This window comes from Adlercreutzia sp. CNCM I-6207 (assembly GCF_977072305.1).
Genome location: NZ_CDRVLZ010000014.1, coordinates 1 through 82,535 on the forward strand (window position 1 = coordinate 1; position 82,535 = coordinate 82,535).

Below are 82,535 nucleotides of genomic sequence, written 5' to 3' on the forward strand. Positions count from 1 at the left end.
AGCTGACGCACCTGGAGTCGCATCCCTTCCTGAGCCTGGCCAACCGCGTCAGCATCGGGGAGAGGTACGGCTATATGTCAATGGTGGTTTAACAGCGGGTCCAACTTCTGCTGACCAAAATATCACATTTTCCAAATCTGCCAAATGCGGATCATATATTGCCTTATTCAATCACCTTGTTGAACTGGTATTATTCCATACCTCTATCTTGACTAGCTCAATCGCGCAACAAAAATACTTGGAAAATGTGCTTTTTTGATCGCCGGGAATCGTGGCACGGCATCCTCGACCGTCCCAACCGCACAACAATCCCGAAACCAAAGCAAACGGGAGCTTGCCGCAAACCGAAGCTCTGGCTTGAACGGAGCCCTGGTTTGCTCACCCGATCTGCTCGCGCTCCCGCATCCTCACCCGATCCGCCCATGCCCGGCCTTCGCGTTCTCGCTTGCGCGCTCCCGTTTGCGCGGCCAGTGCGCCAGATGAAAAAGAGCCCGCGCAAAAGCGGGCTCTCGAGGATCATTGCTCTGGCAAGATAGCCTTACTTGTACTGGCTCTCGTGCTTGCGGAAGAAATCGAAGCGCGGAGGGAGTTCGTGGATGCGATGGGCGCCGGCATCAATCTCAATGGCCGGGCACAGCTCGTCGTTGGAATCGAAGTCGTAGTTCCAGCTGAAGAAGTCGCCGAAATCGAAGCTCAGGTAGTCGCAGATCTTCTCGCAGCCGACCGGCACAATGGGATGCATGAGCAGCGTCGCCATGCGCAGCAGGTAGAACGAGTCCACCAGTACCTGGCGCCGCGCATCCGCATCCTCGGACGCCTCGGCGGCCTTGATGCCATCGGCCCACCACTTGTTCGACCAGCGGATGAACTCGTCGCACACCGACATCACGCGGTGCAGCTCCACCTTGTGCATGCGCTCTTCGTAGTCGAGCAGCGCCTCGAAGGCGCGACGGCGCACCTCGGGCGTCACGGCGCCCAGGGGCATGCAGCCGTCGAAATTCTTCTGCGCCTCGTAGAAGCAGCTGCGGGCGAGGCGGTTGAACACGTTGGTGAGCAGCGCCCCCTCCTTGAGCACCGGATCGGCGTAGCGCGGGTCCTCGCGCTTGGCCGGGTCCGGGTCGAAGGGCTTGGGAGAAAAGCCGACGGATTTCTGGTCGAGCCCGAGCGCCAGGAAGTGGGCGCGCAGCTGCTCGGGCGTGTAGTGCTCCAGCAGCTCCTCGCCCGTGGGCGGCTTCACCGCGCCCGACGAGGAGGCCTTCTTCTTGCCAAACAGCATGTGGTGGTTCGCCACGAGCGTGGTCTGGCGCATCTGGGAGTCGGGACCCTCGGCGAACAGGCCGCCGGGGCGCAAAGCCTCCCACAGCGCCGGCTGGGCCACACCGTAGAAGTACAGGTTGTCCTGGCCGATGAACTGGTAGACCCGCGCGTCGTCGGAGCACCAGAAGTCGCGCCAGCTCGTGCGCGGCATCCCCTGCTCGTCGTTGATCGTGATGGTGAACGAGATGGGCGCCCACAGCGATTCGGGCCAGCACCACACCGTGAGCCCCTCCACGCCGTCGATGACGGGAGCGCGCACGCCCCACTCGATGTTGCCGGTGATGCGGAAGGGCACGAGCGTCTTCGAGGTGCGGAAGCGCAGGCCGGCCGCAGCCAGCGCGTCGCGGGCGGCGTCGCGCTCGCCGATGGAGGCGAACTCTATCTCGAAGGATTGCTTGTTGCCCTCGGCGGGACGGAACTCGTGGGGCGGCAGCTCGGCGGCCATGGCCTCGTACTCTTCCAAGTGCTCGTTCTTCACGAAGATCACGGGCGGGGCCAGAAACTCGGCGATGGCCTTGGTCACCACCAGGCGCACCTCGTCGTCGGCCTCAAGCTCGCGCACGTAGCCCTTCAGGAAGTCCTCGAACCCGGGCAGGTCGAAATACCAGTTCTCCACGGGTCGCATCTCGGGGACGGTACCCGTGAGCGTGGACACCGGGGCGATGAGGTCCACCGGCGCGTACTGATGCCCCAGATCGCACTCGTCGGCATAGGCGTGCTCCGACTTGCAGCCCTGCACGGGGCAGTGGCCCTGCACCTGGCGACCGTTCAGGAAGGTGCCGGCCTCGGCGTCGTAGAACTGCAGGGTGGAGTCCAGCTTCAAGTGGCCGCTCTCGTGCAAGCGCTCGATGAACTGATCGGAGATCATCTGGTGCACGTCGCCCGCGTGCCCGATGCCGCTGCCCTCGTAGATGTCCAGACTCACCTGGAAGGCCTCAAGGGTCGCCTTCTGGCGCTCGTGGTTGGCGAGCACGTAGTCGGCGATGGAGCCCTCGAACTCGCCGGCCTCCTTAAGCTTGCGGTAGCCCTCGTTGATGGGGCTGCCGAAGCAGTCGGTACCGGAGACGAAACGGACGTTCTCGGCGCCGATGCGGTCGCGCAGAAAGCGCGCGAAGGCGTCGGCGGGCACGAACACGCCGCCGATGTGGCCGAAGTGCAAGGGCTTGTTCCCGTAGGGCATGCCCGCCGTCACCACGGCGCGGGCGGGCCACTCGACCCGCTCTCTGCTATTCAAGTCCGACACGGTTCTCCAACTCCTTCAGTGTCCCGGAAACGTCCAGAGAATCTTCGGTGCCCATGATATCCAGAAGGCGCGACAAATCGCTCGTGGACGACTGCAGATACACGGTATCAGCATCGGCGATACCGGCCAGCTCGCAGGCCTTGGCCACGGCGGTCTCAAGCGTTCCCAGCTCGTCGGCCAGCCCGTTTTCCACGGCGTCCATGCCGGTGAACGTAAGGCCCGTGGCCAGCGCGCGCACCTCTTCCACCGGCATGTCGCGGCCCTCGGCGACGAAGTTGATGAACACCTCGTTGATCTGATCGACCTGATCCTGGTACCAGGCGCGCTCCTCCTCGGTGAGCGGGCGGTTGCCGGCGCCGGAGTCCTTGGCATCGGCCGAGGTGATGTTCTCGACGGAGATGCCCAGCTTCTCGTAGAGCCCCGACAGGTCGGTCACAGACATGATGACGCCGATGGAGCCGATGGAGGTCGTCTTGTCAGTGAAGATGTAGTCGGCCTGGGACGAGATCATGTAGGCGGCACTCGCGTTGATGGAGGCGCTCGAGACCACCACGGGCTTGGAGAAGTCGCGGATGTAGGTGCTCATCTCCTCGCCGGCCGTGGCCACGCCGCCGCCGGAGTTCACGCGCAGCACGACCGCCTTGATGTGCGGGTTCTGCTCGGCGGCGTCCAACTGGCTTTTAAGCCCCTCGGGGCTTGAGGTGGTGCCGTCGTACTGGATGGTGCCGCTGATGTTGATGATGCCCACGGTGTCTCCGGTAACCGTGTCGGCCCAGGAGGGCGACTCGTAGGAGAAGGCCCCCATGGAACTGGTGAACACCGAGGTGCACGACCCGATGGTGGCCACCCCCAAGATGAGCACCGTCAGCACGGCGGCCAGACCGACGATCCAACCGCGGCGCTTGGGCTGCTGGGCCGGGACGGATTGGGCCGGCACCGCATAGGCGGCAGCCGGCTGGGCCTGGGCCTGGGCCGCATAGGCACCTTGCGGCTGGCCCGCATAGGACGGGCGCGGCTGGGGGGCTCCGTAGCCGCAGGGATTCGCTTGCGCCTGCGGCTGCGAGGTCGCCTGAGGGGCAGCTCCCGGGGCCGCGGGCTGGGAAGCGGCCGGCTGCGCTGGGGCAGCCTGCCCTTGCCCCGCCGACGGGCCGCCCGAGGACGGGGCGCCCCCAAGCGGTGCGCCCCAGGCGGCGTTCTGCCATTGGTTCTGATCGCTCATAATGCTTCTTTCGTCGGGCCGGATTCGCCGGGCCTACAGTTCCATGCCATCGTCCGCACGACCCTGCTGAGCCTGCATCTTCTTCGCCATGCGCAGCAGGAACTCCTGGTTGGAATTGGTCTGCTTCAGCGACTTGATGAGCATGTCCATGGCGCGCTCGGTGGAGTTCGTGTTGGCCAGAATGCGGCGCACGCCCCAGATGAGCGGGGCCTCCTGCGGATCCATGAGCAGCTCCTCCTTGCGCGTGCCCGAGGAGATGGGGTCGATGGCCGGGAAGATGCGGCGATCGGCCAGGTAGCGGTCGAGCTTCAGCTCCATGTTGCCGGTGCCCTTGAACTCCTCGAAGATCACCTCGTCCATCTTCGACCCGGTCTCGATGAGGGCCGAGGCGAGGATGGTGAGCGAGCCGCCGTTCTCGATGTTGCGGGCGGCGCCGAGGAAGCGCTTGGGCGGATAGAGGGCCGTGGAATCGACGCCGCCGGAGAGGATGCGGCCGCTCGCGGGCTGCGCCAGGTTGTAGGCGCGGGCCAAGCGCGTGATGGAGTCCAGCAGGATGACGACGTCCTTCCCCTGCTCGACCAGGCGCTTGGCGCGCTCGATGACGAGCTCGGCCACCTGGATGTGGTTCTCGGAGGGCATGTCGAAGGTGGAGGAGACCACCTCCCCGCGGATGGAGCGCTCCATGTCGGTCGCCTCTTCGGGACGCTCGTCGATGCCCAGGTACATGAGGTGCACGTCCGGGTTGTTCGCCGTGATAGCGGCGGCGATGTCCTTGAGCACGGTGGTCTTGCCGGCCTTGGGCGGCGACACGATGAGGCCGCGCTGGCCCTTGCCGATGGGGGCCGTCAGATCGATGACGCGGGCCGTGGTGGTGTTCTTCCCGTGCTCCATGAGCAGGCGCTCGTCGGGGAACACCGGCGTGAGGTCGGCGAACTTCGGCCGTAAGGCCATGATCTCGGGGGCCATGTCGTTGACGGCCGACACCTTCTGCAGGGCCGCGAACTTGTCGTTGGGGCGCGCCGGGCGCGTCGTGCCCGTGACCATGTCGCCCTTGCGCAGGCCGTTCTTGCGGATGGTGGCGAGCCCCACGTAGATGTCGTTCTCGCCGGGCAGGTAGCCGGAGGTGCGCAGGAAGCCGTAGCCGTCGCCCATGATGTCCAGCACGCCGGTGACCTCGGTGAAGCCCTCGGCCTTGCAGACGGCCTCGTAGATGGCGTCCACCAGCTCGGCCTTCTTGAGCCCGGCGGCATCCACCCCCGCCTCGGCGGCGCGGGCGCGCAGGTCGACCACCTTGAGCTCTGTCAGCTCCTCCTTGGAGACGGAGGGCTGAGGCTCCCGGTTGCGATTCTCGTGGCGGTTCTTCTTGTTCTTCTTGCCGCCCTGGCTGTTCTGGGCGTTCTGCTTGTTCTGGCCGTTCTTGCCTTGGCCCTGGCCGTTCTGGTTCTGGCCGCTTTGGTTCTGGCGGCGCTCCTCGCGGTCGCGGCGGCGGATCACCGTCGTGGTGGTGCGCTCGCGGCGAGGGGCCTCCTTGGACTCGGAGGCATCGGCGGGCGCGGGCGCCTCGGACTTGCCGGCGCCCGCTGCGGACGCCTCGGCGCCCTCGGGCTCCTTGGCCTGCGGGGCCTTCTCCTCCGCGTCGGCCGCAGGCTCGGATGCCGCCTTGCGAGTGCGGGCGCGACGCGGCTTGGGAGCCTCTTCGGAAGTCTCGGAAGTCGCAGGTGCTGCGTCGGTCGCGGCAGCCGTCCCCTCCTCCGCCGCCGGCTCGGGCGTCTTGCGGGCGCGGGTGCGGCGCGGCTTCGGCGCCTCCTCGGCCGTCGGCGCCTCGGTGGCTGCGGGAGATGCGGCCTCGTCGGCGGGCTTGGCCGCAGCACGGCGGCGCGTCGTCTTCTTGGCCGGAGCGGCTGGCGCCTCGGCACCCTCGGCAGCCAGTGCCGGTGCCGGGGCCTCTTCCGCCTTCTTGCGCGAACGGCCGCGCTTCGGCTTCTCGGGGGTCGCCTCCGGGGCGGCCGCTTCCGTCGTCATCGTCTCTTGGGTATCGCTCATGCGTTCTGCACTTTCTCCCAGTCCGTGAGGAACGACTCAAGGCCGCGGTCGGTCAGCGGATGCTGCACGCATTTCTTCAGAATGCCGAAGGGAACCGTGGCGATGTCGGCCCCCATGAGAGCGGCCTGGGTCACATGGTTGGCGCTGCGGATGGAGGCGGCGATGATCTCGATCTGCTCGCCGTTTACGGTGTCCTCGGAGAAGTCATAGTTGCCGATGGCGCGCACGACGTCGTCCAGCTGCGCCAGGCCGTCCTCGGAGATGTCGTCGAAGCGGCCCACGAACGGCGAGATGTAGCGGGCGCCGGCGCGGGCGGCCAAAATGGCCTGGGGCACGGTGAAGCACAGCGTCATGTTCACCGGAATGCCCTCGTCGGCCAAAGCGCGCGTGGCGGCCAGGCCCTCCACCATGGTGGGGATCTTCACGACGACGTTGGGGGCAATGGCGGCGAGCTCCCGTCCGTCGCGGACGATCTCGTCGCGGGTCATGGCCACCGACTCGGCGGACACCGGGCAATCCGGCCCCACGATGTCGCAGATGCGCTTGATGTGCGCGTGGAAATCGTCGAGCTTCCCGCCGATGCGCGAGTACAGCGTCGGGTTGGTGGTCACGCCGGCCAACGCGCCCCAGCTGGCCGCCTCTTCGATTTCGGCGAGGTCGGCCGTGTCCAGAAAGAACTTCACGTTCATCCTCCTTCTTGAGGTTTACAGGCAAAGGAATGGGAATGGCGCTCGAATCGACCGCGGTAAAGCGCACTGCGAACCCGAACCGTGAGAACGTTGAAAATGGGCGATACGGGACTATGGGAAGGAAGTGGGGCGCCATTGCGCCCAAGATTCAGAGCTGGAACCATAGTAGCGCAACCGACCGCACCGCACAAGAAAAAGCACAGACTGCCCGCGACTCAACTCGGAGGAGAGCCCATCGGCGTTCCGACGGCATTCCAGCTCGCTCAAGCCGCCCCCGCTCACTCCTCTTCTTTGCGAAACTCCAAGTAATCGAGGAAGCGGCGGGTGGCCAGGGGAAGGTGGCCGGCGCTGCGATAGGCCACGCCGATGGTGCGGAAGACCGGATCGGACAAGGGCAGCGTGACCACGTTTTGGGACAGGCCCCGCAGCATAAGGCGCGACAGCACGCTCACGCCCATGCCGTACTCCACCATGGAGAGAATGGCCCGATCGTCCCACGAGGTGAGACGCGTGGTAGGGCGCACGCCCCATCGGATGAGGAACTCCAGAAGCTCGTCGTCGGACTCCGATGCCGGCGAGAGCAGCGGAAATTCCGCAAGACGCTCCACGGGAAACACCCCCGCGCCCGCCAGCTCGTGGTCGCGCGGAAGCACGGCCAGAAACTCGTCCTCCTCCAAGGCGCGCGCGATGAGCCGCGCGTCCGTGCGCAGCGGGAGCAGCACGAAGCCGCAGTCCACGGTGCCGTCGGCGATCCACTCCTCGATCTCGGTGTAGTCTCCTACGCGCAGCTTGTAGTCGATGCCCGGGTAATCGGCGCTGAAGCGCTTGATGATGCGCGGAATCCAATGGGCGGCCACGCTCGGGAACACGCCGATGCGGATGAGGCCGGTCTCAAGTCCCCGCACCTCGTCCACAGTGGCTTCCAAGGCGCGGAAGCTCTCGCAGAGGGCGCGGGCCTCGGGCAGAAGCCGTGCGCCATCGCCGGTCAGCACCACCCCCCGGCGGCTCCGCTCGAACAGCGCCACGCCCCAGTCGCGCTCCAAATCGGAGACCATGTGGCTTATGCCCGACTGGGAATAGGCCAGCGTCTCGGCCGCCTTGGTGAAGCTGCCGGCATCGGCCACCTCCACGAAGGCCTGGTACTTCTGGATGTTGGCGTCCACGGCTCCCCTCTCCTCGTTGCTTCGTGCCTCATTGCCTCATGTTATGAGAATTTCTCATGTGAACTATGAAATAGTTTCGCTTTTCAGGGGATTTGTCAAGCGCCATAATGCAGCTGCATCAAAAGGAAGAAGGCGGCGCGCTGAGCCTGCGAGTCCCGCGCCCTGCACCGAGAAGGAGAGGCTTGCCATGCGCACGAAGATCGCATCGATGAAGTACCTTCTGTGCTTCATCGCAGCCGTCATGATGTTCGGATCGTCGGGCATCGTCGCCAGCACGCTGCCGCTGTCGGCCTTCGAGGTCTGTCTTATGCGCCTCATAATAGGCGCGCTGTTCATGGGCCTCATCTTCGTCGTCACCCGCCAGCAACTACCCCGGCACATCGGCCGTCGCCAGTACCTGTTCGTGGCCCTCTCCGGCGCCTGCCTGGGCCTTGCCATGATGACCATTTTCACTGCCTACCGCCTGCTTGGCGTGGGCCTCGGCGCCGTTCTGGCCGCCACGGCCCCGGTCATCACCATGGCGCTGTCCCCCCTTCTGTTCAAGGAGCGCCTGCGGCTTCCCGTGGTGGTCGGGTTCGCCATTGTGGTCGGCGGTCTGCTTTTGCTGAATGCGTCCGCCCTGGAGGGCACGCTGTCGGTTCCCGGCATCCTCATGGGACTCGCCGCGGCCGCCAGCACCGCTGGCATGGTCATCTTCAACAAGCTCGCCCGCGACATCACCGGCATCCCCTGCACCACCATCCAACTTGCCACGGCGGTGGCGGTGGCCCTTGCCGTGGCCGCGGCTGGCGAGGGCTTCGCCTTCATCGGCCGTATTCCCTTGAGCTCTTGGCCCACCGTCATTGCCCTGGGCGCCGTGTTCACCGCCCTGGCCTACTTCCTCTACTACCGGGCCATCGACCAGCTGCCCATGCAGACCGTGTCGGTGTGCGCCTACGCCGAGCCGCTCACGGCCGTGGTGCTGGGGGCGCTCGTGCTCGGCGAGGTAATGACGCCAGTGCAGCTCGCCGGCGCCTGCTGCATCATCGGCGGCGCACTGCTCGGCGAGGCGCGCGTGAAACTGCCGGCTGCCCAGCGACGCCGGATGCGCCGCGCCTACGTGCGCCTCGTGCGCGCCCAGCGCCGCGTCCTGCACCACGCGGCCTAGCACTCGCCCGGCACCGCCCCGCGCCCCCGCAACACTCCGCGACATGAATCGGGCGTGGCAGCCTCTCGCCAAGCTGCCACGCCCTGCGACACAGACGGAAAATCGGCGGCCACCTGTCAAAAAAGCACATTTTCCAAGCTCGGACTGAGCTTGGCTCATAGGACAAGCAAATGGGTACCGAGAAACACCAGGTCAGAGACTTTTGCATTTGCAACTTTCTCGAACCTTGATCTTCCGATTTGGAATATGTGAAAAAGTGGACTCATTTAGTTGGAAAATGTGCTTTTTTGTTCTCATGATTCTTGGCAGCAGCCGTTTCTGACCAAAAAATCACCTTTTCCAACTTCTGGGCATCGATTTCTGGAATCATCCAGCTAAAACACCTCTCGCACCTTCACTCGGCGAGCACAAAGCACGAGCAACCAGCTACTCTTCCAACATCGAGCGGTAGAAGCAGGTTCGCTCCCCCGTGTGGCAGGCGGGACCGGCCGGATGCACCAGCGCGAGCAGGGTATCGGCGTCGCAGTCGTAGCGTAGATCGACCAGCTTCTGGGTGTTGCCGCTCGTGGCGCCCTTGTGCCACAGCTCGCACCGGCTACGGCTCCAGAACACGGTTTCGCCGAGCTCCAGCGTGAGCGCCAGCGACTCGGCGCTCATCCACGCCATCATGAGCACCTCGCCCGTATCGGCATCCTGCACAATGCAGGGGACGAGCCCCGCCTCGTTGTACTTCAACTCGGGAAGATCCACCTCTCCTCCTTAGGGCAGCGTGACGAGCATGACCTTGATATCGGCCTTGCGGAAGGCCGGACGCATGTACTCCGGATCGCACAGCTCGGGCAGCACCTGCTGCAGCGCGAGGAAGATATCGGCGGAAGGCGCGCGCGAGGCGTCCTCCAGCGCGTAAATCGTGCGCTCCGAGATCTTCATGCCCGTCTTCTCCTCCACCGCATCGGTGAGCTTCTTGCCCCGCGAGTACCCGTTGGCCAGCCGCGCCGCCTTCAGCAACGTCCCGTAGGCCTCCCAGTCGATAACGCTGTTCTCCTTAGCCATTCAAATCTCCTATTACACGAGAGTTTACATCGCGTTAAAACATGAGTTGCATGATAGTTCAACTTTAGCGTAAAGGCAAGCCCATGCCCTACAGCCGCACGGGGATGCCGGCGTCTCGCATGGACTCCTTTACTTGGCGCACGGTGAGCTCGCCGAAGTGGAAGACGCTGGCGGCGAGCACGGCGTCGGCCTCGCCCTCGATGATGCCCTCGGCGAAGTGCTCGAGCTTGCCCACGCCGCCGCTGGCGATGACGGGGATGTCCACGGCCCGGGCCACGGAGCGCGTCAGGTGACAGTCGAAGCCGTCGCGGCTGCCGTCGCGATCCATGGAGGTGAGCAGAATCTCCCCCGCCCCGCGCCGAGCCGCCTCGCGAGCCCATTCGATGGCGTCGATGTGGGTGTTCTTGCGGCCACCGGCCACGTAGACCTCCCACTTGTTGGGATTGCCGGGCACCGCTTTCGCGTCGATGGCGCAGAGGATCGCCTGGGTGCCGAAAGCCCGGGCCGCATCAGTGATGAGCTGGGGGTTCGCCACGGCCGCCGAGTTCACCGACACCTTGTCGGCGCCGGCGGCGATCATCTTGCGAATATCGGCCACGCTGCGGAAGCCGCCGCCCACGCAGTAAGGGAGGTGCAGCTCGGCCGAGGCGTGGCTCGCGAGCTCCACCGTGGTGGCGCGGTCGTCGCTCGTGGCGGTGATGTCCAAGAAGATCACCTCGTCCGCCTTCTGCTCGTCGTAGGCGCGAGCCAGCTCGATGGGGTCGCCCGCATCGCGCAGCCCCACGAAGTTCACGCCCTTCACGACGCGGCCGTCCTTTATGTCCAGGCAGGGGATTACTCTCTTTGTCAGCATCTTTTGTCAACCTGTCCGTCAGCGAACCAGACGGTATTGCGATTCGCTCAGACAGTCCTCGCTGGTATCGAAGGCGTCAGGGCTAACCGCTCCCCATCGTTTATCGCCTTCGATACCATCTGCGGAACTCGCTCGGTCGCAACACCGTCTGTTTCGCCGACTACTCTCACTCTCTCGATAAGATTCGCTCGGTCAAGGCACCCGGCATCGCCCGGGCTGCTCTTCCTTGCTTGCTAGCTTTCCAACTCTTCGATGGTCAGGGGACGCCCCTCCTCTTCCAACTGATCGGACAGGTGGAAGGTGCCGTCGCACGCCGCGACGCCGTCGGCCACGGTAAGGGTGCCCTCGTAGATGGCCCGACCGGTAATGACGCCCTCCACGGCGTCGGCGATGGGAGCCAGCGCCCGGATGTCAGCCGCGGTGGCAATGCCGCCGGAAACGATGACCGGATTGCCGAAGGCGGCGGCCATCTTCGCGTAGGCGTCGTTCTCCACGCCAGTCTGCATGCCGTCGCGGGCAATGTCGGTGTAGACGAGGTGCTCGTAACCCAGCGCCGCCATGCGGCGGGCCAGGTCGGCGGCAGCCACGCCCGAGCCCTCCGTCCAGCCGGCCACGGCGGCCTCGCCGGCCTTCGCGTCGATGCCGGCAACTAGGGCATCGGGGCCGAACTTCTCCATGGCCGCCTGGGCGAAATCGGGGTCGCGCACGAGCGCGGTGCCTAGAATAACCCGGGTCGCGCCGGCGTCGAGCAGGCGATCGGCGGCCTCGAGCGAGCGCACGCCGCCGCCTACCTCCACTTTCAGGCTCGTGCGCGCCAAAATCGCGCGCACCACTTCCAGGTTGTCGGGATTGCCGGACTTCGCGCCATCCAGATCGACCACATGAAGCCATGTCGCACCGGCCTCCTCGAACAGCTGGGCCTGATACGCCGGGTCGTCGTTGTACACGGTGACGGCATGGTAGTCTCCCTTGGCCAGACGCACCGCGCGCCCGTCCAAAAGATCGATGGCAGGAAGAAGGTACATGGCTACTCCTTTGACGCGACGGGGTTTTTCGCCACCTTATCAGCGTGCGCGCTGTCGGCGCGCGCGGCTCGTGCAATGGTTGCGAAGTTGGCAAGCAGGCGCGCGCCCGCATCCGAGCTCTTCTCCGGATGGAACTGCACGCCGAAGACGGGACGGCCCGGCACCTGCACGGCGCAGGGGAAGGTCACCGAGTGCACCGTCTCGGCAATGGTGGCCGCGCTCGGCGGCGCCACGAAGCTGTGGGTGAAGTAGAAGAACTCGCCGGGCGCGGTTCCGTCGAACAGCGAATTCGGCTCGGAGAACTCCACGGAGTTCCATCCCACATGGGGCACTTTGTAGGCGCGGCCGGCAGCGTCGGTGCGGGGCATGGCGTCCACCACGCCCTCGATGAAGCCGAGGCCGCGCGGCAGCGGACCGTCAACGGGCGCGTGCTCGGTGCCCGCCTCGAACATGAGGTGCATCCCTAAGCAGATGCCCAAAAACGGCGCACCGCCGGCCACCGCCGCGCGCACCGCCTCCATCTGGCCCATCTCCTCCATGGACGCGGCGGCATCGGCGAAGGCTCCCACGCCGGGCAGCACCACGGCGTCGGCCGCGCGGATGACATCCGCCTTATCGGTCACGACGACGTCTGCCCCCGCGCCTACAAGTCCCCGCTCCACCGAGAGCAGGTTCCCCTTGTGATAGTCGACAATGACGATGCTCACAAAACCCCCTTCGTGGAAGGCACTTCCCCGCCCAAGGCCGGGTCGACGGCCACGGCCTGGCGCAGGGCGCGGCCTGCCGCCTTGAAGGCGGCCTCGAAGATGTGGTGCACGTTGTCGCCGGCGAGCTGCCGGATGTGCAGGGTGATGCCCGCGTTGGCCGCGAGCGCGATGAAGAACTCCCGGGCGAGCTGGGTGTCGAAATCGCCCACCATGCCGAAAGGCGCCTCCACATCCCAGTGCAGCTGCCCACGCCCGGAGATATCCAGGGCCGCCAGCACCAGCGCCTCGTCCATCGGCACGAACGCGCTGCCGAACCGCTCGATGCCGGCCTTCTCTCCCAAGGCCTCGGCCAAAGCGCGCCCCAGCACGATGCCCGTGTCCTCCACCGTGTGGTGGCCGTCCACATGCAAGTCGCCGCGCACCGACACCTTCAGATCGAAGCGGCCGTGACGCGCGAAGGCGCACAGCATGTGGTCGAAGAACCCGATGCCGCTTGCCACGTCCGCGCGTCCCGCGCCGTCCAGGTTCACCGTGACCTCGATGCGCGTCTCCGCCGTCTCGCGGAGGATGGTGGCCTCTCTCGTCATTGCTCTCCTTCCCTATTGCATAGCCCGCGCGCGCCGCTCGCGGCTCTCGGACAGAAAGTCGCGCAGCCCGCGGATGAACGCGTCGTTCTGCTCCGGCGTGCCGATGGTCGCCCGCAGACAGCCCTCGAGCATGGGGGCGCTGCTGAAATCGCGCACGAGCACGCCGCGGTCGTACAGGTACTGCCAGGCCGCCCCGGCATCTTCCATCGAGAACAGAATCCAGTTGGAATCCGACGGGTAGGCGGTCACGCCGGGCAGGGTGCGCAGCGCCTCCATGACGCGGCCCCGCTCCTCGATGATCTCGCGGATGCCCGGCTCGAAGCGGGCGCGGTTCTCGAAGACCACCTCTCCTATGGCCTGGGAGACGGCGTCCACGGAATAGGGCTGGCGCACCTTGCACAGCTCCTCGATGACCGGCGCGTTCGCCAAAACGTAGCCCAGGCGCACGCCCGCCAGCGAGAACGCCTTCGAGAACGTGCGCAGGATGGCGAGATTCTCGTGGGTCGCCAGCAAAGGGCGCACCGTGGCGCGCGAGAACTCGAAGTAGGCCTCGTCCACCAGCACGAGCGCATCGGTGGCGTCGAGCAGCTCTTCGATGAACGCCGTGGACGCCCTCTGGCCCGTGGGGTTGTTCGGGCTCGTCACGATGACGAAATCGATGTCGCCCTTCCCCACGCGCTCAAGCACCGCCGCTTCGTCGATGGAGAAGTCGGCCCGACGCGGCACATCCACGCAGCGGGTGTTCGTGAGCCGTGCGTTGGCCGCATACACCGAGAAGGTCGGGGGCAGGTTCAGGAAGCTGCGCCCCGGTCCGCCCCAAGCGAGGGCCACATCGAACAAAAGCTCGTCGCCGCCGTTGCCCAGAAGGACATTGGCGCGGTCGAGCCCGTTGGCCTCGGCGATGAGGTCGCGCAGGCGGTTGGCCAGAGGATCGGGATAGCGGTTCAGGGGCACCTGGGCAATGCGGCGCGCGATGGCGGCACGCACCTCGGCGTCCACGTCGCGCGGATTCTCGTTGGCCGACAGGTACGCCTCGGCCGGCAGGTACTTCGGGTCGTAGGGAACGAGCCCCTCAAGCTGGGGCGCCGACGCGCGAACCTTATTCACCGCGCGCCTCGCCATCTTCCACGCCCGCCGCCGCCGAGCCGGCCACGCTCGCCTGCTCGGCGTCCAGCAGCGCCTTAAGGCGCAGGGCCACCGAGCGGGCATGGGCCCACAGCCCCTCGTGGGTGGCGATCTGCACCACAGCGCGCGCGTCGTTCTTCAGGGCCGCGGGGCTGTACTGGATGATGGAGGACTTCTTCACGAAATCGTCCACGGAAAGCGGCGAAGAGTAGCGGGCCGTGCCGCCGGTGGGCAGCGTGTGGTTGGGGCCGGCCACGTAATCGCCCACGGCCTCCGGCGTCCACGCGCCCAAGAAGATGGCGCCAGCGTTGCGGATGGCGCCCAGATACTCCATGGCGCCCTCCACGTGCATCTCCAAATGCTCGGGCGCAATGACGTTCACCGCCTCCAGGGCCTGATCCATGGAAGTGCACACGACGATGAGCCCGTGATCGTCAAGGGAGGTGCGGGTGATGTCGGCGCGGGTGGAATCGGCCAGGTGCACCTGGATGGCCGCCTCCACCGCGTCGGCGTAGGCGTCCGAGAAGGTGACGAGGTAGCAGGCCGCCAAAGGATCGTGCTCGGCCTGGGCCATGAGATCGATGGCCACCAGCCGCGGGTCGGCCGTCTCGTCGGCCACGACGCAGACCTCCGACGGCCCGGCGATCATATCGATGCCCACATCGCCCGAGACGAGCTTCTTGGCCGCGGCCACGAAGGCGTTGCCCGGGCCGGTGATCTTGGCCACCGGGCGGATGGTCTCGGTGCCGTAGGCCAGCGCCGCCACGGCCTGGGCGCCGCCGACGGTGTAGATCTCGGTGACGCCGGCGATCTTGCAAGCGGCGAGGATGGCCGCATCCAGCGTGCCGTCCTTGGTGGGCGGCGTCACGCAGACGATGCGCTCCACGCCGGCCACCTGGGCGGGCAGGGCGTTCATGAGCACCGTTGAGGGGTACAGCGCCCGTCCTCCGGGCACGTAGATGCCCACGGATTCCAAAGGCGTCACCTTCGAGCCCACGATGGCCCCGTCCTCGCGGGCGAAAAACCAGCTCTGCTGCTTCTGGCGCTCGTGGAAGTCGCGGATCTGGGCCGCGGCGTGCTTCAGGGCCTCGAGGGTGTCCGGATCCACTTCCGCCATCGCGGCGTCGATGGCCTCGCCCGGCACGCGGAAGTTCTCGATGGCCACGCCGTCGAACTTCTCGGTAAGCGCGCGCAGGGCCGCGTCGCCGTCCCGGCGCACCTGCTCGATGATGGCGGTGGCCGCCTCAAGGGCGCCGGGATTGAAGGCGCCGGTACGGTCGATGAAGTCGCTCGTGAAGGGCTCGAGGGGTTGCAGGTCGATTCGTCTCATGGTCATGGGGCGCACTCCTTAGGACAGGGTCGGTTGAACAGGGTTGGAAGCGCCGGCGATGGGCGCGTAAGTGTGCTTGGGGGCATTTTCGGCGAGCACGCGGGCCAGCGCCACGATGCGCTCGTCGGTGCGCAGGGCGCAGCCGTTGGCGAAGAAGCGGGCCGTGGAGGCGAGCACCTCTTCCACGATCTCCAGGTTGTTCTCGCGCAGGGTGGTTCCCGTGGCGGTGATGTCGACGATGCGCTCGGCCATGCCGGTGATGGGCGCCAGCTCGATGTTGCCGTGCAGGTAGACGATTTCCACCTGGGTGCCGGTGCGCGCGAAGTGGGCACGGGTGATGGAAGGGTACTTCGTGGCGATGCGTATGCTGCCGAGTTTGCGGTAGCGCTCCTCGATGGCCGCGCTCGTGCCGGCCGACTCCGCCACGACGAAGCGGCAGCCGCCGAAGCGCAGATCGACCAGCTCCTCCACGGCAGCGCCCACTTCCAAAAGCGAGTCCTTGCCGCAGATGCCGCAGTCGGCGGCGCCCAGGGCCACGAAGACGGGGGCATCGGAGGGCCGCACGATGATGTAGTCGACCCCGGGGTTGGAGATGACGAGCGCGCGCCCGGGGTTGGCAAGCCCCGTCACATCGAGGCCGGCCTCTTCCAAACAGGCGATGGCCTCGGCGTTCAGGGAGCCCTTGGGGACGGCGATGCGCAGCGGGCGCGCGCCTGCGGGCGCCGCGTCCACTTCGGCAGAGGCGGCGGCCATGGCCTGCTCCAGCGAGAAGGCGAAGCCCGCGGCGGGACGATCGGCCCCGAAGGCGCCTATCATGCGGTCGTAGCGGCCGCCGGAGCCCAGAGGCGAGCCCAGATAGGGCGAGCAGGCCTCGAAGACGAGGCCCGTGTAGTAGTTGAAGGAGCTGGCCACCGAGAAGTCGACGAGCACGGAGTCGGCCAGGCCGGCCTCGCCCAGAAGATCGTAGGTGGCCTGGAAGTCGTCCAGGTCGGCCACGCACCCGAGCGGAGTCACGAGCGCGCGCACCGCGTCGATGGCGTCCTGGGCGCCCCGGATGCGCGCGAGCTGACGGATGGCCTCGGTGTAGGCGGGCGCGGCAGCCCCCGCATCGACGGCCTCCCCTTCCACGGCGCGCCCCATGGCGGCGTCACACAAACGGTCGAGGGCCACGAAGTCGGAGCCGTGATAGGCATCCAGCACCGCGGCCTTCCACGGCTCGGCGGCCCCCGAGCGCTCGAGCAGGGCCCGGAGCACCCCTACCGTGGCCATGGCGAGCACGAACTGCGTCGCTCCGGCCAGCCGCAGCGCCTCGGCGAACAGCGCGACGATCTCGGCATCGGCCGCCGGCCCCACTTCCCCGATGCACTCCACGCCGCACTGGGTGAGCTCGCGGGCCTGCACCTGGTTCTCCGTCTCGGCCTCGCGAAAGACCCGCTGGGTGTAGCGGAAGCGCAAGGGGCCGGGGACGTTGGCCAGGCGCGTGGCGCACATGCGCGCGATCTGCAGGGTGACGTCCGGGCGCATGGCCAGAAGGTCGCCCCGGGAGTCGAAGAACTTGAAGGGAGTGGCCGGCACCCGTCCGCCGGCCCGCAGGACGTCCATCACCTCCAGGGTGGGCGTCTCGATGGGCACGTAGCCGCGAGAGGCGAACAGGTCGGCCACGGCCCGGGTGATGGCCTCGCGGACGCGCGCCTCCTCGGAGAGCACGTCGCGGAAGCCCGATGGTGTCACAGCGTTCAACGCACATTCCTCACTGGCGCAAACGACGCGCGAACGGCCCAAGACCTGTGACCCGGCATGCATGCAGCCGGAGCTTTCGCCCTGGCTCGCAGTCAGCCGAGGCCATCGCCTGGCTCGTCTCGTCGCAAGCGCCTTCGATTACCGAGATTGTCATGTTACACGCCCTCTCCCCTCCCGGCGCACCGGGACGGCAAACGGCGAATTATCGACAGAGTTCCCGCGCAAAGAACGCACGAGGATCTCGCATCGATGCTAGTACTTTATCACAGTAGAGTGCTAAAGCAATGGGATTTTCGCCTACGGTTGGAATTACTCCGCAGGCTCGATGATCATGGCGCGGAGGATGCCGGGGGTGTCGTAGGCGCGCTTGCCGGCGCCCATGCCGATGGCCTTGATGGAGAAGCGCTCGGGAAGGGCGGCTTCCGTGCGCAGAGCGGCGGCCGCGGCGGCGCCCGTGGGGGTGACGAGCTCGCCTTCCACGTCCACCGGGGAAAGCGTCAATCCGGCAGCTTCGGCGATGAACGCCGTGGCCGGGGCGGGCACGGGGATGAGGCCGTGCTGGCAGCGCACCGTGCCGTACCCGCAGGGCAGATCGGACACGACAACGCCGTCGGGCGCCAAGTCGTCGGCCGCCACGGCGATGGCAATAATGTCGGCGATGGAATCCACGGCGCCCACCTCGTGGAAGTGAACTTCCCCAACAGGTACGCCATGAGCCCGCGCCTCGGCGTCGGCCACGAAGCCGAACATGCGGTGCGCGATGGCCTTGGCGCCGTCGGTCATGGCGGCACCGTCGATGATCTGCGCTATTTCCGCAGGGCCGCGGTGGTGGTGGCCACCGGGGGCACCGTGGGCATGGTCGTGATCGTGGGCGCGACCATGGTCGCGATCGTGGTCATGGCCGTGGCCGTGCTCGCTTGCGCCTCCGTGCCCGTGCAGGTAGGCCATATCATGGTCGTGGTTCTCGTGGGCGGCATCCAGCACGACGCTGAAGTCGCAGACGTCCAAACCCGACTTCTTCACCCGGGATATCTCCACAGCGAAACCTTCCACAGGCAGGCTCTCCAGCGCCCGGCGCACCGCTTCCTCGCTCGCGCCTGCATCCAGCAGGGCCGCCGCGCACATGTCGCCGCTGATACCGGAGGTGCATTCCAAGTAGAGAAGTTTCGTCATTGCATCGCCTTTCATGATGGTGCCGCCCTCGAGGCGCCCGCGTTCGGCGGGAACCGCCGCAGGTTTATCCCTGTCGGGAATTCAAGTGATTGATGGCGCTTGCCTGGAAGGCGGCGCCGAAGCCGTTGTCGATGTTGACCACCGACACGCCGCTCGCACACGAGTTCAACATGGCGAGCAGGGCGGTCACGCCGCCGAACGAGGCGCCGTAGCCCACCGAGGTGGGCACCGCGATCACCGGCGCGGAGACGAGACCCCCCACCACGGAGGCGAGCGCGCCCTCCATGCCGGCCACCGCCACCACGACTCGGGCCGCGCGCAGCTCGTCGGCCACATCCAAGAGTCGATGGATGCCCGCCACGCCCACATCGTAGAAGCGCCGCACCTCGTTGCCGAGGAACTCCGCGGTGAACGCCGCCTCCTCGGCCACGGGCAGATCGCTCGTGCCGGCGCAGGCGATGGCCACCACTCCGTCCCCGTCGAGCGCGGGCATGCCGCCGAACACGACGAGCCGCGCCGTCTCGTAGTAGGCGCACGGGGCGATCCCGCCGTCGTCGCCCCATAGAGCGGCCACGGCATCGGCCTTCTTCGCGTCCACGCGGGTCGCCAGAACGCGCGGTTGACCGGCGCCCATGAGCGACGAGGCGATGGCGGCGATCTGCTCGGCGGTCTTTCCCTCGCCGTAAATCACCTCGCCGGCGCCCTGTCGCATCGCACGGTCGTAGTCGGGCCGCGCGAACGCGGCTCCGCCGCAAAGACTCTCAGAATTCTCGCTCTGGTGAAAGGCCACGGCCACCCCGCTTTCCGACGAACGCCCTCACTCGTTCTCAGTTGGTTTCTCGGAAAGCCATGATAAATGTTGGAGTCAGCTCCAATAAAAGACTCGAGGGCAACGCCCACGGAACAAACGCATTCGCGGCGGTTACTCCCCCGCGCGCAGAGTCCGCTCGGTGGCCGTCATGACCTCGTCGTAGTGCTCGATCTTGTACTCGAGACGCGCCAAGGCCCGCTCCAGGCCGGCAATGCGCTCCCGGATCTCGTCGCCCTGCCTCAAAAGAAGTTCCTTGCGGGCCGCCGTCGTCTCGTCGCCCTGCTCCAGAAGCTCCATGTACTCCACCAAAGACTCGATGGACATGCCGGCATCGCGCATGCACTTGACGAACTCGACGGCATTGCAGCTGGCCTCGTCGTAATCGCGAATGCCGCTCTTGTTGCGAGGCACATGGCGCAACAGGCCAATGCGCTCGTAATAGCGCAGCGTGTCGGTGGAAACACCGTAGCGCTTGCTGACTTCCGCAATCTTCATGCCGTCCCCTTCGAAACGCGCCGCTGCGCATCTCACGTTCGCGCAACCTGCGTGTCCATTAGACCATATGGAGTATGCTATAAGTCAATAGATCGAAATAATATCCCACGGAAAAGCCCCGCACACAGCCCATTTTTACCGTTCGTCAACGCTTTGGGAAAGGGCCTTTTTGAGCACGCGCAAGGCATTTCCCCGATGAGATATGCCGTTCTTCTCGGCCTGGGAGACCTCGGCCAGCGCCCGCATGCCGCCGTACTCGTCGGGCAAAAACAGCGGGTCGTAGCCGAAGCCCTCGCTGCCGCGGGGTTCGCGCCCGATGGAACCCTCGATGGTGCCGCGGGCCACCGATTCCGTACCGTCCTCGTCGATGAACACGAGCGTGCACACGAACCGTGCCGTGCACTCGGCATCCGGCACGGCGGCAAGCTCGGCCAGAAGCTTCGCGTTGTTGGCCGCATCGTCCCCGTCGGATCCCGCGTAGCGCGCCGAGAAGACCCCCGGCGCGCCGTCCAGGGCGTCCACCTCCAAACCGGAGTCGTCGGCGAGCACCGCCACAAAGCGCCCCAGCGACTCCCGTGCCGCCGCACGCGCCGCCCGGGCCTTGATGCGGGCGTTGCCCTCGAAGCTGTCGGCGTCCTCGGCCGGATCTGATGTCACCCCCGCCTCGGCCAGCGTCGTGAACATCCAGCCCTCGAAGTTCAGGGCCGTGCGGATCTCCTCCACCTTGTGGGCGTTGTTCGTAGCGATGAGCACTTCCTTCACGGGCTCCTCCTTGCAGACGGGCACCTCGCCGGTGCGGGCGGTTGCTTACAGTGCGGGCAGATCCACGTGCGCGACGACGTCCATGGGGCGGGCGAGCACGCGGCCGCCGAAGCGCCGGAACTCCTCCACGTCGTCGGCCGTGGTGAAAAACGAGTGGACGGGCACGTTGCCCGAGCGGGCGTGGGCGCGGCGCCGGCGCAGGATGTGATCGACGTCGCGGGCCGTCTCGTCGGCCGAGTTCACCAGCGTGACCTTGCGCCCCACCACGCCCCCGATGAGCGCCTTCAGAAGCGGATAGTGGGTGCAGCCCAAAACGAGCGTGTCGATGTCGCAGCGGCGCAGCGGCTCCAGGTACTGCCGAGCGATGTCCTCGAACTCCGGGCGGATGTAGACCTTGGTGGTGTCGGCCATGTAGTCCTCGATGGGCCCGTCGGAGAGCTTCAGCCCCATCTCGGCGATCTCCACGAACCGAGGCGTCGCCGTGGAGAACACGGTGATGCCGGCGTCGATGTGGCGTATGGCGTCGCTGTAGGCGTTGGAATCCACGGTGCCCTTGGTGGCGATGACCCCCACGCGCCGGTTGAGCGTCGTATGGGCCGCCGCCCGGGCGCCCGGCTCCACCACGCCGACGACGGGCACGGAGAAGTTCTCCTGGGCATGGGCGAGGCCAGCGGCCGTGGCCGTGTTGCAGGCGATGACGATCATCTTCACGTCCCGGCCGACGAGCCACGTGCAGATCTGCTGCACGAAGCCGTCCACCTCGGCCTGATCGCGAGGCCCATAGGGGCAGCGCGCCGAGTCGCCGAAGTACAGGATGGACTCCTCCGGCAGGCGCTTCTGCAGCGCGCGGGCCACCGTGAGGCCCCCGTAGCCGGAATCGAACACCCCGATGGGGCGGTTGTCGAAATGCTCCGTATCCACAGCGCCCTACTCGTGCACGACGACGACGTCGCCCACCGACAGAAGCCCGTGAAGCTCTTCGGCCTTATCGGGAGGCAGGTTGATGCAGCCGTGGCTGCCGTGCTCGACGTACCAGTCGCCGCCGAACTTCTCCTGCCAACCCGCGTCGTGGAAGCCCACGGAGTTGTCCTTGAAGGGCATCCAGAACTCCACCTCGGTCTCGTAGTCCTTGGTGCCGTCGGGCTTGTAGCCGCGCAGCACCGACTTGCCGTCGTTGGTCTTGATGTAGTAGGTACCCTGGGGCGTGTCGCGCCCGTCGGCGGGCTTGCCGCTGACGATATCGCTCTCCCAGATAATGGCGCCGTCCTCGCCGTAGAAGCGCGCGTGCTGCTCGGTGAGATCCACGTCAATGTAGCGGGTGCCGAAGTCGCGGCCGCCCTCGTCGGGGGCCTGGGCCGCGTTCTGCTTCATGATGATCTCCAGCGTGCCGCCCGCCCCGGAGGTGAGCGCCTCGCGCACGGCGTCGGCGGTGGCCTGGCTGTCGGTGATCCAGCCGTAGTCGCCGCCCTTCACCGTGACGGCCTTGCCGTCGGGACGCGTGAACGTGCGGGTAGCGCCCGTGGTGTCCATGGCGTTCACCTTCTCCTTCACCGCCGCCACCAAAGGCTCAGGGTCGAAGGTCACGGAGAGATCGTCGCCCAAGGTGATGTGCTCGGCGATTTCGTCGGCGGTGATGGCCATCTTCTCGGCGCCCGCCATGGTGAGGGAAAGCGCCCCGCCGAGGTGCTTGTTGGCCGCATCGCGCGCCTCGGCCAGCGCGGGGTCGTCGCGCGTCACCGTGGGCTTGGCCAGCACGGCGTCGGAGAGCGTCACCTTCGGCGCGAAGTTCACCGTGCCCCGCGTCACCTCGTCGATGACGACGTCGGCCAAAAGGGTGTTGCCCTCCTCCTCGGGCACGACGACATAGCCGCCCTCGTCGGCGTCATAGGCCACGGTGGCGTTCTTGGGAGCGGTGCCGCGGGCGTTGGCCTCCTCCACGGCGGCGGTCAGCGTGTCGGCCAGCTTCGAGTTCTCCAGAGTGGAGACTAAGTCGTCGGTGTCGTCGTGGCGCTGGAACACCTCGTAGGGCCACGCCCAGGGGTTCATCTCGGCCAGAAGGCCGTCGGCGATAGATTGGCTGTCGAGCGCCATGCCCATGTCCGTGGCGTCCAGCGTGAGGGAAAGACCCGGGCCCTCCACCTTGAAGGTGTAGTCGCCCAGCACCTCGTCGAGCATCTGATGGACCTCTTCGGGCGTCTTGCCGGAGATGTCCATGCCGATGATGGTGGACTGCGGGAAGAAGCGCCCGGAGAACACGATGACGCCGGCGAAGTAGACAAGGGCGATGGCGCCTAGAATGGAGGCCATCACGATGCCGAAGATCTTGAGCCCCCGATGCTTCTTGGGCGGCCGGGCATTCACCTGGTAGCCGGGCACGTAGCCGCCGGACGTCGGGCCCATGGGGGGCACGACGGGCATGGCGCCGGCGCCGCTGATTGCGGGGCGCGAAGGCTGAGGGGGCATCGCGGCGGTTCCCTGGTCGTGCTGGGGCGGCATCGCGCCCGTGGCCTGGGGCCCCACGGGCCTCGGCGCGCCGAAGCGGCCCTCGGGCATGACGAAACCGCGGGTCGCGCTTGCGCCCGCTTCGGAAATTCGATTGTCAGATGTGCTGTGTCGTGGCATAGTGCGCTTCCGTGGTGCGATTCAACTTACTTTGGGGCCGCCGCGCAAGTCGGCGGATGCGCCTTAGGCCCATTATAAGCCAAGGAGCCCGCGGCCGCCGGCGGATACGTCGTTCGGCGCTACTTTCCCACAGACCGCGCCCCGCGCGCCACCCTGCACGCCATTCCCCACGACTCCCCCACAGAACTTAAAGGATTTTCAGCCTGTTTCCCCAGAACATGACCGTTTTCGTAAGGAATAAGCCACGCAAGGAGAGAAAAGCGGCCGCCCCGAAGAGCGGCCGCGAAAAGCTTGGTGGAGGCGCGGAGAATCGAACTCCGGTCCATACTAAATTGTCCACAAGGCGCTACAGGCTTAGTCAGCGATCGGGCTTCGGAGCGGATCGGTTCGCAGACCAACGTGGCCGCTCCTAGTCGGTTCCGTCTTTCCAGCGGCCATACCGACTACGTGCCGCGGGGCATTCCCCTCAAATGACACCTTGCCCGGTTCGGGGAAACACCGGGGTCGGTGATCACCAGAACTGCTGTTAGGCAGCCATGGCGGCCGGCATGTAGTAGCCGGTCTTAGAAGTGTTTTTGCCAATTAACTTGACGGTACCCCTGTTTAGCGTGGCGAGGAGACCACGGCCTGCTCCTCGTTTCGAACTTACCATGTCGAAACCAGTCGCCCCCTTTAAGGGTTGTCGATTTATTCTAGCGGGCGCGCCGCTCCTGTCAAGAGCCGCACCATCGGCCCCGTCAGCCCGACACGCCCGAGCCGCCGCGGCGCTAGGCCGCCACGCGGATGAGCTCGGCGCCGCTCAGGTCGTAATCGTCCAAGCACACGCTCTGGCGCGCCGGCTCGTCGTAGGTGCACCAGTAATAGGTCTTGGTGGCCGCCGAGTAGCCGTCGGAGAACATCGTGTACTCGAAGCGACCGTCGGCCATCTGCGCGCCGCCCTTGCACATGGACGCGCCCTCAAGCGTGCGGAACAGGCGCGTCACATTGGCGACCTCCCCCTCTTCTGCGGGATAATGCGCATTCAGGAAGGCGGCCCGCACGAAGCGGCTGGCCGGATCGTAGCCGCCCGGGAACCCGATCATGCCCGCGCCGCTGCCGAACGCGCGCAGGGTGTCGCGCGTCCACGCAACCGGCTCGGGATGCGCGGTCTCGATGTGCATATAGTTACGCACATTCTCGGTATGCCAGGGGAAGGGCGGCTGGTTGGTAAGCACGTCCAGCCCGTCGTCGTACACGTGCATGCCGTCGGCTTGGCATTCGATGACGATGGACTCCTTCCCATCGCCTACCAGCCAGTGCAGCTGGGCCACGCCATAGCCCTCGCTGGGCGCCTTGGCCACGATGACAACGTCCTTAAGCGCCTTGCGCACCTCGGCCACCGTGGAGAAGCTCGCCGCCACCCACAGAGGGAACTCGTAGGCCGCCACGTTCACCGCTCCCTTTTCGGGAGCTTCGGCGAACTGGGCGTAGCCAGGGAAGTTAAGGCCGGCGATGGCGAGTCCCGCCTCGTTGGCGCAATCGAAGTAGCACGGCACGCCGCCCACGACGATGCCCATGCCCACGCAGGCATGCTCGGGACTCAGCGAACCAAGGAACTGCGTGGGGATAGACGCCCCTCGCGGGGTGATGACCACGCCCTCGCCGTAGCTCTCGCACCAATCGAGGTTGCGGCCGAAATACAAGTTGCCGGCTGCATCGGCAAAACGAACGCCCGTGCACATAATGATCTCCTAACGACGAAATGGGAGCGACCCAACCGATCGCTCCCATTCATGGTAGGCCCCGATGACCGACGTTCGCCGATGCGGGCCGTCTCCGTTGTCGTTTCGACAGCGCCTTGTCGCCGTTACTTTTTCTTCTTAAGGAAACTCAGCGAATCGGAGATCTCGTCGAAGGTGCTCTTCAGCTCGGCGGCCACCTGAACGCCGTCCTTGTAGATGGCGTTCACGTCCCTGGTGGCGGCGGCCACGCCCTCGCGGCTGATGCCGAGGTCGAACTCATCGCCGTCCGAGGTGCGCTCCACGCGCACGCCGTCGCCGTCGTTGTCCTCGGCGACGTAGTAGTACTCCTGCTCGTTGCCGTCCTCGTCGAGCAAGATGAAGCCGATCTCGTTGTCGTGCTCGTCGACGATCACCGCATAGACATCGCCGTCCTCGATCTCCATCTCGATGACTTCGCTCTCCTCTTCGGGCTCCTCCTCGATGTGATAGCCCTCCGAGTGCAGGATGTCGGCGTCCTCCTCGGCCTGGATGGCCTCGGGCACCTCGTCGGGATCCCAGCCGTCGTAGTCGGCCTCGTTGTCGGTCATGAAGCTGTCGTAGGCGTGCTCCAAGTCGCTTTCGGCGGCATCCTCCTCATCGGCGTCGAAGAGGGCGTCCTCGTCGTCCTCGGCGTCTTCCAGCTCTGTTTCCTGGTCGGTCCACTCGGCATCGGTCTCGCCGACCTCTTCCATGCTCTCAAGCTCTTCGTCAAGACCCATTGCCAGACTCCTAACCTCGTGATGTACGTGCGCGGGCGACCTCGCCCGCCGAACCTATGATGCCACGACTTCCCGCGCCGTGGCCCTCCCGCGCCGTTTCGTTGACCGAGCGTGAACGTGCCAAGGCGCGACGCCGGTCGTGCAGCCCGCAGACACCGAGCGAAGGCGGTGGCGCAACCGAACGCCGGCGCGCGGCGCAGCCCCGCAGACCCCGGCCTAGCGAACGCGCTCCTTCAGCGCGCGGTCGATCTCGCGCTTGGTGTCGCGCTCCTTCATGGAGGCGCGCTTGTCGTAGAGCTTCTTGCCCCGGGCCAGCGCCAGCTCCACCTTCACCCGGCCGTCCTCGTTGAAGTACATCTTCAAGGGCACGATGGCCAGGCCCTTCTCGGCCACCTTCGCGTCCAGGTAGCGAATCTGCTTCTTGTGCAGCAGGAGCTTCCGGCGCCGGTCGGGGTCGGGGTTGAAGATGCTGCCATTGGAGTACGGCGAGATGTGCACGTTGTTGAGCCACACCTCGCCGTTCCGAATGAGGGCGAAGCAATCGGTGAGCTGGCAGTTGTTCTCCCGCAGCGAGCGCACCTCGGTGCCCGTCAGCTCGATGCCGGCCTCGTAGGTCTCCAAGATCTCGTAGTCGTGGAAGGCCCGGCGGTTCTTCGCGATGGTCTTCTCCTCGCGCTTCGGCACGGCCCTCACGCCTCCTCGGGTGCGGCGGAAGCGTCGGACGCATCGGCATCGGCATCGGCATCGGCGCCGGCGGCCTTCCCTTCCGCATTCTCGGTCACCGCGCCGCCCAGCCCCGGCACGAAGCTCGTGTCGGGGGCGAGGTCTTGTGCGAAGCGGGTGATGAGGCGCACCGTGGCCTCCAAATCGCGCAGGCAGATGACCTCGGTGGGAGTATGCATGTAGCGCAGCGGCACGGAGATGAGGCCTGTGGGAATGCCCCCGCGCGTCACCTGAATGGCCCGAGCGTCGGTACCGGTGACCGACGGCTCGGCCTCCAGCTGGTACGGAATGCCCTCCGCCTCGGCAGCGGCCACGAGGCGCTCGAACACCACGGGGTTGATGTTCGGCCCCCGCGCGATAACCGGGCCCGCCCCGCAGACGATCTTTCCGTACTTCGTTTTGTCGATGCCCGGGTAGTCCGTGGCATGGGTGACGTCGAAGGCGAGCGCCACGTCCGGATTCACGGCATGGGCGCTTGTCATGGCGCCGCGGGTGCCGATCTCCTCCTGAGTGGTGGCTACGGCGATGAAGTCGCCCGGGGCGCGGCCGGCGCGGGCCAGCTTCTCCATGACGCGACAGGCGATCCACACGCCGCACTTGTCATCGAAGCACTTCGAGACGGCCATGTCGTCGCCGAACCGCTCGAATCCGACGCCGAACGTGATGGGGTCGCCCACCCGCACAAGCTTCTTCACGCGCTTGGGCTTCATGCCCAAATCGATAACGAGGGAGGAGAGCGGCGTCACCGTCTTGCGCTCGTCCGGCTCGATGAGGTGGATGGGCTTGCGGCCCACGATGCCGCGGAGGGTGCCGGAAGCGGTGTGCACGTCGACCCGCATGCCGGGCAGGATGGCCGCGTCCACGCCGCCCAAAGAGGCCACGGAGAGGAAGCCCTCGTCGGAGATGTAGGTGACCATGAGGCCGATCTCGTCCATATGGGCCGCCAGCATGAGCGAGGGCGCACCGGCGTCGCGGCCCTCGAGTACCGCGCGCACCGAGCCCATGGTGTCGGTGGCCACTTCGTCGGCCACATCGGCGAGCCTCTCGCGCACGAGAGACGCCGCCGGTTCCTCGAAGCCCGTCGGCGAGGGAGTCTCCACCAGCTGCTTCAGAAATTTCAGGTGCTTCTTCTTCATATCACCAATATCCTTTCGAATGCTTGCGCTTGCGCTCGGGCTTGGGAGGGCGGAAGTCCAGCGCCAGCTGGCCGTCGGTGGTCTTCTCCCGCTTCTCGGCGGGAGCGGCGCCGGCGCGCTCCACCTTCTCGATGGTCCACGACACCGCGCTCGCGCCGAACAGCTCTAGCATCTTCATGCGCGCGTCGTGGGCGTTGGCCTTGGTGCCGGCCCGCGCGTCGCTCTCGAACTCGAACAGCCCGCGCTCCCTCTCGTAGGAACCCTTCGGCGACTGATAATGGGCGATGTACGTTGCCATAAACTCGCGCGCTTCCTTTCTCAAACGTTCCCGAGCCATGATAGCAGAGCGCACGAACTTCGTGGATGGCCCGGACGCCAGATTCTGCCAGGTAAATGCCACTTCGACCCCGAAATGTGCGCCCCATTTTCCACGTCTTGTACATTTCTATCTTCAACTGGCACTTTTCTGCCATTTCAGCCCCGAAATGTACAAACCGTCTCTTGTCCATCAACCATTTCTAGGCCAAAGTGGCATTTCGAAGGCAGAATCGGAAAAACATCTGGAGACGACCGGCCACCAGCCTGGGCACCGTTGGATACCAAACAGTATCTTCAGTGTCCAAAAAAGAGAAAAGGCCAGAGGCTATAAACCTCTGACCTGGTAAAACATGGAGCCGGTGACAGGAATCGAACCCGCAACCCACTGATTACAAATCAGTTGCTCTACCGTTGAGCCACACCGGCGACGAGCGCGTGAACGGCCGACCCTCCCCATCGATGCCGTTCCGCGTCGGCCCATTGTACGACAACGCTCCGATTTAGGGAAGTTGCAACCGCAGATTCCCTACTCCTTGGCGCCCCACTGCTCGTAGTAGGCGTCGATGGCGGCCGCGATATCGTCGTCGATCACGATGCGCCCGGCCACCTCGTGGTTGTGCAGGCACTCCTTCACCTCGGCCATGGACACGATGGAAGCCACCGGGAAGCCGTACTTCGCCTCGATCTCCTTCTGGGCCGTGGTGACGCCGCCCTTCCCCACCTCCATGCGGTTGAGCGACACGATGAGCCCGCGCACATCCACATCGGCAGCGGCCTTCAAGATGGGGTAGGTCTCGTCGATGGACTTGCCCGAAGTGGTGACGTCCTCCACCATGATGACCTTGTCGCCGTCGTGAAGCTCCGCGCCGAGCAGGTTGCCCGCGTCGGCCCCGTGGTCCTTCACTTCCTTGCGGTTGCAGCAGTACTTTACCTCCTTGCCGTACAGCTCCTGAAGCGCCATGGCCGTCACCACCGCCAAGGGGATGCCCTTGTAGGCTGGCCCGAACACCACATCGAAGTCCAGCCCGAAATTGTCGTTGATGGCCTGGGCGTAGTACAGACCCAGCCGATGCAGCTGCTCGCCGGTCACATAGGCGCCCGCATTCATGAAGAACGGCGACTTGCGCCCGCTCTTCAGCGTGAAATCGCCGAACTTCAGCACGTCGCTCTGAACCATGAACTCGATGAACTCGCGCTTGTAAGCCTCCATAGCCGCCCTTTCATCCGTGAGGAGTTCCCTCATGTTTCCTATGGGCACCATGATACCCGATTTCCTCGTCGGTTTCCCCGAATCGATCAAAGTGCGGCTCCAGCACGGTTGGCGCGGGGAACGAACCGGGACATTCCCGCGTCATTTCTGCGGTTCGGATCGCGTAGCATGGCACGATCCAAACCCCCGGTGAAAGGACGGCCTAGATGTCGAGAAACCTTCTGTTCAGCGAGTACCCCATGTTTGACAGGATCATGGAGGAGCGCCCCGATCTGTGCCGCCGAGTGCTGGAGACGGCCCTCGGTGTGCCCGTGGACGAGGTACGCAACGTCGTCGCCGAGCGCACCCTGCAGCCCCGCGTCGGCTCCCACGGAGTGCGCCTCGACGCCTGGGTTCGCACCTCGGACGCGCTCTACGACGTGGAGATGCAGACCTACTCCCGCGAGGGCCTGGGTCGACGCATGCGCTACTACCAGAGCGCCATGGACACTGCGATGCTGCGCCCGGGAGCCACCTACGACAGTTTGCCCGAGAGCTTTATCGTTTTCATCTGCCTACACGACGAGTTCAAGGAGGGGCTCCCCGTCTACACCTTCGACATGATATGCGATGAGAGCGGATCCGTGGTACTCGGGCACGGCTTCAGATGGGTCGTGCTCAACGCCTCCGCTTGGGAGATGTTGCCAGACGGGCCGCTTCGTGGTTTACTTCGGTACGTCGCCACCGAGGAGGTCGGAGGCGACGGCCTTACCGCCGACCTCGCGGCCGCCGTGGAGGCCGCCAACGAAGACGCTCCATGGAGAGAGGAGTCTCTTGTCATGCTGACGCTGGAAGAGGATATGCGCGCCCAAGGCCGCCTCCTGCAGAAGAAGGGTCGTGAGGAGGGGCTTGCCGAGGGCAGAGCCGAGGGTAGGGCCGCTGGACGGGCGGAAGGAGCCGACCAACTTGGAAAGCTGATAGCTCAGCTTATGGATGCCGGCCGCTTCGAGGACGCCCGCCGTGCGGCGACCGATGCGGAATACCGTGAGGGGTTGCTCGAGGAGCTTGACTCGTAGAAGCAGGAGCAATCGCGAACCGACGACAACGAAGTCTCCCCCTTCGCAAGCCCCCTCGCCGCCACACTCCTCTCCCGACCCCAGAAGACATACGCCGCAAGCAAACCGGCGATGTTCCGCCCATTGACACGCGAACATCTATTCGGGTAGTATAGCGTACATTCATTCGGGCGAACAAGTGTGCTCGTTTGGTGTTAGCGGCGGGAAGATGTCTGGCGGTTGGAAGGGGTTGCGCGGTGAACGTCATCGAGAAGCTGGAGATTCTGGCCGATGCGGCGAAGTACGACGTGGCTTGCACCTCCTCCGGGGTTCAGCGCGCGGGCAAGGCCGGACAGCTGGGCGCGGCCACCCAGGCGGGATGCTGCCATTCGTTCACGCCGGACGGGCGCTGCGTCACGCTGCTCAAGGTGCTCATGACCAACGTCTGCGTCTACGATTGCTGCTACTGCGTGAACCGCGCGAGCAACGCCGAGGCACCCCGAGCCGCATTTACGCCTCGCGAGTTGGCCGACCTCACCATCGGCTTCTACCGCCGCAACTACATCGAGGGGCTGTTCCTCTCCTCCGGTGTCGCCGGATGCCCCGACCGCACCACCGAGCTCATGATCGAGGCCCTGCGCATCCTGCGGGAGGAGTACGGCTTTCGCGGCTACATCCACACCAAGGCCATCCCCGGCACCTCGGTGGAGCTCATCGACGAGCTGGGGCACCTGTCCGACCGTCTCTCGGTGAATCTGGAGCTGCCGAGCCGGCAGAGCCTGGGGCTTTTGGCCCCCAACAAGTCGCGTGCGTCCATCCTGGCCCCCATGCGGCATATCTGCGACTCCATCGCCGACGATGCGGAATCGCGCTCGCTGGCGAAGAAGCGCACTACGGTATACCTGACGAAGAAGAACGCCCGGAAGGCACGGGCCTTCGCGCCGGCGGGCCAGTCCACCCAGATGATCGTCGGAGCCACCCCGGAAAGCGACTACCAGATCCTGAACCTGTCGGCGGCCCTGTACACCCACCTGTCGCTGAAGCGCGTGTTCTTCAGCGCCTACCTCCCCGTCGTGTCCGACCCGCTCCTGCCCGCCACCGACGCCGTGCAGCTGAACCGCGAGCACCGCCTCTACCAGGCCGACTGGCTCTTGCGCTTCTACGGCTTCAACGTGAGCGAGATCATCGACGAGGAGAACCCCTTCCTCGCCCCCGATGTCGATCCGAAGGCGAACTGGGCTCTGAACCACCTGGACTTCTTTCCCGTGGAGGTGAACAGCGCGCCTTTGGAGGCCCTTCTGCGCGTGCCCGGCATCGGCGTGCGCGGGGCGAAGCTCATCTGTCGGGCACGACGGCAGTCCACCCTCGGCGAGGCGGAGCTGAGAAAGCTCGGCATCGCCTACAAGCGGGCCCGCTACTTCATCACCATGAACGGCGCCTGGGGCGGATCGGGAGTCGATTTCTCACGCGAGGCCCTGCACGCGCGGCTTTCGGCCCCTATCGACGGCGGTCGCCATGGGCGCCGCGCCGACCGCGCCCCAGCTGGCCAGATGAGCCTCTTCGAAACCGTGGAGGCACCGCCCGTACTGCCCGAGGCGAGCCCCGATGCGGCAACCGCCCGCGAGGTCGCCTTCGCCGCCCAGCGCCGGGCCCTTGAGGCGGCCGGGACGGCGACCGGGCGGCAAGCGGCCGCAACCGAGCCGGCATCGGTCGCAGAGCGCTCGATCGCCGACGGCCGCAAAACGCTCGACAGCCCGCTGCTCTCGGTGGCCTAGGTGGGCGCCATGAAGCATATCCCGAACGCATACGCGGAGGGCGCCCCTGCGACGCCCTCCCCTCCTCCCGACATCTACGACGAGGTGGCCTACGCCTACGACGGCTCCCTGGAAGGGCTGCTCTCGGCCGTCTTCGCCGCCTACGAGCGCCACGAGCGTCCCACCGATGTCGCGCCGGAAGAGCGCCTGCAGCCCCGTCTCGGCCAGCGCGTGGCGCTCATCCCCACCGACCAGGACCGGGCCCTGCGCGTCATGAGCACCCTGCGCCGCCAGTGCGGCCGCGCGGCAGCCCTGGCGGTGACCCGCGCCGCTTGCTCGGACGAGCCGGATGCGGGCACGGCGGTCTACCGCTTCGTGCGCTATGCCATCGACGAGCAGAAGCATCGCGCATGCGAGCACTGCCGCAAGCGCGCCTCCTGCGCAGGCCGCGGCGGCATGGGGCCGTGCCCCAAGCAGCGGGGTCGCGCCTTCTCGGACATCACCCACCCGGCAGTAGAGCGGCTCTTCCGCATTTCGCGCTCGGTCGGTCAGGAATGCGAGCATATGCGCCAGTTCGTGCGCTTCCAGCACCTCGCCGGCGAAGGAGCCGATGTGTGGTTCGCCCGCGTGAACCCGAAGGCGTCGGTGGTGCCGCTCATCATGGATCATTTCGTGGAACGGCTCGGCGTGCAGCCCTTCATCATCTACGACGAGGTGCACCATCTCGCCGGCGTCTACGACGGCGGCGACTGGCAGCTGGTGAACACCGAGGGCGCCGGCGACTTGGAACGGGCGCTGCCCGACCGCACCGCCGACGAGGCCCTCATGAGCGAGGCCTGGCGCACCTTCTACAAAAGCGTCTCCATCGACGCCCGTTACCACCCGGAGCTGCGCCGTCAATTCATGCCCAAGCGCTTCTGGAAGAACCTCACCGAGCTGCAGGAAAGTCCTGCCGCCCTGCGCACCGCGCTACGCTGAGCGCGGGTGAGCCGCGGCCGCGCAAACATCCCCGCCGGTGCGACGACAGCCCTACAAGCTGAATACCAGCTCGCTGGTTGGGGCGGTCAGCTTGCCGGGCACGGGACGCTCGCACTCGTAGGCAATCCCCACCGCCGGCCCCACGTGCACGCCGATGACCGGACTGACGGGCAGCACCTCCACCGCGTGTCCCACCACCGGCTCGATAGCCTCGCGCGCCCATTTGATGGCGGGGGCCGCTGATCCGATGTAGTGCACCACCACGCGCGCCAGGCCGCACGCATCGATATCCTCCTTGAAGATATCGACCATGCGCGCCAGCGTCTTCTTCCACGTGCGCACTTTCGCCAACGTAGCCGTCTCCCAATCGGCCACCGTGAGCACGGGGGAGATTTGCAGCAGACCGCCGAGCAACGCCGACGCACCTCCAATGCGACCGCCCGCCTTCAAAAAAGCAAGGCTCTCCGGCGCGAAGATGAACCGCGACGAGGCGACCGAATCAATCGCCGCCTGCGCGCACCGCGTCAGATCGCCGCCCGCATCGCGCGCATCGCATGCATCGAGCACCGCGAACATCTCGTCGCCGCAGTTCGACGTCGAGTCGATCAGTGTGCAGCGGAACTGCTTGTAGCGCTCCTTGCAGGCCCGAGCGCTGCGCACCGCCCCCTCGAACGCTCCGGACATCTTCGACGAGATGAAAACCCCGAGCACCTCATCGGCCGCCTGCGCCGCCTTTTCGAAAATCGTCTCCATCGCATGCTGCGAGGGCTGGCTCGACGTAGGCGGATTGTCGATCATGTCGGCGATATCCTCGTAGAACGCATCGACGTCCATGTCGGCCTCGCGGTACTCACGACCATCCCGATTCACGAACAGCGAGACGACTTCGATATCGCGCGCCCGCACCACCTCGGCGGGGATAGAGGCGACCGAATCGGTGACGATCTTGACCACGACTTCTCCTTTCAGCGAGGCACCCGAAGGCATCCGCGCCGCACGCGACGGCGTATCGCGACGCTGCGGCCGCGATGGGGCATTTTTGCTATCGTACACCATGTGCACGGTCGAAAACGCGCGCAGAGGAGAAGTTCATGCGACCGTTGAGCCAAAAGTCGGCTAATACTTCCGCATGCCGCTGGCAGCTAGGCGCTACACGCCCGCGAAATCGAAAGCCGGGATGAAGCTCTCCTCGGCGGCTCCCCCTTCTTGCCAGAAGTAGTCCTCCACTCCCAACGCGTCAGCGAAATCCAGCAGCTCCTCGTACTCGGAATCGGGCACGGCGCGCCCCAGCTCGGGGCTCGCGACCAGAGCCGCGGCGGCCCGCGCATCACCCGCATCAGCGGCCCGGGCGATCACCGGCGTGTACTGGTTCATGAGCGACAGGCGAATATCGCCTCCAAAGCGTTCGTGGAGAAGCCTCACCACGGCCTTGGAGTTCTCCAGGGCCCCGGGCAGCATGAGGTGGCGAACGATCACGCCGGAGACGAGGCGCTCCTGGCCGCGGAACTCGTCATAGCATGGCGCACCCGTCGCCTCGACCATCGACTTCAGGGCCGCAAGGGCCACCTCGGGATAGTCGGCGGCACGGGAGTAGCGCGCCGCCAGCTCGCCGTCGGCGTACTTGAAATCAGTGAGGTAGGCGTCCACGAAACCGCCGTTGCCGCGCACCGCCTCAACGGTCTCGTAACCGCCCGTGTTCCACAGCACCGGCAGCGCCATGCCCTGTTCGCGCGCCAAGGCAACCGCCTCGCGGATCTGCGGCGCGAAGTGCGTCGGCGTCACGCAGTTGATGTTCAGGGCGCCGGCGTCCTCAAGCTCGCCCATGATGGCGGCCAGGCGCTCGACGCTGATCGCCCGGGCGTGCTCGCCCAGGGCGATGGAGGCGTTCTGGCAGTAGACGCAGCGCAGAGGACAGCCGGAGAAGAAGATGGTGCCGCTGCCGTCCTCGCCGGAGATCGGCGGCTCCTCCCAGAAGTGCAGCGCCGCCCGGGCCACGAGCACCTCGCCCGCAGCTCCGCAAACCCCGCGCTCCCCCGCCGCCCGATCAACGCCACACCTCCGGGGGCACAGCTCGCACGACAACGGCAACGCGTAGAGGGGATGCGGGATGCCTTGACCGAGCGAGTTCCGCAGCGAACGGAAATGCCCTGTGGGCATTTCCGCCGAGCGAGGACTGTCTGAGCGAATCAAGGTATCGCGCAGCTCTGACCCTGGCGAGTCACAGCTAATTGGAGCTGTAATCGAAGTCGTCGTTGTACGGGGCGAAGTCGTCATAGTCGTCGTAGTCGTGATCCTCGCGGAAGTGGTCGTGGCCGCAGCCGTCCTCGTCGTCGTAGGCGCTCCAGTCCTCGTCCTCCTCGGAGGCAGGGTGCCCATAGGCCTGCTCGGCGCGCGTCCAATCGAGCCCGGCCCGGGCCCCGGCCGCCTCGTCCTGGTACACCAGCGACAGCGCCGCCGGCGCCATATCGGCGCCCCCGATGACCACCAGAAGCTCCAGCAGGTGCATGGTCGCCTCCACGCCGGGCAAAATCACCTCGGCGTCGTCGGCGGCCATGAGCGCCGCGGACAGCTCGGCCAGAAGCATCTCGGCCGTGTAGTCGCCGGTGTAGCGCTGCTGGCGCACGGCCTGCACCACGGGATCGGCGGAGACGGGGCTGAACAGCGGAATCTGGTCGGCGTCCAGCGCCCCCACCGAGCGAGCCGAGGCATCGTCCAAGGCCACGGCCTCGATGGCGCTCACCAGATCGGCGGCCAAGGGCAGCGTGTGGGTGTTGCGCAGAAGCTGCGCGCGGCCCGGTGCCCCCACTTCCACCACTTCCCCGAAGATGGCGTCCAGAAGCCGGCGAACCTCATCGGTCAGCTCGGCTTCGGTGGCCACCGGCCCCAGAAGGTTCTCGCGGGCGAAGGCATCGGCGGCCACCAGCGAGCGCACCGTCGCCGGCGCCTCTACCATGACCAGGTCGTTCACCGTCGCCACGGCGTTGATCTCACGGGCGAAGTTCGGCGTGGCGGCCGACAAGTCCACCAGCGTGGATCCCGGGGCCGCCGTCGTGACGAGCCCCTCGTCGCCGAAGTACAAGTCCTCCAGCGCCGATCCGGAGGTGGCGAACGTCACCACGATGTCCGCCGAGGCGACATCGGACACTCGGGAGAAGCCGGCGTCGGCCAGGCGCCCCTCCACGGCCCCGATGAACGACGGGGCTCCCACGTAGGCGTACGACTTCGCCATTACTTGTCTCCCTTCACCTTGCGGGCGATGCGATCGGCCACGGACAGGTTCTCGCGCTTGTCATGGCCCCAGAACACCACGGCCAGCATATCGGTGCCCACATGAGACCCGATGACCGGCCCGATGTTGCACACCAGACACAAAAGCCCGGGCGCCTCCTTTTCCAGGGCCTCCTTCAAACGCGCGGCATCTTTGGGGCAGTCGGCGTGGCCCACAATGGCGACATGGGCCTGACCGGCGTCGTCGACGTTCTTCTTGTAGTACTCCGCCAGCTGCCTGATGCCCTTCTTGCGCCCCCGGGCCACGCCGACCAACGACAGCGTCCCGTCCTCGGCAATGACGAGCAGCGGCTTCACATCCAGGGCGGCACCGGCCACGGCAACCGAGGCGGGAATGCGGCCGCCGCGGCGCAAGGCCTCCAGGTCGTCCACCATGAACTCCTCGTTCACGAAGCAGCGGGCCTCCTCGGCCCAAGCGGCCAGCTCGGCGGCCGACATGCCCTTCTCGTGCTGCACCAGCGCCTCGTAGACGAGCAGCCCCTCGGCCACGCTGGCCAAATGGGTGTCCACGATGTGCAGCTCGAAGTCCGGGTGCTCGGCGAGAACCTGGTCGCGCACGACGCAGGCGGCGTCGAAAGAGGCGGACAGCCCGCTGGAGAACGCCAGGTACACCGCCGGCGTCCCCTCCTCGGCCGCCGCCGTGAACGTGTCGGTGAGCGTCTGCAGCGTCACCTGGGCCGTCGAGGGCTCGGCGCCCTTGCGCATGGCCCCGTAGAAGGCCTCGGCCGACACGGACTCGAACAGGTCATCCTCGAAGGTGCCCCCGTCGACGGTGTAGGGGAACTTCATGAGCGTGACGCCTGGGCGCCGCACCACCGAGGCGGGCAGATCGCAGCAGGAATCGATGATCAGGTGGCATTTCGCCATAGAGCGTCCTCTCTATAAAATATGTCGCAGCTCGGCCACCAGCGCCCGGCGGCGCTCGTTGAGGCCCAGCTCCAGACCAACAGGATAGGTGTGGGGGTTCAGCATACGCAACTGAGTTTCGTCAAGGGTTTCCAAACCAACACAAGCGCGGGCGCGGGCGGCCATGGCGCTGCGGTCCTCCGGCGCGAGCACCACCTTGCCGGCACGGGCCAAAGGACGCAGCAGTGTCTCGAAGCGCAGGCCCGAGAGGTTCTTCTGGCGCAAATCGTCCATGGGGTCCACGATGACCTCCCGCGCATCCGGCGTCTCGTTCACATCGAAGACCATGTCGCCAGCGATGCGGCCGTCGGACTGGTAGTACCGGCGCACGTCGAGCACGCCCGGGGTGGTGAGCTTGGCGGCCGACTCGGAGATCTTCAGCCGCGCCGTCCAAGGGGCATCCTCGCCCGCGCGAACCGCGGCCAGCTTGTAGACGCCGCCCAGAGTCGGCTGGTCATAGGCGCTCGCCAGCTTCGTGCCCACGCCGAAGGACATGACGTCGGCCCCCTCCTCCAGCATCGACTGGATGGTGTACTCGTCCAGATCGTTCGAGAGCACGATGCCGCAATCGGTAAGCCCCGCCTCATCCAGCATGCGCCGGGCCATCTTCGAGAGCCACGACAGGTCGCCCGAGTCGATGCGGATGCCGGCCAGGCGCTCGCCGCGCTCGCGCATTTCCAGGCCCACGGTGATGGCGTTCCTGATGCCCTGCTCCACATCGTAGGTATCCACCAGAAGGATGCAGTTGTTCGGGAAGATGCGGGCGTACTCGCGGAAGGCGGTAAGCTCGTCATCGAAGGACATGACCCAAGAATGGGCGTGAGTGCCCGAGACCGGGATGTTGAAGAGCTTGCCGGCCAGCACGTTCGAGGTTGAGGCGCAGCCGCCCACCACCGCCGCGCGCGATGCCCACACGCCGCCTAGGCCCTGGGCCCGACGCAGGCCGAACTCCGCCACGGGGCGCCCCTTGGCGGCGCGGCACACACGGGCGGCCTTGGTGGCGATGAGCGTTTGGAAGTTCACCATGTTCAACAGCGCCGTCTCGATGAGCTGGCACTGCATGATGAGGCCGGTGACCCGCACGAGCGGCTCGTGGGGGAACACGATCGTGCCCTCGGGCACCGCGTCGATATCCACCGACAGGCGCAGATCGCGCAGATACTCCAGGAAGGCCGGATCGAACAAGGGGCCGCCGGCCGGGGCGTCCAGCGAGGCCAGATAGGCGATGTCCTCCTCGCTGAAGCGGAACGTCTCCACCAGGTCGGCCAGCTGGGCCATGCCGCAGGCCACCGCGTAGCCCCCCTTGAAGGGGTAGTCGCGGAAGTACATGGTGAAGCAGGCCTCCTCGCCCGCTTTCTCGGCGTCCCAGTAGCCCTGGGCCATGGTGATCTGGTACAGATCGGTGAGCAGGGCGTAGTCCACGTTCATGAGTGAGGTGCCTCCCTAGTTTCCGGTGCCGTTGCCGCCGTTGCCGCCGGGCTGCTGGCCCGAGCCCGAGCCCGCGCCCGCGCCCGCGCCGCCGTCGGCCTTGGGCTTGCGGGAGCGGCGCCGGCGCCGGGGCTTGGAAGCGCCCCCGTCCGCCTTGGCGCCCTCGCCCCGGGACGCACTACCCTGCTCGGCCCGCAGCCCCGAGGATTTCTGGCCCGGCCGCGGCGAGGCGCCCTTGGACTTGCCGTCGCCCTGGCCGGAGCGAGAGCGGCCCTGGGAGCCCTTGGCCCTTTGCGCTTTCCCCTGGCCGCCCTGGCCGCTCTGGCTGCGCCCGCCGTCCTTGGGTCGCGCCCCGTCCTTGGGCCGCGAGGCCGTCCCGGAGCGCTGACGGCGCGGCTTCGGCGATGCGGCTCCCTCGCCGCGCGCGCCCTCCTCGCGGGAGGTGGACACGCGCTCCAAACCGCGCCCGTCGTCGGCCGCCGACAGCTTCGTGGAACGGCGGCGCTTGCGGGGCGGGGCGGCCGGGGCCGGAGACGCCGTCGGCGCCCCCGCCGAGCGCGAGCTGCCGCGCCCGCGGCCCTCGGAGCCGCTGCGGCGCGAGCGCCCCGCCTCGCCCGATCCTTTGCGCGATCCGCCGGTATGGCGCACCTTGGCGCCCTCGGCCAGCTTGTCGGCCCCGGTGAACTGGCTCGTCGAGAAGATGAGCGCCTCGCCGCCGATGAGCCCGCGATCGCTCGTCGCCTCTTCCCAAGCCTCCTCCCCCACGGCATTGGGCCGCGTAGCACCCTCGGGCGCCGGATCGAAGTCGGACAGGGGCACCTTCACGGGCTTTTCCCCCTCCACCTTCAGCGACACGATCTCCCGCGGCACGTCGTGATCGACCACCTTGGCAGGCCCGGCCGGCGTCTGCACCGTGGCGTTCAGCTTGGGAGCGCGGCCCTTGAAGTCCTTGTAGGCGTCGAACTCGTAGCGCAGACAGCACATGAGGCGCCCGCACAGCCCCGAGATCTTCTGGGGGTTCAGCGAGAGCCCCTGCTCCTTGGCCATGCGAATGGACACGGGGCAGAACTCGCCGCCGAGCCGCTTGCAGCACAGCTCCTGGCCGCAGTGCCCGATGCCGCCCACCATGCGGGCCTCGTCGCGCACGCCGATCTGACGCATGTCGATGCGCACGTGGAAGCGGGCCGCCAGCTTGCGTACCAGCTCGCGGAAGTCGATGCGCTCCTCGGCCTCGAAGTAGAAGACGGCCTTGTCGCCGTCGAGCAGAAATTCCACGGACACCGGGTGCATGTCCTCGTGGTACTCCCGGGCCATCTCCTTGAACACCGGCAGGGCCTCGGCGGAAGCGCGCTCCATCTCGGCCGCCTGCTCGATGTCCTCCTCGGTCGCGATGCGCTCCACGGGGCGCAGGGCGCTCTTCAGCGCGCGCACCTGCTCCTCGGACACCTCGATGACCTCGCTCGCGGCGATGCCGAACTCGGTGCCCCGGGCGGTGCGCACCACCACGGGCATGTCCTTCTCTATATCCAAATCGCCCGGATCGAACCATAGCGTCCGGGGGTTGAAGGTCAAGTTAATCGGTGCGACCCGAACCATGAACAACCTCTCTTACGTCGAACAGCAACGTGTCCAAGCACGTTTCTGGGGATACATTATAGGCCAGCGCACGCTCGCACTCGTCCACCTTGGAGCAAGCTGCGGCGATGACCGCCGCATCGGCGCCGGAGAACAGCGCGACCAGCGAATCGCGCACATCGGTGTTGATGACCAGCTCCGGCGTCCCGCAGGCCACCATGAGCCCGTCGCGCAGCCACGAGCGAACCATGGCCGTCGTCTGGCGCAGATACTCGGAGGTCTTCGCCGACAGCTGGCGCTTGTTGCGCGCCTCTATCTGGCGGATGGCAGATTTCGCGAGAAAGTCGGCGTTCTCGGCAAGCTCCTCCTCTTGAGAGGCGCGCACCTCGTCGAGCGGCGCCTTCGACGCCTCCACGAGCGCGCGGGCCATCTCCACCACATCCCAGTCGTCGGCGCGCTGAAGCATGGCCAAATCGGAGAAGAGCCGCGTCCGGAAGGCGAGGCGCTCGCTTCCCGGCGCCCGCAGAAACGCCACGGCCGAGGTGATGGAGCCGCCGCAGGCCTCGATGGCCTGGCGCGCCTGGGCGGGATCGGCGCCGGTGTTCTGGGCCACGATGCCCGCGGCCTCCGAGGCGGGAATGTGGCGGAAGGGCACCACCTGGCAGCGGGAGACGATAGTGGGCAGCACCGACTCGCGGGTGCGACCCAGAAGGATCATCACCACGTCGTCGGCCGGCTCCTCCAGCGTCTTTAAGAACGCGTTGGCGGCGCTCGCGCCCAGCTGGTCCACGCGATCCAGAATGTAGATCTTCTTGTCGGCCTGAATGGGAGAGAGCGCCGTGTCGGCCACGATCTCGCGCACCTGTTCCACCAGATACCCGTTCGCGCCGGCCGGGGCGAAATAGCGCACGTCGGGATGCTTGCGCCGCAGAATGCGCCCGCAGCGGTCGCAGGCGCCGCAGGAACCGCCCCGCGGCCCGCGGGGCCCCTTCGGGCACATGAGCGCCTGGGCGAGCGCATAGGCGGCCTGGGTCTTGTTGGAGCCGGCCGGCCCCACGAACAGATAGGCCTGGGTCACCCGCTCCGAGACCACCGAGGCGCGCAGAAACTCGCGCACCTTGGGCTGTCCCAGAATGTTCTCGAAGGCGTCAGCCACGGGCGCCCTCCTTCGCCTTCGCTTCCTTCTCGGCGCGCTTGGCCGCCATCTCCCGTGAGACGAGGGCATCCAGATCCGCCCCGCCGGCCAGCGCCGCGGCGGCCTCCGGTAGCACGGGCGATACCGCCTCCAGCACGGCGCGGAACGTGTCGGCGCGGTGCACCCGCGAGAGCACCGTCCTCACCCGGGCCGGGTCGGCCTCGGCGATCTGCTCGAAGCCCACGGCCACCCGGCTGTGGAAGGCGTCGCCGGCCAGCTCCAGGCGGTCGGCCCCCTCGCGGCGCCCCATGCGCGAGCGCACGGCCGAGGCGGGGGCCACCAAAAGCACCGTGGCATCCGGCACCACCCCGTCGCAGGCGAACCGGTTCGCCGCGTCGATGAAGGCGCCGTCGAGCCCCCGCCCGCAGCCCTGGTAGGCCACGGTGGAGTCGTAGAACCTGTCGCACAGAACCACCGCCCCGCGCCCGAGCGCCGGACGGATGACCTCGTCGACGATCTGGGCCCGGGCCGCCTCGTAGATGAGCAGCTCGGCGCGGTCGCTCATGGCCTCATGGGCCGGATCGAGCACGACGGCGCGCAGAGCCTCCCCCACGGCGGTGCCGCCGGGCTCGCGCAGACGCACCACCTCGCGACCGGCATCTTCCAGAAGTCGGGCGAGGAAGCGTATCTGCGTCGACTTGCCGGCGCCGTCGCCCCCCTCGAAGGTGACGAAGACGCCCGTGTTCGCGGGTGCTGCCACAGCTGCTAGGCCCCTTCCCGCTCGGCGGCGGCGCACGCGCGCACGGCGTCGGCCACGGCGTCGGCCACGCGCGGGTCGAAGGGGTCGGGCATGATGAACTCCTCAGAGAGCTCCTCGTCGGAGACGAGCGCGGCCAAAGCCTCGGCAGCAGCCAGCTTCATGGGCTCGGTGATGCGCTCGGCCCGGGCCTGCAGCGCCCCCTTGAAGATGCCGGGGAAGGCGATGACGTTGTTCACCTGGTTCGGGAAGTCCGACCGTCCGGTGCCCACCACGCGCGCCCCGGCGGCGCGGGCCTTATCGGGGAAGATCTCGGGAGTGGGGTTGGCCATGGCGAACACGATGGCGTCGTCGGCCATGGAGGCGACCATGTCGGGCGTGATGACGCCGGGAGCCGAAACCCCGATGACGATGTCGGCGCCTTCCATGGCGTCGGCGAGCGTGCCGGATTTGTCCTCCAGGTTCGTGACGGCCAGCATGGCCTCTTGGGCCGGATTCATCCCCTCGTAGGAGGAGCTCAAGATGCCGCGGATGTCGCACATGGTCACGCGCGCGAAGCCGTAGGACAGAAGCAGCTTGGCGATGGCGATGCCCGCCGAGCCCGCGCCGTTGACGACCACGCGCACCGACGCTTTGTCCTTGCCCACAAGGCGCAGCGCGTTGATGATGCCCGAGAGCACCACGATGGCCGTGCCGTGCTGGTCGTCGTGGAAGACCGGGATGTCCAGCGCGTCGTTCAGCCGCGCCTCGATCTCGAAGCAGCGGGGGGCGGCGATGTCCTCCAGGTTGATGCCGCCGAAGGCCGGGGCGATGCGGATGACCGTCTCGATGATCTCGTCGGTGTCCTGGGTATCCAGGCAGATGGGGAACGCGTCCACGCCGCCAAAGGCCTTGAACAGGGCTGCCTTGCCCTCCATGACCGGCATGGCGGCGGCAGGGCCGATGTTGCCCAGCCCCAGAACAGCGCTGCCGTCGGAGACGACGGCCACCGTGTTCGCCTTCAGCGTATAGTCGTAGGCCGCCTCGGGGTTCTCGGCGATGACCTTGCAGGGCTCGGCGACCCCGGGGGTGTAGGCCACGGCCAGATCGTGGCGCGTGGCGATGTCCATCTTCGGATCGAAGGCGAGCTTGCCGCGCCACTCGGCGTGCTTGGCGAGCGATTCCGCTGCGATATCCATAGGTTCCAAGTCCTTAGAACGATTTCTCCCGTGTAAACCTGTCTATTGTACCCCCTCCCCGCCCGCGTACCCCCGCTCGCCCCTCCCCTGCGCACAAGTTCCACCCGCCGCACAAGTTTCGACCCCTAAGCCAGACTTGTGTATCGCGCCCTTCCCTGTCGCATCCCACCAGTCGCGCGCTTCGCCCCCCTCACCCTTGCGCCCCCCAACACCAACCTCTCACCTCTCGCATCCGCAAAACCTTTCCAACCAATCCCAAGGCCGCATTTGGGCAAAAATTTCGACTTGTTAGACTTTCGCCCCCTTGGCGACCTCCGCTTTGAGCTATATTGGGAAGAAAACGACCTAATTACCCGGAAAATCTGAGAATATCCTCCAAGGAAACTCTAACAACTCGAAATTCTTACTTCAAACAGGCCCGACTATTGGATGGAGGCGTCCGTGAACGAAGAGACCCCCGAAACGATGGCCATAGGCGAAATGCCTACTGGCGAAAACGTGTCCCACGAAAGGTGCCCCCGACAGCCATTGGTTACCGAACGCCTTAACGCCGAGACGGTGGGCGAGGCGGTTTACGACGCCATTCGCCAGTGCGCCGTCACGTTGCGGCCCGACTTCCAAAGAGCCGTGGAAGCGGCGCGCGAGGAGGCGGTGCCGGAGAGCCGGGAAGCGGGCGTGCTCGACCGCATCCTGGAAAACGCCCGCATCGGCGTGACCGACGGCGTGCCCATCTGCCAGGACACCGGCAGCGTGTGGGTGTGTTTGGAAGTCGGCGAAAAGCTCAGCGTGCCCGGCAACATCTTCAGCCGCGTGAACGACGCGGTGGCCCGCGCCTACACCGACGGCCACCTGCGCATGTCCCTTGTGCGCGACGCCCTGTTCGACCGCGCCAACACCGGCGACAACACGCCCGCCTTCTGCGAGCTGAAACTCGTGCCCGGCACCAGCGCCACCCTGCACGTGCTGCTGAAGGGCGGCGGCTCCGACAACGCCTCCCGCGTGGTCATGCTGCCCCCGGGCGCCGGCGCTAACGGCGTGCGCCGGGTGGTCCTCGATTGCGTGCGCGAGAAGGCGGCCAACGCCTGCCCGCCGCTCGTCATCGGGCTGGGGGTGGGCGCCACCTTCGACAAGGTGGCGGGACTCGCCAAGCACGCCCTTCTGCGCGAGGTGGGCGGCCCGGCCGCAAGCGCCGAGGCGGCGGCCTTTGAAGAAGAGCTGCTGGCGGAGGTGAACGCGCTCGGCATCGGTCCTGCGGCCCTGGGGGGCGCCCCCACGGCCCTGGCCGTGCACCTGGAGACGGCCCCCTGCCACATCGCCGCCCTGCCCGTTGCCGTGAACATGGGCTGCTGCGCCATGCGCAGTGCGTCCGTCAAGCTCGTTTAGCGTACCACCCCGAAAGGACTCCCCATGGCGAAAACCGTCTCCCTCACCTTGCCGCTGACCCGCGCGGATCTCGCCGACCTCCAGGTCGGCGACGAGGTGCTGCTCTCGGGCCCCGTCTACACCATGCGCGACGCCGGCCACGAGCGCGCCCTGCAATGCTTGGAAGACACTGGCCACCTCCCCTTCGATCTGGAAGGTGCCACCCTCTTCTACGCCGGCCCCACCCCCGCGGCGGCCGGGCGCCCCTTGGGCTCGGTCGGCCCCACCACCGCCAGCCGCATGGATTTCGCCACGCCGGCGCTCTTCGAGGCCGGCATCGTCGCCGCCATCGGCAAGGGCAAGCGCAGCCCCGAAGTCGTGCGCTCCTGCCAGGAAACCGGCAGCGTCTACCTCTGCACCGTGGGCGGCATCGCCGCGCTCCTGGCGAAGTCCGTCACCGAAAGCGAGCTTATCGGCTGGGAAGACCTCGGCACCGAGGCTTTGCGCAAGCTCACCCTGAAGGACTTCCCCACCTATGTCGCCGTCGACGCAAAAGGCGGCGACCTCTACCGCAAGATAGAAGCCGCCGCCCAATAAGCTCGACAATTCAGCACTGCTCGACTTAAATCAAACCAACCCTCCGAGCGCTTCCCCCGGCAGGTTACTTCTTGGAAGCCGCTTTCCGGCCACCCTTAGAGCGACCGCTCTTCTTCTCGGCCTTCGCCTTCTCTTCCTCCTCCTTGCCCGGACAATCGAAGTTCGGGCACAGCTTCCACGGCCCGCGAGCCGTCTTGATGACCACCATGGGCGCGCCGCAGTGCTCGCACACCTCCTCGGTGGGGACAATGTCGCCGTACTGGGGCAGCGGGTAGCGCGTCTGGCACTCGTCGAAGTTCTCGCAGGTGATGGAGCGCTTCAGCGTGCGCGGGTTGCGGCGGGCGATGAGGTTCTTGTCGAGCCCGCGCTCCGCGCACACGGGGCACTTGCCCACCACGACCTCGGGCTCCTGGTTGGAGGGGCAGGCAGGGTCGATGCACTGCACCCGGGGCTTGCTGCGGAAGGCGGTCACCTTCACCTGGGGCATGCCGCAGGTGGGGCACTTCTCGGGCACGGCCTCGATCTTGCCCTTGGGAAGTGGGTAGGTCACATCGCAGTCGGGCCAGCCGGCGCACCCGATGAACATCGACTTGGTCTTGTGGCTCGCCTTCAGTTGCAGATCCTTGCCGCACTTGGGGCACGGGCCCACGTAGGCGTCGGCGGCCACGGCATCGGAGAGCGCGTCGGCCACCTCCTCGGAATGGGGCATGAGGTTCGCCAGCTCCTGGGCGAGCAGGTTGCGGGAGGTCTCCACCACCTCGGCCTTGGTCTGCTCCCCGTCGGCGATGCGGTCCATGGAGCGCTCCAGCTCGGCGGTCATCTCTGCATGGGTGATGTGCGGCGCGAACTTGTCCAGGGCGTCGATGACGGCGATGCCCAGCTGCGAGGGCTCGATGGGGTCGTTCTGCACGTACTTCACCTGGTAGAGGCGCTCGATGATGGAGGCGCGGGTCGACTTCGTGCCGAGGCCCAGCTTCTCCATCTCCTGGACGAGCTTGCCCTGGGAATACCGCGCCGGCGGCTCGGTCTGCTTTTTGGTGCAGGTGGCGCCGTTGAAAGCGATGGTGGCGCCCTCGGAGAGCGCGGGGAGCTGCTCGTCCTTCTTCAGCCCGTAGGGGTAGATGGCGCGGAAGCCCGGCTCGGCCAGCACGTCGCCCTTGGCCACGAAGGGCTCGCCGGCCACATCCAGCGTCACCTTCGTGCCCTCCACGGTGGCCGGCCCCGAAAGGGTCGCCAAGAAGCGGCGGGCAATGAGGTTGTACAGTTTGTAGTCGGCCGCGGACAAATCGTCGGGCGTGGCGGCCGCCGTGGGGTAGATGGGCGGGTGGTCGGTGGTCTCGGTCTTGCCGCGCGTGGCCTTCAGGGGGGCGGCGGACAGCAGCTGCTTGCAGTAGGGGCCATAGGCGGGGTTCGCCGCGATGGCGTTCACCACCTCGGCCAGATCCAGCGAGTCCGGGTACACCGTGTTGTCCACGCGGGGGTAGGAGATGTAGCCGTCCATGTACAGGCTCTCGGCGATGCGCATGCAGCGGGCGGGACTGATGCCCTCGGCCGAGGCGGCGGCCATGAGCGAGGTGGTGTTGAAGGGCACCGGCGCCGGAACCTTGCGGCGCTTCTTCTCCACGGAGGCCACGCGCGCGCTCACGGCGCCTTCCACGCGGGCCATGACGGCCGCAGCCTCGGCCTCGGCCTTGAAGCGGGCCGTGGCATGGGGCGCCTCGAAGGCCTCGGGGCCGTCGCCGGCGGTGGGGCCGGCCGCAGCAACACCGTCGAAGGCACCGCGGATGACCCAGTAGTCCTCGGGCACAAACGCCATGCGCTCGCGCTCGCGCTCGACGATGATGGCGAGCGTCGGCGTCTGCACACGGCCCGAGGAGCGCACGTTGCCGTAGCCGGCGAACTTCACCAGCGTGAGGTAGCGCGTGAGCACCGCGCCCCAGATGAGGTCGATGTCGCGGCGCGACCCGCCGGCGGCGGCCAAGTCGTCGTCCATGGGCACGAGGTTGGCGAAGGCATGGGTGATCTCCGGCTTCGTGAAGGCGGAGTAGCGCGCCCGCGACACCGGCGCCGTGGCGTTCACCTCGCGGCAGCACGACAGCGCGTCCGAGCCGATGAGCTCGCCCTCGCGGTCGAAGTCGGTGGCAATGACGATGGAGTCGGCCTTCTTCGCCAGGTTCTTCAGGGAGCGGATGATGTCCTTCTCCTTGGGCAGCTTCTCGATGGGCGCGTAAATGAGGTACGGCAGCGCCTCCATCTTCCACCCCTTGAGCTCCACACCGTCGGCGGTGAAGGGCTTCTTCTTTTTGAAGGGGGGCTTGGCGAGGCTGTCCGGCACCACGGCGGGCAGCATCTCGCCCTCGGCGGTGACACCCTCCCAACCGCCACGCTTCTCATAGGTAAGGCTCGGGGTGAAATCCGGCTCCAGGATGTGGCCGCGCAGGCCGATGGTCACCCACTCCTCCCCCTCGACTTCGAACCGGTAGACCGGCGTGTTGAACACCTTGTCGGCTTTGGGCTTGGAAGCGCCCAGAAGATCGGCGATCTTCACCGCCGCGTCGTTCTTCTCCGTAACGACCAGTTTCACGGAACCATCCTCCTTCTCGGCCGCATGATGCGGCCCTCACGTTCGCACGATTTACCCCACCTTGAGATTTTTACGTGCGCGGGGTTTTGTCTGGGCAGCCGCGCGCCGCTTTTGGCCCGCGCGAATGCGTGGGGCCTAGGATACACGATTTGCCGCGGCGCGGTGGGAGAAAGTCGTTAAATTAAAATCCCTCTCGCAAGGTTCCCGTAAGGTCGATGACCGTTTCATGGGCGTCCCGTAGTCGATTTATGAAGACGGAGCCTGCGGGTTACCATAGATGCCGGACGCCGTCGAATCGCAGCATTCGACCCGCGAATACCGAGCATCAACGTACCCCCGGCGGCGCCTTCGCGCAACGTGACCCACCCCGAGGAGATTCCGTGGACAGCAAGATCATCAAAGCCTTCATCGGCCTCATTGCCGCCTTCATCCTCGTCATCGCCGTTTTCGGCATCCTGCCCCAGCTGGGCCTGAAGGGCCCCTTCGAGAACTTCCAGAACCCCCTGGCCGGCCTGTTCGAGGGCGGCAAAAACGCCGCGGCCAATGCGGCCCTGGACGTGTCGGGCCTGAAGTCGAAGGCCGAGAGCGCTCTGCGCGGCAATACCGATCGCATCGCCGAGGCCACGGGCATGTCCTCCTCCCAGGTGGACGCCGCCATCGACGCGCTGGACATCCAAAGCTGGGAGGTGACGAACCTGCCCGAGGGCGCCGAGAAGACCGGCTCGGCCAACGTCAGCTACAGCGGCACCGACGCCACCATCACCACCTACGACGACCCCTCCGTCGTCACCGTCACCGCCATGGGCCAAGACATCACCCTCGCCGTCCCCGACTCCGCCCAAAGCTACCTGCCGTTTTTGAGTTACCTGGGGTAGTCTCTACAGAGCAGCTCAAAACCTCGCGGACGAGAACGAGCCTTGGGTCTTATCCTACAATACATATTCATATCCCCAAACGAACATGAGCAAAAGATTCCTAACACACCTATCAAAATGAAAGACTTTTAAAGAACTTGCTTGCAGAAGAAAGCTAATGCTGTCTGTAGAGCACATCGCCGAACCATCCCTTCATTCCATCGCTACGCCCTAAGCAAGCCACTGGGTCTGTACGGGCAGCCTACGCCCTTTCAGATCCAGGATTCGTACATATGCGATATACTGCCGAAATCAGACAAGCAACAGCAAAGGACCCTGCAATGGATTTAGATTACGAAAGCCCAAACATTACTCGAATGACGTTAGAGTCCGATAGCTGCCTCATCGAGCATACAGCTCTAACGGAAAAGTACCAAAACGCCGTAGTCCCAGATAATATCTACGAGGAACTGGAGGGGATGCTGATAGATTTCGTCCATATCCCCTTTCGCACCAAATTCAAATTGCAAAAACTATACGAATCACCCGACAACTACCTCGAGATGATCTGCTCTGACTGGACCAAGTCGTTGGAGTATGGAGCAATCCGCATCCTACAACAAGATGGATCAATCAGATTCCCAACCAGAATCGCTCTCGCCAATGGAGAAGCCTTAGAGGTGGGGCTCGCTAGAAATCAAGATAACGGAAGTCTCCCTTGGTTTATGTCCTATGTTCCCGACGTCGACAGCCTAACACTTCTCAGAGATTGCAGCAGATCCTCAATCGAAAAGTGCACACCTGCAGATCGCTCGAAAGAATCCCTTCCTCCAGCATTGGAGGAGCGAGTTATCGGCATGAAGCAAACAGAAGACTATCTCGAGGGTATCGTTCCAAGTGAGATCTTGGACGAAAGCATAGACACGAGCGCAAGATTTTCTGATTTTGTCTGGATCTCCCAAAGATGGCAAGAAGAGCTTGTGCAGAATGCAAATAAAGAAATCGATCCAGTGGCTCTTTTGGATCGAGATTGGGAAATTGCTGTTCGTAATAGAGCCTTGCGCTATTACGAGGGAAAAATTCTCTTCCCTGTCAGCATCATTAGGGCAGATGGAGAAACCCTCATCGAAGTTGCAATTGCGCAGGACAGCCGACGCTTGCAGCCGAACGCAGAATCTTGGCTTCCTTGGTATGTTAAGTTTGTTGACTCCTTCCCCAAGCAACGCCAAGCTGCAGGACGCGCACTGTTTGATTGGGCCTATATAGGCAACATGAATTCTCTTCTTTCAAAGTTAGCCAGCGCCGTCCTTCACGAGACATGGACGTTCAAAAACGAGGATGACGATGCCCACCAATACTCAATTCTCAAAAGTTATTTGCTTTACACTTTTTATAGGCTCAAAACAGAGGGGAAGATCCTCGAAGACCGAGAAAAAGGCATAGCGGCATTCAATACAGGATTGGTCGATAGTACCTATGAACCAGTTTACGCCTGTTTTTCTCCATCAACTATTGATGCACCTTGGCGTTTCGAGGCATTCTGCAGAGCCGGAACAAAACAATGGGGAAAACTTCTCGTTCGAGCTTTCAATCCATTACCCCAAAGGGCAGAATACTTTCACCGAAAGGAGGATCTTCTTTTCGACCCCTCCAAACCGCTACAGCGCGATGTAGACCATATTCTTCTAGACAACATGGAGCGATTGCCGAAAGAGTTTTTGGAAGAAGAACTACGAAACTCATCAGAGGCTCTCGACTGTATAGAGAAGACGTTTGAAAGCGAGGATGAGTCAGCTCAGCAAGCTGCCTACGATAGGCTTCGCGAGATAGTGCAGGCCGACCCTCGACTCAAGCGCCGGTTAATCAACAGGCTAGATGATGCTATAGAAGTCGCACAAAAAAGAGTTGAGTGGAATTTTAAAACCGCTGTACCAGCTTTCTATCCCACAAAAAACACCATGAGTCTGCTGCTGCCACTCGACCTGACAGACAACGAGCGTCCAGATGTTGCATTAGTGGTTGAGCTCGTAGAATCGGGGGCCTATATAGGCCAGACGATTCTAACGATGGAGATGGCGTATAACAACGCAAGGCTCATCAGCCGCCCAGATAGCGATTGGCTCAACACCACCCTTGGAGTTGAGGTTTGATTATTCCGATATAGAATGTTCGGCAGAATCTTTGTACGTGCTCACTCGCTTTTCTCGCCACCACGCCTATAAGAGCGAACGTGCTCCACCTTCCCATAACGTATACGATCATATCCCGAGACGCTATGACACTGAGGAGAGGTGCGCTCTTCTGGATACCGCCTTGTGCTAGATGACATTAAATCCATGTCATTACCTGGAAATACGTCAAGGTCTTCAGAATCCGTAGAAATTATTGACGCATCGTTCCCCCCGCCCCTCACTCGACTACGAACCACGTAGGCTTGGGCCGCAGAAGTCGCTAGCAGAATTGCAGCGCCTGCCGCATACGGATGTCTCTCAGAGAACTCTTTCACAGAGTTGGCCAGCTCGCAAAACTTATCAGCGACGTTTCGCCCAAACCTCTGAAGGGTTTTGCCATCCGACTCGCAAGACTGTCGCGGAGGATCAGCGCGGCAGTCGTTTCCTAGCGATTCTAAATTCGTTGGAACCTCCGACATCTCAGTTTTTGAGCTCACCGCAGGTTGAATAGAGAGGTCGCACGAGAAGCCTTCTGCGGCAACAGGATTGCTGAGAGGGATAACAGCACACGGCTTACAAGGCTCTTCTCCAAAAACCTGAGTAGAATGCCTTTCTGGATCATATCGGCCATTCGTTGGATTTCGAAAGTTACCTCCATGCGCCAACCTATGCTCGTCCCTGGTCAGAAATTGAATATTATTGGCATCTCCCTGAAATTTTGGATATTTTTCAGCGCTTTTCATGTGATGACCTTCAAACGCTTTTCCATCATCACCGTAAGCCTTACCTAAGTCAATGATTGACCGCTGCTGCTCTTCGGTCCAGTTTCTCGTACCTTTGCCCTCTAGAACCAGCAACCGCTCTCTCTCCCACGCCTCTTTGACAGCTCTATTCGCCTCAGCGGTTCGTTTTGACATAAGCTAATCTCCCTCGCCAACAATGCCACTCAAATTATTCAGGAAATCCAGGAAATTAGCGAATTGCTCGTCATTTTCTATTCTTTCCGCCTCTTGATTGTAAATAGAGATCGTTTCATCATTGCTCTCGCATACAATTGGATCTCCGGTCGTCAATGCGCCTATAACGATACATCCGACGATATCCCCTTCGCCATCCATTACATTAATGAGGGGCTTATGAGCAACTCCGTATAGCTGAACACCGGCCGGCAAAAAAAGATCGCCTCCATCAGAGAATTTTAGCCATTCCCTATATTGGCTCGGTAGGACAATGTCATGCATTAACTCAAACTCATGTATTTGTTTTTCTGTCGCACCTGCAAAAAAAATCATTTTTCCTTTCTTGCTCAAAGAATCAATTGTCTCCTTCATGGGTTCTCCAGACAACATCATTTATTCCTTCCTACGAGACAGAAAAGAGCTTAAGTGATCGGACTTCCCAAGCTCCGTCACGCCAACACCAAGACATCCACGAAAAAGCTTGCAGCGTAACCCTCATCGCAAAGAGCGAAACCATTCCGCAAAAAGGAAAACCACATCCTCCCGCGCTTCCGCCCCAACATTTCTGCGAGTTTAGAAGGAGAGCAACCAAGCACTTTGCTCTTTTCACGTAAAGCTATTGCAATTGTAGCATCTGACATAGTTTTCATTGAATCACCATAGCACCATCGGTTTTCAACAAACAAAATAGAGGGACGTTCAAACATAGCAAACATACTGACCCAACCCCACGCTAAAAATCGAGCCCTGCAAGCCCTAATGCGAGCAGCAGCTCGAACCTTTTTCGAATTAGATGAAGGAAGCTACCGACAAAGCTTCTCTTCGCAAGCTTCCAAAATCGCGGCAGGGATCTTTTGCCGTGTGGCTTCGGGCCGGAAAATGCACCATATCAGTCTTAAGGTAAGGTGAGCAAAAACATTTCCTAGCAATTCAGGATCTTTTTGACTCTAATGGGTATCATCGAGCTTCGCATTAGACGTCTACTGCGCGCCCTTGAGGCGGCGCTGGTAGGCGCGGACGATCTGCGAGAGGGTAAAGCAGACGACGAAGTAGATGAGGGCCATCAGCCCGAAGATGGCGAAGATCTGCACCGTGGAGTTGTAGCTGTTCATGAGAATCATGCCGCGGCCCATGAGCTCCTGCAGAGCCATGGCGCCCCACAGATACGACGTGTCCTTGATGGTGGTCACGAACTGCGAGAGCAGCGCCGGCACCATGTTGCGCAGGGCCTGGGGCAGGATGATGTACAGGTACATCTGTGGTGCCGAGAACCCCTGGGAGCGGGCGGCCTCGTACTGGCCCGCCGGCACGCTGGCCAAACCGCCGCGGACGATCTCGGCCACCGAGGCCGCGGTGAACAGCGTGAAGGCGAGCACCGCCGCGGGCAGGGGCGGCAGCTGGGCCACGAAGAACGTGAACATAATCCACAAAAGCAGCGGGGTGTTCTTGAACAGCTCCACGTAGGCGATGGCGAAGCCGCGCAACAGGCGGGAAGAGGATCCGCGCATGATGGAGATGACGGCGCCGAGCACGATAGAGCAGGCGATGGCCAGCGCCGAGATGATGAGGGTGAGCCCGAGCCCTTCCAAAAGGAAGCGGATGTTCGTCCAGGTGAGCAAAGCGGCGATGTCGCTCATTTCCGGCCTCCTCTCCGGCCCTTGCCCCTGCGACGGCCACCGGTGCGGCCGATGGCGCCGCGCACGCGGGCGAGCCCTCGGCGGTTCCGCGGCGTGCGGGGCGCCACCGTGCGGCGGTCGGGCCACGCCGGGGCGTCGATGCCGTAAAGTTCCGCGTACGTGAGGTAGCGGCCCTTGTCCGCCACCGGGGGCACCAAGGTGCTCGTGCCCTCCACCATGGTCGTCACGCCTGCGGCCATGGCCTGGGCGGCGGCGTGCCCGGTGATGTCGTGGGTGCCCGGCGTCACCTCCAAAGCGTCGGCCGCAAGCGCCTCGGTGGCGTCGCCGGTGGCCACATGGCGGTGGGCACCCATGCGATGCTCAAGATATACGGCACCGCGCGAGAGCGGGAAGCAGATGGCGAAGTACAGCACGGCGGCAGCCACGTAGGCCGGCCCGTAGTAGCTCGTGTCGCCGGCGAAGGAGTTCGCGAAGTACATGAGCTCGCCGCCGGCGATGAGCGCGAGCACCGAGGTGTTCTTCACGAGGTTGGCGGCCTGCACGGCCAGAGGCGGCAGGATGATGCGCATGGCCTGGGGCAGGATGATGAGCGTCATGGTCTGCACGGGCGAGAAGCCCTGGCTCTTGGCCGCCTCGAACTGGCCGCGGTGCACCGAGCCGATGCCGCTGCGCACTACTTCCGACATATACCCGCCATGGTAGGCGCCGATGGCGATGACGCCGATCCAGAACGAGGCGATGGTGAGCCCGAGCAGCGGGAACACGGCGTAGAGCACGAACACCTGCAAAAGCAGCGGAATGTTCTGCACCGTCTCCACGTAGACGCGCGTGAGGGCGCGCAGGATGCGGAAGCGCGACACGGCGAACACGCCGAAGACGAAGCCCAGAACGAGCGCGATGACGAGGGCCAGCGCCGAGATGGCCGCGGTCATGCCGAAGGCGGCCAGAATGTCGGGCCAGCGCGCGAAGAGCGCCTCCCACTTGTAGGGCGCGAATATCTCCGTCATCGGGACGCGCCCCCTTCCGCGCCGTCGGCCGGATCTCCCGCCCCCAGGCCCGTGCCGCCGGCGCTCTGCTCGGCTTCCACATCGGCCTCGGTTACCAGCGACAAGCCCCAGCGCTCCTTCAGCGCCCGCAAGGTGCCGTCGGCCTCCATGGCGGCGATGGCCTCGTCGATGGGCGCCGAGTACGGGCTGCCCTTGGCCGTGGCCACGCCGTACTCCTGGGGCGCGAACTGCGTCGGCAGCAAGTAGGTGGTGTCGTCCTGGTATCCCAGAAGAATGGAGCTGTCCACGGAGAACGCGTCCACGCGCCCGGCCACGAGCGCGATCTTGATCTCGGGATAGGTGGCGTACTCGGCGAACTTCAGCGTGATGCCCGCCTCGGCAGCAGCGGCCCCCAGCTTGTCCTTGGTAGTGGCCGACAGCGCCACGCCCACGGTCTTGCCATCGAGGCCCGCCAGATCGGTGATGCCCGACTTCTTCAGCACGAGCACGCCGATGTGATCGATGTAGTAGGGCCGCGAGAAGTCGTAGGTCTTCTTGCGCGCGTCGGTGATGGTGAAGGTGGCGAGCGTTGCGTCCAGGGTGCCGTTGTCCAGCATCGCCCCGCGCGTGGTCACGTTCACGCCAACGATCTCCAGGGCGTTCGCATCGCTTTTGAGCCGTGCGGCCAGCTCGCGGGCCACGTCCACCTCCAGCCCCTCCACGCTTCCCGTCTCGGGGTTCTGGAAACCGAAGCCGGGCACGTCGATCTTCGTGCCGACGCGCAGCACGTCGCCTGCCGGCGCGCAGCCGGAAAGCGGCAGCACCGCACTACCCAGGGCCGCACCCACTGCAGCGGCGCCGGCCAGCCGCACGAAAGAGCGTCGCGTGAGGCGCGCCCCGCTCATCGCGGCCGCCCCGCCCGTCCCGATCTTCTCGTCTGCCAGGCTCGTCACGTTCATCGCACGCACCCCCCCTCACAGTATTTTGGAGAGAAACGCCTGCACGCGCTCGTTGGAATCGGGGCCGAAGAGGTAGGCCGGCGTGCCCTCATCCACCACGAGCCCGTTTTCCATGAACACCACCTTGTCGGCGGCATCGCGCGCGAGTCCCATCTCGTGGGTGACCATGACGATGGTCATGTTCGTCTCCGCCAGCGACTTGATGACGTCGAGCACCTCGTTGACCATCTCCGGATCCAGGGCGCTCGTCGGCTCGTCGAGAAGCATGATCTTCGGGTGCATGTTCAGCGCCCGGGCGATGGCCACGCGCTGCTGCTGGCCGCCGGAGAGCTGGTCGGGGTACTTGTCAAGCTTGCTGGACAGCCCCACGCGCTCCAAGTAGGCGCGCCCCGCCTCCTCTGCCTCCGCCTTCGGCACCTTCAGCACCTTGATGGGCGCGAAGGTAACGTTTTCCAGCACGGTCTTATGGGGGTAGAGGTTGTAGCCCTGGAACACCATGGCCACCTCGCTGGCCAGCTTGCGCGTGTCCACCTTCTTGGCCATCATATCGATGCCGTTGACGGTCAGCTCGCCGGAGTCGGGACGCTCCAGGCCGTTGATGGAGCGGATGAGCACGCTTTTGCCCGAGCCGGACGGCCCGATGACGACGACCTTCTCGCCTTCCGCCACATCGAGCGAGACGCCCTTGAGCGCCTCCACCTTGCCGAAGTTCTTCTTCAGATCCCGAGCGGAAATCAGCGGCTCCATGTTCCCACGCTCCTATCTGGGCCGTCGCTCCGAATAGCTACGTGGAAATTTTAACGTTCAGTCAATTTGTCGTGGTTTCGCCGGCGCTACGGGTTTGTCACAGCTTATTGACGGCCCTGGCGGAAGGGAGCATGGCGGCGCGGATCAGGAAGCAGCGGGCACGGGCTTTGCGGCCGCCTTCGCCTCCTCGGCGTCCTCGCGGGCGAGCACCGCCTGCATGGCGGCGATGGCGCACTCCATCTGGGCATCGTCGGGCTCGTGGGTGGTAAGGTACTGCATCTGCATGCCGGGCCAGAGAATCACCTTCACGAGCGGGTTGTCCGGATGGCTCCCGGCCCACTTCACCGTGATCTCGTAGGAGATGCCGGCGATAACGGGCATCAGCACGATGCGCGCCACAATGACGAGCACGAGCTTCGGCAGCCCGTCGGGCACTCCGAAACCGGAGATGATGGCGTTCAGCGGGAAGATGGTGTACACGAGGATGGCGATAACCATGACCATGATGAGGAAGGCGGTGCCGCAGCGCACGTGCAGGCGCGGGAACTGCCGGGCGTTCTCGGGGGTCATGGGCAGGCCGTGCTCGAAGCAGTGGATGGCCTTGTGCTCGGCGCCGTGGTACATGAACATGCGCTTGATGTCCTCCATGCGGCCGATGAGCCAGATGTAGAACACGAACACGGCCACGCGCAGAAGGCCGTCCACGATGTTCCAGGCCAGCGTGTGATCGTCGTACTCCCCCACGATGAGGTTCGTGATGGCCGCGGGCGCCACGATGAACAGCACCACGCCCAGCACGAGGCCCACCACCATGGAGATCACCATCTCGCGGTGCCCGAACTCCTCATCGGTGGAAGAGCCGTCCCCAGCCTGCCGCCGAGCCGGCGCATCGGCCTCGCTCACCACCTCCAAAGTGCGCTGGGCACCCAGGCCGTCCACCATCTCGTCGGGGTTGCCGAAATCGCGCTTCCAATCGAAGCCGTCGCGGGCGTTCGCGCCCTCGCCGCGCTTCTCCTCCTCGGCCGCCACGGCCGCCGCGCCCTCAAGCTCGGCCTCCGCCTCCACGAAGGTCGCCTCGGCGGCGGCCTTCTGCTCGCCCTCCTCGTCGCCGAAGGCATGCAAGGCGGCGATCTCCAGGGCCTTGAACCCCAGCATGAGCGACTCCACGAGCGCCCGGCAGCCGCGAACGAGCGGCCAGTACATCCAGCCGTTTTTGTCCTTGCCGGAATTCAGGTCGTGCTCCTCCACGTAGATGGCGCCGTCCGGCTCGCGCACGGCCACGGCCCAGTTGTACTTGCCGCGCATCATGACGCCCTCGATGAGGGCCTGGCCTCCCACGTGGGTCTTTATCGCCCCGTCTTCGGAAAACGCGCGGGACAGATCGCTTTTCTGCTTGGTCATACAGCCGTCCTAAGCGTCGAGCTGCGAGCGGTCGACGCGCGGGTAGGGATTGCCGCAGGTCATCTTGCCCTCCGGACAGGTGCCGTGGATGCAGGGCGCGCCGGCATCGGCGAAGATGTACGGCGCCGTCGGACGGGCGAGTTCCAGCATCTTCCACGCCATCTCGCGGATCTCCCACTGGGCGCGGTTGCAGCAGCGCAGCTCGAAGAAGTGCAGAAGCTCGCGCACGTTCATGGTGATGACGATCTTCGTCTCGCAGGCGTTGGGCAGAAGATAGCGCGCGTCCTCAGCGGGAATGCCCGCCTCCACGAGCGCCCGATAGGCCTCGGCCACGGCGGCGGCGGCCTCGTCGAAGAGGCGGTCGCACTCGGGATCGGCGGCCACGGTGGCGGGCTTCACCATGGGGATATCGCCCTTGAACTTCACGTAGCGCTGGGACTGCTGGTTGAAGCTGGCGATGCGATGGCGCACCAGCTGGTGCGTGAGCGCGCGGGACACGCCGTCGACGGCGAAGGTGTAGCTGGCGTGCTCAAGCGTGGAGAAATGCCCCGAGCCCATGATGGTGGAAAGCACGCTGCGCACCCGCTCGGGCGGCATGGTCTCCATCAGCTCGCTCGCGCCCACCGGCGCATAGCACAGCCGCGCCGCCGTGGCGATGGCGCGCTCGGGGTCGGGCGTATGGTACAGAAGCTCTACCTGCATAACGTCTCCTCGCATCTCGATTTCGTTCCAGAGAAGTATAATGGCTGAACGACCGACGACACGGCTTGGAGGCCCCATGCACGACGAATTTACACCCTTGCTCACCGCAACGGATTGGAACGAGGAGTGGAAAGAGCTCCAGAAGGTGCGGCGCCATGCCGATGACGCGGCGTTCTGGGACAAGCGCTCCGCCACCTTCACCACCAAGGACGCCCCGAACCTCTATGTGGAGAAGTTCTTGGAATACGCGGAGATTCGCCCCGGCGAAACGGTGTTCGACATGGGATGCGGCACCGGAGCCCTGGCCGTGCCGCTCGGCGAGGCGGGGCACAAGGTAGTGGCCGCCGACTTCTCCCAGGGCATGCTGGATCAGATGCAGGCGCGGCTCGACGCAGCCGGCGTGCGCACCGTCTTCCCCAAGCGTATGAGCTGGGAGGACGATTGGCCGGCCTTCGGCGTGCGCGAGGGCATGACCGATGTGGCCATCGCCTCGCGCTCCATCGCCACGGCCGATTTGCGCGATGCCCTTTTGCGCCTGACGGAAGTGGCGCGCCGGCGGGTGTGCATCACGCTGGCCACCGGCTCCTCCCCCCGCGTCGACGAGCGCATCCTGGCCGCCGTGGGGCTGCCCTCGGTGCTCGGACGCGACTACCTGTACGCGTTCAATATCTTGGCCAATGAGGGGATCAAAGCAGAGGTGCGCTACATCGACAGCACCCGCGACGATACATTCGCCACCCCCGAGGACGCCTACGAGAAGCTAGCCGCCATGATCGACGACTCCGCGGCCGTGCGCGCTTCCGACGAGGAGCGCGAGCAGGCGCGCGCCAACTTGCGGGAATGGCTCGCCGCGAATCTCGTTCCCAACGAGACCGCCGGCGCTCCCGACCGCAAGGGCGTCCTCCAACTCGCCTGGCGCCTTGCCGAGCCTCGCACCGTCACCTGGGCCTTCCTCGCCTGGAATACCCACTAGCAGCAAAAAGGGCCCGGGATTGCTCCCGGGCCCTTGGCGTCATGTCAGTTTCTAAAAGTTAGATACGTTCCACGTTGCTCGCCTGCAGCTTGCCGTTCTGGCCCTCGGTCACCTCGAAGGTAACGGCGTCGCCCTCGTTGAGGGTCTTGAAGCCCGACATCTTGATCTCGGAGAAGTGGACGAAGAGATCCTCGCCGTCATTCTGGGAGATGAAGCCGTAGCCCTTCTCGGGGTTGAACCACTTGACAGTGCCTTCCGCCATGATACTTTCCTCTTTCCTCCCGCTCGTCCGACGAGCGGGTATAGCAATACGGGCGCGAAGCCCAGCTCCCTTTTGGGAGCGCGCTATAACTATACGCTAACTTCGGCCAATTTCCTCGGGGAATTTACGCTTCTCCATCACTTGCGGTCATAAGCGCCTCCAGGGCCTCATCGCTGACGGGGTCGGATCCCAGCTCATGCCCGAAGGCGGCGGCGACAGCGCGACCCTGGGCACGCCGGAGCTCGGCCATATCCGCACGTCCCGCCTCACCGTGGTAGCGGCCGGAGAGCATGAGGCTGCGGGCGATGTACTCCGTAAGGTGCGGGTCGACCCCCGACACCTGCAGCACCGAGGCCAGCGATTCGGGCGCGAGGGAGAGCAGCGCCTCGCCATCCAGATCGGTGGCATCGCCCAGGGCCATATCGAGGGCCCGGGCGGCTCCGTCCGGATCCTCCTCGCCGGCCGCTCGCTCCATGGAGCGCCGAATGGCCCCCAGAAGCTGCGCGATGATGCGCATCAGATAGTCTTGCTCGAACATCGCTGTTCCTCCAATCCCTCCGTAGGGACAGACCTTGGTCTGCCCTCCCGACAGCGTCAACGCCGCGGAAAGGGGCGACCAAGGTCGCCCCTACGGAAACGACGACAGTCGAAATTGCCTCAGCTACGGCTAGCATCCCTCCGGCGGCACGAGGCCCAAATGCTCCCAAGCGCCGGCGGTGGCCTGACGGCCCTTAGGGGTGCGCATCATGAGGCCCTGTTGCATGAGGAAGGGCTCGTACACATCCTCCACCGTGTCGGGATCCTCCGCCAGCGCCGACGCCAGCGTAGTCAGGCCCACCGGACGGCCGCCGAACTGCACGCAAAGCACTTCCAAAAGGCGGTTGTCCACGGCATCGAGCCCCAGATGATCCACCTCGAAGAACGTGAGCGCCTCGGCGGCCACGTCCTCGGTAATAGCACCGTCGCCGCGCACCTGGGCCCAGTCGCGCACGCGCTTCAGCAGGCGGTTGGCCAGACGCGGGGTGCCCCGGGAGCGACGGGCGATCTCAAGCGCGCCCTCCTCGTCGATGGCCACGTTCAGAATGGAAGCCGAGCGGCACACGATGAGGGAGAGCTCCTCGGGCGTGTAGTACTGCAGGCGGAAGGCCACGCCGAAGCGGTCGCGCAGAGGACCGGTGAGCAGGCCCGTGCGCGTTGTGGCGCCGATGAGCGTGAAGCGCGGCAGATCGAGCCGGATGGAGCGGGCCGCCGGGCCCTTGCCCACAACGATATCCAGCACGAAATCCTCTAGCGCCGGGTACAGCACCTCTTCCACCATGCGGTTCAGGCGATGGATCTCGTCGATGAACAGCACATCGCCCTCTTCGAGGTTGGTGAGAATGGCCGCCAAGTCCCCTGTGCGGGCGATGGCCGGCCCCGAGGTGGTGCGGATGGAGGCGCCAAGCTCGTTGGCCACCACCGTGGCGAGCGTGGTCTTGCCCAACCCCGGAGGGCCCGAGAACAAAATATGATCCGCCGGCTCGCCGCGCCCCTGGGCCGCCGCGATCATGATGCCGAGGGATTCCTTCACCTTCGTCTGGCCCAGATAGTCGTCGAGCCTTTTAGGGCGCAGGGAGAAATCCAGCTCCAGGTCGTCCTCGGTGAGCGTCGGGGCCACCGCGCGCTCGCGCCCCGGCGCCGACGCCGAGCCCTGCGCGCCCGCGCTGTCCCGCGCGGCCTCGAACACCATGCCCTCTATGTCCAGATCGAATGCCATGACTTCCTATCGACTTCCCAAACGTTTCAGGGCATATTGTAGCAGCGCGCCCTCGCCCGCGCCCTCGGGAGCCCCCTTCAGGGCGACCTCGGCTTCGGCGGAGGTGAAGCCCATGGAGAGAAGCGCCTCGGTAGCCCCCTGCACCGCCGCACTGCGCGCGGGTTCGGACGCGCCCTGGCTGAACAGCGATTCCATGCCCGCTTCCAACGTGCCCTTCAGCTCCAGGATGATGCGCTCGGCGGTCTTCTTCCCCACGCCGGGAATGTGGGACACCCGCGCGATGTCCTGGGAGGCGATAGCGTCGGCGAGCTCGGCCGGCGAGAACGTGGAAAGGGCCGCCAGGGCCATCTTCGGCCCCACTTTCGACACGCCGATAAGCTTTTCGAACAGCACTTTCTCTTCTTCGGAGAGAAAGCCGAACAGCGCAATGCCATTCTCGGTTACGGACAAGTAGGTGAGCACGCGGGCCGTATCGCCCACGGCCAGCTTGCCCAAGTCGCCACCGGGCATGGCCACCGCGTAGCCCACGCCGGCGACATCGATATAAGCCGTCTGCGGGGGCAGCACCGCCGCCACGGTTCCGTTCAGAAATGCAATCATGAGAGCCTTCCGTTCTCGTGGGTCGTATAGCATATGGCCGCCGCCAGCGCGTCGGCCGCATGGTCGGGCTCCGGCGAGCGATCAAGGGAAAGCAGGTGCCGCACCATGTACTGCACCTGATCCTTCTCGGCCGAGCCCTCCCCCACCACGGCGAGCTTTATCTGGCGCGGGGTGTACTCGCCCACGGCAAGGCCGCCCTCGGCGCAGGCCACGAGCGCCGCCCCGCGGGCCTGGCCCGTGGCGAAGGCAGCCGTGACGTTCTGCCCGAACCAGACCGTCTCGATGCCGACGCACTCCGGACGGAAGCGCTCGACCACCGCGCCGATCTGATGGTGGATCTTCATGAGGCGCTCGGCCAACGGGCGGGACGCCGGCGTGGCCACGCACCCGTAGGCCACGCACGCCAGATGCGGCCCGCACTGCTCGATGACCCCCCAGCCCGTATGGGCGAGCCCGGGATCGATCCCCATCACGATGCGCGTCTTGCCAGCCAAAAGATAAGCCCCACTTTCCAAATTCGAGTGGGGCTCATTTTAGAACATATGTTTGTGAAAAGCAAGCAGAATTACGGGCGCTGGCCCATGCCGCCTTCCAGGGTCAGGGTCTCGCCGCTCATGAACTTGAAGTCGGGGCTGGCAAGCTGCACCACGACGCGACCGATCTCGGTCTCCACATTGCCGTAGTGGCCCATGGGGGGCATGTGCACGTTGGCCGTGAAGGCGTCGGGATAAGCTTCCTGGAAGTTCTCCAGAGCGGCCGTCCAGGCCAGCGGGCACACCACGTTCACGTTGATGCCGTCGGGGCCCCATTCGGTGGCGGCCACGCGGCTCATGCCGCGGATGCCCTCCTTGGCGGCGGCGTAGGCGCACTGGCCGAAGTTGCCGAAGAGGCCTGCACCGGAGGCGAAGTTGATGACCGAGCCCTTGGTCTCCTTCAGGTAGGGATAGCACGCCTGCATGTAGTAGAAGGTGGCGTACAGACCCGAGTAGATGGCCAGGTCGAACTGGTCGGTGGTGTGGTCGGCCAGCGTCACGCCGGAAGCGGAGGCCTGGGCGTTGTTCACCAGCACGTCGATGCGGCTGAACTTCTCGATGGCCTGGTCGATGACGTTCTGCACCACGGCCTGGTTGTCGGCCCCGGCATTCACGTCGGCGGCCACGCAAAGCACCTGGATGCCGTATTCGGCCTCCAGCTTCTCCTTGGCCGTCTCCAGCTTCTTCACGTTGCGGCCGGTGATGACCAGGTTCGCGCCCTCCTTGGCGTAGGCGGTGGCGATGCCGTAGCCGATGGAACCGGCGGATCCGTCCTTGAGCGCCGCGAACCCAGCGCCGGTGATGATGGCGGTCTTACCTTCGAGAAAACCCATGGAGCCTCCCTTTTTGTCCTGCGCGGGGCTCCCTCGCTGCTGCACAAAGAGCCTATCGCGCGCTTACCTAAGCTTCACCCTATCAGATTTCCTCGCGACTATGTTTCCAGAATGTTGCGCGGCCCCGTTACGTCCCCGAAAGGCAAAAGGCGCCGAGCCCTGCGGCCCGGCGCCTTCCCTAGCGCGATTGGCTTTAACACTCGCGAAAACTACTCGTCGAGCGCCTCGGCGATCTCGTCGGTGATGTCCATGGTGTGGTACACCGCCTGCAGATCCTCCAGCTCCTCCAGCTTGTCGATGAGGCGCATGACCTTCTTGGCGTCGGCCACCGACACCGCCGACGGCGTGTTGGCGATCATGGTCATCTCGGCGCCCTTCACCTGGATGCCCTGGGCCTCGAGCTCCTTCACCACGGCCATGAGATCGCCCGGCGCGGTGTAGACGATCCACTCCTCGTCGGCGTCCTCGTAGTCGTCGCCGCCGGCCTCGGCCACGGCGAGCATGAACTCCTCCTCGTCGGCAGCGGCGCCGTTCGGGCCGATGGGGTTCTTCTTGTCGCCGGTCTCGACCTCCTTGGACACCATGATCTGGCCCTTGCGATCGAACTGGAAGGCCACCGAGCCGGAGGTGCCCAGGTTGCCACCGGAATGGGAGAAGGCGGCGCGCACGTCGGCGGCAGTGCGGTTGCGGTTGTCGGTCAGCGCCTCGCAGAGCACCGCCACGCCCGCCGGGCCGTAGCCCTCGTAGACGACGGTCTCGTAGTTGGCGGCGTCCTTGCCGGAACCGAAGGCCTTGTCGATGGCGGTCTTGATCTTGTCCTTGGGCATGGAGTAGCCCTTGGCCTTCTCGATGGCGGCGGCCAGCGACGCGTTGTTGTCGGGGTTCGGGTCGCCACCCTCCTTGGCGGCCACGGTGATGTTGCGAGCCAGCTTGGAGAACAGAGCCGAGCGCTTAGCGTCCTGCGCGGCCTTGCGATGTTTGGTGGTTGCCCACTTAGAATGCCCTGACATGAATACGTCCCTTCGAAACACGAATACAACAGCGGCTTATGGTACCACAAGGGATAAACGCGGGAAATACCCGCCCATTTCCCCTGCACGTTTTTTCTACGGGGGACAAAAGCGAGCGGGCAGCGGGGCGTCCCACGCGCAGGTTGCGCAGCTACTCTTCGCTCACCTTCGACACGAGCTCCTCGCGGGAGTTCACGCCGAGCTTCTTGTAGATGCTCTTCACGTGGGTGCGCACGGTGCTCTCCGATATCACGAGCGCATCAGCCACAAAGGCGATGCCGTGACCGCGGCCCAGATACCCCAGGATCTCGCCCTCGCGCGGGGTGAGGCCGCAGGCGTCGGCCAGCTCCTCGCAGCGGGCGGCCACATCGCGCACGGGCGCGGCCTTGGCAGCATCGGCGCCCTCTTCAAGAACGATATCGCCCCTATCGCGCTTCCATGGGGCCAGGAGGGCCGAGGCAAGCAGGTACACGAAGTACAAGGTGCTCACTACGAGCAGTGCTGGGCCGCCGCCCTCAATCTGGAACAGAACCGTCTGGGCCGCTATCACGCCGAGCAAGGAGCAGCCCGAAAACCCGGCCACCGTCGTGCCAAAGATGAGGCCCGGAGAGAACTCCGAGGCGTGAGCGGCCGCCACGAGACCCGCCAGAGCCAAAATGGCCACGGCACCGTAAAACGCATAGCTCATCCAAGCGGCGAACCACATGGGGCCTGTCGACGCGGGAAAACAGTTCAGGAAGATCAGCAGCAGCGCGAACAGGGGCACCAGCACCCGATAGATGAGCGGCATGAGCGGAACGCGCGTGCGCATGAGGCAGATGGGAAGCACCACCACGGCGCCCAGCACGCAGCCGAGCACCTCCATATGCACCACGTCGAACAGGACGAACTTGCGCGCCCCCATCATGAAGGCGAACACCATAAGGCCCACAAACGGCATGGCCACCACCTGCGCCATCTGCCTCAGCTGGGCCATGGCACCGAGCGTCGGCGCCGACCTCGATTCCACCTCCCCTGCTTCCCTGACCGCAATCAAACGCCCGCGCCATGCCAACCAGCAGGGCACCAAGCACGAAAGCGGAACGAGCACCGCGAACACGATAAGCCCCACGGCGAAGGTGACCGATGAGAGCAGCAGCTCCACCAGCGCCGCCACGCCCACCATAACCGCCAGCCACAAAAGCGCCTGGCGCAAGTTGAACTGCGCAAGATAGGCCCCCCAAGCAACTGAGAGCACCACCGTAGAGACGGCAAGCAGAAGCCCCACCGTTACGCCAAAAATCGGCTGGGCAAAGCTCTCGAGCCCTGCAGCCAAAGCGAACAGCGCATAGCCCGCAACGTAAGCCACCGATGCGACCAGCACGACACCCCCACGCAGGATCACGGCCAAGCGCCCACGCGCCGAGACGATAGCCACCGCGACGCCAAGCACCACGGAAGCGCCCAGAAGCGTATTGGCAAAGGCCGGCATATAGGCCGCTCGTTGCAAAAGTTCCGTTTCGAACAGCAGCTGGTTCGGAGAATAGATGGGCAATGTGGCCAGAAAGGCCGCGAACATGAGCGCCTCTGGTTTGAAATACTTGGAAATCTGCAACGCGGGACCCTCCCTGCCTCGACGCGCTTTGCGTGGGGTAAGTATATCCGATTCGCGCGCGCTTCGAGCACCGTAACCGAACCGTTATTTTCGAAGAGTTTATCTTGACCTGGGGTTTATCTGCGTCTACCCCATTTCCGCGAGGGAAAAAGCCCTCGAAATCCCCCAGCCCGACGATTACTCGCGCGCCCCTTTGGCACCTAGGATGGCACTGCGCGCCGGCCCCAAGGAGGCCGAGGCCGCCACCAAGGAGGGGCGAGCCGCAGCGCGCGTATTTGTTCCCCGAGACATGGGAGGATTAGGGATTATGAGCAAGGCAACGAATCAGGGCATGTCCCGCCGCTCGTTCATCGGTATGGGCGCCGTGGCCGCCATGGCCGCCGGCGCTGCCGGGCTGGCCGGCTGCGCGCCGTCCGGCAGCAGCGCCGGAAGCAGCGAGAACACGGGCGCAAGCAGCGCCCAGGCGACCGCCCAGGGCGGCGGCGCGTCCGACGTGCACATCCACAACGTCACCGACACCAGCTGGATGACGCCCCCGGCCGAGGTCACCGACTTCGCCAAGGAGCTGACCTGCGACGCCGTCGTCTGCGGCCACGGCTTCGCCGGCATCACCGCCTGCCGCGAGCTGGCCGAGCAGGGCAAGAAGGTCATCCTCATCGAGAAGCAGCCCGAGGACACCTACGCCGCCGTGGGCAACGAGTTCGCCGCCCTGAACGCCAAGATCCTGCAGGAGCGCGGCGTGCCGCACATCGATCCGGTAGAGTTCTACCAAAACTTCATGAAGATTACCTCCAACATGCCGAACCCCACGCTCGTCATGAAGTTCGCCCAGAATTCTGAAGAGAACTCCAACTGGTACCTCGACCGTTTGACCGAGGAAGATTTCGCCACCATGACCACGGCATTCTTCCCGCCCACCGAGCATCAGCTAACCGAGCTATCCGGCATCAAGTTCTGGCCTTCGGTGTGCTCCTTCTACGGCGAATGCAACCAGACCAAGATCCAGATGTACAACCAAGCTGCGGCCGAGGAGGCCGGCGCCGAGTTCTACTTCGGCACCACCGCCGAGTACATCATCATGGAGAACGGCGCCGTGGCCGGCCTTGTGGCCTCCGACGCCGACGGCTACGTGAAAATCACCTGCAAGGCCGTCGTCTGCGCCTGCGGCGGCATGGGCGGCAACCCCGACATGATGGCCTACTTCATGCCCGATATGGCCCAGGCGCTCGTCGAGGGCGAATCGCTGAACTCCATGTCGGCCAACGACGGCCGCGGCGTGCAGATGGCCTACTGGGCCGGCGCCCACCTGGAGACGACCCCCATCCCCGGCATGAACATGAAGGGCCTGTCCGTCCCCGGCAAGATGAACTGCCTGCCCCAGGCCGTGTGGATCGACGAGTCCGGGCGCCGCTTCTGCAACGAGTTCTACCCCACCAGCGAGCAGCGCGGGTATCAGACCACGTTCATGAGCCGCAAGACGAAGTACGCCGTGTGCGACAACAACTTCACCGAGTACCGTCAGTACACCCTGCCCCAGCATGCCGGCTTCAACGCCACTGAGGAGAACATCGCCGCCCTGCGCGAGTCGCTTGACAAGGCCTACGCGAAGTTCAAGGGAACCTACGAGGAGCCCGAGCAGACCGAGGGCGAGGGCGGCCCGGGCGGCGGCGGCCCCATGACTCAGGTGGAGTTTGTCGCCGACGACACCCTCGAGGGCCTGGCGAGCCAGCTGGGACTCACCGGCGACGCCGCCACCGAGTTCGTCGCCCAGATCGAGCGCTACAACGGCTATTGCGAGGCCGGCGCCGACGCCGAGTTCGGCCGCGCCGCCGAGGTGCTCTTCCCGGTGAAGGACGGCCCCTTCTACGCCTGCACCTTCGATCCGGTTCTCGGCGAGACCATGGTCACCATGGGCGGTATCATCACCGACGGCGACATGAACGCGCTCGACGCCAACTACGAGCCGATTCCCGGCCTGTACATGGCCGGCAACGACTGCGGTCGTCGCTTCGGCACCGAGTACATCACCCCCATCCCGGGCGTGTCTTTGGCCTTCGCGCTGGTGCTCGGCCGCGAGTGCGGCAAGTCCGTGGCGAAGTTCCTCGGCTAGTCGTCCCTACACCCTTCCCGCTGCGGGCCTGATCCCTCCCGGCTCCGCAGATCATCAACAAAGCCCCCGGCCCTCCCCTCCCTGGCCGGGGGCTTTTCTCTTACTCTTCGCGCAACCAGAGACCGGTCTTGCCGCCGTCCTTCTTCAGCAGGCGCACGTCGGTGATCTCCATGCCGCGATCCACCGCCTTGCACATGTCGTACACGGTGAGGCACGCCACGGAAGCCGCCGTGAGCGCCTCCATCTCGATGCCGGTCTTGCCGGTCACGCCGCAGGTGGTGACCACGTGGATGCCCACACGGCCGTCGGCACGCTCGCCCTCGCGCACTGGCTCGCATTCCACCTTCGCCTTGGTGATGTTCAACGGATGGCACATCGGGATGAGATCGCTCGTCTTCTTCGCGGCCATGACGCCGGCCACCCGTGCGCAGGCGAGCACATCGCCCTTGGCCGCCTTGCCCTCCACGATGAGCGCCAGCGTCTCCGGCTTCATGGAGATGAAGCCCTCGGCCACCGCCACGCGCTCGGTATCGGCCTTCTGCGACACGTCCACCATGCGCACGTCGCCGTTCTCGTCAATATGGGTCAGCTGTTCGGTCATTGCGATTCCTTTCTAGCAGGTTCGGAAGGCATTTTTGGAAGAGAAGGGCCCGCGCTCGGGGCGAGGGTCCGCGCGGAGTTCCGCAGCGACTGGAACAGCCCAGTGGGCTGTTCCACCAAGCGAGGACTGTCTGAGCACGGCGCCCTTGCCCCGAGCGCGGGCCCGGACAGCCCAGAAGAACGCTAGCCGCCAATCTGGCTCATCTTGCGGTCGGTGCCCACTTTGTCATGGTGGTCGTCGGGCTTGGCGCCGAGAGCCGTCAGCAGCACGTCGCGCACTGCGGCGTCATCGCCCTCGCGCAGGGCCGTGCGCACATCGTACTCGGTATCCGAGAACAAACACGGGCGCACCTTGCCGTCGGCGGTCACGCGCAGGCGGTTGCACTCGCTGCAGAAGTGGCGCGACAAGGGGCTGATGAAGCCCACGGTGCCCAGCGCGTCGGGGAACTCGAAGTAGCGGGCCGGCCCCCAGCCCAGAGGCTTCGTCGCCCCGGCCGGGCGAAGCGCGGGCAGCCCCGCAGCGGCGGCCCGCTCGTTGATGATGTCGAACAGCTCCTCGGAGGGGATGACATCGTCCTTGCCCCAGCCCGTGCCGGCATCGACGCTTGTATCCCCCACGGGCATGTACTCGATGAAGCGCACGTGCAGCGGCCGATCGATGGAGAGCTTCGCGAATTCCAGAAAGTCTTGGTTCAGGCTGCGCACGGCCACGGCGTTCACCTTCACGGGATTGAGCCCTGCGGCGAGCGCCGCGTCGATGCCGGCAAGGGTGTCCTCCAATCGTCCCGTGCGCGTGATCTCGTGGAACTGGTCGGCGTCAAGCGTATCCAGCGAGATATTCACGCGCGAGAGCCCCGCCGCCTTCAAGTCATCAATCATACGGGGCAGAAGCACCCCGTTGGTGGTCATGGAGACGTTCTCGATGCCCTCGATACCGGTGATGGTATCGACCAGATCGACCACCCCCTTGCGCACCAAAGGCTCGCCCCCCGTGAGACGGACCGAGCGAATGCCAATCCCAGCGGCCACGGCCACCAACCGCTCGATCTCCTCGATGCGCAGGATCTCGTCATGGGACATCGCGCACACGCCCTCCTCGGGCATGCAGTAGACGCAGCGGAAATTGCAGCGATCCGTCAGCGATATGCGCAGATAATCGATAGTGCGACCATGCGAATCTTTCAAGTCAACCCCTCATAACGTGTTTTGACTGCTCATTATAGCGAACTCGAAATAAATCGCAATCAGCACCGAGGGACGCGCTATCCCTCACCCGCCGTGACGTCATCCACCATGGCAATCAGCTCCTGCTGGGAATGAACGCCCAGCTTGCCGTAGACGTTGCGCGTATGGGTGCGCACCGTGTTCCAGGAGATGCTGAGCTTGCTCGCCGTGGTGGACGAGTTGTAGCCCATGGCCAGACAGCGCAGCACGTCGGTCTCCCGGGGCGAGAGCTGGTAGTCTGCGGCCAAAGCCTCGATCGCCAAACCGAAGAGTCCCTTGCGCACCGGTTCGTCCTCGCGGGCCGAACCCTCGCTCTCGGCGGCAAGATCCCTCATCAGCAGCTCGTCGAGCGAAGGGGCGCCCTCCTCCCCCGGCGCGAAGAGCCGGTCGAACTCGCGCTCCGAGAAGATGAGGAAAGCGCAAGCGAGCACAATGAGCGCCATGATCATATAGGCGAAGGCCTCGCCGACGGCGCCGAACAGCGTCCCCAGAAGTTGCGCCCCGAAGAGCCAGCCGATGCCGTTGCCGAGCTGGTAGGCGCCGTAGCCGTAACCGAACACGATGACCGCGGAGGTGCGCCGCTGGAATACGATAAAGGCGAGAATGCACCACAGGAACAACTCGAACACGACGCTGGACAGCGACACCACCTGGGCGAGCACGGTATGCAGCACCGTCACCAAAGGCAGGCAGGCGACAAGCGCCACGGAGGCCACCATCACCACCGAGTACAGCTTCCCGAAGTTGAGTCGATCCCCCTCGGTGCCCACGGCCACCACCGCCAAAACCAACGCCAGAAGCATGCGCGCGAGCATGACGAGACGCGAGCCGGACAGTGTCGTCTCAATGGAGGAGACCGCCACCGTGGACGCGTACACCGAGGACACGATGCAAGAGAACACAAAGACGACGGCCAGAAGTTTCCAGAACGATTTCGGCAGCGACCGGCGCGAATGGTCGCGCACGAGAGTGGGCGTCGGCTGCTCGATATAGCGGGAGAACGACGCCAAGATGCCGGCCGCCAAAGGCAGCAGTACGAACGCGGCCATGCCCGCCAAGCTGGGACCGCCGGGAACCGGTGCCCAGGCGGGTGATCCCAGCACAACGAAGAAGGAGGCTCCCACGACAAACTGGGAGTAGGCCACGTACAGGATGACCTGGCGCGGCGGAAGCGCACCGTAGAGCTGCCCGCAACGCAGGGCGATCGCCCCGAGGCCCACACCGAAAAGTACGCCGCCAATGAAGAAGAGCGAGCGGATAACGAAATAGGGCAGCACCGGTGACAAATAATAGGGGCCGATGAGTATGACGATGAGAGCGCCGAGCGAGGAGACCGCCCCCGCCCAGAGGCACGCCGTCGGGCGCTCGAGCCACGAGCGCACCCGCGACACCGCGAACGTGGACAGCAGCATGAGGCCGCCGGCCGACAGGCTCATGGTCACTGTCAGCACCGAAAGGTTTCCGCCGTTGGTCTCGCTATCAGACAGCCATGCCGTTCCCGAGCTGGCTATATAGACCGAAGCCAGCAGAACTCCCAAGGCCATGTACGGCAATGCCGGCCAAGTTCGCACGAGCTTCGCCATGAAATTTTTCGTCTCGGCCATCACTGCCCTCCCTAGCGCAAGGAGCGCCCAGCGACAGCCGAGCGCTCCTCGATGTGATCCGATGGGCCTACGATACCATTTCCGGTTCGTCGGAGATGGCGGGAGTCAGGTCGTTGGATGCGGACACGGCATCCTCGGCGCGCTTGTCCGCCAAGGCGCGGCCCACGCGGCAGAGGGCGTAGCCGACGAACACCACCGAGTACACGGCCACCGAGGCCTGCGCGGCGAGGCCGCCGTGCAGGGCCGAGGGCAAAAGCATCAGCAGCAGGTGCACGTACACCAGCCCGAAGAACGGGTAGGCCAGCTTCTGCACCTTCTTCCACGAGGCCGTGGACATCTGCCGCTTCACGAAGGCGAACGACGTCACGCCGAGCACGACGAGCAGCACGAGCAGCACGACCGCCAAAACGAAGGCGCCCATGACGTTGCCCCCGATCTCGCCGCCGCCGAGAAGGCGCGGCAGGTAGCTCTCCAGATACACGGCCATATGCCCGAGCGAGAGGAACCACGCCACGATGGACAGCTCGCTGCGCACGGGCTTCAGCCAATGATAGGCGCGGCCGCCCCGGTTCAGGCATCCGATGAACATGACGACCACGAACAGGGCCAGCGACAGCTCACACTTCTGAATGAGGACGAACAGCGGGCTCCAGATGGCGCGCGGCAGGCCGAAGAACACTCCGTACACGTAGACGACGTCGATGGCGATGGCGGCGGCGTAGAACGCGACCGGAAGCGCCTTCAGAGGATTGCGCAGGGCGAAGCAGCCGACGATGGTGGCAATGAGAATGACCGCGAAGTCCATGTTACCTCTCCTCTCGCACCTCGAGGCGCTGCTCGAGCTCGACGGCGATAGCATCCAAAAGCTCGGCGTCCTCGAGGAAGAAACCCTTGGAAATCTTCAAGACGCCCCGATAGAAGCGCGTCTCCAAAAGCAGAAGCGCCAGATCCTGGAACGTGTCGAACCACGAGAGGATATGGTCGGCGAGGAACGCGCGGGACGTGCGAACCTGACGCAGGGCCTCCGCGTCGTCGCCGGCCTCAAGGGCGGCAATGATGCGATCCGAGAGCACCACGAGGAACTCGCACATGAACGACAGGTGATCGTGGGGGAAGTCGTAGCCCTCGGCCTTGGCCACGTGGTTGGCCTTGTACAGCTGGAAAACCTCGTGGTAAGCGTCCTGGAACATGAGCCCCTCTTCGCTCGTGTGCACGCTCTCGTAGGGCACCGCGTAGCGGCCCTTCCACGAGGAGGTTCCGGCGAAGGCGGAAGTGAAGTCCACGGCCAGCGCCTGGCGCGTGCCGGAGTTCCGCTTGCGCAAATAGCGCGTGATATCGTTCACCCCGTCGGCGAACAGCTCGTTCACATCGGCATATTCCGACCAATCCATCTCGGCGATGTTATCGATTTGCTCAGCCGTCAACGGCCGGAAGTAGATGGCCGCCAAAAGGTCGTAGAACGCCGCGCGACCCTTGAGGGCCGCGATCATGTCCTCCGTCACCACAGCCTCATCGGCCGCAGCGACGCTCATCTCATCTACCATGTATCCCCTCTCCTCTCAGACTCGCCCGTCCTCGTTGGGCACAAACCGCGTAGCGCCAGAGCGCTCCGCAGGACAGGAACTGCGACCTCGAAAAAGCGGCGCACCGGCGCACCAAAGCAGCAGCCCCCGTCCTGCGGGTTCAAACTGCGAACCCGCAAGAGCGCCCGACCGCCAAAAGGGAGGGAGCGACGGTCGGGGCAACCGAAAACCGAGGGGCGCACCTACGGGCTGGCGCAAGCGCACCCCTCACGCAAAATGGCTACTTCTTCTCGTAGCGGGTGACCTCGACGGGCTCCTCCTGCCACTTGGCGGTCTTCTCCGAGAGGATGTAGACCGTCGTGGGATGCAGGTCGGCCGGATCGAACAGGTAGTGCGCGTTCTCGCCGGCGGCGGCCACGACCTTCGCGGCCTCGGAGTTCGGATCGTCCAAGTCTCCGAAGGTGCGAGCGCCGCAGCAGCAGTTGTGCACGCAGGCCGGCACCCAGTTCTCGTCGTTTTTGCGCTGGAAGCACAGCGTGCACTTCTCGATGGTGTTGGTCTTCGGGTTCAGCTGGCGCACGCCGTAGGGGCAGCCCGTCAGACAGCTCTCGCAGCCGATGCAATCCTCGGCGTTCACGAGCACGATGCCGGTCTCCTCGTCGCGGTAGGAGGCGCCGGTGGGGCACACTTCGATGCAGCCGGGATTCTCGCACTGCTGGCACTGCATGGGCAGCCAGTACATCTCGATGTCCGGGAAGGTGCCCACAGGGCCCACGGCCGACACGTGGTTGCGCACCACACCCAGGTTCATCTGGTTCTCCATCTTGCAGGCGGCCACGCAGGAGTCGCAGCCCGAGCAGCGGTCCAGGTCGATGACAAGCGTATTTTTCATTAGAACACATCCTTCGTCTGGGCTTCAGCGAGCATTTCCTGAGTGGGCATGAAGGGCTCGAACTCCTCGGCCTCCACCCAAATGTTGGCAGGACGCTCGGACTTCTCGATCTTCACCGTGAAGCCGCGGTTGGTATAGGAACCGTACACCTCGTTGAAGGGGGCGTCGTTCTTGGTGAGCACGTTGACGTTGCACTCGCGCCAGCCGCCGGTGGGGTTGGCCTGAGAGGCGTCGTAGCACTCGGGGTTCCAGAAGCGCTCCATCCACACGGTCTTGGGATTCACGCCCTCGGTCAGATAGGCGCGGGCATGCACCTCGCCGCGGCGGCTGGTGACCTTGACCCAATCCATGTGCTCGATGCCGAGCTCCTTGGCGCTGGCCGGGTTGATGCGGATCTCGGCGCAGGGGAACAGCTCGCGGCTGAAGGGAGCATGGCGCATGGTGCCGTGGTGGAAGTAGGGCACACGTCCGCTCGTGAGCACGAACGGGTACTCGGGATCGTAGCCCGGCATGCCCTCGTACGGGCTCTCCACCGGCTCGATGGGCACGCAGATGGGGCTGTAGTCCTCGCAGGCCTCCTGGGGCTCGGGATAGCAGAACGGATACCCGTTGCGCGCCAGCTTCAGCAGGATCTGGCAGTAGGTCTCCACCTTGCGCGACTCGGTGCCGAAACCCGCGGGCAACCCGTCGTCGGCGATCTCCTCATGCTGGTTGTACTTCCAGTAGTCGGGGGTGACGTGCGGCACGTACTCGTCCACATTGGCCTGCAGCGTCTCCCAGTCGGGGGCGCCGAGCGTGTCGGCCACGCCCTGCTTGACGGCGGCCTCGGTGGGGCTGCCCAGGTAGGCCGTGCCCTCGCCGAGCTCCAGGCCGCCGGGAATGTGGCCTCCCCACAGCTCGCGGCACTTCTCCACCACCTGGGCGGCCGGGATGGAGTGGGACACGGTCTCGCCAATGTGCACGCACTCGTTCTGCAGCCACTGGGTATCCAGCTGGCTCATGTTCACCATGGGCTCCTCCAGCCACTCGCGCAGCGGGAAGACCAGATCGCACGCCTCGATGTGGAAGGAGGTGAGCATCGGGTACTGGCCGATGATGTAGTCCACCTCAGGGAACACCTCGTACCAGGACTTGGCGTTGCCGAGCATGGCCAGCTTGTTGCCGGACATGTCGAACCACACGCGGGGCTTGTAGGGCTCGCCGGTGGCGATGGCGTTGCGCACCGTGGGGATGTGGGAGTGGCACCAGGCGTAGAGGCCCTTGTGATCCTTCATGCCCAGGCGGTCCTGCAGCAGCTTGTTCAGGGTCTTCTGGGAATCGGGCATGGCCTCGCCCAGCTCCTTGATGCGCGCCTCGTTCTCGGCATCGGACATGCCGATGACCGCGCCCACGCCGTACATATCGGAGAACATGCCGTCGAAGCCGTTGTTGTAGGTGAGCGGGCGCGTCGGCGCGGCAACCTCGCCGGTGGGACCGAACACACCGGAGGCCTTCTTGGTCATGGTGACGCCAGGCTTGTTGATGCGGCCCATGATGGAGTCCAGGCCCATGCAGCCGAGCGGCACCTGGGAGGCCGACTCGGTCATGTCGGAGGCCACGCCGTTGACGATGCCGCCGTTGTTCTCCACGTAGAGCTTGATGGCCGCCTCGATCTTATCGGCCTGAAGCCAGCACTCCTCGGCCGTCTTCTCGAGCGTCCAGGGCTCGGCCTCCTCGCGGTAGATTTGGCCGGCGGTCTTGTAGGTCTTGCCGTTGAAGTCGCCAGTCCAGAAGATTTCCGGGTCCACGGCCGAGTCGGCCGGGGCGGAGTACTCGAAGGGGGCCACGGCGTTGGTCTTCAGATCGAAGCACACATAGGCCGGGGTGTTCTCGGGCGTCGTCTGCTGGAAATCGGGGAACAACTCCTGGGCCTTTACCGGCAGCTTGGTGTCCGGATCGATGAGGAAGGGCAGGTTCGTCCAGTACTTCGTGAACTCCTCGTCGTAGAGTTTGTTCTCGAAGATGTAGCGGAACCACGAGAGCAGAAGCTTCGTGTCGGTGCCGGGGCGCACGGGCAGCCACACGTCGGCCTTCACGGCGTCGGGCGAGAAGTTCGGGTCCACGACCACGGTCTTCACGCCGGCGGCGCGCAGCTCGGCCATGCCGCGGCCCGACTCGGCCGTTTCGGACACCGAGGGCTGGGCGCCCCAGATGACCACGATCTCGGTCTTGTTGTCCTCCACCTTGAAGATTTCCTGCACGGCATTGTCGGCCACCGACTGGTCGTCACCGCCGTAGAAGAGCTTCGACATGGACCAGCGGGGCAGGTAGCACTGGGCGCAGCCCGGCTCGAACACCGTGGGGCTGCCGAAGGCCATGGGAAGCGTCATGGCCTCCATGAACGAGTAGGAGCCGCCGCCGCCCACGCTGGCGAAGAACGCGTAGTTGCCGTACTGGTCGATAGCGTCCTTGATATGGGTGGCCGCCTCGGTGATGGCCTCGTCCCAGGAGATGACCTCCCACTTGTTCTCGCCGCGCTCGCCGGCCCGGCGCAGGGGGTGCAGGATGCGGCGCGGGCTGTACATGGTGTGCAGCTGGTTGAGGCCCTTGATGCAGAGGCTGCCGCGGGACACCGGGGCCTCCGGATCGCCCTCGAGCCGCACGACCACGCCGTCCTTCAGGTAGGCGATGGCCGGGCACATCTGAATGCAGCCATGGCAGCTCGTGCGCATCTTCGTCAGGCCCTCGGTACTCGAGACGCCCGCCTCGCCGGTGCCGGCGAGCTCCTCTTCCGGCGCAGCTTCCTGCATGCAGCCGGCCATGGAGGCGCCCACCGCAGCGGCCGCGCCCGCGAGAGCGGACACTTTGACGAAGCTGCGACGTGTCAAATTCGTTTTTGACATATTGTCTTCCTCTCCTCTTGCTTACACGTGATTACGCTTGTCCGTTCACCTTCAGATCTTCCAGAAACTCCCTTCCCTCCTCGGTCAACGTCCAACCTTCTTTCCAAACCAGAGCGCCAGCGCGCTCGAGCTTGTCCACAAATACCGACGGCTGCATGGTCTCGACGCGACCGTCGATCACCGTCTGAAGAGCGGGCCTGCCCAAGAGCAGCTCCTCGATCTGCCCGTAGGGGCGCGGGGCCGCCTCGACGAATTCCAAAAGTTCGATGTAGGTATCGGTGCGCTCGGGCACAAGATGAAGCAGATCCACGAGGCGCGCGGACGGCTTGTTGTAATCGACGAACCAGTCGCCCACATCCGTGCTCTTGAACGAGATCTCGGCCACGAGATCGTCGACCTCGTCTTCGGAGAGCCCCTCCTTCTGCTCGGGCAAAACGCGGTTGCCGTCCTCGTCGCGCTCGATCATGTCGAGGCCGTAAGAGCGAACAAGGGACATCAGCATATAGAACTGGTTCTGGGTGGCGCGCTCGAACTGGGGGAGCGCCGCGATGAAGTCCTCCGCCTCGCGAAGCGGGCGCTCCTCGGCGCAGAAGGCGAGGGTCTTGTACAGGATCTCGCGGTTCAAGGGATGACGCATCACCGTGCGGTTCAGCTCCGCGAGCTTCTCCTCGAAGGTGAGTTCGGCGGCGTCGGGCAAATCGTCAGCAGCGAGCGCGGCAACATCCATCGCCGCCTCGGCGGCTGCCTCCTCGCGCTCCTGGGAATCGTCTCGCGGCATTTCGCGGGTTTCAAAATCAGCCATGCATGCTTCGCATCGCAGCGGATGCGACCCTCCCCTCTTACCTATTTGGTTCTCCTCTTTGCCGCTTCGCCTCCTCGCACCAACTATGTCTCGGAGGTTTTCGAAGCGGTTCCACGGGTCGGAACTATAGGCGATTGGGATTGAAAACGACTACCCGCAGACTGCCTGAAATTGAGAAAATGGGCGCAAAAATCTCACGCAGGCTGGGTGAGTGACCCGTTTTACCTGCGCTTTTGCTCGCACTTTTTGATGAGTGGAATTATCGACTCACCAGATACACCTTGTCCGGAGGGATGCGCACCCACAGCCTCTCCCCCACCTCCGGCAACGCAACGCCTTCGCGCATGCTCACGCGCCAGAACATATGCTGGTGCAGGTAGCTCATCTCGTTCGTCTCGAAGGCGACAGCGGCGCCATCCGCATCGTCGCGATCGAGAAAGCCCAAAAGCGCCATGCGCTCGAAGCGGGCATCACTCACCCGATCGACGCGAACGCGGTAGCAGTTCTCGCCGGGGCCCTCCGCCCTCTCCACATAGAAGGCGCGAAGGCCCAGGCACTTCACATCTCGCGGCACTTCCTGGGCCGTATGCACGTCAATGCCCCACGGGGGGACGTGCACCGCGTGCGGCCCGGCGTACTCCGCCGCCGGAGCGTTCTTGCAGCCCGACAGCTTCAGCCCCGCCACCGACTGCGGACGGTTCACCAGCTCCCGCCCCCGATCCATCTCCACGATGCGCCCGGCATCCACCACCGCGATGCGGTCGCAGAACCGCAGCGACTCGTCGATATCGTGGCTCACATATAAGATCGTTCCCTCAAAAGCTTCGAACAGGCTCACGAGGTTCTGCTCGAGAACCCCTTTCAAGTGAGAGTCCAGGGCGCTGAAGGGCTCGTCCAGCATGAGGATGCCCGGCCGCGCCGCCAGCATACGGGCCAGGGCCACGCGTTGCTGCTGGCCACCGGAGAGCTGGGCCGGATAGCGCTGCCCGAAACCGCGCAGGCCGAAACGCTCCAGCTCCTCGGAGACGATGCGCTCCCGTTCCGCCTTCGGCACCTCGCGCCCGATGCCCGCGCCGATGTTGTCCGCCACCGTCAGGTTGGGAAACAGCATGTAGTTCTGGAACAGAAGGGCCGTTTTACGTTGCTGCGGCGTCAGGTTGATCTTCTGTTCGGAATCGAAGAACACCTTGCCGTTCACAACGATTCGGCCCGCATCCGGCGTCTCGATGCCCGCGATGCAGCGCAGCGTGAGGCTCTTGCCGCACCCGGAGGCCCCCAGAAAGCCCAAAGTCTCATCGCCGCCCGCAAAAGCCACGTCCAGGGTGTAGTCGCCGAAGCTCTTCTTGATGCGCACGTCCAGGCTCATCTAGGCCACCCCCTCTCCCAGAACGTCGGCACTTCCGGCACTGTCCTCCCGAAGGCCCTTTGCGCTCCTCCTTCGGCCGCCGCCCCGCGTGTCGTTTCTCCGCGGCTTGGGCGAGCGCCCCTCGTGGCTGCTCTTCTGGCGATAGCGCGTGGTATGCCGGCTCCATAGGTTGATGAACAAAATGACGAGGAAGCTGAACACCAAAAGCACGATCGTCCAGAACCAGGTGGCCTCGGTGTTGCCGTTCATCCACTCGAAGTAAATGGCAATGGGGATGGTGCGGGTGCTGCCCAGTTGGTTGCCCGCCAGAAACAGCGTGCAGCCGAACTCGCCCAAGGCGCGAGCGAAGGCGAGCACCGTGCCCGAGGCGATGGACGACCACGCGAGCGGCAGCATGAGCCGCACGAAGATGCGTCCGTTGGACCACCCGAGGGTACGGGCGGCATCGAGCATGTTCGGATCAAGGCTCTCGAAGGCGCCGCGCGCGCTGCGGTACATGAGCGGGAAGGCCACCACCACCGCAGCGATGACCGTGGCCTGCCAGCTGAACACGAGCGGGAATCCGATCTCCTGGAAGAAGCGCCCGAAGGCCGTGTTGCGCCCGAGCGCCGACAACAGAAGGAAGCCGCAGACCGTCGGCGGCAGCACCATGGGAATGGTGAAGATGGTATCGAAGATATCCTGGGCGCGCTTCGAGATGCGCAGCGTGAAATATGCGGCGGCCAGCCCCAGGAAGAACACGAACACAATGGCCACGCCGCAGGTCTTGAGCGTCACCCATAAAGGCGAGTAGTCCATGGTGGCGAGAAACTCCCCCAACTGCTCAAGCGGGCCGTCCTTCTGGGCGATGACGGCGCCCTCCGCTGGCACGAGGCGCCCGCTGTCCATCTGGGACGGTCGCACCTCGCTCTTCACGTCAAAAGCGTCGTCGGGACCCTCGATGGTCACGTAGAAGCGGCCCTCCGAGATCTCGCGTCCGAAGGTGAATACCACGTCGCCCACGGCGAGCGATGCTCCCTCAGTGCCTTCCGCATCAGCAATGAGCACCTTCCATTCCTCTTGGCTCGCCAGCGGGTTCACCCCCGTGGAGAAGTTCTCATCCAGGGCCGCCAAGTAGGTCTTTATTTCCTGCACCTGAGAGCTGCCCTCGTCCTCGATGCCGAACTCGTCGGCCACCGTCCGGGGAATGAAGAGCACGGCGTAGTCGGCCGTGTTGACGACAGCCACGCGGTCGGTGCCTGAAAGCCGGTAGGTGTAGCCGTAGCTGAGGCCGTCGATGTCGCGCGCGGATCCCGTGCGCGAACATTCGAAGCCCTCCACAGCGAAGTCGCAGCCTTCCATGCGGGCCGCATCGCCGTCAGCGGAGATGTCTATCTCGGCATCTTGGACAGCCTGCTCCGCATCGGCAGCCCAAGCCGAAGAGGGTGCCACGACCATGCAGGCCCCCAGCATCCCGCCTGCAAGAATCGCAGCTGCAACCGCCCTGAGCACCGAAGCCGCGAGCCCCGTCGCAAATCGCCTCACGCCGGCCGCTTTCGCTGTTTCCATAGCCACCACTCTCATTGACCTCTTGCACACCAGACGGGCGAGGCTTTGCGCCCCGCCCGTCCGACGAGATGCCCTTGCGTACTAAGACGCGCTTTGCAGCTCGTAGTTATTCTACCGCGAATGCCTTAGTTCTGGGCGAGCTCGAAGCCCCACTTCTCCCAAATCTGGTTGGCGTCCTCGTCGGTCATGCACCACTCGAGGAAGGCCTGTGCCGCCTCGGCGCTCTTGCTGTCGGTGCATACCGCGCCCGGATAGGTAATGGCCTTGTGGGTGTCGTTGGGAACCACCGAGCAGATGGCGACACCGCCCATGCGGTACACGTCCGAGGTGTAGACCATGGCGATGTCAACCTCGCCGGACTCGGCATACTTGCACACGTCGCCCACCTTGCCGCCGAGGGTCACCTTCGGCTGCAGGGTCGCGGAGAACTCGCCGCCCTTGCCCGTGGCATCGGCGCCGGTGGCCCCGTCGGGCTCGATGTAGCCGCCGACCGTCGTCAGGGACTGGCAAGCATAGTTACCGGCGGGCACATTCTCGTCACCCACAGCAAGGGTGTACTTGCCCGCGGCAATATCCTCGAGGGAGATATCCTGGCCGGCCAGGTCACCGCCCTCCTTGGTGACGATGACCAGGTCGTTGTTGAACATGGTCTGGCGGGTGTCCTCCTTGACATAGCCGTTCTCCGCGGCATCGTCCATCGTGCCCTTGGAGGCCGTGATGAGGATGTCAGCGTACTGCCCAGCACCGAGCATCTCGTTCAAGGTGCCAGAGGCCTCGTACTGCGTATCAGCGAAGGTGACGTTGGGATTCTGCTGAGTGTAGAGTTCCTCGGCCTCGGCCATGGCCTTGGTCAGGGAATTGGCGGCGAAAATCTGCAGTTCCACGGCTTCGCCCTCAGGCTTGGTCTCCTCGGGAGCCTGGGTTTCCGCCTGGGGGGCAGCCGGCTTGTCGGCCTTCTGCTCCGTAGTGTCGCCGCCTGAGCAGCCGAAGAGGCCCAGGGCGGCCATAAGAGCCACCGACACGGCACCGAGTTTCCAACTTTTGCGCATTGAGGTCTTCCTCCCTGATAGGTTATACGTCTTCGCGAATAAAGCGTTTTGGATATATTATCCTTATTCTCATATATTCGCAAGTCCTATTATTCTCATCTCCGAATATGGTTCCGAACCCCCCGCGCTCCTCCATGGGAAACATCCGCGAGGGCTGACCTTGGTCAGCCCTCCCCGCCATGCCGTCTCACCGTAGGGGCGACCTTGGTCAGCCCTCATGAGAGGGATACCCTCGCACGACAAAAAAGGGGCGACCAAGGTCGCCCCCTACGGAGATTCTTCCAGGGCTTCTTCCGAGGCTTCTCTACGAACTCGCTTCTACAGCTTGAACCCAAGGGCATCCAGCACGTATTTGGGCACCATGAAGCGAACCGTCTTCTCCGGATCCACCATCTGGCACACCTGTACGTCGGCCACAAGGGACAGCAGCATGACCATCTCTTCGGCCGGCTTTCCCGTGCGGTCGCAGATGAGATCGACCATCTCGTGAACCGCGCGGTCGGCAGCGGCATCCAAAGACTCGGCCGAGGCAATGACGCCGAGATGCGTCGCGTTCTCGATGAGGGGATCGGTCAGCGCCAGCTTCGGCAGGGCTTCCAAGGTCACCGTGGCCCACCCGGCCGCCTCGGCGCCGGACACGCTGATCTCGCCATCGCCCATGGCCGCGTGCATGTCGCCGCAGCCGAAAAGCGCGCCGTCGGTATATACGGGGAAGTACAGCGTCGCGCCCGCCGTGATGGCCGTATTGTCCATATTGCCGCCATGGGAGCCCGGCGTGCCGCAATTAACAGGCTCGCCAGCCGGCGCCACGCCGATAACGCCGATCATGGGCCTCAGCGGAATGCGCAGCTCCTCGTCCCACACCAGCTCGTCTCCGTCGATCTTGCAGAGATGCGTGCTCCAGGCGTCGAAGCGATCGCCGCACACCCCCTCGCCCTCGCCGGTGCAGGAAGCCGTCTGCCCGTCGAACTCGATGGCCTCGATGGTGACTTTCAGCGCCCCGCCGGGCACCGCGCCCTCCACAAAAATCGGACCCGTGGCGGGATTGATGTGATCCCAATCGATCTCATCGAGCTCGTCCTCGGGCCGCTGCACCTGATTGCCGAAGCAATCCTTCGTACGCACGCGCACCGTCGCCCCCGAAGGCACCACTAACGCCGGCTCCAGCTCTTTGTCGAACGCATACAGAACCTTCTCATCACCAAGTTCGATCATAAGCTCCTCCTAAAACAAAAAAGACACCCTTCCAGGTGTCCAAAATTATAATACAGTTTTTGTCGCACAGGTTCGTCCATCCCGTTAGGGCGGGTGAGACGCAGAAAAGCGCCCCCTGCGAGCGGAACGACCTGTCCTCCCGCGGCCTGGCGCCGCAGTACTTTCGGCGAGGTGGGGCTTAACTGCCGAGTTCGGAA

Annotated in this window: 75 protein-coding genes, 1 tRNA gene and 1 other RNA gene; 11 read left to right on the forward strand and 66 right to left on the reverse strand. The window is 64.9% G+C overall.

The features are described from left to right. Positions 1 to 259, forward strand: a 259-nt coding sequence (locus tag ACW4QM_RS08000) for a hypothetical protein (protein ID WP_455798354.1), incomplete at its 5' end; no start/stop codon positions are given. Positions 260 to 538: 279 nt separating this feature from the next. On the opposite strand, the gene ACW4QM_RS08005 is transcribed toward ACW4QM_RS08000, so the two are convergent. From ACW4QM_RS08005 to ACW4QM_RS08025, 5 genes are all read right to left on the reverse strand, one after another. Continuing rightward, entirely contained in the window at positions 539 to 2,560 is a 2,022-nt protein-coding gene (locus ACW4QM_RS08005) for a class I tRNA ligase family protein (protein ID WP_302148466.1), read from the reverse strand. After that, entirely contained in the window at positions 2,544 to 3,779 is a 1,236-nt protein-coding gene (gene sppA, locus ACW4QM_RS08010; RefSeq protein WP_202427849.1) for a signal peptide peptidase SppA, read from the reverse strand. The genes ACW4QM_RS08005 and sppA overlap by 17 nt, the downstream gene beginning before the upstream one ends. 33 nt (positions 3,780 to 3,812) lie before the next feature. Continuing rightward, positions 3,813 to 5,822 (reverse strand): transcription termination factor Rho, encoded by a 2,010-nt coding sequence (rho, locus tag ACW4QM_RS08015; protein WP_161127785.1) that lies wholly within the window; start codon positions 5,820 to 5,822, stop codon positions 3,813 to 3,815. Beyond that, positions 5,819 to 6,505 (reverse strand): transaldolase family protein, encoded by a 687-nt coding sequence (locus ACW4QM_RS08020; protein ID WP_117284425.1) that lies wholly within the window; start codon positions 6,503 to 6,505, stop codon positions 5,819 to 5,821. The genes rho and ACW4QM_RS08020 overlap by 4 nt, the downstream gene beginning before the upstream one ends. 284 nt (positions 6,506 to 6,789) lie before the next feature. After that, entirely contained in the window at positions 6,790 to 7,674 is an 885-nt protein-coding gene (locus ACW4QM_RS08025; RefSeq protein WP_161127786.1) for a LysR family transcriptional regulator, read from the reverse strand. 187 nt (positions 7,675 to 7,861) lie between these two features. Between ACW4QM_RS08025 and ACW4QM_RS08030 the strand changes: the two genes are divergently transcribed. Further along, on the forward strand, positions 7,862 to 8,821 hold the full coding sequence (locus tag ACW4QM_RS08030) for a DMT family transporter (RefSeq protein ID WP_161127787.1): 960 nt from the start codon (positions 7,862 to 7,864) through the stop codon (positions 8,819 to 8,821). 426 nt (positions 8,822 to 9,247) lie between these two features. On the opposite strand, the gene hisI is transcribed toward ACW4QM_RS08030, so the two are convergent. From hisI to pyrE, 23 genes are all read right to left on the reverse strand, one after another. Then, complete coding sequence (gene hisI, locus ACW4QM_RS08035) at positions 9,248 to 9,571, reverse strand: phosphoribosyl-AMP cyclohydrolase (RefSeq protein WP_117284349.1); 324 nt, start codon at positions 9,569 to 9,571, stop codon at positions 9,248 to 9,250. Positions 9,572 to 9,580: 9 nt separating this feature from the next. After that, positions 9,581 to 9,874: a helix-turn-helix domain-containing protein gene (locus tag ACW4QM_RS08040; RefSeq protein WP_022740189.1), complete on the reverse strand. Its 294-nt coding sequence runs from the start codon at positions 9,872 to 9,874 to the stop codon at positions 9,581 to 9,583. Positions 9,875 to 9,962: 88 nt separating this feature from the next. After that, entirely contained in the window at positions 9,963 to 10,727 is a 765-nt protein-coding gene (gene hisF / locus ACW4QM_RS08045) for an imidazole glycerol phosphate synthase subunit HisF (protein WP_455798355.1), read from the reverse strand. 233 nt (positions 10,728 to 10,960) lie between these two features. Further along, entirely contained in the window at positions 10,961 to 11,752 is a 792-nt protein-coding gene (hisA, locus tag ACW4QM_RS08050; protein WP_161127788.1) for a 1-(5-phosphoribosyl)-5-[(5-phosphoribosylamino)methylideneamino]imidazole-4-carboxamide isomerase, read from the reverse strand. A gap of 2 nt (positions 11,753 to 11,754) precedes the next feature. Next, positions 11,755 to 12,459 (reverse strand): imidazole glycerol phosphate synthase subunit HisH, encoded by a 705-nt coding sequence (hisH, locus tag ACW4QM_RS08055; protein ID WP_302148461.1) that lies wholly within the window; start codon positions 12,457 to 12,459, stop codon positions 11,755 to 11,757. Then, complete coding sequence (hisB, locus tag ACW4QM_RS08060) at positions 12,456 to 13,046, reverse strand: imidazoleglycerol-phosphate dehydratase HisB (protein ID WP_161127789.1); 591 nt, start codon at positions 13,044 to 13,046, stop codon at positions 12,456 to 12,458. The genes hisH and hisB overlap by 4 nt, the downstream gene beginning before the upstream one ends. A 12-nt stretch (positions 13,047 to 13,058) precedes the next feature. After that, positions 13,059 to 14,153 carry a histidinol-phosphate transaminase gene (gene hisC / locus ACW4QM_RS08065; protein WP_114548724.1) on the reverse strand — a complete coding sequence of 365 codons (1,095 nt, stop codon included), beginning with the start codon at positions 14,151 to 14,153 and terminating at the stop codon, positions 13,059 to 13,061. Beyond that, positions 14,146 to 15,507, reverse strand: coding sequence for a histidinol dehydrogenase (hisD, locus tag ACW4QM_RS08070; RefSeq protein WP_237418849.1), 1,362 nt, complete (start codon positions 15,505 to 15,507; stop codon positions 14,146 to 14,148). Before hisD ends, hisC begins: the two co-directional genes overlap by 8 nt. A gap of 12 nt (positions 15,508 to 15,519) precedes the next feature. Beyond that, entirely contained in the window at positions 15,520 to 17,232 is a 1,713-nt protein-coding gene (gene hisG / locus ACW4QM_RS08075; RefSeq protein WP_302148481.1) for an ATP phosphoribosyltransferase, read from the reverse strand. Between the two features lie 318 nt (positions 17,233 to 17,550). Then, complete coding sequence (larC, locus tag ACW4QM_RS08080; protein ID WP_161127791.1) at positions 17,551 to 18,414, reverse strand: nickel pincer cofactor biosynthesis protein LarC; 864 nt, start codon at positions 18,412 to 18,414, stop codon at positions 17,551 to 17,553. A 64-nt stretch (positions 18,415 to 18,478) separates the two neighbouring features. Then, positions 18,479 to 19,204, reverse strand: a complete 726-nt coding sequence (gene larB / locus ACW4QM_RS08085) for a nickel pincer cofactor biosynthesis protein LarB (RefSeq protein WP_302148478.1) — start codon at positions 19,202 to 19,204, stop codon at positions 18,479 to 18,481. A 132-nt stretch (positions 19,205 to 19,336) separates the two neighbouring features. Continuing rightward, the gene (locus ACW4QM_RS08090; RefSeq protein WP_022740202.1) at positions 19,337 to 19,720 is read right to left on the reverse strand and encodes a MerR family transcriptional regulator; all 384 of its coding nucleotides are present in this window, start codon (positions 19,718 to 19,720) and stop codon (positions 19,337 to 19,339) included. A gap of 135 nt (positions 19,721 to 19,855) precedes the next feature. After that, positions 19,856 to 20,482 (reverse strand): RdgB/HAM1 family non-canonical purine NTP pyrophosphatase, encoded by a 627-nt coding sequence (rdgB, locus tag ACW4QM_RS08095; protein ID WP_161127792.1) that lies wholly within the window; start codon positions 20,480 to 20,482, stop codon positions 19,856 to 19,858. Positions 20,483 to 20,527: 45 nt separating this feature from the next. Next, positions 20,528 to 21,403 (reverse strand): glutamate racemase, encoded by an 876-nt coding sequence (gene murI / locus ACW4QM_RS08100; RefSeq protein WP_022740204.1) that lies wholly within the window; start codon positions 21,401 to 21,403, stop codon positions 20,528 to 20,530. Between the two features lie 6 nt (positions 21,404 to 21,409). Then, positions 21,410 to 23,104: a L,D-transpeptidase family protein gene (locus ACW4QM_RS08105; RefSeq protein WP_161127793.1), complete on the reverse strand. Its 1,695-nt coding sequence runs from the start codon at positions 23,102 to 23,104 to the stop codon at positions 21,410 to 21,412. A 292-nt stretch (positions 23,105 to 23,396) separates the two neighbouring features. Further along, positions 23,397 to 23,775: a transfer-messenger RNA gene (ssrA, locus tag ACW4QM_RS08110) on the reverse strand. A 96-nt stretch (positions 23,776 to 23,871) separates the two neighbouring features. Continuing rightward, positions 23,872 to 24,825 (reverse strand): choloylglycine hydrolase, encoded by a 954-nt coding sequence (gene bsh, locus ACW4QM_RS08115; RefSeq protein WP_161127794.1) that lies wholly within the window; start codon positions 24,823 to 24,825, stop codon positions 23,872 to 23,874. A 125-nt stretch (positions 24,826 to 24,950) separates the two neighbouring features. Next, positions 24,951 to 25,583 carry a hypothetical protein gene (locus ACW4QM_RS08120; RefSeq protein ID WP_114540611.1) on the reverse strand — a complete coding sequence of 211 codons (633 nt, stop codon included), beginning with the start codon at positions 25,581 to 25,583 and terminating at the stop codon, positions 24,951 to 24,953. 216 nt (positions 25,584 to 25,799) lie between these two features. Then, positions 25,800 to 26,267, reverse strand: coding sequence for an SsrA-binding protein SmpB (smpB, locus tag ACW4QM_RS08125; RefSeq protein ID WP_022740208.1), 468 nt, complete (start codon positions 26,265 to 26,267; stop codon positions 25,800 to 25,802). A 5-nt stretch (positions 26,268 to 26,272) separates the two neighbouring features. Then, on the reverse strand, positions 26,273 to 27,442 hold the full coding sequence (locus ACW4QM_RS08130; protein WP_161127795.1) for a M42 family metallopeptidase: 1,170 nt from the start codon (positions 27,440 to 27,442) through the stop codon (positions 26,273 to 26,275). A gap of 1 nt (position 27,443) precedes the next feature. Beyond that, a complete protein-coding gene (locus tag ACW4QM_RS08135) occupies positions 27,444 to 27,740 on the reverse strand; it encodes a hypothetical protein (RefSeq protein ID WP_022740210.1) in 297 nt (98 codons plus the stop codon). Positions 27,741 to 28,111: 371 nt separating this feature from the next. Further along, positions 28,112 to 28,186: transfer RNA gene (locus ACW4QM_RS08140), tRNA-Thr, on the reverse strand. 100 nt (positions 28,187 to 28,286) lie between these two features. After that, on the reverse strand, positions 28,287 to 28,970 hold the full coding sequence (pyrE, locus tag ACW4QM_RS08145; protein WP_161127796.1) for an orotate phosphoribosyltransferase: 684 nt from the start codon (positions 28,968 to 28,970) through the stop codon (positions 28,287 to 28,289). A gap of 206 nt (positions 28,971 to 29,176) precedes the next feature. On the opposite strand from pyrE, the gene ACW4QM_RS08150 reads away from it, so the two are divergent. The 3 genes from ACW4QM_RS08150 (at position 29,177) to ACW4QM_RS08160 (ending at position 32,736) form a co-directional block, all read left to right on the forward strand. Next, the gene (locus ACW4QM_RS08150) at positions 29,177 to 30,025 is read left to right on the forward strand and encodes an Rpn family recombination-promoting nuclease/putative transposase (protein WP_114548716.1); all 849 of its coding nucleotides are present in this window, start codon (positions 29,177 to 29,179) and stop codon (positions 30,023 to 30,025) included. Positions 30,026 to 30,261: 236 nt separating this feature from the next. After that, positions 30,262 to 31,779, forward strand: a complete 1,518-nt coding sequence (locus tag ACW4QM_RS08155) for a putative DNA modification/repair radical SAM protein (protein WP_161127797.1) — start codon at positions 30,262 to 30,264, stop codon at positions 31,777 to 31,779. 9 nt (positions 31,780 to 31,788) lie between these two features. Beyond that, positions 31,789 to 32,736 carry a TIGR03915 family putative DNA repair protein gene (locus ACW4QM_RS08160; RefSeq protein ID WP_117285253.1) on the forward strand — a complete coding sequence of 316 codons (948 nt, stop codon included), beginning with the start codon at positions 31,789 to 31,791 and terminating at the stop codon, positions 32,734 to 32,736. A 51-nt stretch (positions 32,737 to 32,787) separates the two neighbouring features. On the opposite strand, the gene ACW4QM_RS08165 is transcribed toward ACW4QM_RS08160, so the two are convergent. The 9 genes from ACW4QM_RS08165 to ACW4QM_RS08205 all read right to left on the reverse strand — a co-directional run bounded on the left by ACW4QM_RS08165 (position 32,788) and on the right by ACW4QM_RS08205 (position 43,003). Next, positions 32,788 to 33,690 (reverse strand): DegV family protein, encoded by a 903-nt coding sequence (locus ACW4QM_RS08165; RefSeq protein WP_161127798.1) that lies wholly within the window; start codon positions 33,688 to 33,690, stop codon positions 32,788 to 32,790. 195 nt (positions 33,691 to 33,885) lie between these two features. Next, positions 33,886 to 34,818 (reverse strand): radical SAM protein, encoded by a 933-nt coding sequence (locus tag ACW4QM_RS08170; protein WP_237418850.1) that lies wholly within the window; start codon positions 34,816 to 34,818, stop codon positions 33,886 to 33,888. A 142-nt stretch (positions 34,819 to 34,960) separates the two neighbouring features. After that, positions 34,961 to 35,965 carry an NAD(P)-binding domain-containing protein gene (locus ACW4QM_RS08175; RefSeq protein ID WP_161127800.1) on the reverse strand — a complete coding sequence of 335 codons (1,005 nt, stop codon included), beginning with the start codon at positions 35,963 to 35,965 and terminating at the stop codon, positions 34,961 to 34,963. Continuing rightward, positions 35,965 to 36,891: a DegV family protein gene (locus tag ACW4QM_RS08180; RefSeq protein WP_161127801.1), complete on the reverse strand. Its 927-nt coding sequence runs from the start codon at positions 36,889 to 36,891 to the stop codon at positions 35,965 to 35,967. The genes ACW4QM_RS08175 and ACW4QM_RS08180 overlap by 1 nt, the downstream gene beginning before the upstream one ends. A gap of 12 nt (positions 36,892 to 36,903) precedes the next feature. Continuing rightward, positions 36,904 to 38,358 (reverse strand): nicotinate phosphoribosyltransferase, encoded by a 1,455-nt coding sequence (locus ACW4QM_RS08185; protein WP_161127802.1) that lies wholly within the window; start codon positions 38,356 to 38,358, stop codon positions 36,904 to 36,906. Between the two features lie 15 nt (positions 38,359 to 38,373). Then, positions 38,374 to 39,954 carry a regulatory iron-sulfur-containing complex subunit RicT gene (ricT, locus tag ACW4QM_RS08190; protein WP_161127803.1) on the reverse strand — a complete coding sequence of 527 codons (1,581 nt, stop codon included), beginning with the start codon at positions 39,952 to 39,954 and terminating at the stop codon, positions 38,374 to 38,376. Beyond that, positions 39,932 to 41,089 carry a DNA polymerase III subunit gene (locus ACW4QM_RS08195; RefSeq protein WP_161127804.1) on the reverse strand — a complete coding sequence of 386 codons (1,158 nt, stop codon included), beginning with the start codon at positions 41,087 to 41,089 and terminating at the stop codon, positions 39,932 to 39,934. Before ACW4QM_RS08195 ends, ricT begins: the two co-directional genes overlap by 23 nt. Beyond that, positions 41,082 to 41,828 carry a dTMP kinase gene (gene tmk, locus ACW4QM_RS08200; RefSeq protein ID WP_161127805.1) on the reverse strand — a complete coding sequence of 249 codons (747 nt, stop codon included), beginning with the start codon at positions 41,826 to 41,828 and terminating at the stop codon, positions 41,082 to 41,084. Before tmk ends, ACW4QM_RS08195 begins: the two co-directional genes overlap by 8 nt. A 5-nt stretch (positions 41,829 to 41,833) precedes the next feature. Beyond that, a complete protein-coding gene (locus tag ACW4QM_RS08205) occupies positions 41,834 to 43,003 on the reverse strand; it encodes an NAD(P)-dependent malic enzyme (RefSeq protein ID WP_237974356.1) in 1,170 nt (389 codons plus the stop codon). Positions 43,004 to 43,531: 528 nt separating this feature from the next. On the opposite strand from ACW4QM_RS08205, the gene ACW4QM_RS08210 reads away from it, so the two are divergent. Together ACW4QM_RS08210 and ACW4QM_RS08215 are read left to right on the forward strand one after the other, a co-directional pair. Further along, positions 43,532 to 44,386, forward strand: a complete 855-nt coding sequence (locus ACW4QM_RS08210) for a fumarate hydratase (protein WP_237418851.1) — start codon at positions 43,532 to 43,534, stop codon at positions 44,384 to 44,386. 24 nt (positions 44,387 to 44,410) lie between these two features. Beyond that, positions 44,411 to 44,962 carry a FumA C-terminus/TtdB family hydratase beta subunit gene (locus tag ACW4QM_RS08215; protein WP_161127807.1) on the forward strand — a complete coding sequence of 184 codons (552 nt, stop codon included), beginning with the start codon at positions 44,411 to 44,413 and terminating at the stop codon, positions 44,960 to 44,962. A 64-nt stretch (positions 44,963 to 45,026) separates the two neighbouring features. On the opposite strand, the gene ACW4QM_RS08220 is transcribed toward ACW4QM_RS08215, so the two are convergent. Next, entirely contained in the window at positions 45,027 to 47,546 is a 2,520-nt protein-coding gene (locus tag ACW4QM_RS08220) for a DNA topoisomerase I (protein ID WP_161127808.1), read from the reverse strand. A gap of 380 nt (positions 47,547 to 47,926) precedes the next feature. Between ACW4QM_RS08220 and ACW4QM_RS08225 the strand changes: the two genes are divergently transcribed. Both ACW4QM_RS08225 and ACW4QM_RS08230 read left to right on the forward strand, forming a co-directional pair. Further along, a complete protein-coding gene (locus tag ACW4QM_RS08225; RefSeq protein ID WP_161127809.1) occupies positions 47,927 to 48,421 on the forward strand; it encodes a hypothetical protein in 495 nt (164 codons plus the stop codon). Positions 48,422 to 48,741: 320 nt separating this feature from the next. Continuing rightward, complete coding sequence (locus ACW4QM_RS08230; RefSeq protein WP_237974357.1) at positions 48,742 to 50,550, forward strand: DUF3825 domain-containing protein; 1,809 nt, start codon at positions 48,742 to 48,744, stop codon at positions 50,548 to 50,550. A gap of 41 nt (positions 50,551 to 50,591) precedes the next feature. On the opposite strand, the gene ACW4QM_RS08235 is transcribed toward ACW4QM_RS08230, so the two are convergent. From ACW4QM_RS08235 to thyX, 8 genes are all read right to left on the reverse strand, one after another. Then, complete coding sequence (locus ACW4QM_RS08235) at positions 50,592 to 51,488, reverse strand: hypothetical protein (protein ID WP_161127811.1); 897 nt, start codon at positions 51,486 to 51,488, stop codon at positions 50,592 to 50,594. Positions 51,489 to 51,491: 3 nt separating this feature from the next. Then, entirely contained in the window at positions 51,492 to 51,923 is a 432-nt protein-coding gene (locus tag ACW4QM_RS08240; protein WP_202427854.1) for an SMI1/KNR4 family protein, read from the reverse strand. A gap of 587 nt (positions 51,924 to 52,510) precedes the next feature. Continuing rightward, positions 52,511 to 53,167, reverse strand: coding sequence for an amino acid ABC transporter permease (locus tag ACW4QM_RS08245; protein WP_161127812.1), 657 nt, complete (start codon positions 53,165 to 53,167; stop codon positions 52,511 to 52,513). Beyond that, a complete protein-coding gene (locus tag ACW4QM_RS08250; RefSeq protein WP_161127813.1) occupies positions 53,164 to 54,174 on the reverse strand; it encodes an amino acid ABC transporter permease in 1,011 nt (336 codons plus the stop codon). Before ACW4QM_RS08250 ends, ACW4QM_RS08245 begins: the two co-directional genes overlap by 4 nt. Next, on the reverse strand, positions 54,171 to 55,112 hold the full coding sequence (locus ACW4QM_RS08255; protein ID WP_237418852.1) for a transporter substrate-binding domain-containing protein: 942 nt from the start codon (positions 55,110 to 55,112) through the stop codon (positions 54,171 to 54,173). The genes ACW4QM_RS08250 and ACW4QM_RS08255 overlap by 4 nt, the downstream gene beginning before the upstream one ends. Before the next feature lie 15 nt (positions 55,113 to 55,127). Then, positions 55,128 to 55,859, reverse strand: a complete 732-nt coding sequence (locus tag ACW4QM_RS08260) for an amino acid ABC transporter ATP-binding protein (RefSeq protein ID WP_022740236.1) — start codon at positions 55,857 to 55,859, stop codon at positions 55,128 to 55,130. Positions 55,860 to 56,003: 144 nt separating this feature from the next. Further along, positions 56,004 to 57,260, reverse strand: a complete 1,257-nt coding sequence (locus tag ACW4QM_RS08265) for a DUF1385 domain-containing protein (RefSeq protein ID WP_161127814.1) — start codon at positions 57,258 to 57,260, stop codon at positions 56,004 to 56,006. 9 nt (positions 57,261 to 57,269) lie between these two features. Continuing rightward, positions 57,270 to 57,962 carry an FAD-dependent thymidylate synthase gene (gene thyX / locus ACW4QM_RS08270; RefSeq protein WP_022740238.1) on the reverse strand — a complete coding sequence of 231 codons (693 nt, stop codon included), beginning with the start codon at positions 57,960 to 57,962 and terminating at the stop codon, positions 57,270 to 57,272. Positions 57,963 to 58,038: 76 nt separating this feature from the next. On the opposite strand from thyX, the gene ACW4QM_RS08275 reads away from it, so the two are divergent. Next, a complete protein-coding gene (locus tag ACW4QM_RS08275; RefSeq protein ID WP_237974358.1) occupies positions 58,039 to 58,935 on the forward strand; it encodes a class I SAM-dependent methyltransferase in 897 nt (298 codons plus the stop codon). A 58-nt stretch (positions 58,936 to 58,993) separates the two neighbouring features. On the opposite strand, the gene ACW4QM_RS08280 is transcribed toward ACW4QM_RS08275, so the two are convergent. From ACW4QM_RS08280 to ACW4QM_RS08315, 8 genes are all read right to left on the reverse strand, one after another. Next, positions 58,994 to 59,197, reverse strand: a complete 204-nt coding sequence (locus ACW4QM_RS08280) for a cold-shock protein (protein WP_022740240.1) — start codon at positions 59,195 to 59,197, stop codon at positions 58,994 to 58,996. A gap of 124 nt (positions 59,198 to 59,321) precedes the next feature. Continuing rightward, positions 59,322 to 59,735, reverse strand: coding sequence for a hypothetical protein (locus ACW4QM_RS08285; RefSeq protein ID WP_022740241.1), 414 nt, complete (start codon positions 59,733 to 59,735; stop codon positions 59,322 to 59,324). Positions 59,736 to 59,864: 129 nt separating this feature from the next. Beyond that, a complete protein-coding gene (gene ruvB, locus ACW4QM_RS08290) occupies positions 59,865 to 60,953 on the reverse strand; it encodes a Holliday junction branch migration DNA helicase RuvB (protein ID WP_161127816.1) in 1,089 nt (362 codons plus the stop codon). Between the two features lie 6 nt (positions 60,954 to 60,959). After that, positions 60,960 to 61,553: a Holliday junction branch migration protein RuvA gene (ruvA, locus tag ACW4QM_RS08295; protein ID WP_161127817.1), complete on the reverse strand. Its 594-nt coding sequence runs from the start codon at positions 61,551 to 61,553 to the stop codon at positions 60,960 to 60,962. Then, entirely contained in the window at positions 61,550 to 62,023 is a 474-nt protein-coding gene (gene ruvC, locus ACW4QM_RS08300) for a crossover junction endodeoxyribonuclease RuvC (protein WP_041715224.1), read from the reverse strand. Before ruvC ends, ruvA begins: the two co-directional genes overlap by 4 nt. Before the next feature lie 95 nt (positions 62,024 to 62,118). Beyond that, positions 62,119 to 62,919, reverse strand: a complete 801-nt coding sequence (locus ACW4QM_RS08305; RefSeq protein ID WP_161127818.1) for an SDR family NAD(P)-dependent oxidoreductase — start codon at positions 62,917 to 62,919, stop codon at positions 62,119 to 62,121. Between the two features lie 209 nt (positions 62,920 to 63,128). Continuing rightward, positions 63,129 to 63,929, reverse strand: a complete 801-nt coding sequence (locus ACW4QM_RS08310; protein ID WP_022740246.1) for a YebC/PmpR family DNA-binding transcriptional regulator — start codon at positions 63,927 to 63,929, stop codon at positions 63,129 to 63,131. A gap of 151 nt (positions 63,930 to 64,080) precedes the next feature. Further along, entirely contained in the window at positions 64,081 to 65,523 is a 1,443-nt protein-coding gene (locus ACW4QM_RS08315; protein WP_237974359.1) for a helix-turn-helix transcriptional regulator, read from the reverse strand. 307 nt (positions 65,524 to 65,830) lie between these two features. On the opposite strand from ACW4QM_RS08315, the gene ACW4QM_RS08320 reads away from it, so the two are divergent. Then, positions 65,831 to 67,633: an FAD-dependent oxidoreductase gene (locus ACW4QM_RS08320; protein WP_237974360.1), complete on the forward strand. Its 1,803-nt coding sequence runs from the start codon at positions 65,831 to 65,833 to the stop codon at positions 67,631 to 67,633. A gap of 100 nt (positions 67,634 to 67,733) precedes the next feature. Here ACW4QM_RS08320 and moaC read toward each other — a convergent pair whose 3' ends face one another. The 12 genes from moaC to ACW4QM_RS08380 form a co-directional block, all read right to left on the reverse strand. Continuing rightward, positions 67,734 to 68,234 (reverse strand): cyclic pyranopterin monophosphate synthase MoaC, encoded by a 501-nt coding sequence (moaC, locus tag ACW4QM_RS08325; RefSeq protein ID WP_237974361.1) that lies wholly within the window; start codon positions 68,232 to 68,234, stop codon positions 67,734 to 67,736. A gap of 182 nt (positions 68,235 to 68,416) precedes the next feature. After that, complete coding sequence (gene moaA / locus ACW4QM_RS08330) at positions 68,417 to 69,418, reverse strand: GTP 3',8-cyclase MoaA (protein ID WP_114549471.1); 1,002 nt, start codon at positions 69,416 to 69,418, stop codon at positions 68,417 to 68,419. 77 nt (positions 69,419 to 69,495) lie between these two features. After that, positions 69,496 to 71,061: a helix-turn-helix transcriptional regulator gene (locus tag ACW4QM_RS08335; RefSeq protein WP_237974362.1), complete on the reverse strand. Its 1,566-nt coding sequence runs from the start codon at positions 71,059 to 71,061 to the stop codon at positions 69,496 to 69,498. 67 nt (positions 71,062 to 71,128) lie between these two features. Continuing rightward, a complete protein-coding gene (locus ACW4QM_RS08340; protein WP_114549472.1) occupies positions 71,129 to 71,866 on the reverse strand; it encodes a ferric reductase-like transmembrane domain-containing protein in 738 nt (245 codons plus the stop codon). Position 71,867: 1 nt separating this feature from the next. Next, complete coding sequence (locus ACW4QM_RS08345) at positions 71,868 to 72,605, reverse strand: TorD/DmsD family molecular chaperone (RefSeq protein ID WP_114540394.1); 738 nt, start codon at positions 72,603 to 72,605, stop codon at positions 71,868 to 71,870. A 259-nt stretch (positions 72,606 to 72,864) separates the two neighbouring features. Then, positions 72,865 to 73,476, reverse strand: a complete 612-nt coding sequence (locus ACW4QM_RS08350; protein ID WP_022740254.1) for a 4Fe-4S dicluster domain-containing protein — start codon at positions 73,474 to 73,476, stop codon at positions 72,865 to 72,867. Continuing rightward, positions 73,476 to 76,358 (reverse strand): molybdopterin-containing oxidoreductase family protein, encoded by a 2,883-nt coding sequence (locus tag ACW4QM_RS08355; RefSeq protein WP_237974363.1) that lies wholly within the window; start codon positions 76,356 to 76,358, stop codon positions 73,476 to 73,478. Before ACW4QM_RS08355 ends, ACW4QM_RS08350 begins: the two co-directional genes overlap by 1 nt. Positions 76,359 to 76,389: 31 nt before the next feature. Then, a complete protein-coding gene (locus tag ACW4QM_RS08360; RefSeq protein WP_227070693.1) occupies positions 76,390 to 77,160 on the reverse strand; it encodes a hypothetical protein in 771 nt (256 codons plus the stop codon). Positions 77,161 to 77,419: 259 nt separating this feature from the next. Beyond that, positions 77,420 to 78,526 (reverse strand): sulfate/molybdate ABC transporter ATP-binding protein, encoded by a 1,107-nt coding sequence (locus ACW4QM_RS08365; RefSeq protein ID WP_237974364.1) that lies wholly within the window; start codon positions 78,524 to 78,526, stop codon positions 77,420 to 77,422. Beyond that, entirely contained in the window at positions 78,527 to 80,074 is a 1,548-nt protein-coding gene (gene modB / locus ACW4QM_RS08370) for a molybdate ABC transporter permease subunit (protein WP_306506496.1), read from the reverse strand. It abuts the gene before it with no gap. Between the two features lie 125 nt (positions 80,075 to 80,199). Next, positions 80,200 to 81,123 (reverse strand): molybdate ABC transporter substrate-binding protein, encoded by a 924-nt coding sequence (modA, locus tag ACW4QM_RS08375; protein WP_161127824.1) that lies wholly within the window; start codon positions 81,121 to 81,123, stop codon positions 80,200 to 80,202. 318 nt (positions 81,124 to 81,441) lie between these two features. Beyond that, positions 81,442 to 82,338, reverse strand: a complete 897-nt coding sequence (locus tag ACW4QM_RS08380) for an acetamidase/formamidase family protein (protein ID WP_161127825.1) — start codon at positions 82,336 to 82,338, stop codon at positions 81,442 to 81,444. Positions 82,339 to 82,535 lie beyond the last annotated feature (197 nt).

Excerpts from the sequence above, each read along its gene's own strand:
- ACW4QM_RS08320 (WP_237974360.1), top strand. The coding sequence starts at position 65,831 with ATGAGCAAGGCAACGAATCAGGGCATGTCCCGCCGCTCGTTCATCGGT.
- bsh (WP_161127794.1), bottom strand. The coding sequence starts at position 24,825 with ATGTGCACGGGCGTTCGTTTTGCCGATGCAGCCGGCAACTTGTATTTC.
- ricT (WP_161127803.1), bottom strand. The coding sequence starts at position 39,954 with ATGGTTCGGGTCGCACCGATTAACTTGACCTTCAACCCCCGGACGCTA.
- ACW4QM_RS08340 (WP_114549472.1), bottom strand. The coding sequence starts at position 71,866 with ATGGACTTCGCGGTCATTCTCATTGCCACCATCGTCGGCTGCTTCGCC.
- ACW4QM_RS08250 (WP_161127813.1), bottom strand. The coding sequence starts at position 54,174 with ATGACGGAGATATTCGCGCCCTACAAGTGGGAGGCGCTCTTCGCGCGC.
- hisB (WP_161127789.1), bottom strand. The coding sequence starts at position 13,046 with ATGACGAGAGAGGCCACCATCCTCCGCGAGACGGCGGAGACGCGCATC.
- sppA (WP_202427849.1), bottom strand. The coding sequence starts at position 3,779 with ATGAGCGATCAGAACCAATGGCAGAACGCCGCCTGGGGCGCACCGCTT.
- ACW4QM_RS08310 (WP_022740246.1), bottom strand. The coding sequence starts at position 63,929 with ATGTCAGGGCATTCTAAGTGGGCAACCACCAAACATCGCAAGGCCGCG.
- ACW4QM_RS08355 (WP_237974363.1), bottom strand. The coding sequence starts at position 76,358 with ATGTCAAAAACGAATTTGACACGTCGCAGCTTCGTCAAAGTGTCCGCT.
- ACW4QM_RS08345 (WP_114540394.1), bottom strand. The coding sequence starts at position 72,605 with ATGGTAGATGAGATGAGCGTCGCTGCGGCCGATGAGGCTGTGGTGACG.
- ACW4QM_RS08090 (WP_022740202.1), bottom strand. The coding sequence starts at position 19,720 with ATGAAGATTGCGGAAGTCAGCAAGCGCTACGGTGTTTCCACCGACACG.
- ACW4QM_RS08265 (WP_161127814.1), bottom strand. The coding sequence starts at position 57,260 with ATGACCAAGCAGAAAAGCGATCTGTCCCGCGCGTTTTCCGAAGACGGG.
- hisD (WP_237418849.1), bottom strand. The coding sequence starts at position 15,507 with ATGACCATGAGACGAATCGACCTGCAACCCCTCGAGCCCTTCACGAGC.
- ACW4QM_RS08135 (WP_022740210.1), bottom strand. The coding sequence starts at position 27,740 with ATGGCAACGTACATCGCCCATTATCAGTCGCCGAAGGGTTCCTACGAG.
- ACW4QM_RS08175 (WP_161127800.1), bottom strand. The coding sequence starts at position 35,965 with ATGGCGAAGTCGTACGCCTACGTGGGAGCCCCGTCGTTCATCGGGGCC.
- ACW4QM_RS08350 (WP_022740254.1), bottom strand. The coding sequence starts at position 73,476 with ATGAAAAATACGCTTGTCATCGACCTGGACCGCTGCTCGGGCTGCGAC.
- ACW4QM_RS08365 (WP_237974364.1), bottom strand. The coding sequence starts at position 78,526 with ATGAGCCTGGACGTGCGCATCAAGAAGAGCTTCGGCGACTACACCCTG.
- ACW4QM_RS08285 (WP_022740241.1), bottom strand. The coding sequence starts at position 59,735 with ATGTTCGAGCAAGACTATCTGATGCGCATCATCGCGCAGCTTCTGGGG.
- modB (WP_306506496.1), bottom strand. The coding sequence starts at position 80,074 with ATGGAAACAGCGAAAGCGGCCGGCGTGAGGCGATTTGCGACGGGGCTC.
- ACW4QM_RS08030 (WP_161127787.1), top strand. The coding sequence starts at position 7,862 with ATGCGCACGAAGATCGCATCGATGAAGTACCTTCTGTGCTTCATCGCA.
- moaC (WP_237974361.1), bottom strand. The coding sequence starts at position 68,234 with ATGACCGAACAGCTGACCCATATTGACGAGAACGGCGACGTGCGCATG.
- ACW4QM_RS08130 (WP_161127795.1), bottom strand. The coding sequence starts at position 27,442 with ATGAAGAAGAAGCACCTGAAATTTCTGAAGCAGCTGGTGGAGACTCCC.
- ACW4QM_RS08180 (WP_161127801.1), bottom strand. The coding sequence starts at position 36,891 with ATGGCGAAATGCCACCTGATCATCGATTCCTGCTGCGATCTGCCCGCC.
- ruvC (WP_041715224.1), bottom strand. The coding sequence starts at position 62,023 with ATGGGGATCGATCCCGGGCTCGCCCATACGGGCTGGGGGGTCATCGAG.
- ACW4QM_RS08230 (WP_237974357.1), top strand. The coding sequence starts at position 48,742 with ATGGATTTAGATTACGAAAGCCCAAACATTACTCGAATGACGTTAGAG.
- ACW4QM_RS08260 (WP_022740236.1), bottom strand. The coding sequence starts at position 55,859 with ATGGAGCCGCTGATTTCCGCTCGGGATCTGAAGAAGAACTTCGGCAAG.
- larC (WP_161127791.1), bottom strand. The coding sequence starts at position 18,414 with ATGACGAAACTTCTCTACTTGGAATGCACCTCCGGTATCAGCGGCGAC.
- ACW4QM_RS08235 (WP_161127811.1), bottom strand. The coding sequence starts at position 51,488 with ATGTCAAAACGAACCGCTGAGGCGAATAGAGCTGTCAAAGAGGCGTGG.
- ACW4QM_RS08040 (WP_022740189.1), bottom strand. The coding sequence starts at position 9,874 with ATGGCTAAGGAGAACAGCGTTATCGACTGGGAGGCCTACGGGACGTTG.
- hisF (WP_455798355.1), bottom strand. The coding sequence starts at position 10,727 with ATGCTGACAAAGAGAGTAATCCCCTGCCTGGACATAAAGGACGGCCGC.
- ACW4QM_RS08380 (WP_161127825.1), bottom strand. The coding sequence starts at position 82,338 with ATGATCGAACTTGGTGATGAGAAGGTTCTGTATGCGTTCGACAAAGAG.
- ACW4QM_RS08255 (WP_237418852.1), bottom strand. The coding sequence starts at position 55,112 with ATGAACGTGACGAGCCTGGCAGACGAGAAGATCGGGACGGGCGGGGCG.
- ACW4QM_RS08275 (WP_237974358.1), top strand. The coding sequence starts at position 58,039 with ATGCACGACGAATTTACACCCTTGCTCACCGCAACGGATTGGAACGAG.
- ACW4QM_RS08280 (WP_022740240.1), bottom strand. The coding sequence starts at position 59,197 with ATGGCGGAAGGCACTGTCAAGTGGTTCAACCCCGAGAAGGGCTACGGC.
- ACW4QM_RS08205 (WP_237974356.1), bottom strand. The coding sequence starts at position 43,003 with ATGGATATCGCAGCGGAATCGCTCGCCAAGCACGCCGAGTGGCGCGGC.
- ACW4QM_RS08185 (WP_161127802.1), bottom strand. The coding sequence starts at position 38,358 with ATGAACGTGGACTACGCCCTGCTCACCGATCTGTACCAGATCACCATG.
- ACW4QM_RS08245 (WP_161127812.1), bottom strand. The coding sequence starts at position 53,167 with ATGAGCGACATCGCCGCTTTGCTCACCTGGACGAACATCCGCTTCCTT.
- modA (WP_161127824.1), bottom strand. The coding sequence starts at position 81,123 with ATGCGCAAAAGTTGGAAACTCGGTGCCGTGTCGGTGGCTCTTATGGCC.
- ACW4QM_RS08105 (WP_161127793.1), bottom strand. The coding sequence starts at position 23,104 with ATGCCACGACACAGCACATCTGACAATCGAATTTCCGAAGCGGGCGCA.
- ACW4QM_RS08305 (WP_161127818.1), bottom strand. The coding sequence starts at position 62,919 with ATGGGTTTTCTCGAAGGTAAGACCGCCATCATCACCGGCGCTGGGTTC.
- hisA (WP_161127788.1), bottom strand. The coding sequence starts at position 11,752 with ATGTACCTTCTTCCTGCCATCGATCTTTTGGACGGGCGCGCGGTGCGT.
- ACW4QM_RS08120 (WP_114540611.1), bottom strand. The coding sequence starts at position 25,583 with ATGGGTCTTGACGAAGAGCTTGAGAGCATGGAAGAGGTCGGCGAGACC.
- pyrE (WP_161127796.1), bottom strand. The coding sequence starts at position 28,970 with ATGGAGGCTTACAAGCGCGAGTTCATCGAGTTCATGGTTCAGAGCGAC.
- ACW4QM_RS08150 (WP_114548716.1), top strand. The coding sequence starts at position 29,177 with ATGTCGAGAAACCTTCTGTTCAGCGAGTACCCCATGTTTGACAGGATC.
- ACW4QM_RS08240 (WP_202427854.1), bottom strand. The coding sequence starts at position 51,923 with ATGATGTTGTCTGGAGAACCCATGAAGGAGACAATTGATTCTTTGAGC.
- ruvB (WP_161127816.1), bottom strand. The coding sequence starts at position 60,953 with ATGGCATTCGATCTGGACATAGAGGGCATGGTGTTCGAGGCCGCGCGG.
- rho (WP_161127785.1), bottom strand. The coding sequence starts at position 5,822 with ATGAGCGATACCCAAGAGACGATGACGACGGAAGCGGCCGCCCCGGAG.
- ACW4QM_RS08215 (WP_161127807.1), top strand. The coding sequence starts at position 44,411 with ATGGCGAAAACCGTCTCCCTCACCTTGCCGCTGACCCGCGCGGATCTC.
- thyX (WP_022740238.1), bottom strand. The coding sequence starts at position 57,962 with ATGCAGGTAGAGCTTCTGTACCATACGCCCGACCCCGAGCGCGCCATC.
- ACW4QM_RS08360 (WP_227070693.1), bottom strand. The coding sequence starts at position 77,160 with ATGGCTGATTTTGAAACCCGCGAAATGCCGCGAGACGATTCCCAGGAG.
- ACW4QM_RS08335 (WP_237974362.1), bottom strand. The coding sequence starts at position 71,061 with ATGGCCGAGACGAAAAATTTCATGGCGAAGCTCGTGCGAACTTGGCCG.
- ruvA (WP_161127817.1), bottom strand. The coding sequence starts at position 61,553 with ATGATTGCATTTCTGAACGGAACCGTGGCGGCGGTGCTGCCCCCGCAG.
- ACW4QM_RS08160 (WP_117285253.1), top strand. The coding sequence starts at position 31,789 with ATGAAGCATATCCCGAACGCATACGCGGAGGGCGCCCCTGCGACGCCC.